The 115,343-nt window shown below is 30.6% G+C and carries 107 protein-coding genes (2 of these 107 cut by a window edge); 53 read left to right on the top strand and 54 right to left on the bottom strand.

What is annotated here, in order from left to right; translation table 11 throughout:
- Window positions 1-103, bottom strand: partial view of a formate--tetrahydrofolate ligase gene (locus FRY74_RS06040; protein WP_147099611.1) — the beginning only. The gene continues 1,583 nt to the left of window position 1, outside the view; the window shows 103 of its 1,686 coding nt (coding positions 1-103); it begins with the start codon at window positions 101-103; its stop codon lies off the left edge, out of view.
- 212 nt (window positions 104-315) lie between these two features.
- Here FRY74_RS06040 and FRY74_RS06035 point away from each other — a divergent pair, with 212 nt between their 5' ends.
- The 13 genes from FRY74_RS06035 (at window position 316) to FRY74_RS05975 (ending at window position 12,516) form a co-directional block, all read left to right on the top strand.
- Entirely contained in the window at window positions 316-1,803 is a 1,488-nt protein-coding gene (locus FRY74_RS06035; RefSeq protein WP_223265835.1) for a DEAD/DEAH box helicase, read from the top strand.
- Window positions 1,804-2,054: 251 nt separating this feature from the next.
- Window positions 2,055-2,912: an ATP phosphoribosyltransferase gene (gene hisG, locus FRY74_RS06030; protein ID WP_147099607.1), complete on the top strand. Its 858-nt coding sequence runs from the start codon at window positions 2,055-2,057 to the stop codon at window positions 2,910-2,912.
- Between the two features lie 42 nt (window positions 2,913-2,954).
- Window positions 2,955-4,241 carry a histidinol dehydrogenase gene (gene hisD / locus FRY74_RS06025; protein ID WP_394344895.1) on the top strand — a complete coding sequence of 429 codons (1,287 nt, stop codon included), beginning with the start codon at window positions 2,955-2,957 and terminating at the stop codon, window positions 4,239-4,241.
- 2 nt (window positions 4,242-4,243) lie between these two features.
- Window positions 4,244-5,272, top strand: coding sequence for a histidinol-phosphate transaminase (hisC, locus tag FRY74_RS06020; protein ID WP_147099604.1), 1,029 nt, complete (start codon window positions 4,244-4,246; stop codon window positions 5,270-5,272).
- 4 nt (window positions 5,273-5,276) lie between these two features.
- A complete protein-coding gene (hisB, locus tag FRY74_RS06015; protein WP_147099602.1) occupies window positions 5,277-6,389 on the top strand; it encodes a bifunctional histidinol-phosphatase/imidazoleglycerol-phosphate dehydratase HisB in 1,113 nt (370 codons plus the stop codon).
- 2 nt (window positions 6,390-6,391) lie between these two features.
- On the top strand, window positions 6,392-6,973 hold the full coding sequence (hisH, locus tag FRY74_RS06010) for an imidazole glycerol phosphate synthase subunit HisH (RefSeq protein ID WP_147099600.1): 582 nt from the start codon (window positions 6,392-6,394) through the stop codon (window positions 6,971-6,973).
- 4 nt (window positions 6,974-6,977) lie between these two features.
- Complete coding sequence (gene hisA, locus FRY74_RS06005) at window positions 6,978-7,706, top strand: 1-(5-phosphoribosyl)-5-[(5-phosphoribosylamino)methylideneamino]imidazole-4-carboxamide isomerase (RefSeq protein ID WP_147099598.1); 729 nt, start codon at window positions 6,978-6,980, stop codon at window positions 7,704-7,706.
- A 3-nt stretch (window positions 7,707-7,709) separates the two neighbouring features.
- The gene (gene hisF, locus FRY74_RS06000; protein ID WP_147099596.1) at window positions 7,710-8,465 is read left to right on the top strand and encodes an imidazole glycerol phosphate synthase subunit HisF; all 756 of its coding nucleotides are present in this window, start codon (window positions 7,710-7,712) and stop codon (window positions 8,463-8,465) included.
- 3 nt (window positions 8,466-8,468) lie between these two features.
- Entirely contained in the window at window positions 8,469-9,062 is a 594-nt protein-coding gene (gene hisIE / locus FRY74_RS05995) for a bifunctional phosphoribosyl-AMP cyclohydrolase/phosphoribosyl-ATP diphosphatase HisIE (RefSeq protein WP_147099595.1), read from the top strand.
- Between the two features lie 55 nt (window positions 9,063-9,117).
- On the top strand, window positions 9,118-9,645 hold the full coding sequence (locus FRY74_RS05990; RefSeq protein ID WP_170227964.1) for an outer membrane beta-barrel protein: 528 nt from the start codon (window positions 9,118-9,120) through the stop codon (window positions 9,643-9,645).
- A gap of 14 nt (window positions 9,646-9,659) precedes the next feature.
- Window positions 9,660-10,559 carry a hypothetical protein gene (locus tag FRY74_RS05985; protein WP_147099590.1) on the top strand — a complete coding sequence of 300 codons (900 nt, stop codon included), beginning with the start codon at window positions 9,660-9,662 and terminating at the stop codon, window positions 10,557-10,559.
- On the top strand, window positions 10,559-10,939 hold the full coding sequence (locus FRY74_RS05980; RefSeq protein WP_147099588.1) for a DUF2237 family protein: 381 nt from the start codon (window positions 10,559-10,561) through the stop codon (window positions 10,937-10,939). The genes FRY74_RS05985 and FRY74_RS05980 overlap by 1 nt, the downstream gene beginning before the upstream one ends.
- A complete protein-coding gene (locus FRY74_RS05975) occupies window positions 10,939-12,516 on the top strand; it encodes a protein adenylyltransferase SelO (RefSeq protein ID WP_147099586.1) in 1,578 nt (525 codons plus the stop codon). The genes FRY74_RS05980 and FRY74_RS05975 overlap by 1 nt, the downstream gene beginning before the upstream one ends.
- 17 nt (window positions 12,517-12,533) lie before the next feature.
- On the opposite strand, the gene FRY74_RS05970 is transcribed toward FRY74_RS05975, so the two are convergent.
- From FRY74_RS05970 to FRY74_RS05910, 13 genes are all read right to left on the bottom strand, one after another.
- Entirely contained in the window at window positions 12,534-12,803 is a 270-nt protein-coding gene (locus FRY74_RS05970) for a TIGR03643 family protein (RefSeq protein WP_147099584.1), read from the bottom strand.
- 30 nt (window positions 12,804-12,833) lie between these two features.
- A complete protein-coding gene (locus FRY74_RS05965; protein ID WP_147099582.1) occupies window positions 12,834-14,885 on the bottom strand; it encodes a M13 family metallopeptidase in 2,052 nt (683 codons plus the stop codon).
- Between the two features lie 151 nt (window positions 14,886-15,036).
- Entirely contained in the window at window positions 15,037-15,591 is a 555-nt protein-coding gene (locus FRY74_RS05960) for a hypothetical protein (RefSeq protein ID WP_147099580.1), read from the bottom strand.
- 21 nt (window positions 15,592-15,612) lie between these two features.
- Window positions 15,613-16,284, bottom strand: a complete 672-nt coding sequence (locus FRY74_RS05955; protein ID WP_147099579.1) for an ABC transporter ATP-binding protein — start codon at window positions 16,282-16,284, stop codon at window positions 15,613-15,615.
- Window positions 16,281-17,543, bottom strand: coding sequence for an ABC transporter permease (locus tag FRY74_RS05950; RefSeq protein ID WP_147099577.1), 1,263 nt, complete (start codon window positions 17,541-17,543; stop codon window positions 16,281-16,283). The genes FRY74_RS05955 and FRY74_RS05950 overlap by 4 nt, the downstream gene beginning before the upstream one ends.
- Window positions 17,543-18,628 carry an efflux RND transporter periplasmic adaptor subunit gene (locus FRY74_RS05945; protein ID WP_147099576.1) on the bottom strand — a complete coding sequence of 362 codons (1,086 nt, stop codon included), beginning with the start codon at window positions 18,626-18,628 and terminating at the stop codon, window positions 17,543-17,545. Before FRY74_RS05945 ends, FRY74_RS05950 begins: the two co-directional genes overlap by 1 nt.
- 64 nt (window positions 18,629-18,692) lie before the next feature.
- Window positions 18,693-19,886, bottom strand: coding sequence for a class I SAM-dependent rRNA methyltransferase (locus FRY74_RS05940; RefSeq protein WP_147099574.1), 1,194 nt, complete (start codon window positions 19,884-19,886; stop codon window positions 18,693-18,695).
- 33 nt (window positions 19,887-19,919) lie between these two features.
- On the bottom strand, window positions 19,920-22,046 hold the full coding sequence (locus FRY74_RS05935) for a prolyl oligopeptidase family serine peptidase (protein ID WP_147099572.1): 2,127 nt from the start codon (window positions 22,044-22,046) through the stop codon (window positions 19,920-19,922).
- A 99-nt stretch (window positions 22,047-22,145) separates the two neighbouring features.
- Window positions 22,146-22,814: a hypothetical protein gene (locus tag FRY74_RS05930; RefSeq protein WP_147099570.1), complete on the bottom strand. Its 669-nt coding sequence runs from the start codon at window positions 22,812-22,814 to the stop codon at window positions 22,146-22,148.
- Window positions 22,815-22,893: 79 nt separating this feature from the next.
- On the bottom strand, window positions 22,894-23,316 hold the full coding sequence (locus FRY74_RS05925) for a nucleoside-diphosphate kinase (protein ID WP_147099568.1): 423 nt from the start codon (window positions 23,314-23,316) through the stop codon (window positions 22,894-22,896).
- 116 nt (window positions 23,317-23,432) lie between these two features.
- Window positions 23,433-24,269 carry a hypothetical protein gene (locus FRY74_RS05920; protein ID WP_147099566.1) on the bottom strand — a complete coding sequence of 279 codons (837 nt, stop codon included), beginning with the start codon at window positions 24,267-24,269 and terminating at the stop codon, window positions 23,433-23,435.
- Window positions 24,270-24,331: 62 nt separating this feature from the next.
- Window positions 24,332-27,925, bottom strand: a complete 3,594-nt coding sequence (locus FRY74_RS05915; RefSeq protein ID WP_147099564.1) for an ABC transporter permease/M1 family aminopeptidase — start codon at window positions 27,923-27,925, stop codon at window positions 24,332-24,334.
- Window positions 27,926-27,968: 43 nt separating this feature from the next.
- Complete coding sequence (locus tag FRY74_RS05910; protein ID WP_147099562.1) at window positions 27,969-28,844, bottom strand: ABC transporter ATP-binding protein; 876 nt, start codon at window positions 28,842-28,844, stop codon at window positions 27,969-27,971.
- A 109-nt stretch (window positions 28,845-28,953) separates the two neighbouring features.
- Here FRY74_RS05910 and arfB point away from each other — a divergent pair, with 109 nt between their 5' ends.
- Genes arfB through FRY74_RS05880 form a run of 6 tightly spaced genes read left to right on the top strand, consistent with a single transcriptional unit; the run spans window position 28,954 to window position 33,026 of the window.
- Window positions 28,954-29,358 carry an alternative ribosome rescue aminoacyl-tRNA hydrolase ArfB gene (gene arfB, locus FRY74_RS05905; protein ID WP_147099560.1) on the top strand — a complete coding sequence of 135 codons (405 nt, stop codon included), beginning with the start codon at window positions 28,954-28,956 and terminating at the stop codon, window positions 29,356-29,358.
- Between the two features lie 38 nt (window positions 29,359-29,396).
- Window positions 29,397-30,173: a diaminopimelate epimerase gene (dapF, locus tag FRY74_RS05900; protein WP_147099558.1), complete on the top strand. Its 777-nt coding sequence runs from the start codon at window positions 29,397-29,399 to the stop codon at window positions 30,171-30,173.
- Window positions 30,173-30,727, top strand: coding sequence for a hypothetical protein (locus FRY74_RS05895; RefSeq protein ID WP_147099556.1), 555 nt, complete (start codon window positions 30,173-30,175; stop codon window positions 30,725-30,727). The genes dapF and FRY74_RS05895 overlap by 1 nt, the downstream gene beginning before the upstream one ends.
- On the top strand, window positions 30,721-31,221 hold the full coding sequence (locus FRY74_RS05890) for a GNAT family N-acetyltransferase (protein ID WP_147099554.1): 501 nt from the start codon (window positions 30,721-30,723) through the stop codon (window positions 31,219-31,221). Before FRY74_RS05895 ends, FRY74_RS05890 begins: the two co-directional genes overlap by 7 nt.
- Window positions 31,214-32,254, top strand: a complete 1,041-nt coding sequence (mltG, locus tag FRY74_RS05885; RefSeq protein WP_147099552.1) for an endolytic transglycosylase MltG — start codon at window positions 31,214-31,216, stop codon at window positions 32,252-32,254. The genes FRY74_RS05890 and mltG overlap by 8 nt, the downstream gene beginning before the upstream one ends.
- A 40-nt stretch (window positions 32,255-32,294) precedes the next feature.
- Entirely contained in the window at window positions 32,295-33,026 is a 732-nt protein-coding gene (locus FRY74_RS05880) for a DUF4197 domain-containing protein (RefSeq protein ID WP_147099551.1), read from the top strand.
- Here the strand turns inward: FRY74_RS05880 and FRY74_RS05875 are convergent.
- Window positions 33,023-33,538: a DinB family protein gene (locus FRY74_RS05875; protein WP_147099549.1), complete on the bottom strand. Its 516-nt coding sequence runs from the start codon at window positions 33,536-33,538 to the stop codon at window positions 33,023-33,025. The two genes, FRY74_RS05880 and FRY74_RS05875, sit on opposite strands and share 4 nt — an antisense overlap.
- A 120-nt stretch (window positions 33,539-33,658) precedes the next feature.
- Between FRY74_RS05875 and FRY74_RS05870 the strand changes: the two genes are divergently transcribed.
- A complete protein-coding gene (locus tag FRY74_RS05870) occupies window positions 33,659-35,071 on the top strand; it encodes a phosphohexomutase domain-containing protein (protein ID WP_147099547.1) in 1,413 nt (470 codons plus the stop codon).
- Window positions 35,072-35,148: 77 nt separating this feature from the next.
- On the opposite strand, the gene FRY74_RS05865 is transcribed toward FRY74_RS05870, so the two are convergent.
- A complete protein-coding gene (locus tag FRY74_RS05865) occupies window positions 35,149-35,655 on the bottom strand; it encodes a DUF1573 domain-containing protein (protein ID WP_223265834.1) in 507 nt (168 codons plus the stop codon).
- An 11-nt stretch (window positions 35,656-35,666) separates the two neighbouring features.
- Window positions 35,667-37,262 (bottom strand): S41 family peptidase, encoded by a 1,596-nt coding sequence (locus FRY74_RS05860; RefSeq protein ID WP_147099545.1) that lies wholly within the window; start codon window positions 37,260-37,262, stop codon window positions 35,667-35,669.
- A 172-nt stretch (window positions 37,263-37,434) separates the two neighbouring features.
- Here FRY74_RS05860 and FRY74_RS05855 point away from each other — a divergent pair, with 172 nt between their 5' ends.
- The 8 genes from FRY74_RS05855 (at window position 37,435) to FRY74_RS05820 (ending at window position 43,996) form a co-directional block, all read left to right on the top strand.
- Window positions 37,435-38,238 (top strand): DUF4476 domain-containing protein, encoded by an 804-nt coding sequence (locus tag FRY74_RS05855; protein ID WP_147099544.1) that lies wholly within the window; start codon window positions 37,435-37,437, stop codon window positions 38,236-38,238.
- A 140-nt stretch (window positions 38,239-38,378) separates the two neighbouring features.
- On the top strand, window positions 38,379-38,837 hold the full coding sequence (locus tag FRY74_RS05850; protein ID WP_147099542.1) for a hypothetical protein: 459 nt from the start codon (window positions 38,379-38,381) through the stop codon (window positions 38,835-38,837).
- A 43-nt stretch (window positions 38,838-38,880) separates the two neighbouring features.
- Window positions 38,881-40,257 carry a hypothetical protein gene (locus FRY74_RS05845; RefSeq protein ID WP_147099540.1) on the top strand — a complete coding sequence of 459 codons (1,377 nt, stop codon included), beginning with the start codon at window positions 38,881-38,883 and terminating at the stop codon, window positions 40,255-40,257.
- A gap of 35 nt (window positions 40,258-40,292) precedes the next feature.
- Complete coding sequence (locus tag FRY74_RS05840; protein ID WP_170227963.1) at window positions 40,293-40,814, top strand: hypothetical protein; 522 nt, start codon at window positions 40,293-40,295, stop codon at window positions 40,812-40,814.
- Between the two features lie 19 nt (window positions 40,815-40,833).
- Window positions 40,834-41,343: a hypothetical protein gene (locus FRY74_RS05835; protein ID WP_147099536.1), complete on the top strand. Its 510-nt coding sequence runs from the start codon at window positions 40,834-40,836 to the stop codon at window positions 41,341-41,343.
- Window positions 41,344-41,371: 28 nt separating this feature from the next.
- Complete coding sequence (locus FRY74_RS05830; RefSeq protein ID WP_147099534.1) at window positions 41,372-42,325, top strand: DUF6175 family protein; 954 nt, start codon at window positions 41,372-41,374, stop codon at window positions 42,323-42,325.
- A gap of 19 nt (window positions 42,326-42,344) precedes the next feature.
- Window positions 42,345-43,292, top strand: coding sequence for a hypothetical protein (locus FRY74_RS05825; RefSeq protein ID WP_147099532.1), 948 nt, complete (start codon window positions 42,345-42,347; stop codon window positions 43,290-43,292).
- A 23-nt stretch (window positions 43,293-43,315) separates the two neighbouring features.
- The gene (locus FRY74_RS05820) at window positions 43,316-43,996 is read left to right on the top strand and encodes a DUF3575 domain-containing protein (protein WP_147099531.1); all 681 of its coding nucleotides are present in this window, start codon (window positions 43,316-43,318) and stop codon (window positions 43,994-43,996) included.
- Window positions 43,997-44,078: 82 nt separating this feature from the next.
- On the opposite strand, the gene FRY74_RS05815 is transcribed toward FRY74_RS05820, so the two are convergent.
- The 7 genes from FRY74_RS05815 to panB form a co-directional block, all read right to left on the bottom strand.
- A complete protein-coding gene (locus FRY74_RS05815; RefSeq protein ID WP_147099529.1) occupies window positions 44,079-44,615 on the bottom strand; it encodes a hypothetical protein in 537 nt (178 codons plus the stop codon).
- Between the two features lie 65 nt (window positions 44,616-44,680).
- A complete protein-coding gene (locus FRY74_RS05810) occupies window positions 44,681-46,144 on the bottom strand; it encodes a glyceraldehyde-3-phosphate dehydrogenase (RefSeq protein WP_147099527.1) in 1,464 nt (487 codons plus the stop codon).
- A gap of 1 nt (window position 46,145) precedes the next feature.
- On the bottom strand, window positions 46,146-47,009 hold the full coding sequence (locus FRY74_RS05805) for a sigma-70 family RNA polymerase sigma factor (protein ID WP_147099525.1): 864 nt from the start codon (window positions 47,007-47,009) through the stop codon (window positions 46,146-46,148).
- 203 nt (window positions 47,010-47,212) lie between these two features.
- Window positions 47,213-48,670, bottom strand: a complete 1,458-nt coding sequence (locus FRY74_RS05800) for a Do family serine endopeptidase (RefSeq protein ID WP_147099524.1) — start codon at window positions 48,668-48,670, stop codon at window positions 47,213-47,215.
- 106 nt (window positions 48,671-48,776) lie between these two features.
- Window positions 48,777-49,478 carry an RluA family pseudouridine synthase gene (locus tag FRY74_RS05795; RefSeq protein ID WP_147099522.1) on the bottom strand — a complete coding sequence of 234 codons (702 nt, stop codon included), beginning with the start codon at window positions 49,476-49,478 and terminating at the stop codon, window positions 48,777-48,779.
- Between the two features lie 14 nt (window positions 49,479-49,492).
- Window positions 49,493-51,073, bottom strand: coding sequence for a CDC27 family protein (locus FRY74_RS05790; protein WP_147099520.1), 1,581 nt, complete (start codon window positions 51,071-51,073; stop codon window positions 49,493-49,495).
- A 76-nt stretch (window positions 51,074-51,149) separates the two neighbouring features.
- The gene (panB, locus tag FRY74_RS05785) at window positions 51,150-51,968 is read right to left on the bottom strand and encodes a 3-methyl-2-oxobutanoate hydroxymethyltransferase (RefSeq protein WP_147099517.1); all 819 of its coding nucleotides are present in this window, start codon (window positions 51,966-51,968) and stop codon (window positions 51,150-51,152) included.
- A 139-nt stretch (window positions 51,969-52,107) separates the two neighbouring features.
- On the opposite strand from panB, the gene FRY74_RS05780 reads away from it, so the two are divergent.
- Together FRY74_RS05780 and dnaK are read left to right on the top strand one after the other, a co-directional pair.
- Window positions 52,108-53,184, top strand: coding sequence for a DUF4249 family protein (locus FRY74_RS05780; protein ID WP_147099514.1), 1,077 nt, complete (start codon window positions 52,108-52,110; stop codon window positions 53,182-53,184).
- A 194-nt stretch (window positions 53,185-53,378) separates the two neighbouring features.
- Window positions 53,379-55,280, top strand: coding sequence for a molecular chaperone DnaK (dnaK, locus tag FRY74_RS05775; RefSeq protein WP_147099512.1), 1,902 nt, complete (start codon window positions 53,379-53,381; stop codon window positions 55,278-55,280).
- Between the two features lie 66 nt (window positions 55,281-55,346).
- Here dnaK and FRY74_RS05770 read toward each other — a convergent pair whose 3' ends face one another.
- From FRY74_RS05770 to FRY74_RS05745, 6 genes are all read right to left on the bottom strand, one after another.
- On the bottom strand, window positions 55,347-59,147 hold the full coding sequence (locus tag FRY74_RS05770) for a T9SS type B sorting domain-containing protein (RefSeq protein WP_147099510.1): 3,801 nt from the start codon (window positions 59,145-59,147) through the stop codon (window positions 55,347-55,349).
- 115 nt (window positions 59,148-59,262) lie between these two features.
- Window positions 59,263-60,369 (bottom strand): fatty acid desaturase family protein, encoded by a 1,107-nt coding sequence (locus tag FRY74_RS05765; protein WP_223265833.1) that lies wholly within the window; start codon window positions 60,367-60,369, stop codon window positions 59,263-59,265.
- A 65-nt stretch (window positions 60,370-60,434) separates the two neighbouring features.
- Complete coding sequence (locus FRY74_RS05760) at window positions 60,435-61,055, bottom strand: MOSC domain-containing protein (protein WP_147099508.1); 621 nt, start codon at window positions 61,053-61,055, stop codon at window positions 60,435-60,437.
- Between the two features lie 11 nt (window positions 61,056-61,066).
- Window positions 61,067-61,564, bottom strand: a complete 498-nt coding sequence (gene tpx, locus FRY74_RS05755; RefSeq protein WP_147099506.1) for a thiol peroxidase — start codon at window positions 61,562-61,564, stop codon at window positions 61,067-61,069.
- 58 nt (window positions 61,565-61,622) lie between these two features.
- Window positions 61,623-62,258: a class I SAM-dependent DNA methyltransferase gene (locus FRY74_RS05750; protein WP_147099504.1), complete on the bottom strand. Its 636-nt coding sequence runs from the start codon at window positions 62,256-62,258 to the stop codon at window positions 61,623-61,625.
- Window positions 62,251-64,545 (bottom strand): FdhF/YdeP family oxidoreductase, encoded by a 2,295-nt coding sequence (locus tag FRY74_RS05745; RefSeq protein ID WP_147099502.1) that lies wholly within the window; start codon window positions 64,543-64,545, stop codon window positions 62,251-62,253. The genes FRY74_RS05750 and FRY74_RS05745 overlap by 8 nt, the downstream gene beginning before the upstream one ends.
- An 89-nt stretch (window positions 64,546-64,634) precedes the next feature.
- Here FRY74_RS05745 and murQ point away from each other — a divergent pair, with 89 nt between their 5' ends.
- Entirely contained in the window at window positions 64,635-65,438 is an 804-nt protein-coding gene (murQ, locus tag FRY74_RS05740; protein ID WP_147099500.1) for an N-acetylmuramic acid 6-phosphate etherase, read from the top strand.
- 54 nt (window positions 65,439-65,492) lie between these two features.
- Here the strand turns inward: murQ and FRY74_RS05735 are convergent, their stop codons facing one another.
- The 5 genes from FRY74_RS05735 to FRY74_RS12870 all read right to left on the bottom strand — a co-directional run bounded on the left by FRY74_RS05735 (window position 65,493) and on the right by FRY74_RS12870 (window position 69,561).
- Window positions 65,493-65,966 (bottom strand): hypothetical protein, encoded by a 474-nt coding sequence (locus FRY74_RS05735; protein ID WP_147099498.1) that lies wholly within the window; start codon window positions 65,964-65,966, stop codon window positions 65,493-65,495.
- Between the two features lie 2 nt (window positions 65,967-65,968).
- Entirely contained in the window at window positions 65,969-66,802 is an 834-nt protein-coding gene (locus FRY74_RS05730; protein WP_147099496.1) for a hypothetical protein, read from the bottom strand.
- A 74-nt stretch (window positions 66,803-66,876) separates the two neighbouring features.
- Complete coding sequence (locus FRY74_RS05725) at window positions 66,877-68,517, bottom strand: acyl-CoA carboxylase subunit beta (RefSeq protein ID WP_147099494.1); 1,641 nt, start codon at window positions 68,515-68,517, stop codon at window positions 66,877-66,879.
- Window positions 68,518-68,587: 70 nt separating this feature from the next.
- Window positions 68,588-69,079 (bottom strand): SixA phosphatase family protein, encoded by a 492-nt coding sequence (locus FRY74_RS05720; protein ID WP_147099492.1) that lies wholly within the window; start codon window positions 69,077-69,079, stop codon window positions 68,588-68,590.
- 341 nt (window positions 69,080-69,420) lie between these two features.
- Entirely contained in the window at window positions 69,421-69,561 is a 141-nt protein-coding gene (locus FRY74_RS12870) for a hypothetical protein (RefSeq protein WP_170227962.1), read from the bottom strand.
- A gap of 141 nt (window positions 69,562-69,702) precedes the next feature.
- Here FRY74_RS12870 and FRY74_RS05715 point away from each other — a divergent pair, with 141 nt between their 5' ends.
- From FRY74_RS05715 to FRY74_RS05705, 3 genes are read left to right on the top strand one after another with little or no spacing between them, the layout of a single operon-like run.
- Window positions 69,703-70,350: a porin family protein gene (locus tag FRY74_RS05715; protein WP_147099490.1), complete on the top strand. Its 648-nt coding sequence runs from the start codon at window positions 69,703-69,705 to the stop codon at window positions 70,348-70,350.
- Window positions 70,351-70,391: 41 nt separating this feature from the next.
- Window positions 70,392-71,156, top strand: coding sequence for a peroxide stress protein YaaA (gene yaaA / locus FRY74_RS05710; protein WP_147099488.1), 765 nt, complete (start codon window positions 70,392-70,394; stop codon window positions 71,154-71,156).
- Window positions 71,131-71,997, top strand: a complete 867-nt coding sequence (locus FRY74_RS05705) for a CvfB family protein (RefSeq protein ID WP_170227961.1) — start codon at window positions 71,131-71,133, stop codon at window positions 71,995-71,997. Before yaaA ends, FRY74_RS05705 begins: the two co-directional genes overlap by 26 nt.
- Here FRY74_RS05705 and FRY74_RS05700 read toward each other — a convergent pair.
- Both FRY74_RS05700 and def read right to left on the bottom strand, forming a co-directional pair.
- A complete protein-coding gene (locus FRY74_RS05700) occupies window positions 71,994-72,569 on the bottom strand; it encodes a tetratricopeptide repeat protein (RefSeq protein ID WP_147099484.1) in 576 nt (191 codons plus the stop codon). The two genes, FRY74_RS05705 and FRY74_RS05700, sit on opposite strands and share 4 nt — an antisense overlap.
- Before the next feature lie 6 nt (window positions 72,570-72,575).
- Window positions 72,576-73,145 carry a peptide deformylase gene (def, locus tag FRY74_RS05695; protein ID WP_147099482.1) on the bottom strand — a complete coding sequence of 190 codons (570 nt, stop codon included), beginning with the start codon at window positions 73,143-73,145 and terminating at the stop codon, window positions 72,576-72,578.
- Window positions 73,146-73,197: 52 nt separating this feature from the next.
- On the opposite strand from def, the gene FRY74_RS05690 reads away from it, so the two are divergent.
- A complete protein-coding gene (locus FRY74_RS05690; protein ID WP_147099480.1) occupies window positions 73,198-74,208 on the top strand; it encodes an FAD:protein FMN transferase in 1,011 nt (336 codons plus the stop codon).
- 99 nt (window positions 74,209-74,307) lie between these two features.
- On the top strand, window positions 74,308-74,652 hold the full coding sequence (locus FRY74_RS05685) for a DUF3276 family protein (RefSeq protein WP_147099478.1): 345 nt from the start codon (window positions 74,308-74,310) through the stop codon (window positions 74,650-74,652).
- A 218-nt stretch (window positions 74,653-74,870) separates the two neighbouring features.
- Here the strand turns inward: FRY74_RS05685 and FRY74_RS05680 are convergent, their stop codons facing one another.
- The 3 genes from FRY74_RS05680 to FRY74_RS05670 all read right to left on the bottom strand — a co-directional run bounded on the left by FRY74_RS05680 (window position 74,871) and on the right by FRY74_RS05670 (window position 77,881).
- The gene (locus tag FRY74_RS05680; RefSeq protein WP_147099473.1) at window positions 74,871-76,139 is read right to left on the bottom strand and encodes an NHL repeat-containing protein; all 1,269 of its coding nucleotides are present in this window, start codon (window positions 76,137-76,139) and stop codon (window positions 74,871-74,873) included.
- Window positions 76,140-76,702: 563 nt separating this feature from the next.
- Window positions 76,703-77,191 carry a 6,7-dimethyl-8-ribityllumazine synthase gene (gene ribH, locus FRY74_RS05675; protein WP_147099472.1) on the bottom strand — a complete coding sequence of 163 codons (489 nt, stop codon included), beginning with the start codon at window positions 77,189-77,191 and terminating at the stop codon, window positions 76,703-76,705.
- Window positions 77,192-77,194: 3 nt separating this feature from the next.
- The gene (locus tag FRY74_RS05670; protein WP_147099470.1) at window positions 77,195-77,881 is read right to left on the bottom strand and encodes a tetratricopeptide repeat protein; all 687 of its coding nucleotides are present in this window, start codon (window positions 77,879-77,881) and stop codon (window positions 77,195-77,197) included.
- A gap of 100 nt (window positions 77,882-77,981) precedes the next feature.
- On the opposite strand from FRY74_RS05670, the gene recF reads away from it, so the two are divergent.
- The 3 genes from recF to FRY74_RS05655 are packed head-to-tail and all read left to right on the top strand — an operon-like array spanning window position 77,982 to window position 79,908.
- On the top strand, window positions 77,982-79,085 hold the full coding sequence (recF, locus tag FRY74_RS05665) for a DNA replication/repair protein RecF (protein WP_147099468.1): 1,104 nt from the start codon (window positions 77,982-77,984) through the stop codon (window positions 79,083-79,085).
- Window positions 79,078-79,362 (top strand): DUF721 domain-containing protein, encoded by a 285-nt coding sequence (locus FRY74_RS05660; RefSeq protein ID WP_147099467.1) that lies wholly within the window; start codon window positions 79,078-79,080, stop codon window positions 79,360-79,362. Before recF ends, FRY74_RS05660 begins: the two co-directional genes overlap by 8 nt.
- Complete coding sequence (locus FRY74_RS05655) at window positions 79,363-79,908, top strand: DUF6913 domain-containing protein (RefSeq protein ID WP_147099466.1); 546 nt, start codon at window positions 79,363-79,365, stop codon at window positions 79,906-79,908.
- 3 nt (window positions 79,909-79,911) lie between these two features.
- Here FRY74_RS05655 and FRY74_RS05650 read toward each other — a convergent pair whose 3' ends face one another.
- Together FRY74_RS05650 and FRY74_RS05645 are read right to left on the bottom strand one after the other, a co-directional pair.
- Window positions 79,912-81,951 (bottom strand): M3 family metallopeptidase, encoded by a 2,040-nt coding sequence (locus tag FRY74_RS05650; protein ID WP_147099464.1) that lies wholly within the window; start codon window positions 81,949-81,951, stop codon window positions 79,912-79,914.
- A gap of 45 nt (window positions 81,952-81,996) precedes the next feature.
- Window positions 81,997-82,497, bottom strand: a complete 501-nt coding sequence (locus FRY74_RS05645; RefSeq protein ID WP_147099463.1) for a metallophosphoesterase family protein — start codon at window positions 82,495-82,497, stop codon at window positions 81,997-81,999.
- A gap of 124 nt (window positions 82,498-82,621) precedes the next feature.
- On the opposite strand from FRY74_RS05645, the gene FRY74_RS05640 reads away from it, so the two are divergent.
- Window positions 82,622-83,374: an outer membrane beta-barrel protein gene (locus tag FRY74_RS05640; protein ID WP_147099461.1), complete on the top strand. Its 753-nt coding sequence runs from the start codon at window positions 82,622-82,624 to the stop codon at window positions 83,372-83,374.
- Between the two features lie 193 nt (window positions 83,375-83,567).
- On the opposite strand, the gene FRY74_RS05635 is transcribed toward FRY74_RS05640, so the two are convergent.
- The 3 genes from FRY74_RS05635 to FRY74_RS05625 all read right to left on the bottom strand — a co-directional run bounded on the left by FRY74_RS05635 (window position 83,568) and on the right by FRY74_RS05625 (window position 85,717).
- Window positions 83,568-83,825, bottom strand: a complete 258-nt coding sequence (locus FRY74_RS05635; protein ID WP_147099460.1) for a hypothetical protein — start codon at window positions 83,823-83,825, stop codon at window positions 83,568-83,570.
- 81 nt (window positions 83,826-83,906) lie between these two features.
- Window positions 83,907-84,671, bottom strand: coding sequence for an ABC transporter ATP-binding protein (locus tag FRY74_RS05630; protein ID WP_147099458.1), 765 nt, complete (start codon window positions 84,669-84,671; stop codon window positions 83,907-83,909).
- Window positions 84,671-85,717 carry a FecCD family ABC transporter permease gene (locus FRY74_RS05625; protein WP_147099456.1) on the bottom strand — a complete coding sequence of 349 codons (1,047 nt, stop codon included), beginning with the start codon at window positions 85,715-85,717 and terminating at the stop codon, window positions 84,671-84,673. Before FRY74_RS05625 ends, FRY74_RS05630 begins: the two co-directional genes overlap by 1 nt.
- Window positions 85,718-85,855: 138 nt before the next feature.
- Between FRY74_RS05625 and FRY74_RS05620 the strand changes: the two genes are divergently transcribed.
- Window positions 85,856-87,103 carry an aminotransferase class I/II-fold pyridoxal phosphate-dependent enzyme gene (locus FRY74_RS05620; RefSeq protein ID WP_147099454.1) on the top strand — a complete coding sequence of 416 codons (1,248 nt, stop codon included), beginning with the start codon at window positions 85,856-85,858 and terminating at the stop codon, window positions 87,101-87,103.
- A gap of 50 nt (window positions 87,104-87,153) precedes the next feature.
- Here FRY74_RS05620 and FRY74_RS05615 read toward each other — a convergent pair whose 3' ends face one another.
- Together FRY74_RS05615 and FRY74_RS05610 are read right to left on the bottom strand one after the other, a co-directional pair.
- Window positions 87,154-87,927 (bottom strand): C40 family peptidase, encoded by a 774-nt coding sequence (locus tag FRY74_RS05615; RefSeq protein WP_147099452.1) that lies wholly within the window; start codon window positions 87,925-87,927, stop codon window positions 87,154-87,156.
- Window positions 87,928-87,931: 4 nt separating this feature from the next.
- Window positions 87,932-89,110, bottom strand: a complete 1,179-nt coding sequence (locus FRY74_RS05610) for an acetyl-CoA C-acyltransferase (protein WP_147099450.1) — start codon at window positions 89,108-89,110, stop codon at window positions 87,932-87,934.
- Between the two features lie 149 nt (window positions 89,111-89,259).
- Between FRY74_RS05610 and FRY74_RS05605 the strand changes: the two genes are divergently transcribed.
- Window positions 89,260-91,320, top strand: a complete 2,061-nt coding sequence (locus FRY74_RS05605) for an HD family phosphohydrolase (protein ID WP_170227960.1) — start codon at window positions 89,260-89,262, stop codon at window positions 91,318-91,320.
- A 3-nt stretch (window positions 91,321-91,323) separates the two neighbouring features.
- Here the strand turns inward: FRY74_RS05605 and FRY74_RS05600 are convergent, their stop codons facing one another.
- From FRY74_RS05600 to FRY74_RS05590, 3 genes are read right to left on the bottom strand one after another with little or no spacing between them, the layout of a single operon-like run.
- Window positions 91,324-91,671 carry a hypothetical protein gene (locus FRY74_RS05600; protein WP_147099446.1) on the bottom strand — a complete coding sequence of 116 codons (348 nt, stop codon included), beginning with the start codon at window positions 91,669-91,671 and terminating at the stop codon, window positions 91,324-91,326.
- A 35-nt stretch (window positions 91,672-91,706) separates the two neighbouring features.
- Window positions 91,707-92,354, bottom strand: a complete 648-nt coding sequence (locus FRY74_RS05595; protein ID WP_147099445.1) for an SCO family protein — start codon at window positions 92,352-92,354, stop codon at window positions 91,707-91,709.
- Window positions 92,351-93,811 carry a redoxin domain-containing protein gene (locus tag FRY74_RS05590; RefSeq protein WP_170227959.1) on the bottom strand — a complete coding sequence of 487 codons (1,461 nt, stop codon included), beginning with the start codon at window positions 93,809-93,811 and terminating at the stop codon, window positions 92,351-92,353. The genes FRY74_RS05595 and FRY74_RS05590 overlap by 4 nt, the downstream gene beginning before the upstream one ends.
- An 83-nt stretch (window positions 93,812-93,894) precedes the next feature.
- Between FRY74_RS05590 and FRY74_RS05585 the strand changes: the two genes are divergently transcribed.
- Window positions 93,895-94,692, top strand: a complete 798-nt coding sequence (locus FRY74_RS05585; RefSeq protein WP_147099441.1) for an alpha/beta hydrolase — start codon at window positions 93,895-93,897, stop codon at window positions 94,690-94,692.
- Here FRY74_RS05585 and FRY74_RS05580 read toward each other — a convergent pair.
- Window positions 94,689-96,284, bottom strand: a complete 1,596-nt coding sequence (locus FRY74_RS05580; RefSeq protein WP_147099439.1) for a peptide chain release factor 3 — start codon at window positions 96,282-96,284, stop codon at window positions 94,689-94,691. The genes FRY74_RS05585 and FRY74_RS05580 overlap by 4 nt on opposite strands.
- Window positions 96,285-96,400: 116 nt before the next feature.
- On the opposite strand from FRY74_RS05580, the gene FRY74_RS13010 reads away from it, so the two are divergent.
- Window positions 96,401-96,991, top strand: coding sequence for a YqaE/Pmp3 family membrane protein (locus FRY74_RS13010; protein ID WP_223265832.1), 591 nt, complete (start codon window positions 96,401-96,403; stop codon window positions 96,989-96,991).
- Between the two features lie 68 nt (window positions 96,992-97,059).
- Here the strand turns inward: FRY74_RS13010 and FRY74_RS05570 are convergent, their stop codons facing one another.
- On the bottom strand, window positions 97,060-97,398 hold the full coding sequence (locus tag FRY74_RS05570) for a single-stranded DNA-binding protein (RefSeq protein ID WP_147099437.1): 339 nt from the start codon (window positions 97,396-97,398) through the stop codon (window positions 97,060-97,062).
- A 181-nt stretch (window positions 97,399-97,579) separates the two neighbouring features.
- Between FRY74_RS05570 and FRY74_RS05565 the strand changes: the two genes are divergently transcribed.
- The 6 genes from FRY74_RS05565 (at window position 97,580) to FRY74_RS05540 (ending at window position 104,001) form a co-directional block, all read left to right on the top strand.
- Window positions 97,580-97,930, top strand: a complete 351-nt coding sequence (locus FRY74_RS05565) for a hypothetical protein (RefSeq protein ID WP_147099435.1) — start codon at window positions 97,580-97,582, stop codon at window positions 97,928-97,930.
- A gap of 48 nt (window positions 97,931-97,978) precedes the next feature.
- Entirely contained in the window at window positions 97,979-98,884 is a 906-nt protein-coding gene (locus tag FRY74_RS05560) for a YihY/virulence factor BrkB family protein (protein WP_147099433.1), read from the top strand.
- A 72-nt stretch (window positions 98,885-98,956) separates the two neighbouring features.
- Entirely contained in the window at window positions 98,957-99,910 is a 954-nt protein-coding gene (locus FRY74_RS05555; protein ID WP_147099431.1) for a transglycosylase SLT domain-containing protein, read from the top strand.
- Window positions 99,911-99,964: 54 nt separating this feature from the next.
- On the top strand, window positions 99,965-101,398 hold the full coding sequence (locus FRY74_RS05550; protein ID WP_147099429.1) for a histidine kinase dimerization/phosphoacceptor domain -containing protein: 1,434 nt from the start codon (window positions 99,965-99,967) through the stop codon (window positions 101,396-101,398).
- A gap of 66 nt (window positions 101,399-101,464) precedes the next feature.
- Window positions 101,465-102,388 carry a tryptophan 2,3-dioxygenase family protein gene (locus FRY74_RS05545; RefSeq protein ID WP_147099427.1) on the top strand — a complete coding sequence of 308 codons (924 nt, stop codon included), beginning with the start codon at window positions 101,465-101,467 and terminating at the stop codon, window positions 102,386-102,388.
- Window positions 102,389-102,447: 59 nt separating this feature from the next.
- Complete coding sequence (locus tag FRY74_RS05540; RefSeq protein ID WP_147099425.1) at window positions 102,448-104,001, top strand: dihydrolipoyl dehydrogenase family protein; 1,554 nt, start codon at window positions 102,448-102,450, stop codon at window positions 103,999-104,001.
- On the opposite strand, the gene FRY74_RS05535 is transcribed toward FRY74_RS05540, so the two are convergent.
- Entirely contained in the window at window positions 103,998-104,660 is a 663-nt protein-coding gene (locus FRY74_RS05535) for an aspartate kinase (RefSeq protein ID WP_147099423.1), read from the bottom strand. The genes FRY74_RS05540 and FRY74_RS05535 overlap by 4 nt on opposite strands.
- A gap of 90 nt (window positions 104,661-104,750) precedes the next feature.
- The gene (locus FRY74_RS05530) at window positions 104,751-105,350 is read right to left on the bottom strand and encodes a carboxypeptidase-like regulatory domain-containing protein (RefSeq protein ID WP_147099421.1); all 600 of its coding nucleotides are present in this window, start codon (window positions 105,348-105,350) and stop codon (window positions 104,751-104,753) included.
- A gap of 123 nt (window positions 105,351-105,473) precedes the next feature.
- On the opposite strand from FRY74_RS05530, the gene prmA reads away from it, so the two are divergent.
- From prmA to FRY74_RS05515, 3 genes are all read left to right on the top strand, one after another.
- Window positions 105,474-106,307 carry a 50S ribosomal protein L11 methyltransferase gene (gene prmA, locus FRY74_RS05525; protein WP_147099419.1) on the top strand — a complete coding sequence of 278 codons (834 nt, stop codon included), beginning with the start codon at window positions 105,474-105,476 and terminating at the stop codon, window positions 106,305-106,307.
- Window positions 106,308-110,753, top strand: a complete 4,446-nt coding sequence (locus FRY74_RS05520; protein WP_147099418.1) for a hypothetical protein — start codon at window positions 106,308-106,310, stop codon at window positions 110,751-110,753.
- A gap of 64 nt (window positions 110,754-110,817) precedes the next feature.
- On the top strand, window positions 110,818-115,343 hold the 5' portion of the coding sequence (locus tag FRY74_RS05515; protein ID WP_147099416.1) for a PD40 domain-containing protein. The gene runs 2,398 nt beyond the window's last position; only the first 4,526 of its 6,924 coding nucleotides appear in the window; its start codon is at window positions 110,818-110,820; its stop codon lies beyond the right edge, outside the window.

Raw genomic sequence — 115,343 nt, 5'->3', positions numbered from 1 at the left:
TATCGTCCTCATCAATACTAAGTTTGCTTGCAATGTCTTTGATGTGAGTCATAACATTTTTTTGAGCTATTTCAATGTCTGATAAAAATTTTGCGTCTGCCATGTTGTGTATTTTAAATGGAGGTTAAATATAAAAATATTAGTTTAAATCATTGAGTAAACAGGGCTAAATTATATTTAACATGATTCTAATCTAAATAACGAAGATAATAAAACTAAAACAAAATATTAATTCAGTATATATTTAATAAACCCTTTTATTTCGCGTAACTTTGTGTGTTTTTTAAATCAAATATGGAGATCGAGGTAAGCTTAATGAAGAAACAAAAAAAAGAACTTTATGATTATCAGAAAAAAGGATTAGACAAAATATTTGATGCCCTAGATAGGGCTCCCGAAAACCATAATTTACTTTATCAATTGCCCACTGGTGGAGGTAAAACTGTTATTTTCTCAGAAATAGCAAGAAGATTTATTGAAAAAAAACAAAAGAAAGTTTTAATACTTACCCATCGAATTGAACTTTATCATCAAACATCTGAAATGCTTCATGGATTTGATGTGGAGAATAAAATAATAAATAGTAAAGTAAAGGAATTACCTGATCAAAACGATTATATGTGTTTTGTTGCGATGGTTGAAACATTAAATAATCGTTTACAAGATGAAAAAATTGATTTGGAAAATATTGGGATGGTAATTATAGATGAGGCCCATTTCAATTCGTTTAGAAAACTATTTCATTATTTTAAGGATTGTATTTTGCTTGGAGTTACAGCAACCCCTTTAAGTTCCAATGTTAAATTGCCAATGTATGAGAATTATGATGAACTTATTGTTGGTGAATCTATTCCTTATTTGGTTGAAAACGGTTTTTTGGCTAAAGCTGATACATTTTGTTATGATGTAGGGTTGTCATCGTTAAAAATTGGAGCAAATGGTGATTATACTGTTCGTTCTTCAGATTTACTTTATGGCGATTATCCAATGCTTCAAAAGTTGTTACATGCTTACGAAGAGAAATCTGTAGGCAAAAAAACATTAATATTTAATAATGGAATAAACACTTCATTAAATGTTCATGATACATTTACTAAAGCTGGGTATGAAATTAAGCACCTAGATAATAAAAATACACCTGCTGAACGAAAAGAGATATTAGAGTGGTTTAAAGAAACAGATGACGCAATATTAACCTCAGTAGGTATTTTAACAACTGGATTTGATGAGCCTACTGTTGAAACAATTATATTAAATAGAGCAACAAAATCGTTAACACTTTACTTTCAGATGATAGGAAGAGGATCTCGTATACTTCCAAATAAAGATAAATTTACAATTCTTGATTTAGGAAACAATGTTGCTCGATTTGGAGCTTGGAACGCAGAGATAGATTGGCATGAAATATTTCGTAATCCTGACTTTTATTTGCAAAACATTGTTATTGATGAAGAAATAGAACGCAGGTTTAAATATGTGATGACTGATGAGATTAGAGCGAAATTTTCCAAATCAGAAAATATTGATTTTGATATTGAAGAAACATATCGAGAAGTAATGAGGGCTGGTCTGAGACCTAAAGTTGTATTAGAAAGGTCAATTGAACAGCATTCACAAATGTGTTTAGAAAATAGTGAAGACTCTAATGAAGCAAGAGAATTAGCTAAGTTACTTAAGGATGATATCGCTTACCGTCTTCGATTATATTCTTATTGTATTTGTAAGAGTACAGATAACTATTTAAAATGGCTCCAAGAAGATTATGAGCGTAAGTTAAGTTTTAGTTTTAGTAAGAAGTTTTAATAGTTCTAAACTTAAATTTTGTATAAGTATAAAATTATTTTTTTTGAGAAATATAATTTTATATATTTGCATCAACAAAACAATAACAATGAAATTTATTCAATTACATCATCATCATTTTCATACTTGCTCTCAGGCGAGGAGTTAATGATATTATGTAATTTTAAATAAAAAATATCTAAAACCCGTCTGAGCATTCAGACGGGTTTTTTGTTTCCTTGAAGTTTGCTCAGATTTAAAAAAATAAAAAAATGAGTAAACTAAAAATTGCCATTCAAAAGTCAGGAAGATTAAATGAAGATACCATACAGCTTTTAAAAGACTGTGGTGTATCAATTGAAAATGGTATTGATCAATTAAAAGCTACAGCTTCTAACTTCCCATTAGAGGTCTTATTTTTAAGAAATTCAGATATTCCTCAGTATTTAGCTGATGGAGTTGTAGATGTTGCTATAATAGGCGAAAATACAATCTTAGAGAAAAATCCAAAATTAAATGTGGTTGAGTATTTAGGGTTTTCAAAATGCCGACTTTCTATAGCAACTCCTAAAGGTGTATTATATTCAAATATAAAAAATCTTGAGGGTAAAAAAATTGCAACATCATACCCTAATACATTGATGAGGTATTTAAAAGAAAACAATGTAAATGCTGAGTTACATGAAATATCAGGATCAGTAGAAATAGCTCCAAATATTGGTTTAGCTGATGCGATTTGTGATTTAGTTAGTTCTGGTTCAACTTTATTTAAAAATGGGTTAGAAGAAAAAGAAGTGATTTTAAAATCAGAAGCTTGTTTGGTAGTATCTCCAGTTATTTCAAAAGAAAATCAACTAATTCTTAATAAGCTTCAATTTAGAATACAGTCTGTGTTAAGGGCGAGAAAATCAAAATACATTTTGTTAAATGCGCCAAATGATAAGATTGAAGCCATTAGTAATATTTTGCCAGTTTTAAAAAGCCCTACAGTTTTACCTTTGGCAGAAGAAGGGTGGAGTTCTTTGCACTCAGTTATTGATAAGGATAAATTTTGGGAGGTGATTGATGAGTTGAAGCTAAATGGAGCAGAAGGAATATTGATTGTTCCAATTGAAAAAATGGTATTTTAATTTAAATAAAAAGTTTAAGTAATGACTATAAGTAGTTTAAAAATAAAAAAATACATTGAGCCAAAAAATATAATTTGGCAAGAATTATTAAATAGGCCTGAGGTTAAAAAAGAGGATTTGTCGCAATTGGTAAAAGAAATTTTTAATGATGTAAGGTTGAATGGAGATGAAGCGATAATTAAAAATACAGCTCTTTTTGATAAGGTTAAATTGGATGATTTTAAAGTTTCTGATGAAGAAGTTAGAGAGTCTTCTAAGAATGTGAGGCTTGATTTAAAGCAAGCAATTCTGGTTGCGAAGTCGAATATTGAAAAATTTCACAGATCTCAAATTGTAAATACTCAAATTGTCGAAACTGCCAATGGTGTAAAGTGTTGGCAAGAATCTCGAGCAATTGAGAAAGTGGGCTTGTATATTCCTGGGGGGTCAGCACCTTTGTTTTCCACTGTTTTGATGTTAGCTGTTCCGGCAGTTTTAGCTGGCTGTAAAGAAATTGTTTTGTGTACGCCCCCAAATAAAGAGGGAAAGATTGCTGATGAAATTCTTTATGCGGCTGATTTAGTTGGAGTAACTCAAATTTTTAAAGTAGGAGGCATACAAGCTATAGCAGGTTTGACATACGGAACAGAGACTATTCCAAAAGTTTATAAAATTTTTGGACCAGGAAACCAATATGTTACAGCTGCAAAAATGGAAGCTTTTGGATGTGGTGTTGCAATAGATATGCCGGCAGGGCCATCTGAGCTTTTAGTTGTTGCTGATGATTCAGCAGTGCCAAAATTTGTTGCAGCTGATTTGCTGTCTCAGGCAGAGCATGGGGCTGATAGTCAGGTAGTTTGTGTGGCTACAAACAAAATATTGTTAGATGATATAGAAAAAGAGCTGTTAGCCCAATTGGAAGAGTTGCCTAGAAAAGAAATTGCAAGTCAAGCATTATTAAACTCTAAGCTGATAGTAATTAGTGCTAAGGAAAAAATTATAGAATTTGTAAATGAATATGCACCTGAACATTTAATTTTAGCAGTAGAAGATGAAGTGTATTTTTGTGAAAACACTATAAATGCAGGGTCTATTTTTATTGGTAATTACACCCCAGAAAGTGCAGGGGATTATGCTTCGGGTACTAATCATACTTTGCCAACTAATGGATTTTCAAGGTCTTTTAGTGGGGTGAATATGGATGCTTTTGTAAAGAAAGTTACTTTTCAAAAAATTACTAAAGAGGGTATTCTGAATTTAGGAAGTTCGATAGAGTTAATGGCAGAAGCAGAATTGCTGCAAGCACACAAAAATGCAGTGACTGTTAGGTTAAATGAATTAAATAAATAGAAATGGATATTAATAAATTAGTTAGGAAGAATGTGTTGGCAATGAAGCCGTATTCTTCAGCTAGAGATGAGTTTGATGGGGTTGAAGGACTTTTTTTGGATGCAAATGAGAATCCATATTCAAATGGTGTTAATCGGTATCCAGATCCTTATCAAAGAAAATTAAAAGAAGTAATTGCAAGTCAAAAGCATCTTTTGCATGAGAACATCTTGCTAGGTAATGGTAGTGATGAAGTGTTGGATTTGTTGTTTAGAGCTTTTTGTGAGCCTAAAAAAGAGAATATTGTAATTACTGCTCCAAGTTATGGAATGTATAAGGTGTTAGCTAATTTAAATGATGTTCTAGCAAACGAGGTGCTTTATGAATCAGATTTTAGTTTAGATGCCGATAAAATTATTGCGGCAACAAATAAAAATACAAAACTGATTATTTTGTGTTCGCCTAATAATCCAACGGGTAATTCTATTGAGTTAGATGTAATAGAAAAGGTTTTGAATAATACAAATTGTTTAGTGGTTGTAGATGAAGCTTATATTGATTTTTCAACTAAAAATAGTTGTATTAAAAGTTTAAATAAATATAATCAATTAATTGTTATACAAACACTTTCAAAATATTTTGGTATGGCTGGAATTAGGTTGGGAATGTGCTTTGCGAATAAGGATGTGATAACTGTTTTAAATAGAATTAAACCACCTTATAATATAAATGTGCTTACACAACAAAAGGCAGTTGATTTATTAGAAAATGTTGATTTAGGTTATAGGAGAGAAGTTATTCAAGAGAGAGAAAATCTTTCTAAAGAGATATCGAAATTAAACTATGTTGAGAAAGTTTATCCAAGTGAAGCTAATTTTTTATTGGTGAAAACTACAAATGCTAATTGGGTTTATGATGAGTTAGTGAATCAGCAGATTATAATTAGAAATAGAACCAACGAGAAATTGTGTAAAGACTGTGTTCGTATTTCAATTGGTACAAAGCAAGAAAATGAAATATTGTTAAATGCATTAAATAAAATAAATAGTTGAGATTATGAAAAAGGTATTATTTATTGATAGAGATGGAACTATAGTTATTGAACCGCCTGTTGATTATCAGTTAGATAGTTTGGAAAAATTAGAGTTTTACCCAGGGGCTTTTAGGTGGTTGAGTAGAATTGCAGAAGAGTTGGATTTTGAATTGGTTATGGTTACTAATCAAGATGGATTAGGGACTAGTTCTTTTCCAGAAGAAACCTTTTGGCCAGCTCAAAACAAGGTTGTTGAAGCTTTTGAAAATGAGGGGGTTTGTTTTAAAGAAGTGTTGATTGATAAATCATTTCCTGCAGATAATGCATCAACAAGAAAGCCTAAGACAGGAATGCTTACTTCCTATATGAATGGGAGCTATGATTTAAAAAATTCTTTTGTGATTGGCGATCGATTAACAGATATTGAGTTGGCAGATAATTTAGGAGCAAAAGGAATATTATTAAGTAACGATGAGATTTTAAATTACAATAAGAAAGATGTTGAAGTATTGAAAACAGATAGTTGGAGAGTGGTTTATGAGTTTTTAAAATTAGCAGATAGAACAGCTGAAGTTTCAAGGAAAACCAATGAAACAGATATTTTAATTCGATTAAACCTTGACGGGAAGGGTGTTTCAGATATATCAACAGGAATTGTGTTTTTTGATCACATGTTAGAGCAAATTTCAAGGCATGGCAATCTAGATTTAACGGTTAAGGTAAAGGGAGATTTAGAGGTAGATGAACATCATACTATTGAAGATACTGCAATCGCTTTAGGAGAAGTGTTTAATAAAGCGTTGTTCAATAAACTAGGAATTGAACGCTATGGGTTTTGCTTACCTATGGATGATTGCTTGGCTCAGGTCGCAATTGATTTTGGGGGTAGAAATTGGTTGGAATGGGAGGCTGAATTTAAAAGAGAGATGGTAGGCAAAATGCCAACAGAAATGTTTTTTCACTTTTTTAAATCATTTACTGATGGAGCTAAATGTAACTTGAATGTAAAGGCTGAGGGTGTAAATGAGCATCATAAAATTGAAGCTATTTTTAAAGCTTTTGCAAAAGCAATTAAAATGGCAAAAAAGAGAGATGTAAATAATATGCAGTTACCGTCAACTAAAGGTGTTTTGTAGTTATGAGAATAGTAATAATAGATTATGGAGCAGGAAACGTTCAGTCAGTAATGTTTGCACTTAAGCGATTGGGGTTTAAAGCTAAGCTTAGTAGTAATGAAGAAGAGATTAGACGAGCTGATAAAGTTATATTTCCAGGTGTAGGGCATGCTAAATCTGCAATGTGTCAGTTAATGGAGCAAAGGTTGGATTTATTAATTCCCCAGCTAAAGCAACCTGTGTTAGGGGTTTGTTTGGGTATGCAGTTAATGTGTAATTTTTCAGAAGAAGGAGAGACAAAGTGTTTGGGTATTTTTGATTTGGATGTGTTGAAGTTTAAGGAAGGAAATAAGATTCCCAAAATAGGATGGAATAATATATCAGACTTAAAAACTCCTTTGTTTAATAAGGTGGAGGAAGGAGAGTTTATGTATTTTGTGCATAGTTATTACGTTCCGTTAGCAAAAGAAACTATAGCTCAAGCAGATTATGGAGGTTGTTATTCTTCAGCTATAAATAAAAATAATTTTTACGGCTGTCAGTTTCATCCTGAAAAAAGTGGTGATGCAGGAGAACAGATATTGAAAAACTTTTTAGAATTATAAAAAAATGAAAATAATACCAGCAATAGATATTATCGGTGGAAAATGTGTTAGATTAACAAAAGGAGATTATTCAACGCAAGTAACTTATAATGAAAATCCTCTTGAAGTTGCAAAACAGTTTGAAGCAAGTGGAATAGAGTATTTGCATTTAGTTGATTTAGATGGAGCTAAATCTAGTCAGATAGTGAATAGTGGGGTTTTAGAGGTGATAGCGTCTAAAACATCACTTAAAATTGATTTTGGAGGGGGTTTAAAATCCGACAAGGATGTTGAAATTGCATTTAATGCTGGGGCTAATCAAATTACCGGAGGAAGTATAGCTGTGCAAAACCCAAAATTGTTTCAGTCTTGGATAAAAAAATACGGTCCCGATAAAATTATTTTAGGAGCAGATGTTTCAAATAGGATGATTGCTGTAAGTGGATGGCAAGAGATAACAAAGCTAGATTTGTTTCCATTTATAGAAAGTTATAAAGATTTAGGGGTAAATACTGTAATATGCACTGATATAGCCAAAGATGGTATGTTAGAAGGAACTTCTCTTGAGTTATATCAAGAAATGATGAGCGAATTCCCTGATTTAAATTTAGTAGCAAGTGGAGGAGTTGCTTCTATAGCTGATTTAGATGCTTTGTGGGAGAAAAAAATATATGGGGCGATAATAGGTAAAGCTATTTATGAGGGTAGAATAACCTTGAAAGAATTAGAGAAATTTATTATTAATAATAATTAAACCATGTTGACAAAAAGAATAATACCTTGTTTGGATATTAAAAATGGAAGAACTGTAAAGGGGGTCAACTTTGTTGATTTAATTGATGCTGGAGATCCTGTGGAGTTAGCTAAGATTTATAGTAAAGAAGGTGCTGATGAGCTGGTTTTTTTAGATATTACTGCGACTGAAGAAAAAAGAAAAACGCTTCTAGAATTAGTATCAAGAGTTGGTGAATCAATAAATATTCCCTTTACTGTTGGTGGTGGAATTTCATCTGTTGAAGATGTTGACTTATTGCTAAAAGCAGGAGCAGATAAAGTTTCTATCAATTCTGCAGCTGTAAAAAATCCTGATTTAATAAACCGACTAGCTGATAAATTTGGCTCGCAATGTATTGCTGTAGCTATAGATGCTAAGCAAATTGATGGAGAATGGAAAGTGCATTTAGTTGGAGGAAAAGTGCCTACTGAGATTGATTTGTTTAAATGGGCAAAAGAAGTAGGGAGAAGAGGTGCTGGTGAAATACTTTTTACTTCGATGGATAACGATGGTACTAAATCTGGTTTTGCAAATGATGCTCTTGCAAAAATGAATAGTTTAGTTAATATTCCAATTATAGCTTCTGGTGGGGCGGGAAATATTCTGCATTTTGTAGATTGTTTTGAAAAAAGTAATGTTGATGCTGCTCTTGCGGCAAGTATCTTTCATTTTAAAGAGGTGGAGATAAAAGAATTAAAACAAGAATTAAGTAGAAAAAATATAGCAGTAAGATTTTAAAATATGGAACTAAAATTAAATAAACAAGGATTAATTCCTGCAATTATACAAGATGCTAATACACTTAAAGTGTTAATGCTAGGTTATTTTAATGAAGAGTCGTTAAAGCAAACAAAAGAAACGAATAAGGTTACTTTTTATAGTAGAAGCAAAGGTCGTTTATGGGTGAAAGGAGAAGAGAGTGGTAATTTTTTAAACTTAGTATCAATTGAAAATGATTGTGATAATGATACTTTGCTGATAAAAGTAAACCCAGAAGGGCCGACTTGCCATAAAGGAACAGATACCTGTTGGGGAGAAATAAATCAGGGAAGTATAAGTTTCTTAAATCAATTGGAAGGAATTATAAAAACTAGAAAGGAAAGTGATGATCAGAACTCTTATGTGAAATCATTATTTGAAAAAGGAATGAATAAAATAGCTCAAAAAGTTGGTGAAGAAGCTGTTGAGGTTGTTATTGAAGCAAAGGATAATAATGATGATTTGTTCTTGGATGAAAGTGCCGATTTGTTGTTTCATTATTTGATTTTACTTCAAGCTAAAGGCTTCAAATTGAAAGATGTAGTTGAAGTGTTAGAGTTAAGAAATAAATGTTAGTATCATTTAAAAATGGAATAGCTTTTGCTTAATGTGTTTCGTTATTTTTGAAAATATGAAAAAAGTTATTTTAGGTTTCTTAATTGTAGCTTCATCTTTAGTTTTGAATGCACAAAACTTTGGTTTGGGTGCTTCTGCAATGTATAACTTTCAAACTGAGAGTTTTGGCTTTGGTGCAAGAGCAAACTTTTTTCCTAACAGAACAATTAGTTTCGTTCCACAATTTACTTATTACCCTGGGTTTGGTAAGATAACTGAATATACTATAGGCATGGGGCTTGAGTATAAAATACGAAGAGGTAATAAATTAACTTATTATTTACTTGGTCATGCTGGCTACAATCGTTGGAGTAATTTTGATGAATCTTCAATGAAAGGAGCTGAGCCAACTAACTGGAATGCAGAAGCAGGTATTGGTGTTACAACCAATAAGTGTTTGAGACCGTTTTTAGAGTATAGATATAATGTGAAATTCATGGAAACTCACTTGCGTTTAGGCTTGCTATACATTTTTGGATGTAGTGGAGGCCCACAAACGGGAGGTAGAAGAGGTGGTGGTAAAGTTTGCCCTGCTTATAATTAAAAAATGATGATACAATGAAAAAAATAGCTTTAATTACAACTGCAATTGCTTTGATTTTTAGTTTCTCTGCTTGTAAAAAAGACAGAATAGAAAGTAAAAATGAATATCAACCTATAAACGATTATTTGGATAGTAAAAAACAAGAGGAGCAGTCCTTTGAAATTACTGGACCTTCAAGTGATACAATTACAGGTAACCAAGGTACAAGATTGTTAATGGGTAAAGATTGTTTACGTTTTGCAAATGGAGATAGTGTTTCTTATCCATTTACGGTTAAGCTAGTTGAACTTTACACTCCTAAAGATATGATTTACTGGCAAATGCCAACTATAGCAGCAGGTAGTTTATTAGCTACCGATGGAGAAATTAGAGTAAGAGCTGTTAAAAATGGTGAAGATTTGGTGTTGAGACCATATTGTTATTATCAAACAATGATGCCAAATGCTTCTCCTCAATCAGATATGCGTAAGTTTTATGGTGTGGATAATGGCACTTTTGTAGATTGGACTGATAATGTTGCAGGGTTGGGTGTGACAACGGCTGTTGCTTCAACTTTTTCTACTGATGCTTATGGTTATAAAGGAGATATTCCATTGTTAGGGTGGTTAAATTGTGGTAAAATTGCAGGTAGTGGAGGTAGTTCAATTGCTTTTACATCTGATACAGATGTGCTAACCAATGTTGGTATTTTTATTTATTTTCCAGATACAAAAACAGTGATGCAGGTTTACAGTTCTGTTTCGGGAGCTATCCCAAATGGATCTAATGTTAAAATAATATTAATGGGAATGAAATCTCCTGGAGATATGTATTTTTATTATACAGAAACAACTATTAATGGAGCAACAACTATGGATGTTGAGTTGAGTTCTATCTCTGATGCTGATTTAACAAACCTTTTAAACGGACTATAATGGAAGAACAATATAATGTATTTGGAGAAGCTTTAATTGCTTGTAGCAATACCCCGTTAACAGGTTATTTTAGAGATGGTTGTTGTAATACTGATGATACCGATTTAGGTATGCATACAGTTTGTGTGGTTACCACGGCAGAATTTTTAGAATTTTCACTTCAAGTAGGTAATGATTTAACTACGCCACATCCAAATTGGGGTTTTCCAGGCTTAAAAGCTGGGGATAAATGGTGTTTGTGTGCTGAACGTTTTTTAGAGGCACATAAAGCTGGATTTGCACCAAAAGTAGTTTTAGAAGCAACCAATGAAAAAACCTTAAAAGTAGTGAGCATGGATATTTTAATTGAAAATGCACACTACACCAAGCAAGATGTTTAATGAACATAACCATTAAAGACACATTTGTAAAAGAACTTCCGAGCGATTCAATTACTGAAAACTCAAGAAGACAAGTTGTTGAAGCTTGTTATTCTTATGTTTCTCCAACCAAAACTAAAGCACCAAAGTTTATTCATGTAGCTAAAAGCGTAGCAAATCTTTTAGGAATTACAGAAGAAGAAACCCAAAGCCAAGAATTTTTAAACGTTTTTACTGGTAACCAATTATTGCCCAACACAACACCTTATGCAATGTGTTATGGAGGTCATCAATTTGGTCATTGGGCTGGACAGTTAGGAGATGGTAGAGCAATTAATTTAGCTGAAGTATTGCATAACAATAAGCAATGGACAATTCAACTAAAAGGAGCAGGAGAAACACCTTATTCAAGAACTGCAGATGGATTGGCAGTGTTGAGGTCATCTATTCGTGAGTATTTGTGTAGCGAGGCAATGCATAATTTAGGTGTGCCAACTACAAGAGCTCTTTCTTTGTGTTTAAGTGGTGATGAGGTAATGAGAGATATTTTGTACGATGGCAATCCTGCTTACGAAAAAGGAGCAATCGTAACTCGTGTTGCACCGTCTTTTTTACGTTTTGGGAACTACGAAATATTTGCTTCACGGCAAGATCATAAAACTTTGAAAATATTAGTTGATTATACTTTACGGAACTTTTATCCGAATTGTGAACTAAACAAAACAGGTTATATTCAGTTTTTTAGAGAAGTAAGTATACGAACGCTCGATATGATAATAGAGTGGCAGCGGGTAGGTTTTGTGCATGGGGTAATGAATACCGATAACATGTCAATTTTAGGGTTGACGATAGATTATGGACCTTATGGTTGGTTAGAAGGTTATGATAAAGGCTGGACACCAAATACTACGGATAGCCAACACAAACGATACCGTTTTGGAAGCCAAGGCGATATTGGGTTGTGGAACTTATTAAAACTAGCCAATGCCTTGTACCCTTTAATAGAAGAAGCAGAACCCTTAGAAGAGATTTTAGCAAACTACAAAACAACTTTTGCGGCTAAGTATTTAGGTATGATGAAAGCCAAGCTAGGGTTAACTACCCAAAATACAGAAAATGCGAAGCTGATTACTGATTTAGAAACGGTTTTAGCAAAAACAGAAACAGACATGACCATATTTTTTAGAAACTTGGCAACTGTTTCTAAAACGTTGGAAGTACCTGTAAAAGATGAGTTGACTTTTTTAGCTGAGGTAATGGATGCCTTTTACAAACCTGAAGAATTGAAAGGAGAAGTGTTGTTTTTTTGGAAAGATTGGATGAAAAGATATGTAGCACGTTTGCAAGAAGAAACAGCTACAGATGATGAGCGTAAGCAATTAATGGATACAATAAACCCTAAATATGTGCTAAGAAATTACATGGCACAACTCGCAATTGATGCTGCAAATAAAGATGATTATAGTATTGTAGATGAGTTGTTTACTGTTTTAGAAAAACCTTACAACGAACAGCCAGAAGCACAAAAATGGTTTGCCAAACGACCAGAATGGGCAAGAACAAAAGTTGGTTGTTCTATGTTGTCGTGTAGTTCTTAAATTTGTTATATATCTAATTAACGTTTAGAAATTTTATTGTTTGATATACTCCTTTGCCTTGAACATTTAAAGCGGGTAATTTCTTCACTTCTTTTTTTTAAATGCTTTTGACTTGTTCCATTATGAACTCGTTTTCTCCAAAGTATAAAGGAGTTTAATTTAAGCTCTTTTCTCATTAGCTTAATTACTTCTGGTTCCGAAATACCGAATTGAATTTTAATTGCTTCAAAAGGTGTTCGGTCTTCCCATGCCATTTCAATAATTCTATCTATTTCAATTACTGTCATTGGTTTGTTCAAAATGTTAATTTTATATTTCTACCAAATTTTAACTCTAATATCTTCGTTACGGTACATATTATCGCCTTTTTTAACGTTAAATGCTTCGTAAAATTCTGTAAGGTTACTTACCACTCCATTTACTCTAAATTTTGCAGGAGAGTGTACATTGGTCATTACTCTGTGAGCTAACGCTTCGTCTCTTCGGTTTACCATCCACGCAAAACCATACCCCAAAAAGAAACGTTGCATAGGTGTTACTCCTCCAATAATTATATTGTTTTTGTATTGGTCGGTTTTCTTAAATGCTTCAATCCCCATAGTTACACCACCTAAATCGGCAATGTTTTCACCTTGTGTAGCATCACCTTTAATGTGCATGCTATCTAGCACGGTGTAAGCACTATATTGTTCCACTATTAATTGTGTTTTTGCTTCAAACTTTTCTCTGTCTTCAGCAGTCCACCAATCGTTTAAGTTTCCGTTTTCGTCATACAAACTTCCTTCATCATCAAAACCGTGGGTAATTTCGTGTCCAAAAGTAGAGCCACCAATTATACCATATAAAATAGCATCGTCAGGCATTTTACCTTCATAGCCCGGTACAATTATATTACAAGCAGGTACTACAATTTCGTTAAACGATGGGCTGTAATACGCATTATAAGTTTGAGGATACATTCCCCATTCATCTTTGTTAACTGGCTGTCCGTTTTTAGCAAGCATTCTGTGAAATTCCCATTCGTTTAAATGCAATATATTCATTAAGTATTCATCACTTTTAATTTCAATAGCACTCATGTCTTTCCATTTGTCAGGGTAACCAACCTTCATGTTTATTTTAGCCAGTTTAACCAATGCTTTTGCTTTAGTTTCTTCGCTCATCCAATCTAAATTTTTAATGTGCTCAGCATAAACCGTTCTAATATTTTCGCCAATCTCTTTTAGTTTTTCTTTAGTGTTTGCCGGTAAATATTCTTTTACATATACTTGTCCAATTAATTCGCCTAAAGCTTCATTGGTTTCATTTACAGCAGTTTCCCATCTAGGTTTTTTCTCACTTACGCCAGATAAAACAGTGCTAAAAAAGTGAAAATCTTCATCAGCAAAATCTTTAGATAAATAACTTGCATAATCGCTAATTAAAAACCATTTGCAGTAATTTTTCCATTCTGCAATTGAGTATTTGTTTAAAATAGGAGTAAGGGCTTTAAAAAAGCTAGGTTGACCAACTATTAAGGAGTCCATTGAATTTAAATTCCATGCTTGTAAAAGGTTTTGCCAAAAATCAGTGCTAAAATTTGTTTTTAAATTGCTTGTCGCTATTAAATTATAGTTACCATAAGGGTCTCTTAATGCTTCCATGCTTTTGCTAATTTTTGCTATATCGGTTTCTATATTTAAAATAGAGTTAGCAGTTAGTTTAGCTTCAGCTTCTTCAAATTTTAATAATTCAAACATATTTTGAATATGAGCTACATATTCATTCTTAATCTTGACCGTTCTTTCGTCAGTGTTTAAGTAGTAGTCTCGCTCGCCTAAGCCTAAACCTCCTTGCCATAATGCACCTCTATTTAAGCTACTGTTTTTGTCGTCAGGTCCAATCCAAAAATGGAATAAAGGAGAAACACCAATTGTATTTAAATGCGCAATTAATTGAGGTAATTCTTCTAAAGAATTGATGTTGTCAATTGTATTAAGTTCATTTTGAATTGGAGTAATACCTAGCTCTTCAAGTAGAATAGTGTCCATGCTACTTTTATATAAATCACCAATTTTTTGTTCGTTACTACCTTTTACAGCATTAGCTTGCGATGACTTTATACAAATTTGTTTGATAGCTGCATTTACAGAATCGTCAATGGTTTTAAAAATGCCATTACTAGTTTCACTAGCTTTTATAGGGTGTTGCTTAAACCAAGTGTTGTTAGCAAACATAAAAAAGTCATCACTTGCTTTAAAAGAGGAATCGATGTGTTGAATTAGTGGGTCAATATCAACGATTTTTTCTACTTTTTCGGGTGCATCACTACAAGCAAAAAATAGTGTAGAAGATAGGATTAACGAGCTTTTAATAATGTTTTTTATCATTTGGATTTTTCTAAAATTATGTTAATCCAAATGTAATTAAATAATTGTTCAATTACCTATTTCAATAATATTGTCTGTTTTATCCTTAAAATCTTTATTGTGTTAGCAAAAAAAATCTAAAACCATTGTTTTAAGCTTTAGTTGCTACTTTTTAATTTTTTTGATTGACATATCCCCCTTGAATTATAAACTCCATAGGGTTTTCAAAATAACCATTTAAACCTATGTCAAAATAAGAAGGATCAAAATAAAATCGCAAGTTGATATAAATTATTTTACGTCCTTGTTGAACTGATGGGCTGGTATAGATTTGATATTCTTTAGTAACGTGAAGTTTTTTGTTGTTAAAATAAACATCCCCTTCAAGGATATCTTTTTTATTAGAGTTTTCATTTTTAAATAAATCAAAAACACTACCGTCTACTTTTCCAATTATTCTAATTAGAGAAGTGTTGTTAAGAAGAAAAAGACTGTCTTTAAATGCGTTTCCACTTTTAAATGATTCGGGTGGAATGGTTATCTCAAACTGATTTTGGGAAGAATAATAATTGATTAAACATTCGTTAGTTTTTGTTATAAAAGCAGTATCGTTTGCTATGCCAAGTATTTCAGCTCTAACATCTTGATTAAAAGGCTGAGCTACAATAAAAGGAGTTATTAATGATAGCAGTGTAAGGAATAATATGTTTCTATATTTTACTTTCATAGTGGTCTTATTAATAATAATTTAAATAATCATACCATCACCCATTTCAATTATACGATCTGTCTTATCAGCAAAATCTTTATCATGAGTAACAACAAGTAAAGATAGTTTTTGTTCTTCTCTTAGTTCTTTAAAAATGTTAAAAACATTATCAGCATTGTGGCTATCTAAATTTCCAGTAGGTTCATCGCCCATAATTATGGTTGGATTGTTTATTAATGCTCTTGCAATGGCAACTCGTTGTTTTTGTCCTCCCGAAATACGGGAGGCAATTTTAAGTGCTTGTTCCTCAATATGTAAAAGCTTTAATTTTTCCATTGCATCATGCTCAATTTCTTCAAGTGATTTTATACCTAGTTTTTTAGCAGGGAGCATTACATTTTCTAATATTGTAAATTCGGGCAATAAGTAATGAAATTGAAACACAAAACCAATGTGTTCATTTCTAATAGTTGCTAGTTCATTTTTTGTTTTGCCACTAATTAGTTCTCCATTTAAAAATAACTCACCCTCGTAGTCGGTGTCCATTGTAGATAAAATATAGAGTAGGGTAGATTTACCACAACCTGACTTACCCATAATGGAAGCAAATTCACCTTTAGCCACGCTAAAGCTAATGTCTTTAAGAGCCTGAAATAAAACAGGTTTTCTAAAAAATTTGTTGATATTTTTTGCTTCAAGTACTGGATTCATTGTCCTCTTATTATTTCTACTGGGTCAATATTTTGAGCTTTTCTAGCCGGTAAATAGCCAGCAAAAAAAGTCGATATCATTGCAAAAAAAATTCCTACAACATAATACATATAGTCAAAATTAACAGGGAATGTTTTTATTGTTGGCAAAGCTTGAGTTTCAAACGGAAGAGAGTCTATCAGTTTAGACATCCCAAATCCAATAATTAATCCTAAAATACCTCCTACAAACCCAATAATTAAAGCTTGGCTTATAAATATCATTTTTACATCAAAACCAGAAAAACCAGTAGCTTTTAAAATAGCAATGTCATTCATCTTTTCATAAATCATCATGTTTAAGATGTTGTAAATCCCAAAGCCAGCAACAACTAAAAGGGTTATCGAAACGGCATAACTAATTAAGTTTCTAATATCTGTACCTGTTTCAAATTGAGCATTAGCAGTATTTATATCAATTGCAGTTAGATTAAATTGTCTTGATATCGCTTTCGACATAGCAACGGAGTTTTCAATATCAAATAACTTAACATTAATATCGGTAATGTAATTTGAATTTTCGCCTAGTATTCGTTGAGCGGTTTTAATATTTACATAGCTTTGAATATTATCTATTTCTCCTAAACCACTTTGAAAAAAACCAACAATTTTTAAAGGAATTAAATCGCCTTTTGGTGTTGCAAGTTGAACTCTATCTCCAATTTTTAGAGACATTTTTTTAGCAGCGCCTACACCTAATAATATTCCATTTAAGTTATTTTTTAAAGCTTGAGGTGTTCCATCAATAATATAGTTGTTAAAATTAAATAAACGAGATTCATCCATGGGGTTTATGCCTGTAACCACACCATTTATTTCTATAGCTCCAGCAGTATAAAATACTTGAGTTTTAACTTGAGGAATAGCTCCTTTTACTTTTTTATCGTTGTTTAAATAATTCATAATAGGTAACGCATTATGAATTTTTGCTTGTGTTTGTTTTGGTTTTATAGAATGGATAACATTCATGTTATCGGCTAATTTTTGATATAATGTTGCAGGTTGATTTAAGTTTGGTGTAATCTCATTGTAAATATGGACATGTGGGGTTCTGTTCAAAATTAATCCATCCAACAGGTCATTTAACCCTGTCATAAAACTCATTAAAATAATAAAAGCTCCAATACCAAAAGTTACTCCAAGTGCAGCTATAGCAGTTTGCTTAATTCTTGATAAAAGATGAGTTTTAGAAATGTTTAATATGATGAGGAACCATTTCATTATTCTTCTGGTAAATTAATGGTAGTATTTTTATCTATACCAGATATAACTTCAATTTTGTCTAAACTTTCTAATCCTGTTTTAATTTCGATTATTCCATCATCAGTTTTAACATTATTGTTATCGATTAAATAGGTTTTTGGAATAGTTAAGACATTAACTTTTTCTGCTATTATAATGTTTGCTTCACCTGAAAGCCCTGGGTATAATTTAGGAGGTTCATTAGTAAATTCAGCTTCAATTTTAAAAGTTTGAGAGCGTTCGTTTTTTTGAGGGTATATTTTTTTTACAGTTGCTTCAAAAACTTCCTTTCCATAAGCATCAAGTGTAATAATTACTTTTTGACTAAGTTCAATTCTTGCTATATCAACTTCATCAACTAATAATTCGGCAATAAATTTTGAAGCGCTACCAATCATGGCAACGGGTTGTTGAATAGATATAAGTTCACCTTGGTTTTTAAAAATAGAGTAGATACGACCATTAATTTTACTTTTTATCGTAAAATCTTTCGTTTGAGTTAATGATGCTTCGTAATTATTTGCAGCTTGTTCTAATTTTTGCTCAAGCTCTGTAGTTGTTCTTTTGTATTTGTTTTTTAAAGTATTTACAGTTTGTTTGGCTGTTTCAAACTGAAGTTTACGAGTATCATATTCAGCTTCAGAACCAATTTTTTCCCTCCAAAGGTTTTGTTGTCTCAAAAAGTTTACAGAATCGTTTTGTAGTTTTAGCTTGGCTAGTTCTAATTCATTTTTTAAATCATTTAAAATTGGATTTTTACCATTGTAATTGTTTTTAGCAATTTGCATGGCTAATCGAGCATTCTCAGAATTTAATTTAGGGTTCGCGTTTATTATTTGTAAAATAGGTTGTCCTATAGTTACTAAATCACCTTCTTCAACCAAAATATTGTCTAGTATACCAGTTACAGCAGCAAATGCCTGATACATACTGTCAGGTTGAATGGTAACTGACGAATAAACTGATTCAGTTAAATTTTGTACTTGAGGTTGAGTAGATTGATTTTCTTCTTCGCTACAACTAAATAATAGTAAAATAGGGAAGAGGTAAAGTAGCTTTTTCATTTTCAGGTTTTAATCTCACTCAAAAGTACTCCTCATTTTTGTTTAATAACTTGATAAACGTCAGTTATTCCACATAAAGCACTAAGCCTTTTAGGTATTCCCCTTCAGGGTGATAAATATTTACTGGATGATCAGCTGGTTGAGATAAGTGATGTAAAACTCTAATATTTCTTCCAACTTCAATAGCAGCAGCTGTAATGGTGTCGTAAAATAATTTTCTATTTACCGCTTGTGAGCAAGAAAAAGTAAATAATATACCACCTGGTTTTATTTGTTTTAATGCCATTGCATTTAATCGTTTATATCCTTGAACAGCATTATGTTTAGCCTTTTGGTTTTTAGCATAAGCTGGTGGGTCAAGAATAATAACATCATAATCAATGGTGTTGTCTTTTAAATAATCTAAAGTGTCAGAAGTAAAAGATTTATGTTTTTTTAGTTTATTTAATTTAACATTGGCATCTGTTAAGTCGATTGCTTTTTGAGAACTATCAACAGAATGAACTTCTTTTGCTCCTGCTTTTAAAGCAGAAATAGAGAATCCACCAGAGTAACAAAAAGTATTTAATACTTTCTTCTTATTTGAGAATTCACCAATTAATTTTCTATTTTCTCTTTGATCTAAAAAGAAGCCTGTTTTTTGACCGTTAATCCAATCTAAATTGAAGTCACAATCATATTCGGTACCAATTAAATTAACTTCTCCATTTTGGTAAACGTATTCATTTTCAACTTTTAAATCGGTTTGTTTTGCCAAACTTTCGGCACTTTTGTTATAAATGGCAATAAGTTTTTCACCATAAACCTTTTTTAAGGCTTCGACTATAAAACTGATGTTGTTATAAATGCTTAGGGTATGGGCTTGGATGACAGCAGTACCATTGTAAAAATCTATAATTAATCCAGGAACTCCATCACCTTCAGCATGCATTAAGCGATACATGTTGGTTGTTGGGTTTTCGGTTAACCCTAAACTTTCTCTAACATTAAAAGCTGATTGTACTTTTTTTGTCCAAAAATTTTGGTTGATAACTGTTTTCTCAAAAGAAATTACACGAACAGCAATTGTAGCATCACTAAAATAACCTAATGCTAAAAATTTATTTTTAGCATTAACAACTTCAACAAGTTCTCCCTCTTTTGGAGCTTCACCTGTATCGCTTATTATTTTGTTTATAGCTCCAGAAAAAACCCAAGGGTGTTTTCGTTCAAGCGATTTATCTTTATCTCTATTTAGTACAATCGATTTTAATTCCATTTTGCAAAGGAAAGAAAATACTTGACGATTTTATTACTTAAGAGGATGATTTAAATTATGAAAAGTAAATGCCCAAATATCTGCCCATTCACCTATCGATTTTTCTTTAGGTTTTCCAGCTCCATGACCTGCATTTACATCAATTCTAACCATTACAGGTTTATCTCCTTTTTGTTGGTGTTGCAATTCAGATATAAATTTAAATGAATGAGCAGGAACAACTCTATCATCATGATCTCCAGTTAGAACTAAAGTAGCAGGATAACTTGTTTCTTTAATATTGTGTAAAGGGGAGTATTTTATTAAATTATCAAATTGTTCTTTATTGTCGCTACTTCCATATTCTACAGCCCAAGCCCAGCCAATTGTAAATTTGTGGTAACGAAGCATATCTAAAACACCAACTCCAGGTAATACAACTGAAGCTAAATCAGGTCGTTGAGTCATAACTGCCCCCATTAACAAACCACCATTTGATCTTCCGTGTAAAGCAAGTTTTTCAGTGCTAGTGTATTTGATTTCTTTTAAATATTCCGCTGCAGCAATAAAATCATTAAACACATTTTGTTTGTTATTAAGCATTCCGGCTTTATGCCATTTCTCTCCATATTCACTTCCACCTCTAATGTTTGCAACAGCGTAAATGCCTCCATTTTTCATAAAAACAGCATTTATAACACTAAAACTTGGCTTAACGCTGATATTAAACCCTCCGTAAGCATATAGTAAGCATGGAGCGTTTCCGTCTAATTTAGTGTCTTTATGATAGTTAATAAACATAGGTATTTTTTCTCCATCAGCACTAGTATAAAATACTTGCTTAGAAATATAATCTTCTGATTTGAAATCTATTTCAGGTTTAAAATATTCTTTAGCTTTAAGAGTTTCAACATTTAATTCGTAGCTAGTACTAGGGTTTAAATAAGATGAGTATGAATAGAAAGCTGTGTTTTCTTCTTTTTTACCATATACACCATTACAAATTCCTTTTCCGGGTAGTTTTAAATCAGAATGGTATGTTCCATCGATATTTAATATTTCAATTTTTGAACTAACATCTTGTAAGTAGGTTGTAAAAATTCTATTACCAGCAACAGAAATACTTTCTAGTTTAGTTTCTTTTTCTGGAATAAAATCAGCCCAATTTTCTTTAGAAACATTATCTAATGTAATTTGAATAACTCTATTGTTTGGAGCATCGATATTAGTAAATAACAATAGTTTATCTCCAAAATTATCAACTAGCCAAGTATCATTTTCAAAATTGTTAGTTACTTGAATAAACTCACTATCTGGTTTAGTTAAGTCTCTTATGTAGAGCATGTTTCCACTTGTCCCTTCATTAGCAGCTATTGAAATGTATTTTTCATCTTCAGTAACAGAAGCATAAAATCCCCTTAAAGGGTGTTCTTTGTCTTCAAAAATGATTTTGTCTTCAGATTGGTCAGTGCCTAATTTGTGGTAAAAAACTTTAGCAAATTCATTTTTCTGAGTTAGTTTATTTTCATCTTTTTGAGGAGTGTAGCCACTGTAAAAGAAGCCATTTTCATACCAAGAAATACCAGAAAATTTAACCCAAGTAATAAAGTCAGGTTGCATTTCTTTAGTTTCTAAATTCATTACTTTAAAATCTTTCCAGTCAGAACCTGCAACAGATAGACCATAAGCCAAGTATTTGTTATCGTTTGAAATTGAAAAAGTAGAAACAGACACAGTGCCATCTTCTGATAAAGTATTTGGGTCTAACAAAATTTCTTCAGCTCCATCCATTCCTTTTTTGATATAAAAAACACTTTGGTTTTGAATGCCATCGTTTTTGGAGTAAACATAATAATCACCATGTTTTGAAGGAGTAGAAATACTTTCGAAATTCCACATGCCTTTTAAATCATCATATAATTTTTGACGAGATGGTATCTTATTGATGTAGTCAAAAGTTAATTTGTTTTGAGCTATAACCCAATTTTTAGTAGAATCAGAATTCTCATTTTCTAACCATCGGTAATAATCAGTTATTTTCTGTCCGTGATAATCATCTATAATTGAAGAATCTCTATAAGTTTCGGGATAGTTAAAAGTTGTTTTTTCAGTTTCATTTTTATCTACACAAGCGGTGAAAAAAATAGAGGTTATGGCACCGATAATTATTAGTTCTCTCATAGTGTTTCTTTTTGAAAATATACTGACTAAATTACTTTATAAATTAGTAGCAATTAATTTTGAGAGAATGAGGTTTTAATAAAATATCAACAAACGCATTTAAGGTTTTATGATGTATATACCTAAACCTCCAATTAGTTCAAATGCAGAGTGCCAAACTAAAGCATGACCATCAACTACAGGTACTTTAGCAAATGAAGTGTTATTTTTAATTTCGGCATTAAAATAAAATCTTGAAGAAATTTTAAATTGCTTGGCTAGAGCAATGTTTAAAACAGGGCCTCCAATATAGTATCCTTGGTTAAAAAAAGATTGTTTTTGGTCTAATTCTTTTCCTCTTATTTTATTTTCTGCATGAGCTAAAACAATTCCAGCTCCAACACGATAAATAAATTGATTTTCTTTAAATAAGTTAAACTTAACAGCCCGGTTAAAAGTTATGATATTATAACCGTGAGTAATACTGAAATACTCTATTTCGGGAGTAGTATTTTCTAAATATAATTTTTGATGAATCATTTCAATTTCCCATGCTTTATCGTTTTTCCATTTACTTAATCGGTACACCCAAAAAATAGGAGGAACAAAAGGTTCTGAGTTAAAATGAGCAGAAAAATTAATGTCAGGGTGTCCAGCTTGCTTTATATTAAGAGGTAAAGGAATGTTTATAGGAAACCCACCATGAGCTTCGATGCTCCAATTACTTTTGTCTTGAGCAACAAGAAAATTAGAAAAAAGAATAAAGAAAATGATGTAAGTTAACTTCATTAAATCATTTTTATTTACAAAAATAAATAAAAAAAAGCCCCAACATTAGTTGGGGCTTTTTTTTAGATAGAGTGTTAAATTATCCGATAATTTCTTCAGCAGTAAAATGGAAGTTACCTTCTATTTTAGCGTTTTCATCGCTATCAGAACCATGAACTGCATTTGCAGCAATAGATTCAGCATATATTTTTCTAATTGTACCTTCTGCAGCTTCAGCAGGATTTGTAGCACCAATTAATGTTCTAAAATCTTCAACAGCATTATCTTTTTCTAAAATAGCAGCAACGATAGGTCCTGAAGACATATATTCAACTAATTCACCATAAAAAGGTCTTTCTTTGTGTACTTCGTAAAATGCACCAGCTTTCTCTTTTGAAAGTTGAGTGTATTTCATTGCAACGATTTTAAATCCTGCATCGTTAATCATTTTTAAAATTCCACCGATGTAGTTTTTTTCAACTGCATCTGGTTTAATCATTGTAAAAGTTCTGTTCCCAGCCATTTGATATATTTTTTAATGTTTATTCAAAATAATTTAGGTTGCGAAATTATGCAATTTTGATCGCTTAAAACAAGTATTTTTTATGATTTATAATTACCATAAAAAAAGCTTGTAAGTTATTTAAGTTTTTGAAGATCCAATTGAGCATATTTTCTTTTAGCACCATGTTTTAGAGATTTAACAACTTGCAAGTCATCATAACACCAACCACAAATACAAAATATAATTGTAGCTATATATAAATTACTATAAGCTCCAGTTGTAATACCATGAATAAGCATCAATAATTGTAATCCAATGCAAATAATCAATAAAATTTTGTAATAGTTACTTAAAACTATATGTGCCTTTTTAATAAAAACGGGGTGTTTAAACCCAATAAATAACCTTGATGCTTGTAGTAGAGGAAGAGGAAAGCTTAATGCAACCATAATAATTCCATATAATATAGCAGCAGGGGTAAATACGCCTAACAATACAATAATAGCAGCAAAAGCAGTAAGCCAATGATGAATTACTGTTGACCATTGAATTTTATAATATTGCATAAGCGCAATAATTTCAAATAAATACCAAGAGAGAATTGTGGCAGAAGCTATTTGTACAAAAGGTAACTTTATTACTGACTCATCAAATTTAAAAAATAACCGAACGTATTCTGATGGGTTGCCATCAATAAAAGGATAGAGGCCTATCATAAATAACATAAAAAATGCAATAGCTTTAGCAAAGTATAATGATGGTTTTAAAATTATACGGAATTCGCCATTTTTATCTAGTGATTTTGAGCTTTTTCTATAGATTAGTTCGGTATTATTTTTATCATCCAGCTCATTAAAGGCATCATTTTTTGCTATTAGGGGTTGCATACCCATATAGCGTTCAAATAATAATATTAAACTCCACCACAAAAAAAATGTTAAGAAGAATGTAATTAGTGCTATGTTGCTCATAAATATATTTTCGGCAAAAATATATTATTATGCTTGCATAGCAAATTTTATATTAACTAATATTAATTTTTCTCAGCAAGTGATTTTAAATTGTCTTTATAAACTCGTTCTATCAACAATCTTCGTGGGTCAATTGCTGCCTTCACAGGTAAACTATCAAGTGTAAATGTTAAGTTCATTTTTTCTTTATCAAACTTCATTCTTTCTTGATACATCAAAGTAGCATTTTCCTCGTCATCGTAAGCACTATAAAAACCAACATCAACCCATTCATTAAGAGGAAGTTCAATTTCATTACCAATCGTATCAGCTTTTAATTTTTTAGCTTCAATATCAAGTGTAACTTCATATTTATTATTGCTAAGTTTAGTGTAATTAGCTTCCATCAATCTAAAGTCGTACAAGGTAATTTCTTTAAACCAATCGTTAATTAAATAATTTAAAGAGTCTGGAACTTGAGGTTCTAGATGCCTTAAAAAATCTAGTGAAGTAGGGTAGGGAGGGTTTCTGTAACGATATTCCTCTAAAAAGCTTCTCATAGCATTGTTAACCTTATCTTCTCCAATGTAATCTTGAAGCGCATAAAGAATAACACTACCTTTTCCGTAATGAATATGAGTTTGATTCTCTACTTTGTAAAGAGGTAATTCTTTATCAACCTCACTGCTTCTTCCTCTTAAATATCTGTTTAAATCATATTTTAAGAAGTTTTTCATTTTAATATCGTCTTTGGTTGACTTTTTCATCACCATTAACGAAGAATATTCAGCAAAACTTTCAGAAAACATAGTCGCTCCTTGCATTTTAGAACCAACCACTTGATGAGCCCACCATTGATGAGCCATTTCATGAGCAATTACAGCATCAACTACATTATTTTCATCTTCATCCGTTAAATCTATAATAAACCCAATAGATTCAGAATAAGGCATGGTTCCTGGGAATGCTTGAGCAAAACTAGCATATCTTGGGAACTCAATAATACGAGCTTGTTTATGATAATAAGGGCCAAAGTTTGTTATGTAATAATCCAATGAGTTTTGAACTGCATTTTGCATCATTTCAACATTGTAAGGATGTTTTTTATCATAATAAACTTCTATGTCAATGCCATTCCATTTTTTACGAGCTACTTCAAATCTACCCGACATAAAAGCATAGAAGTTTTGAGAAGGATGATCAACTTTATAATGATAATGATTTCTTGAACCTTCTTTCCATTCTTTAGCTAGTGTTCCTGGAGCAATAGCTATTTGATCATCACTTGTTGATATAAATGTTTCAACTTCAACCCAATCAGCCGAGCCATTAGTTAAGTAATTAGACATACAATTAGTAGTGCAATTTTCTTCTAATTCTGGCATTCTTTCTTTCTCAGGTAACCCGAATTTTTTTCTATCATTTTTATCAGAAATCTCATAAGCTTCGTTATAACCAAAACTTGGAAGCACATCAAAATTATTAATGAATGTTCCATTTTCAGCAACACTTAAATTGCTAACATTGTTTTCAAATCCATTTGTAATGTAACTCGATTCGATAATCAAACGCATACTTTTACCAGGTTGTAAAGCTTCATCTAATTTATATATTTGATAACCAAATTTTTCATCATTAAATACTTGCTTTCCATTACGAATGTGAATCTTAGTGTGCCATGATTCATCTATAGTATAATGTAAACTATCAATAGGTAAATTTGAGTTGTTTTTTATAGTAATAACCGATTTTACTAAAACATCTCTTTTCTTTGGGAAAATATCAATATGGTATTTTACTTTAGTGATTTGAGGTTGAATAATTCCTTGGTATTTTTTATATGTTTTTTCATACTCAACTTGTAATTCTTCTTGTTCGTCAGAAGTTTTGTATTTGTTTAGTATTTGTGTATTGTAATAAACATAACCAGCTGTTGAAACCCATAAAATGGTTACAATAGTAAGTCCTAATGCATATTTAGAAGTAATGTGTTTTTTGATAGATTTAATTCTATTTTTAAAATTACCCGCTGTTCCTCTTACCCATAAAAGGCCAGCAATTAATAAGAATAAAATACCAAATAAAATCCAGTACAAATTAAACCAATGAACAGAGGTTAGTGCTGCTCCAAATCCATTTATATCAGAATAGGTAAGAGATGGAGTTGATCCAATTTTTAGCATGTTAGAATCTATATCTAAAATCAAGAATAAAATATCTAACAAAAACAGCACAATAACAGAAACAAAATAACCAATGTATTTGTTGTTGATTAACACTTGGATGAAAATCAGAATCAGCCCCCAAGTAATGTATGTTGGAAGTGAGGAGTAGATGAAATTTTGTAGATATAATCCTATTTCTAGATTGGTATAACCAGTAACTAATTGATAGCAAATTGAAATAACAATTAAAAAGATGTTGATAGTTGAAGCAACAACAATTAATGATGCTGATTTTGCTAATAATGAAATAAATGAATTATGAGGGGTAGCATCAATTACTTCGTTAATATGACTTGCTCTATCTCTCCATATTAATTCACCACTAAAAAAGACTAAAATTATAATTACAAAAATAGCTGAGGCACCATCAATTAAATCCATCATTTTGTAAGTTAATGGGTAAGATTGAAGTCCAAAATATTCAAAACCATTTAATAAATTAGCAATAAGAATAATAGCACTAAAAACAAATAATATTTTAAAAGTGGTACTCTTAATAATACTAGTTAAGTTAACCTTAAAGAAACTGATAAACTGCTTAAATCCAGCTCCCGAATCATAATTTAAACTATATTCAGGTAAAGTTAAATTGGTGTTTTCGTCAGTTTTAACAGAAGCCTTAAGTTTTTTAGATTTTTTGTTTTTAGTTGTAAATGAGAATGAAAAATAAGATGCTAAAAGAATTAATGTTCCTAAGCCCAACCATATTATTCTATTCATTAAAAGTAAACCTGAGAAACTAACAGAAACAGTATTTTTTTCAATTGGAGTAAAGTATTTAGTATCAATACTAAAAGCTCTAATTCCGAATGTATCAGCTAAGGCTCCAATGGTTTCATTGTCAATGTCAGATAATAAAGTTCCTGAAATAATATATCCAATAATTATAACTAATGCTCCTACAAAAGAAATTACGGTGCTTTTAAACTTATTGGCTAAAGCAAAAATTATAGTACCCGCAAAAAACATGTTGGGTAAAATAAAAAGTAGGTAGTTGTTTATAAATGTTGAGAATTGAAAAGGTCCAATTCTGTCGGCACTAATCCAATCAAATTTCGGGCCTAATTCAGCACCTAAAAGGAAACCAAAAAATACCCCAAGTAAAGGGATTGTAGCTAATATTAAAGCCCCAAAAAAACGCCCAAAAAAGTAAGAAGCTTTATTTATTGGTGTGCTAAATAATATTTCACTAAAATTATTATCATAATCCTTTAATGCTGAAGTATTAAAGAAAGCAGCAGCAATTAATAATCCAAAAATAGAGAGGATAGCCACATAATTGGTGATAACATAAGGAGAATTTTTGTAAACGTTTCCTACTGTTCCTCCAATTACTACATTATCGCTAACTACAGCCATAAATACTAGTAATGCCATTACAAAAAAGAAAATGTAAATCATTGGTTTTCTAATGGCTGAATCTATTTCAAGTTTTAAAAACTCTAAAAACATATCGTTATATTATTTGTGTTGTATGAATATAAATGGGTTTAAATCAAGATTGTAAATTCACTTTCGTAAAAAATACATCTTCTAGGTTTGGCTCTACATTTTCAAAACCAGAACCAGGATTGGCATCAGCAAAAACATGAATAATTGGTTTTCCAGCAACCATTTTATCAGAAATCACATTAAAATTGGTTTTATAATCAGCAACTTCACTTCGTTCTATTGATTTTTGCCAAACTTTACCTCTTAACTCATCAATAACCGTAATAGGAGAACCCTGATAAACAATCTTCCCTAAATTCATAATAGCCATATTTGAGCATAATTCTCTTACATCATCAACAATGTGAGTAGATAAAATAATAATTACTTCTTGACCTACATCTGCTAATAAGTTATGAAAACGATTTCTTTCTCCCGGATCTAAACCAGCAGTTGGCTCATCAACTATAATTAATTGAGGCTTTCCGATAAGAGCTTGAGCAATTCCTATACGCTGTTTCATACCTCCAGAGAATCCTTTAACACTTTGGCTTCTTTTTTCATAAAGGTTTACTTTGTTCAATAGATAATTTACAATTTCTTTACGTTCTTTACCATTTGTAATACCTTTTAAAACTGCAACGTGATCTAGCAATTGTTCTGCAGTAATTTTTGGATAAACACCAAACTCTTGAGGTAAATAACCTAACGTTTTTCTTAATTCGGTAGGGTTTTTAAAAACATCAATATCATTTAACATTACAGAACCACCATCAGCTTCTTGTAATGTTGCTAATGTTCTCATTAAAGAAGATTTACCAGCACCATTTGGACCTAATAATCCAAACATTCCGTTTGTAATTTCTATGTTAACGTTATCTAATGCTTTTACACCGTTAGGGTATGTTTTTGTTAAGTTTTCTATTTTTAATATAGCCATAGTAGTATAATTTATTAACCAAATATAGATTAAGGACGAACAGCTATCGCTAAAAGTTACACTAGTGGTTTATTTGATAGTTAAACGGTTTGATTAACTTTGAGCTATAATGCAATTAGAAGATTTAAATAAAGAGGTAGTATTTACTACAAGTAGAAGCGGCGGTTCTGGAGGGCAGAATGTAAATAAGGTATCTACGAAAGTTGATTTATTTTTTGACGTTCTTAATACTTCTTTATTGACTGAAAGGAAAAAAGAAATTGTTTTAAAGAAATTAAGCAATAGAATTAATAATGAAGGGATTTTTCATTTGCAATGCGATGAAACTAGGAGTCAGTTGCAAAACAAAGAAGTTGCAATTAAACGATGTTTCGAATTAATTCAAAAAGCACTAGAACCAGTTAAAATTAGAAGGAATACAAAACCAACTAAAGGTTCCGTAAAAAGGCGTTTGGATGGAAAAAAGAAACATTCTGCTAAAAAGCAGAATAGAAATTTTAAAATTGGAGATTGATATGTACTTTGAACAATGCTTATTTGTAATTTTGTAACATGAAAATTCCATTTTTTAAATATCAAGGAACAGGTAACGATTTTGTGATGATAGATAATCGAATAAATTTGTTTGATAAAACTAACATTTCTGCAATTCAACACCTTTGTGACCGTAGATTTGGAATAGGTTCTGATGGATTAATTCTAATTGAGAATTTACCAGATTTTGATTTCAATATGGTGTTTTTTAACCCTGATGGAAGTCAAAGTTTTTGTGGTAACGGGAGCCGTTGTGCTGTTGCTTTCGCAAAGTTTTTGGGAATAATCGACAATCAAGCTTACTTCAATTCAACTGATGGAGAGCACGAAGCATGGGTGAGTGCAAATGGAGATATTAGCCTTAAAATGCATGATGTTAAATTGATAGAAAAAGGCGATGGATATTATTTTATTAATACCGGCTCACCTCATTATATTAAAGAAGAAACTAATTTAAAAGAATTAGATGTTGTATCTGAGGGAAGAGAAATTCGCTACAATGATAGATTCAAAGAAGAAGGAACGAATGTAAATTTTGTAAAATACAATCAAGAAAGTTTAGATATTAGAACTTACGAGAGAGGTGTAGAAGGAGAAACCTTATCATGTGGAACGGGTGTTACTGCAGCTGCATTAAGTTGGGCAGATAAATTTAAACTTTCTGCTGGAAAAGTTGATGTAAATGCACAAGGCGGAAAGTTGAGTGTTGGTTTTAAAAGAAATGAAAACGGGTTTAATGATATTTGGTTGATTGGTCCAGCTCAATATGTTTTTAAAGGAGAAATAGAAGTTTGATGAGTACATATAAAATTGAAATATCAAAATCAATAACTCTTAATGATTTAAATGAGAGTTTTGGCATATTTGTATATCGAGCTACTCGTATTCCTCCACATTTAGGATTGTTTATAGATGGAAAGGTTTATGACATAACTGCTGTTGGTCCAACTTTAGGATTAGATTTAAATTCTTTTTACAATACGGCTGTTAAGCGTAAAATGGAAGTTCTTTTTATTGGACTAAACGATGTTAAAATGAGTAATCTTTATAATCTGGAAAGCAGAATTGAAGCGTCAGTTATGAAGCATCAAATGGTAAGTGAACTTAAGAGTTGTTTAGTTCCAATATTAGAAGTACTGGAAGAAATTTGTTCAATTAAAGCAAGTCAAGTTCATTTTTTCTTTGATTTATATCCTCAACTAAAAAGTAAAAAATTGATAAAGTTTACTTCTCAGTTAGGGTTGAATGCTAAAATTGATAACAACATACTTGAACTAACTACATATACTCAAGAAGATATAAAAGACTGCATTGCAGCATTAGATCGTAAATCTAATTTGGTTTGCTAATTGGCTCACATATTTTTTTACGTTCAGTTCAATCTTCAGATGCTGATTTTATTTTAGCATTAGAAAACAATCCTGCAAATTGGGAAATAAGTGGAACTACAAAACCATTTACTAAAGAAGAGATAATAGCTTTTGTAAGTGAAGAACAAGATATTCACCAGAACAATCAATTTCGTTTTATTATTTGTTTAAATTCAACTCAACAGCCAATAGGGACAATAGATTTGTTTGAATATTATAAACAATTAAATAGGGTAGGAGTTGGAATAATAATTGCCGAAGAATGCGATAGAAAGAAAGGTTATGCTTCGGAAGCACTTCAATTAATAATTAATTACTGTTTTAGTGAACTAAAAATTGTTCATCTTTTTTGTAATATTTTTAAGGATAACAAAAACAGTATTCGTTTATTTGAAAAATATGGTTTTCAATTTAATGAAGAAAGAGAATTGTTTGGAAAACCTGTAAATTATTATGAGTTAAAAAATGATTAAAAAAGTAATCATATCCCTATTGATAATAGGCTTAGCAATAGGTGGGTACATGGGGTACGATATGTATAAGAATGTCTATCAGCCAAACGTAACTATCTCAAAAAACCAAAACAATTATTTTTATATTCATACTGGTTATACTTTTGAGAATGTGGTAAACGATTTGTATGAATATGGCTACATTCTTAATCGAAATTCGTTTGAATGGGTAGCTGAAAAAAAAGCGAATTTTAAGAATAATATAAAACCAGGAAAGTATCGTTTAAAAGACGGAATGAGTAACAATGATTTAATTGATTTGTTGAGATCTGGAACACAAGAGCCTGTAAAAGTTACTTTTAATAATGTAAGGACAACAAAAGAACTTGCCGGTAAAATAACTAGAAATTTAGAGTGTGATAGTGTTGACTTTTACAACCTAATTTCCGATAAAGAATTCACCAAAAAATATGGTTTTAATACGATTACGATTTTAACCTTGTTTTTACCAAACACCTATGAGTTCTATTGGAATACTTCTGCCGAACAGCTGATTAAACGAATGGCTGATGAATACAAAAACTATTGGACAGCCGAACGAAAAGCAAAAGCAAAAAAGTTAAATTTATCACAGTCGGAAGTTGCTATTTTAGCAAGTATAGTGCAGGCAGAACAGTCGGTACATGCTGATGAACGACCAAAAGTAGCTGGATTATATATTAATCGTTTACGATTGGGTATGTTATTACAATCAGATCCTACGGTAGTTTATGGTATTGGCGATTTTTCTATTAATAGAGTATTAACTAAACATTTACAAACGAATCATCCATACAATACATATATGTATAAAGGTTTGCCACCAGGACCAATTAATTTACCAAGTATAAAATCGTTAGATGCTGTTTTAAATTATGAAACCCATAATTATATTTACATGTGCGCTAAAGCCGATTTTAGTGGTTACCATGCTTTTGCAGCTAATTACAATCAGCATATAAATAATGCTCGCCAATACCAACGAGAATTGAATAGAAGAAAGATTTATAATTAATATGGCATAACTCTTGCATAAACCCAACAAAAAATACATTATGAAAAAGCATATAACTATTACTGGATTAGCAATTATTGTAAGCATATCAATCGCTTCGGCACAATCGTGGAAAAAGCTAACCAAAGATGTTGGTAGTAAAGTTGAATCAGTTAAAGGCGGTACCGGTTTGTCGGAAGATGAAGTTGGAGCTGGATTAAAAGAAGCGTTAATTCAAGGGGTAGAAAAAGGTGTTGCTCAGTTGTCGCAGGCAGATGGTTATTTTAAAGACCCTCAAATAAAAATACCAATGCCTGATGAGGCTAAAAAGGTAGAAACAAAACTTAGAAAATTAGGACAAGGAGAAAAGGTTGATGAAGCAATTTTATCGATGAATAGAGCTGCAGAAGATGCTGCTTCAGAAGCTAAAGATTTGTTTGTCGCAGCAATTAAAGCAATGACAATTACCGATGCTATGAATATTTTAAAAGGAAATGACGATGCTGCTACACGTTATTTAAGAAAATCTACTAACACTGAATTAACCGAAAAATTTAGACCAATAATAAAAACTTCTTTAGATAAGGTTGGAGCAACCAAACACTGGGAAACAGTTTTTTCTACTTATAATAAAGTTCCTTTTGTAGATAAAGTAAATCCCGATTTAGAACAGTATGTAACTGAAAAAGCAATTACAGGTTTGTTTATTCAAGTTGCAAAAGAAGAATTACAAATTAGAAAAAATCCTGCAGCTAGGGCTACAGACTTATTGAAAAAAGTATTTGGGAATTAAATCCCCAAATACTTTTCTTGCAACACATTTCTATGATGTGTTTCGTGCCCTGTTATAATAAAGCCAATACTTAATACAGTAAGCTTGTTTTTATTTGCTGTGCCACTTTTTTCAAGCATAGCAGGTGAGAAGTTTTTAAATAAGGCAATTGTCGATTTACGAATAGTTTTGTATTCTTTCATAATCGATTTTAATGTTCTATCATTTGCTTCAGAACCTAAAACAAAATCATCATGGTCAAAGCCAGGTAAATCTTGTTTGTCATTTCTTGCAAAACGTAAAGCACGTTCACAAAAAATACGTTCAGTATCCATAATATGAACTAGTAATTCTTTAATTGTCCATTTTCCTTCCGCATAAGCAGTGTTTGCTTGTTCTTCAGAAATAGTAGAAATGATTTCTTTTGTGGTTTTATAAGAGTTTTTTAATGCAGAAATAAAATCAGCATCTTCAACTAAGTTAATATAGTTGTTAAAATACTCAGCAAAGTTGTGTTTTTTTATGTCGTTCATATTTTGCGTTGTTAGTTAACCAAAATTACAGTTTATATTAGTAATCAGTTTTTCTATAATAGGGATTATTTATAAAAAAAACTTTAATCTTGTAGTTCTTAAAAATAAAAATAGTTGAGAATGGCACAAATTAAATTTGGAACTGACGGTTGGAGAGCAATAATTGCTAAAGATTATACAGTAGATAATGTAGCGAGAGTAGCTTTAGCAACAGCCACTTGGTTAAAACATAATTTTAAAAAACCATCAGTGGTTATTGGTCATGATTGTCGTTTTGCTGGCGAAATGTTTGCTGAAACAACAGCTAAAGTTTTGGCTAATGCAGGTATAAAAGTATACATCGCTAAAGATTTTGTGACTACTCCAATGGTAAGTTTAGGTACATTAAGACAAAAAGCTTCATTAGGAGTTGTGATAACTGCTTCTCACAATCCTCCTTCTTATAATGGATTTAAACTTAAAGGTAGCTTTGGCGGACCATTATTACCAAAAGAAATTCAAGAAGTTGAAGATTTAATTCCAGAAGAAAATAACATTAATTTAGAGATACTAAATTTTGAAAAGTTTATCGAGAATGGAATTATCGAATATATTGATTTAGAAACGATGTATGTGGAACATGTTGAAGCCAACTTCGACATGAATGCTATTCGTAATTCAGATATGAATTTTGCATACGATGCAATGTATGGAGCAGGTCAGAATGTAATGCGTAGATTATTGCCTGAAATCGATTTTTTACATTGTGATTACAATCCTGGTTTTGAAGGTGTAGCTCCTGAGCCAATCCATAGAAACTTAATGGAGTTTTCTGAAATGATTAAGTTGGCTGAAGGTCAAATCAATTGTGGATTAGCTACAGATGGTGATGCAGATAGAATTGGACTTTATGATAGTAATGGTGAATTTGTTGATTCTCACCATATTATTTTGTTACTTATAAAATATTTAGTTGAAGAAAAGAAAATGACTGGGAAGGTTGTTAATGCTTTTTCTGTTACACCTAAGGTTAAAAAGATGTGTGACCATTATGGCTTAGATTACCAAGTAACACAAATAGGATTTAAATATATTGCCGGAGTTATGGTAAATGAAGATGTCTTGTTGGGAGGGGAAGAGTCTGGAGGTATCGCTGTAAAAGGACATATTCCTGAGCGTGATGGAATATGGATGGGCTTAATTATATGGGAATATATGGTTAAATCTGGTAAAACATTAGAAGAATTAATTGAAGAAATGTATCAAATTGTAGGTGGTTTTAAGTTTGAAAGAATTGATTTAAAACTAAAAGAAGCTGATAAACTTCGCATTATGGAAAACTGTAAAAATGATGTTTATAAAGCGTTTGGAGATTTAAAAGTAAATGAAGTTCAGACTATTGATGGCTTTAAATATTTCTTTGATAACGATGAGTGGGTAATGATTCGTCCATCGGGAACAGAACCAGTATTAAGAACTTATGCAGAAGCTGCAACAACAGAAGCTGCTTTTAAAATATTAGAAAAGACACATGCAACTATAAATAAAGCATAGTCTACTTCTTGATAATTATAAATAAAAAGAGGCTTAAACACGTGTTTAAGCCTCTTTTTATTAAAGTTGATTTCTTTTTAAGGTGTTTTAACTGTTGCAGAAATATTTAATGTTGTAACATTAGGTTCTGTATTTGCAGTTATAGAAACTGTTTTGTTTTGTTCTCCTTGCTGTTTTCCAGGACTATAAACTACTTCAATCTCTCCTGTTTCACCTGGAGCAATAGGTTCTTTAGGGTATGTTGGTACTGTACATCCACATGATCCAGAAGCATTCTCAATTACTAAAGGTTCGTTTCCAGTATTTGTAAATTTAAAAACGAAAGTGTTTTTAGAGTCTTGCATAATTTCACCAAAGCTATGGCTAGATTCTGCAAAATTAATACTTGTTGTAGGTCTGTTTGGAGTAGGAGGAGTAATTACTTTTTCAGGCATTATACTGTTGGTAGGTGTTGGTGAAGCAACTATATTACTAGAAGTTTTACCTGTTGATTCGTTTGAGGAATCATGATCCATAATAAAAGTGTCAATAACAAGTGTTAAAGCAATAATTCCTAGCAGTGCAATTTTAATGTTCTCTTTCATTTTTTTAATATTTAATTGTAAACTAATTTTTCCTTTTTAAAAGAATCACTATTTATTTCTTCAATAGCTTTTAAATATGAGTTATTTAAACTATTTGCAATTTGATAATAGGCTGAAGTTCCCCATAAATTTCTTGCAACCAATCCTTTTAAACGTGTCAAAATTAATGTTTTTGAAGTATTAACTTGATCTTCTTTAGGCTCAACTTCATTTTTTTCTGCGTAAACAATAAAGTCATTAAATAATTCTTCTTCAGTATTAAAATTTGAAGAGAAATCTTCAACAGATTTGAATTTTTCTTCTAATCGAGTTCTATTGTTGTCCATATATAATAAGGTAAACTCATTAAATAAACCTTTACGATTTACTTTTCCAAAAAAATCGGAATACATACTTGTATCAATAGGAATAAAAATATCAGGCATAATACCACCGCCACCATAAACAGTTCGTTTACTATTTATAGTTTGATATTTTAATGAGTCAGGAAAACTGATGCTGTCTTCGTTCATTAACTCTCCATGTTCGTATCGTCTTGCTAGTTCATTGTAGTATTCATCTTTTCCATCTTCATACGATCGTTGAATACATCTTCCTGATGGAGTAAAATATCGAGCTACAGTTAATCGAACTGCTGATCCATCAGTTAAGCTGAAAGGTTTTTGCACTAATCCTTTTCCAAAAGATCTTCTTCCAATTACTAATCCTCTATCGTAATCTTGAACTGCACCAGTTACAATTTCTGAAGCCGAAGCAGAGCCTTCGTCAATTAAGATAACTAATTTACCTTTTTCAAAACCTCCAGTAGTTGATGTATAGTATTCTTGCTTTGGACTTTTAGAGCCTTCTGTAAAAACAATTAATTTTTTATCATCCAAAACTTCATCAGCAAGTTGAATTGCGGTTTTTAAGTAGCCACCACCATTTCCACTTAAATCAATAATTAAGTGTTTCATTTTTTGAGCCTGAAGTTTTTTTAAGCCTTCTTTAAATTCTTCGTCTGTATTTTTAGCAAAACGATTTATTTTTATATAGCCTATCTCTGGAGTTGCCATGTATGAGGCATCGACACTAAAAATCGGAATTTCATCCCTAGTAATAGTAAAGTCTAATAATTCTTTATTCATTCTTCTTTGAATACCTACGTTAACTTTTGTTCCTTTTTTACCTCTCAGTTTATCTTGAACATCACTATTTTTTAATCCAATTCCTGCTATACCAATTCCATCAACAGTAATAATTTTATCTCCAGCTATAATTCCAACTTTTTCTGATGGACCTCCAGCTATTGGGGACACAACAATTAAAGTATCTTTTAATATATTGAATTGAATACCAATACCTTCGAAATTACCAACTAAAGGCTCATTCATTTTTTTTAACTCTTCTGAGGGGATATAAACAGAATGAGGGTCTAATTCTTTTAAAACATTAACAATAGCATCTTCAACTAATTTGTTTTCATCAGTTGTATCAACATAAGCATAATTTATATATTGAAGTAATGCATCAAACTTTCGGCCGCCATCTGTTCCATACTGGGCATTAGCTGAATTGGAGTTTAAGATAGAAATTATAAATAAACTTAATATAGGTAGGTATTTCATAATAAATAAATTGATGTACTAACAAATATAGTGATTTTATATGCTGAATAAAGTTAAAAAGTGTTAACACAAATATATCTTAAAGCTTGATTATACTTACTATTTGTTTTTTGGCATGCTAATTGAAATTGAGAAAGTAATTATTAATTTAAAATTATAGGAGGACCAAGTTATGAAAAAGCTAAGTTTAATATTTATCGCAATTTTTGGCGTAATTACTATTATAAGTGCTCATGGTTATAATGGAAGTAATAATTACAATTCTGGTTTAAATTTAAAATTATGGAATCATCACGCTTTCACTGTAGTTTTTGATAACCATACTTTTGCTAAATCGAACCAATTTAACTTAGCAAATATCACACCAGGAGTTCATAATATTCAAGTAATAACTTTAACTCCAAATAAATTTGGAAATGGTGGGTTGAGAAGAGTTCTTTACAGTGGAACAATTAAAATTCCTAAGAATGCAGAAGTTAAAGCTGTTGTTACTAAAAACAGAAGACTTGATTTAAGGATTGTGAAAAATAACAATGTTCATTCAAATGGGAATCATTATAATCAAGGACATCAAGCTTCTTGTGGGTTTGATAATGGCTACAACTGTAGTTGTGATAATTTTGATGACTATGGTCATTCTAGTAATTATGATAATGATTTTAATCCATTTTTTCAAAATTCACCAATGGTAATGTCTGAGCCTAGTTTTAATAATCTTTTAAGACTTGTTAATAATACAAGTTTTGATGCGACAAAATTAATAGTTGTTAAACAAGCTCTAAGAGATAATTATTTTACTACAGAGCAAATTTCAATGCTAATGAATCAGTTTAGTTTTGATTCTCATAAATTAGCTCTAGCTAAAATTGCTTATGAAAAAACGGTAGATAAGCAGAATTATTTCTTAGTTAATGAACAATTTACTTTTAGTAGTTCAGTAGAGAATTTAAATAGTTTTTTATTACAATACGCATAAAAATAAGGGAGGCTCATTTGTCTCCCTTATTTTTTTATGAAAACGAATGTTAACAATTACTTAAATATCAACAAAGTATAATTATAATTTGATTTAAAACTTTTTCAGTTATATTTGTTAATCAATCAAAATAATAAAATATGAAAAAAATAGCATTATTAGCTAAAATTGCATTTGTTGCACTATTAATTTTAGGAATGTCAGCTAACACATTTGCTCAAAAGGGCGAGAAGAAAGCAAAAACAGAGAAGGTTATTGAGAGACCAGGTATTGTTGGTCATGCTGCTACAGATAAGTTTGTAGACTCATCGTTTGATGTTTATGAAAGAAACATAAAATTAACTGAAAAGTTATCGAATGCTGCTGGAAATGCTACTGAAATCAAATCAATAAAAAACGATTTAGAAAATCAAACAAATGAGGTTAAAGGATTATTAGGTCAATCAGCGGATGTTATGAAAGAAGCTAAGACTATTACTCCTAAAACAAATTCTATGAAGGCTGTAAAAGCAATAAATTCAGCTACAAAAGCATTGAATATGACTAAAGAGAATTTCCCTATTCAATTAGAACAAATAAAAAATCAAGAATCTAAATAAAGGATCTTTAAATAATTAAATAATAAATTAAAAAATAGAATTAATGAATTTAAAATTACAATTTACTGGTGTTAAACATTTTGTGAAAGTTGCTCCAGTATGTTTATTACTAATTAGTAATGTTTCTTTTGCTCAAGATGCAGAAGTTAAAGAAGAAAAGAAAGGGAAGGAAAAGAAAGAAAAGGTAGAAAAAGATTCTGGAAAAATTGGAATAGCTGATAAGAAAGCTGAAGCTGTAAAGTATAGAAGAAGTTCACTTCATACTATGATTATTGAAGATGAAAAACTTCCTAAAAAAGACCTCTTATTAAGCACGTTTAACGAAGCTCCATTTCCTGATAAATATAATGATCACACAATTGGAGAAAAATCTTTTAATATTAAGGATTACATTATTGAAAAACCAGTTGTAGAGGGTGAAAAAGCAGAAAAAGAAGATAAAGATTTAAGTCCTGCAATAAGTGAGTATTTTGCAAAAAATAAAGTCGCAAACAAAATTGTTGCAAAATGGTTTGATAGAAGTGAAGCAGGTGGTTTTAAGATGGATTTAATTGGAGAAAGAGGTCTTTATGATGCTTCTGCTCAATCTGCAGCTGTTGCTTCAGGAACTGAAAGAGGAACATCAATGTTAGCTGATGCTGGGGAAGAACTTATACCAAGTACTTTTGTTGTTGTTAATTATTCAAAATTTGTAAGTAACGAAGTTGCTGCTCTAGCTGCTAAGAATATAGCTGTAGCTGCTGCTGCAAAATTACCTGCAATGGCTCAAAATATTGCTATTAAAGGAGCAGAGGCAGTTTATGAAAAAACAAGACAAGGTTATTCAGTATGGACTACTGCTTATCTATATCAATTGGTTTGGAACGATTCTACATCAGCAGTTTTCTATCAATCTTTATGGATGGATGACTCAAATATTGACCCAGCTAAAAAAGAAGCTTTTGATAACACTGATTTATTTCAGTTGAAATTGTTAGGTTTTCAAAAGGCATCATCGTTTATTTCTGGAATGGGTAAAAATGCTCAAGATGAAGATATGATTATTAAAAATGCTACATTAAAATCTATTGATGCTGTTTATGCAAAACTTCAAAGAAAATTTGAACCATTTAGAACAAAAACACCTTTAGTGAGTAGTGACCCATTAGGAGCAAAAATAGGTATGAAAGAAGGCTTAGAAGGAGGAGATAAATATGAGGTTTTAGAACAAATTACTGATGCAGAAGGAAAAGTTTCTTACAAGAGAAAAGGTACAATTTCTGTTGATAAGAAGAAAATTTGGGATAATAGATATGCAGCTGGTGAAGAACCACTAGATGAAGATGGTAATCCTATTGCACCATTAAATAATTTAGAGTATACTCATTTCAAAGGAGGTAAAGGTTATTACCCTGGAATGTTAATTAGACAAATAAATTAAATAGTAATCAATTATAAATTAAATAACAAATCATTATGAAAACAATAATTAATAAGGTAAGTATTTTAACACTATGTTTTCTTGCTTTTTCTTTAGTTTCAAATGCACAAATTAACAAGAAAAAGAAAGCAAATAAAGATACAGAAAATTGGAGATACGAAATAGAATGTGTTGGTATTGGTAAACCAGGAACTAAAGTAGTAAGAGTATGGTCTTATTCTAAAAAAGCTACAATAGCACAAACTCAATCTAAGAAAAATGCTGTGCATGGATTGATTTTTCAGGGGTATGCCGCTGGAGGTCAGGGTTGTACTGCTCAAAAACCATTATCAAACAACCCAGCTGTAGAACAAGAAAAAGAAGATTTTTTTAAAGATTTCTTTGCCGAAGGTGGTAAGTATATGAAATTTGTGTCTATGTCAGGAGATAATGTTCCTACTGTTGTTAAAGTTGGAAAAGAGTATAAAGTTGGTGTAGTTGTAGTTGTTATGACTGATAATTTAAGAAAAGATTTAGAGGCAGCAGGTGTTGTTAGAGGTCTGTCGTCTGGATTTTAATATATAAAAACAAAAAATTATGAAAAAATTAAACTTAACAATCGGTAGTTTTTTGGCTGTAACTATAATAAGTGTTTTATCATTTTCATGCGGAAATCCTCAAAAAAGTATGTCTGGAGCATATACTTATGAAACAGAGTGTATGGGTACAGAAATGGATGGATCACAAACTTTAAAAGCATGGGGAAACGGAAGAAATAGGGAAGATGCAATAGAACAAGCTAAAAAACAAGGTGTAAGTGATGTGCTGTTTAAAGGAATAAGATCTGGTAGAACAGAGTGCAACTCTAAGCCAGTTTTATTTGAAGTAAATATTCGTGAGAAAAAAGAAGATTATTTCAATGCTTTTTTTGCTGATGGTGGACCATACAAAGAATTTATTACAGGAGAAGATGGTTCTGATATGCACTTTACAGTAGTTCAAGGGCGAAAAAAATCTGGAGACCAAGTAACTTATGGTGTAACTATTCGTGTTCAAAGAGCAAAATTAAAAGAAAGAATGATTCAGGATGGAATCATGAAGAAATAATAACTAAATAAAATATAAAATAAAAATTATGAAAAAAGTATTATTAATATGTAGCCTAATTGTTTTAGGAACAACTTTAAGTTTCGGTCAAGCAAAAAAACCAACGTTAATGGTAGTGCCAAGTGATGCTTGGTGTATTAAAAATGGTTATGTAATGGAGTTTGATAATGATGGAACAACTACTAAAATTCCTGATTATAAAAAAGCAATGCAGGAAAATACAGATATACTATTAGTTATCTCCTCAATCAATGATATGATGGCAGAAAGAGGGTTTCCTTTAAAGAATTTAGAGTCTGCGATGAAAACATTAGCTTCAAATGCTGCTGAAGATAACATGAGATCTTCTAAAGAGTCCGGAGCTTCAGTTAATGAAAGTCCAATTGATGCCTTGAAAAAAGTAGCAAAAGCTGATATTATTATTCAACTAACTTGGACTGTTAATACAACAGGGCCTAAAAAATCGATCACTTTTATTTTACAAGGTTTAGATGCTTATACAGATAAACAAATCGCTGGTGCAAATGGAACTGGAGCACCTTCTTTTTCTGCTGAAGTTCCTGTTTTGTTAAAAGAAGCTGTTACTGCTCATATTGATAATTTCAGTGCTAGTCTTCAATCTCACTTTGATGACATGTTTGCTAACGGACGTGAAGTTATTATCAGAATTCAAACTTGGGATTCTTGGGATGGAGATTTAGAAAGTGAAGATTATGGAGATGATGAATTAGGTATTTTGATCGAAGATTGGATGGCAGAAAATACTGTTAAAGGAAGGTTTAGTACTACAGATATGACTGAATCTATGGCTTTATTTGAGCAAGTAAGAATTCCTTTATTTGATGAGAGAGGTAGAGCTCAAGATGCAAGAAGATTTGCTAGCGGATTAAGAAAATGGTTAAAAGCTGATCCTAGACTAATTGAGAGTAAATTAGTAATGAAAGGATTAGGAAGAGCTACTCTTATTTTAGGAGAAAAATAAAAACTAAACAAATATTATTATGAAAAATTTAGGTAAATTATTCTTAGGTCTTTGCATTTTTGCAAGTTCTGTTGGGTTTTCACAAACAGATTCTAAGGATGAAAATAGAATTAGCTTAACAGCTTGGGTTCCTGCAGGAATCGAAAATATGCCAGTAAAAGCTAGAAAAAATTTAGAAAATAAATTAACACAAGTTGTAACCAAAAATGGTTTAGGAGGTAGTCCTTTTAATACTCGTTTTATAATCTCAGCAAATGTTTCCTTAGCTTCTAAGGATATTCTTCCTGGTCCACCACCAATGCATGCATATAATATGGATGTAACTTTATATATTGGTGACGGTTTTGAAGGAACTGTTTTCTCAAGTACTACAATTTCTGTTAAAGGAGTTGGTACTAATGAAACAAAAGCTTTTATGGCTGGGTTAAAACAAATAAAACCAGGAAATCCAGAAATCCAAGCTTTTGTTAAGACTGGTAAAGAAAAAATCATTCAATATTATAAAGATAATTGTGATATGATTATAAAAACAGCTCAATCTAAAGCTGATCAAAATGAATATGATGAAGCTATTTTTATGTTAACAGCCATACCAACAGCTTGTGAAGAATGTTACTCAAAAGCAATGGCTGCAATTCAACCAATTTTCAAAGCTAAAATTGATAATGATTGTAAAGTTAAGTTACAAGAAGCTACGGGTATTTGGAATGCAGCACAAGATATGGCAGCAGCTGAAAAAGCTGGAGCTATTTTAGCTTCGATTAATCCAGATGCATCATGTGCATCACAAGCTAGAACTTTATCAAACAAAATTGCTGCAAAAGTTAAGCAAATTGATGATAGAGAGTGGAAGTACATTGTTAAGGATCAACAACAAGAAAGTGAAAGAATTCAAGCAATTAGAGATATAGGTGTAGCTTATGGTAAAGGGCCGAAAGCTAATGTTACTTATAAATCTCTATGGTAATTTAAACACTTAAATTTATTATTATGAAAAAACTACTAATAGCTGCTTTATTATTTTCAGGTTTAAATATAAAAGCACAACATGATATCAGTACTGATGTGTTAGGATTTGCCTTTTCTAAGTATGGATTAGGTTATGAGTATGCCATTAACAGTAATAATTCTATTGGAATTAACTTTAATATGGCTGCAAAAAATATGTTGTCTGATACAAAAGATATGAATGGTGAAATTGACTATTCAGAAATGAATATCATACCAGAATATAAATACTTTATGACTCCTAATAAAGGAAACGATGGTATTTACATTGGTGTATATGGTAAATATAGAAGTTCATCTTCAAAAGGTGTTGAATATAGCTATTTAGATGTTTTACCGACAACTTCTACTATGACTACTGTTAGTACTGATATTACTTCAACAGGAATATCTTTAGGAGCTATGGCTGGATATAAATGGAAAACTTCAGGAGCTTTATTTATGGAAGCTACTGTTGGTATCGGTAAATTCATAATGAATGATGTAAAGTATAGCAATTCTGAGTTTGAAGATGGAATCAAAGATGGTTTTGGAACAACTTTCAAAACAGAATATAAAGAATTTGATGAAAATAACTATGTTCCATTTTTTGGTAATGAGTTAGGAGTTGATCTTAGATTAGCACTTAAAATTGGAATTAGAATTGGAGGCAAATCTGAATAGATTTTTGCCAATTAAATGTCAAATAAAAACAGCTCTCAATATTTTGAGAGCTGTTTTTGTTTATGATATGTATTCTATTTTATTAATACTCTATATTTAGTTCTTCTAAAACAGATTTAATAGTTATTAATAATTTTTGTTTTTCAACATCAGCTTCATCTATTGCTTCATCTAAATCGAACTTTAGATCTTCTATTTCTTCTTCATTGAACGAAGAGTCATAACTTTCAATAACAGTTAATACTTCAATACATGTCATATAATCTCCTTTTATTGCTTCTTTAACTAAGTCGCTAATAAAATTGCTAGAATCAATTGCTGCTTGCCATAAAATTGAAATAATAAATGGTTTAATTGTTTCAAATTTTGTTTTTGACATTAACCTAATTATTTCAGCTACAACAGATTCATCTTTTAAATCAAAAAGGAGAGAGGAAATATCTTCTTTTATTATTTCATTTTCACTACTAATATATTTATCAAACAAAGGTTCAATAGCTTTTGCATTTCCATGTTTACGGAGTTGTTTTATAGCTGTTGTAATTTTTGTTTTATCAGTACTGTTTAGGTCTTTAAATATATTGTCTAAACGATTGTTTTTTACGTTTCCTTCTTTCATATTTTTGATATAAGAAAAGCTCACTATTTCTAGTGAGCTTTATGGGGTTTAAAACTAATTTTTAATTAGTAATAAATTAATCTTCTAACTTTTGCAATGTATTTTGCTAATCTAATAACTTGTTTAGTATATCCAAATTCATTATCATACCAAACATAAAGAACAATGTTTTTCTTGTCTGTTGAAACAATAGTAGCATTACTATCATAAACAGAGCAACATATATTACCGATAATATCGTTAGAAACTAATTCAGGATCGTTTTCGTATTTTATTTGATTTACTAAGCCCCCTTCTAAAGCAGCTTTTCTAATAATTTCATTTAATTCTTCTACATTAGTTTCTTTAGCAACATTTAAACTTAAAATAGCTAGAGAACCATTTGGAGTAGGAACTCTAACAGCATTTGCAGTTAATTTATCTTTTAAAGAAGGAATTACTTTAGTAACAGCATTTCCAGCACCAGTAGAAGTAATAACCATATTGATAGCAGCAGAACGACCTCTTCTAGGTTTTTTGTGCATGTTATCTAATAAGTTTTGATCATTTGTATAAGCATGAACAGTTTCAATATGACCTTTTACAACTCCTAGTGTATTTTCTATAGTATATAAAATAGGAGAAATAGCGTTAGTTGTACATGAGGCAGCTGAGAAAATGTCATCATTTTCAAGGTCTAGATCACCTTCGTTTATACCGTAGACTACATTTGGTATTTCTTTACCTGGAGCTGTTAATAATACTTTACTAACACCTTTTGCTTTCAAATGTCTCCCTAATTGTTCTTTATTAGTGAAAACTCCTGTGTTATCAATAACTAAAGCATCGTTTATTCCATAGCTTGTATAATCAACATCTTCAGGATTTTTTGCTTCAATAATTTTAACTATTTGTCCATTTATAATTAAAGCTTTATTAACTAAATCTTCTTCAACAGTTCCTTGGAAAAAACCATGTACTGAGTCATTTCTAAGTAAAGCAGCTCTTTTGATAATTTCTTCATCAGAAACAGAACGAGTTACAATTGCTTTTAATCTAAGTTGTTGACCTTTTCCAGCTTGTTTAATTAATTCACGAGCAGCTAAACGACCAATACGACCAAAACCATATAATACAACATCTTTAGGGTTTAGTTGATGAGAATTATCCTCTTTAAAATTAGCTAATTTGTTATTTAAGAAATCAGAAAGAGAAGAGAAATTAGTTTTTTCATTTACCCATTCGCTAGCTAAGCGACCTAAATCAAGTTTTGAAGGTGCTAATTTTAAGTTAATAATTTCTTTAGCTATTTCACAAGTTGTTTGAATATCAACAGGGGCAAAACTTATCGTTTTTGCTTTTTTATGAAGTTTTAAAACTTCCGAGATGCTTACATCAACAAGAGGGTTTCTAAATAAAACTAATTCTATTGACTTTTCATACATTAAGTAACCAATAGAACTAATTAAGCTAACTGCTGATTTTTCATTAGTTACGTATTCTTTTAACTTTGCTTCGTAAGCATTTTGGTTTTGATCTAAAACTTCCATTTTATCCTAAATATGTTTTTAATAATTTACTTTTTGAAGTGTGTCTTAATCTTCGAATTCCTTTTTCTTTTATTTGTCTAACTCGCTCTCTGGTAAGGTTGAATTTTTCTCCTATTTCTTCTAGAGAAAGTGGGTGTTGAATTCCAATTCCAAAAAACAATTTAATTACATCTTGTTCTCTGTCAGTAAGTGTTGCTAATGAACGGTTTATTTCTTTTTGTAAAGATTCGTTCATTAATGCGATGTCTGAATTAGGTGTGTTGTCGTTTGCTAAAACATCTAATAAATTGCCATCTTCATCATCTCTAAAAGGAGCATCAACAGAAATATGGCGTCCTGATATTTTCATTGATTCAGAAACTTTATCCTTATCAATTTCTAATAAGTCTGCTATTTCATAAGGAGATGGTTCTCTTTCGTATTCTTGTTCTAATTGAGAGAACGCTTTATTTATTCGGTTTAAAGAGCCAACTTGATTTAAAGGTAATCTTACAATTCTTGCTTGTTCAGCAATAGCTTGAAGGATAGATTGACGTATCCACCATACTGCATAAGATATAAATTTAAATCCACGAGTTTCATCAAAACGTTGAGCAGCTTTAATTAAACCTAGGTTACCTTCATTTATTAAATCTGGTAATGTTAAACCTTGATTTTGGTATTGTTTAGAAACAGAAACAACAAATCTTAAATTTGCTTTTACTAATTTTTCTAGAGCAACTTGATCCCCTTGTTTTATCTTCTGGGCTAATTCTACTTCGTCTTCAGCTGTTATTAACTCTTCTCTTCCAATTTCTTGCAGGTATTTATCCAAAGATGCGCTATCACGATTTGTAATAGACTTGGTAATTTTTAGTTGTCTCATAGAGATAGTTTAAGTTAATACTGATAGGGTTCGCAAATTTACCGATATTTTTGATTGCTTTTCATTTTTAACTAAAAATAGCATGTTTTTATTTAATTAAAATAGGTTGTCTTTACTGGTAGTTTGAGTGTAGTTTTATATTGTCTCCATAAAAAAAGCAGCAAATATATTTGCTGCTTTTTTAACATAAAATTTAATTAATGTTATAATCCGAATCCATAATATTCTTTCTTTCCATTTTCATATTGACCTTCTAATAATACGCCTCCTTTTATATTTGATAGGGCAGAAGATATTTCTTTTATAGAATTTACTTTTTCGTGGTTAATTTTTGTAATTATAAAACCTTCATTAATACCTATTGATCTTAGTTTTCCATTGTATAGTTGATTTACTTTAACTCCATTAGTTATGTTTAAATTTTTCAACTCTTTTTGACTTAACTCTACAAGTTGAACACCTAATTTCTTAATAATCTCATTTTCTGAATTATTAATAATTTCTTCATCTCCATTAAAGTTTTTTAGTGTAAGATCAATTTCTAATTCTTCATTATCCCTTAATAATACAATCGAAATTTTATCTCCAGGTCTAAACTGACCAATTTGTTCTTGTAGTTCAGGAACATCACTTATTTGTTTATTGCCAATTCTTTTAATAATATCTCCATTTTTAATTCCAGCTTTTGCTGCGGATCCATTTTTTGTTACTCCATTTACATAAACACCAGATAAATCTGAAATATCTATTTTTTTTGCTAAATCTTCATCAATATTAGCAATACTAACACCAATGAATGCACGTTGAACAGTTCCAAATTCTTTTAAATCTCTAACAACTTTTTTGACAATATTAACAGGCACAGCAAATGAATATCCTGTATATGAACCTGTATTTGACTGAATGGCAGTGTTTATTCCAATTAATTCACCATTTGTATTTACAAGAGCCCCTCCGCTGTTACCAGGATTTACTGCTGCATCCGTCTGGATAAATGATTCTATTGCTGAAATCCCAGTATAAGGGTCATTTTTTAATATATTAATATCTCTTCCTTTTGCACTAATAATTCCTGCAGTAACTGTTGAATTAAGGTTAAATGGATTTCCTACTGCAAGCACCCATTCACCAATTTTTATGTCATTTGAATTTCCATACTCAATATAAGGTAAATCAGTACTTTCTATTTTTAGTAATGCAATGTCAGTATTTGGATCACTACCAATAATTTCAGCATTATAAGTTTTTTTATTATTAAGTATAACCTCAATATTATTAGCACCATCAATTACATGATTATTTGTAACAATATACCCATCATTTGAAATCAATACACCCGAACCTGATGATTGAACTGCTCGAGGTGCATAATGTTGAGATCGACCATAAAAGAACTCAAGTAAAGGGTCTGATTGATGTCTAACTTCGGTTTTAGTTTTTATGTGCACAACCGAATTAATGCTCATTTCTGCCGCATATTCAAAATTTGCAAATCCATTTATAGTATTGCTTGAAGTTAATAATGGTTTTATTGGCGGGGTTGATTCGATGTATTTTATTTTTTCTTCTTGGAATAAAGATTTGTAAATAACTACAGATAGAAAACCACTTAAGGTTAATAGGCTAATTAAAGCCAGGGTAGGTTTAATAATTTTTTTCATTTTTACAGATTTTAAATGTTAAACTTATTACAAAGTTTAGCCTCAAAACGTTATCTGTAAAGAGTTTCGTGTATATTTTTTGTTAAAAAATGTTAAGCTTAAAAAATTAGTTGTTAAACATTTTTACAGCTTCATTCCATAAATTATCTGCTGTATTTGGATTTGCAATAATTGAAATAGGTTCTTGTTTTACAGGATGCATAAACTCAATTTTTCGTGCATGTAAACTAATTGAAGCATCTTTATTTGAACGATTAAAACCATACTTTAAATCGCCTTTGATAGGACAATTAATTGCAGATAATTGCACTCTAATTTGATGATGACGTCCTGTATATGGAGTTATTTCCAGTAAAAAAAAGTTGTCAAACTTATGTATTACCTTGTATTTTAATTCAGATTTTTTTGCGTCGCCTTTTTCTTTTATAAAAGCACTAGATTTATTATTTTTTTCGTTTTTCTTTAAGAAATGAATGAGATGAGATTCATTTTTTTCTGGTCGGTTTTTTACTATTGCCCAATAGGTTTTTTGAATTGTCTTTTCTTTAAACATTTTGTTTAACCTTTCAAGAGCTTTACTTGTTTTTGCAAACAAAACAATTCCACTAACAGGTCTGTCAATACGATGAATAGTTCCCAAGTAAACATCGCCTGGCTTATTGTATTTTATTTTGATATATTTTTTTACAATTTCGTTTAGGGGGATATCTCCAGTTTTGTCTCCTTGAACAATATCAGATGACCTTTTATTAATTGCAATTATATGATTGTCTTCATATAGTATTTCAAGATTTTCAAGTGTTGTCATCAAATAAATAATCGTTAGTGGCTCTGTTCTTTATCATGAACAAAGTTAATTCGAATATTTCGGGATATTTCAGGTTTAAATAATTTTCTATCTTTAATACTTAATTTTTCTTGATAGGTTCCTAGATTTGGAATTTCAGCAACTAAGTTGTATTGCCCCGGAGGTAAAATCATTATGTAGCTACCTTTTTTATTGCTATCATAAATACCTTGTAAATCTCCTGTTTCAGTATTAAAAACTTCAATATGAATAGAATTCGTTAATATAGTTGAATCAGCATTTAAAACATAGCCTTTAATTGTTGATAATTGAGCAGGAGTTTCTTCAAAATTTATTTTATAAATGTCATAGTCTCCATAAGAATCGTTTCTAATTGCAGCTACATAAGCAAATTTTTTATCGTTTGTAAAACAAATGTTATAGTCATCAATAGGAGTGTTTATTGGGTAACCAATATTTGTTGGAGAAGACCATTCGTTTGTTTCTTCATTCAAAGTAGATTTAAAAATATCGTAACCTCCCATACTGTTAAATCCATCAGAAGCAAAATATAAAGTTTTACCATTATCAGTTAAATAAGGGTAGTTTTCATTATAGAGAGAGTTTATATTTGAGCTTAAATTTAAAGCTTCACCCCATTTTCCGTTAGGAAGCTTTTTACAGATGTATAAATCATAACCACCAGTACCACCAGTTCTATCGCTACTAAATATCAATGTGCTTTCATCGTTTGTTATCGTTGCAGCATTTTGATTGCTAGCTTTATTATTAATGCTTTTACTTTTAATTTCTTCTGATTTTTTAAAAGAAGATTTACTTTTTCTAGAAATATGAAGTATATTTTTATTGTCAGGGTTGTTTAAGTAATAAAATATTTTTTCACCATCTTCCGAAACTCCAGCAGTAAATTCATTCCCATAAGAATTAGGGAACCCCACAGAACGTGTTTTGCTCCATTTTTCATATTTATATTTTGCAGTATAAATATCTGATGTATAATAACCTTCCATATCATAAATCCTTCCAGTAGTGCCTTCTCTTCTTGTAGTAAAGTGGAGTAAGGACTCATTATCAGTAATGTATGGTAAATAATCTTTTCCTTTAGAATTAATTCGATCACCAATGTTTTCAAAGTTTACATTCACTGGATTGTTAACTAATTTTTTAGCATTTAAACACATTTCAATAAGTCGATTTGACTCATTGATTAATTTTTCATCTTTGCTAAGTGCTATAAATTTTTTGAAGTAAGAAATTGATTTATCAAATCGGAGAGTAAAGTGGTAACCTTTTGCTAAATGAAACCATACTTCATCAGGACAATTCTTATTCGAAGCTATTTTTTCTAAAGTTTTTATACCGTCATCATATTGATGAGTATTTATCAAGCAAACTCCAAAATAGAAAGTGTTTTTTAAATCTTTAAGATTTTTTTTATGTAGACTTCTATAAATTTCTAATGCTTTTACATAATTCCCAGAATTATATAGTTTTGAAGCATTTTCAGGTAGTTCATAATGAAGTTTTTGGGCATGTAAATTATACCCACATGCAATAAAAAAACCTATAAAAAAAAGAAGTAAACTTTTCTTCATAGGTTAAATTTAAAAAATTGTTTTGATTTACAACAAAAAGTTTTAAAAGTCTTTGACTTTAAACTTTTGTCAAAATTTAATATTGTTCTTTATCATTAGGAAAGTCTAGTGTTTTTACATCTTTAATATAGTTTTCTACCGACCCTTTTATTTCTTCATAAAGGTTGTTGTATCTTCTTAAAAATCTAGGGCTAAACTCGTGAGTAATACCAAGCATATCGTGCACAACTAAAACTTGACCATCCACACCATTTCCTGCTCCAATACCTATAACTGGTATTTTAACTTCTTGAGCTACTCTTGCTGCTAAGTTAGCTGGTATTTTTTCTAAAACAATTGCAAAACAACCTGCTTCTTCTAGAAGTTTAGCATCTTCAATTAGTTTATCTGCTTCCTCATCTTCTTTAGCTCTAACAACATAAGTTCCATATTTATATATAGATTGAGGCATTAAGCCTAAGTGGCCCATTACAGGAATACCAGCAGATAGTATTCTTTTTACAGATTCTAAAATTTCTTCACCACCTTCAAGTTTTACAGCATGAGCACCAGATTCTTTCATAATTCGAATAGAAGAGGTTAGCGCTTCTTTTGAGTTTCCTTGGTAAGCTCCAAAAGGTAAATCAACAACAACTAATGCTCTCTCTACAGCTCTAATAACAGAAGAAGCATGATAAATCATTTGGTCTAAGGTAATAGGAAGAGTGGTTTCATGTCCTGCCATAACATTAGATGCTGAGTCACCAACTAAAATTATGTCAATGCCTGCGTTATCAATTATTTTTGCCATTGAAAAATCATAGCCTGTAAGCATCGCTATTTTTTCACCTTTTAATTTCATCTCTTGTAAAACGTGAGTTGTAATCCTTTTTACATTGCTTTTGTGAACAGACATAAGTACCTTTTGTTTTAAATATTAAACCGTTTAATTAGCTTATTAACCACTAATAAAATATATATAAGACAAAGCTACAAAATATGTTTGGTTAAATTTAAAATGATAAATTTGTAAGCTAAGATTATTTATTAATAACATGAGAAAAATTACAACATTTACATTTCTAGCTTTATCCTTCTTTTTCTTTTCTTGCGAAACTGAGATTAAAACAAATGCTGAATATAAAGATATGACTGTTGTTTATGGACTGTTAAATCCAAGTGAAACAGATCATTATATTAAAATTAACAAAGGTTTTATTGGTGAAGGTAGTGCTAATGATTTAGCAGCAAATGCATCAAATTATAATTATTCTGAAGGTGAAATATCTGTAAAAGTTGAAGAATATACTTCTTCCAATGTCTTTGTGAAATCTTATTCACTTCAAAGAACATTAAATGAAGTGCCTAAAGAAAATGGTGTTTTTGATAATACTACAAACGTTCTATACAAGTTTACTGAACCTAGTTTAAATTCAAATAATATATTTAAGCTTTCTATATACAACCCTTCCCTAGATAAAGTTATTTCTTCCGAGACAGCAATACCAAAAGGCGCAAAAGTTTCAAGCGCAAGTACTACAGATTTTAACACTTTAAACTTTTTTAATGGTTCTAGCTATACTCCTGAAAACATAAAAGTTAAAGAGGGAGAGAATGTAGGTAGAATAAAAGCCTCTCTTGTTTTTAGTTATATGGAAGTTTATACTAATGGACAAGATTCGGTCGAAAAATCTTTTAGAATATCAATGGGTGAAGAACTTGCTAACTTAAATGATATTGATTTAGAATTTTATTTAACTGGAGATGTCTTTTTTGATGCAATAAGTAACAATGTTGCAGCAAATATTCCTTTCCTTGATTACAGAAGATTAAATAGTTGTAAAATTGAATTGATTTCAGCAGGAGTTGATATGAGTACATATATGAGTGTTAATGCTCCTTCAAATACTTCGTCAGTAGATTTTACAAATATTTCAAATGGGTTAGGTTTATTTTCATCAAGAAATGTTCAATTAGAAAAGTCAAATAGACCTGATTTTGGTGAGACAGGTTACGATGGAAGAATTAATTTAGGAGATGAAACAATTAAAAAGATTTTGACTATGGGGTTGAATTTTTGTAGTCCTCGATCTGCAGGAGCTAATCCTCCTGCACCTATTTGTTGGCAATAATAAATAATTTGATTAAGAACGAGCTTCAACTTAAATATGGGTTGAAGCTTTTTTTATGACTTAATGTCATTGATAATGTCATTAAATAAAGATCTTACTATTAAAACTGCCATATTTTCAATCAAAATCCAATGGCATAAGATTTGACTGTTGCTTAGCAATTAAAAATGTTTACAAATTAAAATTTAAATACAATGGGTAAAATTATTGGAATAGATTTAGGGACAACAAACTCATGTGTTTCTGTAATGGAAGGAAATGAGCCAGTGGTAATTCCTAATGCTGAAGGTAAAAGAACAACACCTTCGATAGTAGCTTTTATTGAAGGAGGAGAAAGAGCTGTAGGTGATCCAGCAAAACGTCAAGCGATTACAAATCCAACTAAAACGATTTCTTCAATAAAACGTTTTATGGGGAACTCTTTCGATCAAGTTGCTGAAGAAATTAAAAGATCATCTTATACGGTAGAAAAAGGTGATAATAATACTCCAAGAGTAAAAATTGATGATAGGTTATATACTCCTCAAGAAATTTCTGCAATGGTTCTTCAAAAAATGAAGAAAACTGCAGAAGATTATTTAGGGCAAACAGTAACTGAAGCTGTAATTACAGTTCCAGCATATTTTAACGATTCTCAAAGACAAGCTACAAAAGAAGCTGGAGAAATTGCAGGTTTAACAGTAAAAAGAATTATTAATGAGCCAACTGCAGCAGCATTAGCTTATGGTCTTGATAAAAAAGATCAAGATATGAAAATAGCAGTTTTTGATTGTGGTGGTGGTACTCATGATGTTTCTGTGTTGGAATTAGGTGATGGTGTTTTTGAAGTGAAATCTACAGATGGAGACACTCACTTAGGTGGAGATGACTTTGATCAAGTAATAATTGATTGGTTAGCTGATGAATTCAATAAAGATGAATCTGTTGATTTACGTAAAGATCCAATGGCTCTTCAACGTTTAAAAGAAGCCGCAGAAAAAGCTAAAATTGAACTTTCAAGTACCACTCAAACAGAAATCAACTTACCATATGTAACAGTAACTGCTGCAGGTCCAAAACACTTAGTAAGAACATTAAGTAGATCTCAATTTGAACAGTTAGCAGATAGTTTAATTAAAAGAACTATTGAGCCTTGTAAATCAGCATTAAAAAATGCAGGTTACTCAACAAGTGATATTGATGAAATAATATTGGTAGGAGGTTCAACAAGAATTCCAGCAGTTCAAGATGCTGTGAAAAAATTCTTTGGAAAAGAGCCAAGTAAAGGAGTAAATCCTGATGAAGTTGTTGCGATTGGTGCAGCTATTCAAGGAGGAGTTTTAACAGGAGAAGTTAAGGATGTTTTATTATTAGATGTTACACCATTATCATTGGGTATTGAAACAATGGGAGGAGTAATGACTAAATTAATTGAGGCAAACACAACTATACCGTCTAAAAAATCCGAAACATTCTCAACAGCTTCCGACAATCAACCTGCAGTGGATATACATGTGCTGCAAGGAGAGAGACCAATGGCTAATGACAATAAATCATTAGGTAGATTTCAATTAACAGATATTCCACCAGCACCAAGAGGAGTTCCTCAAATTGAAGTGACATTTGATATTGATGCTAATGGTTTGATGAATATTTCTGCAAAGGATAAAGCTACAGGGAAAGAGCAAAGTATAAGAATAGAAGCTTCATCTGGACTAAGCGATGATGAAATTGCTAAAATGAAACGTGAAGCAGAGGAAAATGCTGAGGCCGATAAATTAGCAAAAGAAAATGCAGATACAGTTAATCAAGCTGATAGTTTGATTTTCCAAACAGAAAAGCAATTGAAAGAATATGGAGATAAAATTCCTGCAGATAAAAAGCAACCAATTGAAGATGCTTTAGCTGAGTTGAAAAAATCACATGAAGCTAAAGATTTGGAAGCAATGAAAGCTGGAATAGAAAAGTTAAATACTGTTTTTCAAGCTGCATCTCAAGAAATGTATAGTGCACAACAAGAAGGAGCGCAAGCAGATGCAGGGGCAGAGAATGCTTCCGGTGGAGATGATGAAGTAACAGATGTTGACTTTGAAGAAGTAACTGAAGAAAAGAAGTAATAAACAGTTTCTTTTAATCAAGAAAAAAGCCGGAGTTTATACTCCGGCTTTTTTATTTGTTTTTTATTACCTAATTAAAGTTACGGAACCATGATGAGTCTCTTCTCCATTAGTTGTTGTAACAGTGGCAATAAAATAATAAGTTCCTTCAGGTACTTCTGTTCCTGAGTTTGTACGACCATTCCAACCTTCATTTAATTGATTGGATTCAAAAATTAATTGTCCCCATCTATTATAGATTTTAAATTGTAAAGATGTTATTCCTACACCTGTAATATTGAATTGGTCATTATAACCATCAATATTAGGCGTAAACACAGTTGGAATAATGACATTAGGCTCAATTGGAGTAACTGTTTGTGAACAAGATGTAACATCTATATCCATAGTAGTATTAGTAGCACATCCAGAACCAGAAGGTGTAAATGTGTAAGTAATTGTGCCAGCAGTAGCAGTTGAAATAACTGCATCCCAAGTTCCATTAACACCATTATTAGAAGTAGTAGGAAGAATGTCTGGAGTATCACCAATACAATATGGTCCAAGTTGAGTAAAAGTAGGAAGGATAGAAGATGTAACATCTATATCCATAGTTGTGTTAGTAGCACATCCCGAGCCAGAAGGAGTAAATGTATAAGTAATTGTTCCCGCAGTAGCAGTTGAAATAACTGCACCCCAAGTTCCATTAACACCATTATTAGAAGTAGTAGGAAGAACATCTGGAGTATCACCAATACAATATGGTCCAAGTTGAGTAAAAGTAGGAATGATAGAAGATGTAACATCTATATCCATAGTTGTGTTAGTAGCACATCCCGAGCCAGAAGGAGTAAATGTATAAGTAATTGTTCCCGCAGTAGCAGTTGAAATAACTGCACCCCAAGTTCCATTAACACCATTATTAGAAGTAGTAGGAAGAACATCAGGAGTATCACCAATACAATAAGGACCAAGTTGGGTAAAAGTAGGAGTGATAGAAGATGTAACATCTATATCCATAGTTGTGTTAGTAGCACATCCAGATCCCGAAGGAGTAAATGTGTAAGTAATACTGCCAGCAGCGGCAGTTGAAATTGCGGCATCCCAAGTTCCATTAACACCATTATTAGAAGTAGTAGGAAGAACATCAGAAGTATCACCAATACAATAAGGACCAAGTTGAGTAAAAGTAGGAGTGATAGAAGATGTAACATTTATATCCATAGTTGTGTTAGTAGCACATCCCGATCCAGAAGGAGTAAATGTATAAGTAATACTGCCAGCAGCGGCAGTTGAAATTGCGGCATCCCAAGTTCCATTAACACCATTATTAGAAGTAGTAGGAAGTACATCTGGAGTATCACCAATACAATAAGGACCAAGTTGGGTAAAAGTAGGAGTGATAGAAGATGTAACATCTATATCCATAGTTGTGTTAGTAGCACATCCAGATCCCGAAGGAGTAAATGTGTAAGTAATCGTTCCAGCAGCAGCAGTTGAAATAGCAGCATCCCAAGAACCAGAAACACCATTATTAGAAGTAGTAGGAAGAACATCAGGAGTATCACCAATACAATAAGGACCAAGTTGAGTAAAAGTAGGAGTTGTTAAAGATTGAACATGAATCGTAATCGTGTCAGTATTTTGACATAAATTATTATCTGTACCTATAACTGTATATAGTTGTGTGTTTGAAGGAGCAAAAATTATACTATCAGAAACAGAGTTGTCCCAATTGTAGTTGATTGCACCACTACCAAACAATATAATACTATCTCCACTACAAATAGTTGTGTCAGTTGCATTTGCGATAACTGAAGGCAGAGGATTAACTGTAATGAAATTAGGAATGTATAAAGAATCAGAGCCACTAGAATTAGTTGAAACAAGAGCAACATCAAAATTTCCAGCTGTATTGTAACAAATATTTAATGGGTTTTCTTGAGAACTTGTTAATGAATCGGAGCCAAAGAAATACCATTTCCAGCTAGTAGGCGAATTTGTACTTAAATCAGTAAAATCAATACAAGAACCTATACATAATGTAGAGTCAGAAGATTGAAAACTACTAACAGGTGGAGTTCCACAAGCGTTAATAGTAACATTTACAGGTATTGTAAAATTACCTGGACAAGATTTTACATAATAAGTTGTATTTGAAGAGAGTGAAGGAGTTGTGAAGTTTGCACCCGTCTCTAATAAGTTTCCATTAAATTCAGCATCATACCATTCTATAGTGATGCCAGCTGGAGATGTTCCTGTAATTGTAGCAGTTAAACTTGCGGATGTATTTGGACAAATTCCAACATCACTTGCAGTTATGTCAAAGGATGTTAATGTACCAATTTCTGTTATTCCATTACCACCATTTGTAGCTCCATTAGGAGGGAAGTTAGAAACATAAGGAGCATCAGAAATACCGTTAATACCTGCAATAATATTCATTGTTGGAGAACCTGCAGAAATTGAAATATATCCACCACCACCACTACCACCAGGTCCTTCGCCTTCATCTTTAGTAGCAAATAAACCAGCAGTAAGTATTTGATTACCGCCATTACCACCATTAGCAATGATTTGTCCTGTTAATGAAACAGTAGATGTAGTTTGTATAAGAATAGTTCCTCCAGCACCACCGCCACCAGCACCATCTTTTCCTGCTAATTGACCTATTGTTGCATTACCAAAAGAGTTTCCTCCATCTTCACCATTAGAGATTATATCACCATCTCCAGAAACAGTATTAAATGTCTTTAAAAAAATCATTCCTCCAGCATTTCCTCCATATCCAGCTTGGTTATCATTTCCTTCGCCAGCACCACCAGCGCCCCCCATAAATATTTTTCCTGTAGAATAATCTAATGGACGTCCACCTAAACCTCCAACAGCTTCTCTTTTTGAACTTCCCCAGCTAGGGTCTCCTGGAGGAACTGTTAAAACATTTTGATTATTTTGTAAGAATGAATAACCACCTCGTCCACCACCAGAAGAAACAGTTGATGAATTTAGTCCAGTAATTGTATTTTCCATGTCCCATGCTTGAATATAATTAGCAGACGAAATATCTGGATTTCCAACACCATTATTCCAAATATTAATATTACCCGCGTTTGCACCACCACCACCACCGGCATTATGAGCATTTGCACCACCACCACCATTTGCAGCAGCACCTCTGTTAAATTTTCGGTTGTTGAAATTAGCAGCATCACCAGCTATTCCTTCTCCTTTTTCAGCACCTTCAACTCTACTTGCATCAGCATATCTATCACTTCCTGAAATAACAAGAGTTGGATCATATGCGATACCACCTCTAAATCCTAATTCCGAAACATCAATTTTACCAGGAGCATTTATAATAGTGTTTCCAAGTACTTCAATTGCTAATATTCCACCAGAAATACCATCCCATGGAGTTGTTGTAAGTATTCCTCCAGGATTTATTGTCAAAGTATTGTATCTTGGAACTCTTATAACTAATACATTTCCAGCAGAGGTATAATTATTTGTTAAACCACAATCAAAATTTAATGTGGTTGAATTAGGGACGCTTTCCACCTGAACAAATTCATAATTACCACAATTATTATAATTAGTAATTCTTCCCCAATCAGGTGTTTGTCCCGGATGAGCCATATCGATAATTGATACACCTTGAACTTGTATAATCATTACTAAATCTCCAGAAGTAATGTTGCTAGAAAAGTTACTGTTAAGAGCACTGTTGTTAACAGTTATTGAAGTGTCTCCTGCATTTGCATCTGCAGTTAAAAAGGTATAAGCATTTACAAAGGCGGTAGAACTAAATACTGGATCACCGTCTTTTCCTCGTTGAGCATGTAATGTACTTAAAATAAAAAGTGAGCAAATTAAAAATATATTTTTCATTATAGATTGAAGTATAGTTAGCAATAAGACACTAAAAATAGGTCTAAGGTTGCATATTTATGCAGTGTGAAAATAATATTTTTAGTTGAGTAGAAAAAATGAAAAACTACATTGTTTAATTAACAGTAGTAAAATCATTTTTACCTAACTGATTAAGTAGTTTTCCATGACTGTATAATGCACTAAGAAAAGACTTGCCTGCATGGTAAGGTATGTTATATTCTTTGGCAGTTTTACTTACAATATTAGACAGTTTACGGTAATGTACATGACAAATATTAGGAAATAAGTGGTGTTCAATTTGAAAATTTAATCCTCCAACATACCAAGATAATAGCCTATTCTTTTTAGCAAAATTTGCTGTAGTTTTTAGCTGATGTACAATAAAATTATCTTTCATTTTACCTTCATTATCAGGCAAAGGAAAAGTTGTTTCTCCAACCACATGCGCTGCTTGAAAAACTGTAGATAAAATTAAACTTGAAACATAATGCATGGCTATAAAGAAAATAATTGTAAGCCACCATGCTTGAGATGAGAAGATTAATGGAAGAACTATCATATATAAAACATAGAATATTTTAGCTCCAACCAATCGCCAATAAGCTTGTTTATATGATATGCCTTGAGTTTTTATTAAATCTTTCTGTTTATATCGACTTAACTGTAAAAAGTCTTTTTTTAATAACCATGAGATTGTAAGTAATCCATAAAAGAACCAAGCGTAAATATGTTGTAATCGATGTATTTTGTATCTTTTTTGATGAAATGATAAACGCATCAATCCTCCAGAATCTATATCTTCATCATGGTCATGAACATTTGTGTAGGTATGATGCAATACATTATGTTGAATTTTCCAATTTACAGCACTTCCTCCAACTAAATTAATGAGGTAACCTAAATACTTATTTACATTTTGATTTTTAGAGTAAGCTCCATGATTAGCATCATGCATTACTGAAAAACCAATCCCAGTCATACCAAAAGCCATAATAATCCATAAGCCTAAAACTAGCCATGGGTTTGTAAAAACATTAAATAAAATTAAAAAATAAGGGACAAAATACATACTAACCATTGCAATAGTTTTCAAAACCATACTTGCATTTCCGTATTTGCTAATGTTGTTTTCTTTGAAATATAAATTGATACGTTTACGTAGTTCTTTTACAAATTCAGGTTGATCTGTATTGTTGTAGTTGATAGTCTTAAATTCCATAAAAATCACTTAAGTAGATATGTAAAATTACTACTAAAAGCTGATAAATATGTTCTTTATGTTTTTTAGATTGAATTTCTATATTTTTCAGAAAGCAGAGATTCTTCCTTAATAGCTTGTTTAAGTAGCTCATTATCTTTGTTGTAAGATAAAAGGCTAAAAACATCTTCAACAGAAATGTCGTTTGGATTTCTTTCAATTAATGTTAAATTATCACCATTTTTAACTTCACCTTCTTCTATAATTCTAACGTAAAATCCAGAATAAGAAGATTGAATAAAATCTTTTAATATTTTTTGATTTTTGAAGCGTAGGCCTAATTTAAAACAGGGTTGACGAGGTTCGGAAACCTGAATAATTGCAGAGCCAATTTTAAAAGTATCACCAATTCTAATATTAGTTTCTTCAAAATTATCTATTGTAATATTTTCTCCAAACATTCCAAATTTCCAATCTAAATTAGGGTAGAGTTCTTTAAAATGAGCATAATGTGAGGCAGAATAGAAGTAACAAGCTTTATGTTCACCTCCATGATCTTTTCTGTCAATTACGCTATCATTATTAACATCATTTTTACCTAAATAAATAGAACTAGAAACAGGTGTTTTATAAATACCTGTTTCTAGTTTTTCACCATTCCACTCTATAGTAGTTGGCTTGGCTATATTTGTTGAAACAACTTTCAAAAAATATAATGTTATAGGCTAGCTAAAGCTTTTTCGTAATTTGGTTCTTCAACTGTTTCAGTAACTTGTTCAGTATAGATAATATTACCTTCTTCGTTGATAATTAAAACACATCTTGAATTTAATCCTGCTAAGGGACCATCCAAAATTTCTAATCCATAATCTTTACCAAATTGTCCTGTTTTAAAATCTGAAAGCATGATTACATTTTCTATTCCTTCTGCTCCACAAAAACGCTTTTGAGCAAAAGGTAAATCTCTAGAAATGCATAATACTTTTGTGTTTGCTAGATTTGAAGCTTCTTTATTGAAATTACGAACTGATGATGCACAAGTTCCAGTATCTATACTCGGAAAAATATTTAATATCAATTTTTCTCCTTTAAAATCATTTAATGATTTTGTAGATAAATCTTCAGCTACTAAATTAAAATCTTTTGCAATAGAACCAATAGCAGGTAATTCTCCGCTAGTGTTTATTTCGTTTCCTTTTAAGGTGATTTTTGACATTTTATTTTGGTTTTAAGTTTTTTACAAACTTACTTTTTTACTGTATGCAAAGAAGCTATTAAGTAACTTTATTTTGAGCTATAATAATTAAATCAGTAATAGTTTGATTTTTATTTTGTGTTACTACACGATCTAATTCTAATATTTCAAAATTGTTTAGCTTTAAAGCTTTTTCTATGTATGATGCTTCATGAAAGTTCATATACATTTCATCACCATTGCTTCCTTTTCTATAGCCAGATTTTTTATTGTCATCTTCAATAGTACTGAGATAGAGAATACCATTAGGATTTAAAATTAATGAACTGTCTTTAATAAATTGGATTGCTTCTTTTTTTGAAAGGTAAGGAAACCCAAAACCACAAATAATAGCATCAAAATTTGTGTTTAATTGAGAGATATTTTTACAGTCTAAAAGTTGAAAATGAGCGCTTGGGTTGTTCTTTTTAGCTAAATCTAACATATTTGGAGCTAAATCGGTTGCTAGAATATTGATATTAGGTCTTTTTTGTAAAATGTAATTTGTTAGATTGCCTGGACCACAAGCTAATTCTAGAACTTTTGCATTTTCATTAATGATGTTGTTACATAGTATATCTAATGATTTATGGTATAAACTAACATCCATAAATTTCTCTTGGTAAATATTTGCATATTTATCAAAGAGCAGGACTGTTTTTTTTGTGTTACTCATTAATTATTATTTCTACTTCTATAAACTTACTTACAGGAGTATTACTTGTTTTGGCTACACTTTTGATTGGTACTAATACATTCGTTTCTGGAAAGTAAGTCGCTATACAACCTTTAGCTATATTGTATTCTATAATTTTAAAATTGTGAGCAATTCGTTCTTCATTTTTAAACACACTTTTTAAATCTACTTGTTGTAATTGTTTTAAACCCTTGGCTTTCATATCTTGCTTATTCATTAAAACTACACGCCTTTCATTAATAATGCCACGGTAACGGTCATTCATACCATAAATCGTTGTATTGTATTGATCGTGTGTTCTAATCGTCATCATAATAAAATTGCCATCAGCTACTTTACGTTTTGGTATTGGGTTAATGGTAAACTTGGCTTTTCCATTTTCTGTGGTAAACTTTCTATTTCTCGCACCATTTGGTAAATAAAAACCCGCAGGGTTCTTTACTTTTTCGTTAAAGTTATCAAATCCAGCAATGGTAGCAGCAATGTGGTCACGAACTTCACTGTAATCATCTACCATGTATTGCCAATTAATGCTGCTATTATTAAACGTAGCACTTGCAATTCCTCCAATAATAGCGTGTTCGCTTAATAGGTGAGGAGAAGCTGGATTAAAGCTTCCTTTGCTTCGGTGTACAACACCCATTGAATTTTCTACGGTTAAAAATTGTTTACCGCTTTTTTGGATGTCCGTTTCAGAACGAGAAATACATGGTAAAATTAAAGCCTCATTCCCGGTTACCAAATGTGAACGATTTAATTTAGTAGAAACTTGAACAGTTAAGTCACAATTCTGAACAGCTTTTCCTGTAAAATCACTATCTGGTGTTGCAGAAATAAAATTACCACCCAGTGCCATAAACAATTTAATTTTACCTTGGTTCATGGCTTCAATACTCTCGACGGCATCATATCCATGTTCTCTTGGAGTTTTAATATTAAAGTGTTGATCCATTGCTGCTAAAAAATCTTCCTTAGGCTTTTCCCAAATCCCCATTGTTCTGTCTCCTTGAACATTACTGTGTCCTCGAACAGGACATGTTCCAGCTCCTGGTTTTCCTATGCTACCTTTGGCTAATAAAATGTTTACTACTTCTCTGATATTATTAACTCCGTTTTCGTGTTGAGTTAAACCCATTGCCCAACAAATGATAATTTTTTTGTTTTCAATTAAAAGTTGAGCAAATTGTTTAATTTTTTCTTCGGGAATACCACTTTCAGCAACAGCTTCATTATAATCAATGTTTTTTAAATCCGCTAAAAATGAATCGTAATCCTCTGTAAATTCATTAATAAATTCTAGGTCAAAAACGCTTCCTGGATTTTTTTGCTCTTGTTGATACATTAAAAATAAGGTAGCTTTTAATAAAGCAACATCACCATTAATTTTTACTTGCAAGTAAATATCGGTTAATTGTTCTCCTCCTTTAATTATTGATAAAGGATTTTGCGGGTCAATGAAAACATTACTTCCAGCTTCGGGAATAGGATTAACACTAACTATTTTCCCTCCGTTTTGTTTACACTTTTCTAATGCACCTAGCATACGAGGGTGATTAGTTCCTGGGTTTTGTCCCATAACAACAATTACTTCAGCAATGTGTAAATCTTCTAAAGTAACACTTCCTTTTCCTATGCCAACGGTTTGACTTAATCCAGCGCCACTAGATTCGTGACACATATTAGAGCAGTCTGGTAAGTTGTTAGTTCCAAATTGACGGGCAAACAATTGATACATGTAAGCTGCTTCATTGCTCGTTCTTCCTGAAGTATAAAAACAAGCTTCGTTAGGAGAGTTTAAACTATTTAATTTGTTGCCTATTATTTTGAAAGCTTCATCCCATGAAATTGGTTCATAATGGGATGAACCTTCTTTTAAAAACATAGGTTCAGTAATTCGACCTGCTTTACCAATTTTGTAATCTGTCCAAGTGCTTAATTCTTCTACGCTATATTTTTTAAAGAAATTAGGATCAACTTTTTTAGTGGTAGCTTCCTCGGCAATTGCTTTAACACCATTCTCGCAATATTCTCCTAAGCTAGAACGTTTGCCATCAGGATCAGGCCAAGCGCATCCCGGGCAATCAAAACCATCTTTTTGGTTCATTTTGTTTAATACTTTTATACCTTGCCAAATTCCTAACTCTTGACTAATGTGTTTCATTGAAGAGATTATAGCAGGAATTCCAACAGCTTTTTCTTTTCGTTCGGTTAATTTAAGATTACTGAAATCTTCAGGAGGTACAATTTGTACTTTACGTTTATTCATAGTTTTGTGTTAAAAACAATTAGCATTAAAGGTAGTAAAATCGTTAAAATAAGCCGTATTTAGTATTATAATTTTGTAAACAAGCTATTATGCAAAAGACAACAGAAAAAGATTCTATTTACGATGGATTAGAAAATATGTCCATCAAAGAATTGTTGACTAATATTAACTATGAAGATAAAACAGTTCCTCATGCCATAGAAAAAGTAATCCCTACAATAGAAAAATTAGTTGAAGTAATTGTTGCTAAAATGGAAGTAGGAGGCAGGTTGTTTTACATGGGAGCTGGTACAAGTGGAAGATTGGGAGTAGTTGACGCATCTGAATGCCCACCAACTTTTGGTGTAGAACATGGATTGGTTATTGGGTTAATTGCTGGAGGAGATTCAGCTATGTGGAAAGCTGTTGAATTTGCAGAAGATAGTAAAACTCAAGGATGGGAAGATTTACTGAAGCATAACATATCGGATAAAGATATAGTAATTGGAATTGCGGCATCAGGAACTACTCCTTATGTTATTGGAGCATTAGAAAAATGTAATGAAAAAGGAATAGCAACAGGCTGTATTGTTTGTAATGCAGCTAGTCCAGTTGCTAAAACTGCAAAGTATCCTATAGAAGTAGTTGTGGGACCTGAGTTTGTTACTGGCAGTACAAGAATGAAATCAGGAACTGCACAAAAGTTAGTGCTAAATATGATTTCAACTTCTACAATGATAAAACTCGGAAAAGTGAAAGGAAATAAAATGGTGGATATGCAATTGAGTAATGATAAGCTTGTTGATAGAGGTACTAAAATGATTATGGCTGAATTAAATATCGACTATCAGAAAGCAAATGATTTGTTGTTGAAATACGGAAGTGTAAGAAAAGCAGTAGATTCTTTTAAATAAGTATAATAAAAAAGGCAATCTTTAGATTGCCTTTTTTATTATTATCTGTTAATCTTAAAATTTATATCCAAGCATAAATGCTGCACATGACTCTTTAACTCCTTCTAAAGATGGAGGTATAACATAAGTAATGTATAATTTACTTTGTCCTTCTGGTTCATATACATAAACACTTTTTCCTTCTTCTCTAACATTTTTTAAAGCAAATAAAGCTTTTCTGTTTTTAGTCCCAGCTTTTTCACTGTAAACATATACTTGGAAGTTTTTATCTGCATCAGTTATATTAAAAACTAATCTATATTTTTCTCCTTCAAATAAAGGAACTTCAATTTCTTTTCCTTGAAAATCACCAGATGTAGTATATCTAGTAATTTTTGAAGAATCATATTTGTAGTCTGGTTTTAATTCAGCCTTCAATTCGTTTTTAATAGTTGTTGCATCACAACTAGCAATTTCTTGTGCAAATAATGAAGAAAAGCTAAATAAAGATAATAATGCAATAGCAATAATGTTTTTCATCGTTTTCATAATTATCCATTAATAATATTAGTTCTTAATTCAATAATAGAAGCTTTTAAGCTCTCTAGCTTTTCAGGAGATAAGACTTTTGAATCACCATTACTTATTTCATTAAAGTGAGAATGAACTCCCTCTAAAGATGTAATTAATTCATCATATTCTTTATCTTCATTTGCTTGTTTAATTGCAAGAATAATGTTTTCAACAATGTATGATTGTTCAGATAATCTGTTTGTTAATTTTTCATTATTATTCTTGTTTCCATTCAAAGCTAAATACATAGTTTCAACCCAAGCACCAGCAAAAATTACAGAGCCTGCGTAGCTAGCTCCATTTTCATCTAAATAATCATCTAATTGCATTTGTAAATCAGCCATAATACTAACTAATGAATCTTCATTACCAACATTTTTTTCTAAACGCTCAGCAACTCCAATTGAATTTATTACATCTGTCATCCAAATTTTCTCAGATAATTCACGAATAGCATTTAAGTAGTTAATTGATTCTTGAGATTGGTTATTTGTGATCGCATAAGCCATGTCAGCAGCATAAACTCCAAAGTTTAATTTTTGGTTGTATTTTGAGTTGTAGTTATTTACATTTTCTTTAGGATTTGTAATTCCTCCAACATATTCCAAACCAGCATTTTTAAATAAACTTACAACTTGTAATGGAGAAGGTAACATATAGGTAACATCATCATCAACTGTTTCGATTACAACTTCCTCAACAGGAGTTTCTTCGGTAGTTTCTGGAGTTTCTTCGTGAGAACCACCACACGATTGTAAAAAAGTACTGGTTATAAAAGCAAGTGCTATTATTTTAAAACTTAATTTTTTCATAATTAATAGGTTATATAATTTTAAATTGAATTGTAAATAAATAAAAATTAGTTGTTATCGCAAAATATTTGTTTTTAAACTTGTATTACTCCAGGGTTAAATTGTTTTTCAATAGGGGCATGGTCAGCAGCTTCAATACCCATAGATATCCATTTTCTAGTATCTAAAGGATTGATAATTGCATCTGTCCATAATCGAGCAGCACTGTAGTATGGAGAAATTTGTCTGTCATATTTGTTTTTTATATGATTGTAAAGTTCATTTTCTTTTTCCTTTGTAATCTCTTCACCTTTAGCTTTTAATGAGGCAACTTCAATTTGTAATAAAGTTTTTGCTGCAGAAGCACCACTCATAACAGCTAATTGAGCTGAAGGCCAAGCAAATATCAATCTTGGGTCGTAAGCTTTTCCACACATAGCATAGTTTCCAGCACCATATGAGTTTCCAATAATTACGGTAAATTTTGGAACAACAGAATTTGCTTGTGCACTAACCATTTTAGCTCCATCTTTAATAATTCCCCCATGTTCTGAGCGTGAGCCAACCATAAAACCACTTACATCTTGTAAAAATACAAGAGGAATTTTCTTTTGATTACAATTCATAATGAATCGGGCAGCTTTATCAGCTGAATCAGAATAGATAACACCTCCAAACTGCATTTCACCCTTTTTAGATTTGACTACAATTCTTTGATTTGCAACAATTCCAACAGCCCATCCATCAATCCTAGCATAACCGCAAACAATTGTTTTGCCATATTCTTCTTTGTATTCTTCAAATTCAGAGTTATCTACCAAACGAGCAATAATGTCTTTGGTATTGTATGGTTTTTCTCTTACATCTGGTAAAATTCCAAATATTTCATTTGGATCTAATTTTGGTTTTTGTGGTTTTGCACGATTAAAACCGGCTTTGTTGTAATCGCCAATTTTATCCATTATTGTTCTGATTTTATCTAAACATTCATTGTCATCAACACATTTATAATCAGTGACTCCTGAAATTTCACAATGTGTTGTTGCGCCTCCTAAAGTTTCGTTATCAACTGTTTCTCCAACAGCAGCTTTTACTAGATAAGAGCCAGCTAAAAATATTGATCCAGTTTTGTCAACGATTAAAGCTTCATCACTCATAATAGGTAGGTAAGCACCACCTGCAACACAACTACCCATAATAGCAGCTATCTGTGTTATTCCCATTGAAGACATTATTGCGTTGTTTCTAAATATTCTACCAAAATGTTCTTTATCTGGAAATATTTCATCTTGCATTGGTAAATAAACTCCAGCACTATCTACAAGATAGATGATAGGTAATTTATTTTCAATTGATATTTCTTGTAAACGTAAGTTCTTTTTACCCGTAATTGGAAACCAAGCTCCAGCTTTAACAGTTGCATCATTGGCAACAACTATACATTGTTTGCCGCTTACATAGCCTATAACACCTACAACACCACCAGAAGGACATCCTCCGTGTTCTTCATACATATCATCGCCTGCAAATGCACCTATTTCTATGTGCTCTGTATTTTTATCTAATAAATATTCAATTCTTTCTCTAGCAGTTAACTTACCTTTAGCTTTATGCTTTTCAATACGTTTTTTACCTCCACCTAAATAAACTTTTTCTAAATTCCTGTTTAGATCAGAAACTAGCAATTTATTTACATCCTCATTTTTATTGAATTCTAAATTTTCCTTTTTACTCATCGTTTATTTTTTTAGAAAGCTCAAATATAATTATAACAAAGGCTTTATTTAAAATAATCTACTAAAGGATTTAAAACATTTTAGGATAAATAAAGAAATTTTGTAAACCAACACCTTGAATTATTTCATTCCATTGTTCTATATCAAGATCAATTTTTACTACACCACAAGTAGGTATATTGTCAATATAATAATCGGTTAAATAATTTGATAGTTGAGTGATAGCTGGATTGTGAGCTATTAATGCAACTGAATTTACTGTAGAGGGTAAGTTATTAATAAGCACTATTAAATTTTGAGTAGATGATTCGTATATAGAATCGATAAATTTAATTTCTTCATCGTTTAATTTTAAATGATTTTTGAGTTTTTTTAAAGTTTCTCGAGTTCTTTTTGATGGACTACATAGAATTAACTCAGGATTGAAATCTAACTTAATTAATTTCTTAGCAATAGTTGGAATATCGTTTTTTCCTCTATCATTTAAAGGGCGATCAAAATCAGATAAAGTTGGTTTTAACCAACTTGATTTAGCATGTCTTATTAGATAAATTGACTTCATTTTTCGATGAATGATAAAAAAAGTTCGATAAATTTTTTATTTTCGATAAAAGTTGTATATTTGTAGACGAAATTAATGATTTAATAGATAATGATAGTTTTAATTTTGATAGTTGCTTTTTTATTGTTCTTAGTTTTTGCACTAAGTGGAGAGGGTAGTAGCTATGGAAAAAGTAATGATTACAACTCAAAAAGTAAATTTAATTTAAATGATAAAAATTATTTTTTGTAGTCAAATAAATTTGTATCCCCCCTTTTAGATAAGTTTTATGTTAACAAAAAAGCCCTACGGAAAACGTTCCGAGGGCTTTTTTAATTAACCTAATTAACTAACTATAAAACTTACTTATTCTTTACTCTAACTAATATTAAATTAAGTTGTTCAACTTCAATTAAAAGTTTTAGATATTGATTTAGTTGACCATTTTCCATTGCATTTTTGGCTTTTTGTTTTAGCTCAATATATCTCTGTCTTAAATTCATGATTTCATTTTTTAAAATTCAATTAATCTTCTTCAATATGTATGCCAAAGTTTTTTACATTGGACTTTTTTTTGTTAAAAAAAGTTAATTATAGATAGGGTGTTTAAGGCATTAAATTTATAAGTAACTTTATAATTCATTATGAGGTATATAAAGCTATATATATTAATACTAAGTGTTTCGTTAACATCGTTTTCATTTTCTCAATCCCTTACTGATGGGGATGATGATTATGTTTTGCCTAAAGATTCAATTAGGTTTAAAGATAGAATGGATGTAAATACAAAAGTTGCTTTTGGAGCTGGTGTTTCTAATAATGGTTCTTTTTTATATACTACTCTTCGACCAACTGTTACCTATAATTTAACCCCTAAATTTTCTATTTATTCAGGTGTTGGATATACCAATTACCAGATGGAAAACTTTAATATGTTATCAGATTTTGGTTATCAGCCTTTTACAGGAAATATTTCTCAAATGTCAGCTTTTGTTGGAGGTAAATACCAGATAAACGACAGATTGGCAGTTTACGGAGAAGTGTTCTATAATTTTGCTCAAATTTCAGCAGGTAATTATACTGCTAATGCCTTATCTGATTTTGATAGGGTTGGTTATGCTGCCTCCTTTGAGTATAAAATTGGTGATAATATGTTTATTGAGGGGCAAATTAGAATTAATGATTTTAATTCAGGCAGTAATATGTATAATCCTATACAAAATCACGGATTTGGTTCTGGGAGTTTTATGAGGGAATCTTCGCTAATAAATACAATGCCATTTTCTCGATAATCCTTTTTTATAATACTAACTTTGCCTTAAAACTTTAAGATATGTTAGTTGTAGTTTCTCCAGCCAAAAAATTAGATGTTACTGGCGATAAACCTAAAGATTATTCTTTACCAGTATATACTTCTGAATCAAAAAAGCTAATTACCAATCTAAAAAAAATGAATCCCAAAAGTCTTGAAAAACTAATGGGAATTAGCACTTCTTTAGCTGAATTAAATTTTCAACGTTATCAAGAATGGAATGAACAACATTTACTTGAAGACAGTAAACAAGCAATTTTATCTTTTACTGGAGAAGTTTATAGTGGTTTAGGGGCAGAAAGTTTTTCAGATAAGGAACTAAAAGAAGCTCAAAATAGATTAAGAATTTTATCAGGATTATACGGTGTGTTAAAACCATTAGATTTAATGCATGCTTACCGTTTGGAGATGGGAACCTCATTGAAAATTGGAGAGAAAAAGAATTTGTATGAGTTTTGGGGAGATAAAATTGTAAATGAATTAAATATTGCATTAAAAGAATTGAATTCTTCTACTTTAGTAAACTTAGCGTCTACTGAATATTTTAAATCGGTTAATAAAAAGAAGCTAAATGCTGAAATTATTACGCCTGTATTTAAAGATTTTAGTAATGGAAAATATAAAATGGTGATGGTTTATGCTAAAAAGGCAAGAGGCATGATGGCTAATTATATTATAAAAAATAAAATAGAAAATACAACCGACTTAATAGGTTTTAATACAGATGGTTATTGCTTTAATCAAGAGGCTTCAACAACTAATGAATTTGTATTTTATAGAGGATAACATGGAAGATTTAATTGGAAAAACAGTAGCGTTAGAAGCTTTAAAAACTACCCCTCAAGGTGTGTATTTAATTACCGATAAAAATGATGAGATTTTATTGCCAAATAAATATGTTCCTCGTGATTTAAGAATGGGGGATAAAATAGAAGTTTTTGTTTACAATGATTTTGATAATCGTCCTGTAGCAACAACATTAGTTCCTAAAGTAAAGTTAAATCAGGTTGGTTATTTAAAATGTTTCGATGTTTCAGATTATGGTGCTTTTTTTGAATGGGGTTTAGAGAAGCATTTGCTTGTTCCTTTTTCTGAACAACATTATAACATTGAAGCTGGAGATGAATGCTTAATTTATCTTTATAAAGATGAAAAGACTAATCGTTTAGTTGGATCTACCAAAATTGATAAGTTTTTAAAACATAATATACCTGAATACAATTTAGGAGATAAGGTAAGCTTGATTGTTGGACCTGAAACTGATTTAGGGTATAAAGTAATTGTTGAAAATAAATTTATTGGCTTAATTTATAAAAACGAATTGTTTAGACGAGTAAGTCAAGGAGATTTATTGACTGGCTACATAACAACCATAAGAGAAGACAATAAATTAGATATTTCTTTAAACAGTTCTCGATTAAGCGAAGTTGAAGTTTTGGCTAATAAAATATATGAAACCTTGTTAAGAGAAAATGGAGCAATAAACATCTCTGATAAAAGCGAACCTGAAGTAATTTACAAACGCTTTCAAGTAAGTAAAAAAGCTTTTAAAAGAGCAGTAGGCTTATTGTATAGCGAACGAAAAATAGTGGTTAACCCACAAAGTATTGTTATAGCTGAAAACTAGGCATCAGCTTCGTTTTTCTTTTTAAAGTTTTTGATAACATCTTTTAAATCCTGTCCTTCAATTAAAATTGAACCCTTAGCACTTTCAACTAAAGGATGATTAGGATAAGTATCAATAAATTCTTGGTATAATCGTTTTGCTTCATCGTGTTCCTTTAGCATATCGCCTACAGTAGCAGCTTTATAAAACAATGCTTCGGGCGCTAATTTGTATTCGGGGTCTTTTTCTAGTAGCATATTAAAATAACGAATAGCATCGTGAGGTCTATTTAAGCCTCTACATAATTCACCAGCTTTAAATATGTACTCTTTATGTATGTTGTAAAAGTCATCTTTAGTAATAAATCTATCGTAAGCCAGTAGTAAATTTTCAGCAACTTCTTTGTTAAAGTTTAAACTGTCATCATACATTAAGACTGTATATTTAGCAATATCTTCAACTCTTTCGTCGTAAGTGTCTATAGGGTCTTCAACAATCTCTTGTTTTTCTAACACAACTTCTTTAGGCTGTGTGTCATTTTTACAACTGTATATTAAAATACTTAACGATAGAATAAAAAATATGTTTTTCATGATAAATTAATGTTTGCCTTTTACTAAAGGGAATTTCATTCGGTAGCTTACCTTAATGTTTCCTTTTGCAATATCGTTTAACTTTTTCTTAATCAATTGTTTTTTTAATGGATTAATTTTATCTGTAAATAAAACACCCTCAATATGATCGTATTCATGTTGAACAACTCTTGCTGCCAAGCCAGATAATTTTTCTTCAACTAATTCAAATTTTTCGTTGTAATATTCTACAATAATATCTGGTTTACGACTTACATCTTCTCTAATGCCAGGAATACTTAAACAACCTTCCTCAAACTTCCATTCTTTACCTGTTTCTTCGATTATAATTGGATTGATAAATACACGTTTAAAACCTTCTAATTCTGGTTCATCTTCAGCAAAAGGCGAAGCATCAACAATAAATAAGCGAATAGCTAATCCTATTTGAGGAGCTGCTAATCCAACACCTTGAGAATTATACATCGTTTCGAACATATCCTCAAGTAGTAATTTTAAATCAGGATAATTTTCATCAATTTCTTCTCCCTCTTTTCTCAAAACGGGGTCTCCGTAAGCTATAATTGGTCGTATCATACTACAAAAGTAATATTAATTTTTGTTCCTTTGCACTTCAAAAATCGAACGAATGAAAAAAATAATTGCCTTATATTTTATCTTATTTACAGTTAGTTGTGCAGAACCAGAGCCAAAAAATAAAGAAATAAAAGTTGAAGGTCTTGCTCAAGGAACTTCATATCACATTACTTACATCAGTAATGATGGAGTAAATTATCAACGCTCAATAGATTCGTTATTGATAGAGATTGATAATTCATTATCAACTTATCAGCCAAGGTCTATAATATCAAAGTTTAACCAAGCAGATTCAACTCAAAAAGTTGACCAACTGTTTATTGAAGTATTTAACGATGCTAAGTTAGTTTTTGAAGCTACAAATGGAGCTCTTGACCCAACTGTAGCTCCTGTTGTTAATGCTTGGGGGTTTGGATTTAAAAATTTAGAAAATACAGATAGTACCTTTATTGACAGTTTGTTGCAATATGTAAATTTTAATGCCGTAACAATTAAAGATAGTATTGTATTTAAATCGAACCCGAATATAATGATAGATTTTAATGCAATTGCTCAAGGCTATTCGGTAGATGTATTAGCAGAATTTTTAGAAGCAAAAGGAATAGAAAATTACATGGTTGAAGTAGGTGGAGAGTTAAGGGTAAAAGGAAAAAACACAAACAACAAATTATGGCGAATAGGTATTGATAAGCCAATTGAAAACAACATCAATAGAGATTTGGAAGCTATTATTAATTTAGATAACATAGCTTTAGCAACATCTGGCAATTATCGTAAGTTTTACGAGAAAAATGGAGTGAAATACTCACATACCTTAAACCCTAAAACGGGGTACCCAGTTCAGCATACTTTATTAAGTGCAACTGTGTTGGCTAAAACGTGCTCATTGGCAGATGCTTATGCTACCGCTTTTATGGTGTTGGGACTTGAAAAAAGTAAAGAAATTGTAGCCTCAAATTCTGATTTAGAAGTACTGTTTATTTATGTGGATGAAAAAAATGAATTCCAAACCTTTGCAAGCCAAGAAATTAGTAAATTTATTGAGTTGAATGATGTAAAATAATAGATGTATTTCTTAATTTTAACGTTGAACTTGTTTTTTAAACAATTATTTATCAGATTTGTATTAATAAGTTAATTATAATAAAACAGAAAGAAGAAAATGGAAGGAACAGAAAACAACGACCAAGACAACAGAAGAGAAGAAGTATTTTCTAAAGCAGTTAGAGCAGGGAAGAGAACTTATTTTTTTGATGTGAAAGCTACTAAAGCTGAAGATTATTATTTAACCATTACAGAAAGTAAAAGAAGGTTTAATAATGATAGTGGTAAATTCTTTTTTGAGAAGCATAAGCTTTTCTTATACAAAGAAGATTTTGGAAAGTTTACAGAAGGTTTAACTGAAGCAATTGATAAAATTAAAGCGTTAAAATTAGAGCAGGGTGAAGAGATTGTAGAAAAAGTAGCTTCTGATTATACAGATGTTGATTTTGACGATTTAGGATAAAAAATAAAACAACATAAGTTAAAAAACCCAAACTGAAAAGTTTGGGTTTTTTGTTTTTATTCTAATATTAGATTTATTCTTTCGTTTAATGGTCAAGTCTAAACTGGGTTCGGCAGTTTAGACTTGAATTGTGTTTTTGAAACTAAATATAGTGATTCAACTAAGAATAAATTCTCGAAGTAAAAATGAAGCATGCTGCATAGATAGTGTTATAAGCTTCACTCAACTCTGAACACTTTTTCTGTTGTCCCGTCACTATAGACGTAGATCAGCAAAGTATTTGGTTGATCCTTTATATATCTGCCCATTATATCAATAATCTTTATTAACTCTTTCTTGGTGGTTTCTGTTGATATGGTTTTCAGTCCTACCATAGCAGAAGGTATAGCTATTTGTATATAGCTATCATTTAAGCCTAAAGAAGTTAAACTATCAATGCCAGCACTTGGGTCCAGTTCAGCTGATCCGGAAAATATACCTGTGTGATAAATCTTTTGTGTGTTTGAAATGCATAGACCTTTTCCGCTTACAGATCCAGGCCCACCCAACTGTCCTGAAGATATTAAATTCCCAGAACCATCTAATCGAGCAATGTATGAATCGGAAGGAGAGACAGAAGCAATTAATTGAGTTCCTGGACCGCCATCCACATCAATGCTATCAATAAATTTTCCTAGAATATAAATATCATCATTGACAGCTATTGCTGCATCCAATGAATATTCCGTTTGGGCATTTCCGTAAGTGTTAGCCCACATGAAATTACCCGATGCGTCTAGTTTTAGCAGAAGGTTGTCAACCAATCCGTTGCTAGTAACATTATAAGTGCTTGGTCCTGGATCAACATCAATAGTATTCCAAAATCCTCCGGTGATAACAGGTTCGTCAGAATCACTAACAGATACAGTATGACCATTGTCAGCAGAAGAGCTGCCAAAGCTTTTAGCCCATTGAAATGTTAGTGAAGTGTCCAGTTTGCAGACATAAATGTCCACATTCGAGCTAATGGAGGTCAGATTAAAAGTTCCTACCCCAGGATCGAAATCGATGGTGGAATTAAAAGCCCCTACAACATAAAGGGAACCATTTGGTGCAATTGCGATTGAATTTGAACCCGAAGGGCCATCGCCTTCGAAATCTACAGCGTTAACAAAACTTCCGTCAGGTTTATATTTTGCTATATAACCAGCTTTTTCAGGAGGGTTAAGAGCAAACCAACCAGCTCCTGGGTCGAAGTCAGCATAATCAAAATACCCAGTTATATAAACGTTATTGTCAATATCGACTGCAATATCTGTAACAGCATCAGTTGATGTAGAACCTGCATTAAATGCCCACTCGAAGTCACCATTTACATTCAATTTACTTAAAAATAAGTCTGATCCTCCAAAGACCGTTAAGTCGTATACACCTAGTCCAGGATCAAAGTCAACAGTATTGAAGTAGCTTCCTCCTATGTAGACACCCCCAAAATCATCTGCAGCCACGCTCGTTGGACTAATACTGCTTCCGCCACCGAAACTTTTAGCCCAGATAAAGTTACCTAATGAGTCTAGTTTACAGACGAATGCCGCATTACTAAATTCTGGACTTAAATAATAAGTTCCTGCGTCAGGATTCAAATCAGCAGAATCAATTTCGATGGTTCCAACGACGTAAATGTTCCCATCATTATCTGTACTAATAGCAGTTGATTTAACATGGTTGGTTGATCGAAAATGACCAAGCCAATCCAATTGTTGAGCTAAGGCACTATTAGTAACGATTAGTGTTGCGAAAAGAAATATTTGTTTTAGATATGATTTCATATTAATGAGGTATTAAATTGCATTATAATGATTTTGTTGGAAACGTTTTACCCCTTCAACAAGCTCAGGATAAATTCACCTTAAACTGTGTTAAACGAAGTTCGATTATTTTTTAGAGAAAGTCAAGGGTTGTTTATATTGTTTTAAAAGTTAGCTAGACTTAAAAACAAGATTCCTCACTTCATTTTTCATTGAAATAAATTTCAAGAAAAATATTGTTCTGAATGACGATGTAGAAGAATTTACAACCCTTGCTGAAAAGCGACCATTTTTATTGCTGTAATTGCAGCTTCGTCACCTTTGTTGCCATGTTTACCACCAGAGCGGTCTAAACCTTGTTGCATGGTATTATCGGTAAGCACACCAAAAATAACCGGTTTGTTGTATTTTAAACCAACATCTTTAATTCCTAAAGCAGTTGCTTCACACACAAAATCAAAATGTTTGGTTTCTCCTTGTATTACGCTGCCTAAACAAATAACAGCATCAACATTAGTTTTTTCTAGTAAACTTTGAGCGGCTAAGGGTAATTCAAAGCTTCCAGGTATGTTTTTTACAATAATATTAGCTTCTGTAGCTCCATGCTTAACTAAAGTGTTGTAAGCACCATTTAAAAGCCCAGATGTAATATTCTCGTTCCATTCAGAAACAACAATTCCGAAAACCATTTTACTAGCATCCGGAATTGAATTAATATCGTAATCAGAAAGATTTTTGTTTACTGTTGCCATAAACTATTTTAATGCTTCAGCTCTAGCTAAATACTTTTCAATAGTTCTACCTTCGCTAGATTCAGCGTAATCATTCTTAATTGTAGTATAGTTGTCAAAAGCAGCTTGGTAATCACCTTTTTCTTCGTAAGCAATACCTGCTTTAAACAAATACATTGGTGAAGTTAAATTGTTAGCTTGGTTTTTAGCTGCTTTTTTATAGTAGCTAATTGCATCATCAATTTCTCCTAATTCTAAATAAGCATCACCAATTGCACCTAAAGCAATTGAACTAATCATAATATCGTCAGAGCTAAAGCTTTTTAATTCATCAATAGCAGCTTCAAAATCACCAGTTCTTAAGTAAGATATTCCTAAGTAATAGTGTGCTATGTTAGCCGATTTTGTTCCGCTATACTCATCAATAATATCAATAAAACCATAGTTTAAACCATCGCCATTAATTGCTTTTTGTAGGGAATCTTGCTCAAAATATTTCTCAGCCATAAACATAGATGATTGAGCTTCTATTTCCATTGGAGCGATATACATTTTAGTATAACCTAAGTATAATGCAATAACTACAACAATACCTCCAACAATAATTGAAAGGTTTTTTTTGTTGTTTTCTACAAAATGTTCCGTTTTACTGTAAACTTCTTGTACGTCAACTATTACTTCTTGATTTTCTTCGTTATGTTTCTTACTCATTGTTCACTAAAATTATTATAAGATTGCAAAAATAGCTTTTTTTTAAAATGAATAGCAATTTTAACGATAATTCTCTATAAGTTATTAATAAATTTGTGTCATGTTACTTAAGGAGCTAAATATTTTAAATTTTAAAAACTGCAGTGAAGCCAATTTAAGCTTTACGGAGAATGTAAATTGCTTTTTAGGAAACAATGGTGAAGGAAAAACAAATTTATTGGATGCGATATACTACTTATCGTTTTGTAAAAGTTATTTTAATCCTATTGATAGCCAGAATATAAAGCACGAAGAACCATTTTTTGTTGTTGAAGGAATATATGATAAAGGTGATAAAACAGATGTGATTTATTGTGGATTAAAACGAAATCAGAAAAAACAATTTAAACGAAACAAGAAAAATTACGAGCGATTAGCAGATCATATTGGTACAATTCCGTTGGTAATGATTTCGCCAATAGATATTTTATTAATTATTGAAGGGAGTGATGGCCGAAGAAAGTTTATTGATGGAATAATTTCGCAATACGATAAAAGCTATTTAAATAATTTATTAAACTACAATAAAGCCTTACATCATCGGAATTTATTATTAAAATCGTTTTGGTTAAACCGAAATTTCGACAAAGATTCGTTGGAAATTTGGGACGAGCAATTGATTAAGTATGGAACACTTATTCATCAATCAAGAAAAACTTTTGTTGATGATTTTACGCCAATTTTCCAGAAATATTTTACTCAATTAAGTAATAATAAAGAGACAGTTGCTTTAATCTATCAATCGCAATTAAATGACGATAGTTTTGAAAATCTGCTAGTCAATAATTTAGCTAAGGATAAGGCTAATCATTACACCAACTTTGGAATACATAAAGACGATTTGGTTTTTGCTATTGATGAGTTTCCGATGAAAAAGTTTGGTTCGCAAGGACAACAAAAAACCTATTTAATGGCATTGAAGTTGGCTCAAGCGGAGTTGATTAAAAATATTAGTGAAAAGAAAGTGATTTTTTTATTGGATGATATTTTTGATAAACTGGATGATAATAGAATGAAGCAATTATTGGCTATAGTGAGTAATGGCGATTTTGGACAGATATTTATAACTGATACAAGTTTATCGAGAATACCTGATATTTTAACTGAAGAAAACATTAACTTTAAGGCTTTTAAAATAGAGAACGGAGGAGCAGTAGATGTCTAAAAATGGTCCATTAAAAGAAGTAATTGATAAATTATTGAGAGCTTATGGCTACCAAGATCAATTGGATGAGATTGAGTTGCTAAAAGCTTATGATGAAGTGGTGGGAACTGTTTTTGTAAAACACACCAAAGAAGTTTATTTTAAAAATAAAACGCTTTTTATTAAGCTCGATTCAGCTGCTTTAAAACAAGAGTTAAGTTATGCTAAAGAAGCAATAAAGGAAAAACTCAACCAGATGATGGGAAAAAGAATAGTTGAAGAAATTAATATTAAATAATTGAGTCCGATAAAAAACATACAACTTAAGCTAGGAAAGTTCAAACTCAAAAATGAGAAGAAAAAACTGAAGCGTGATGTAAAAGCATTTAACCTAAGCAATGCTTCTACTGTTGGTGTTATTTATAATGCAACTAATCGTAACGATTACGAACTAGCTAAAAAGTTTGTTCAGTATTTAAAAGAAGAACGTAAAGATGTTTTATCTTTAGGTTATATCAACTCTAAAAATTCGGATGATGTGGTTAAACCGCATTTAAATTATCAGTTTTTTGACAACAATAGTATTTCAAAAATTAAAGTACCAAACAGTATTGATGCTAAAAGTTTTATTTCAAAATCCTTCAGTATTTTAATTGATTTAAACACCGAAGATTGTTTCCCAATTGAATATATTACAACGCTGTCGAGAGCAAAATTTAAAGTTGGAGCCGCTGGCAATTACCGCAACGAAGAATGTGATTTAATCATCGATATTAGCCAAAACAACAATTTAGATTACTTAATTATTCAAATTAAGCACTATTTGAAGATGATTAATCCTTAAGAATTAAGCTGTTTCTAATAAACCAGCTCTTTTAAGTAACGCATTGCTATCAGGTTCTTGTCCTCTAAATTTCTTATACAATTCCATCGGATGTTCTGAACCACCTTTCGATAAAATAAACTCTTTGAATTTAGCACCAATTTCTTCATTGAATAGTCCATTCTCTTGAAAATATTCAAAAGCATCAGCATCTAAAACTTCTGCCCATTTGTATGAGTAATATCCAGAAGAATAACCACCTTGGAAAATATGAGAGAAAGCTGTACTCATACAAACTCCATTAACCAATGGTGTAATTTGAGTATTTGCAGTAGCTTCTATTTCAAACTGTATCACATTTTTAATTAGTTCTGGGTTTGTAGTATGCCAAGCCATGTCTAACAAGCCAAAGTTTAATTGACGAACGATGTTACTTGCTTCCATAAATGTAGCTGATGCTTTAATTTTTTCAATTAAATCCATCGGAATTACTTCGTTAGTTTCGTAATGTTTTGCAAATAATTTTAAAGCTTCTTCTTCGTAACACCAGTTTTCTAAAACTTGAGATGGTAATTCAACAAAATCTCTGTATACACTTGTTCCAGATAAACTTGGATAAACGGTATTGGCTAACATTCCGTGTAAGGCATGTCCAAATTCATGGAATAGGGTAGTAACTTCGTTAAAAGTTAATAACGATGGTTTTGTTTCAGTTGGTTTTGTAAAGTTACATACGTTAATAATGTGAGGACGATGATTGACGCCATCTTGTATGTATTGATTATTAAACGAAGTCATCCAAGCACCATTTCGTTTTCCTTCCCTTGGGAAGAAATCAGCATAAAACAAAGCAACTAATTCTTTAGTGTTTTTGTCGGTTACTTTAAATGTTTTAACGTCTTTGTGGTACTTGTCTATATTAAAGATTTCTTCAAACTGTAAGTTGTATAATTTAGAAGCAACAATAAAAGCACCATCAATTACATTTTCTAGCTTAAAATAGGGTTTAAGCATTTCATCATCTAGGCTAAATAATTTTTGTTTTAGCTTTTCTTTATAGTAAGCTAAATCCCATGCTTGCAATTCACCTTCAAAACCTAATGAATGAGCAAAATCAGTTAATTCTTGGTGTTCTTTTAAAGCTATAGGTTTCGATTTTGCTAATAAATCGTTTAAGAAGCTCAATACAGTTTCTTGCTTACTAGCCATTTGCTCTTCTAAAACAAAATGAGAGTGATTTTTATAACCCAATAAATTTGCACGTTTAAATCGTAACTCAACAATTTTTAAAACAATATCTTGGTTATCTAAATCATCTCCTTTACACGATTTTGTAGCGTTAGCTCTATATAGTTGTTCTCTTAACTCACGATTATCAGCGTAAGTCATAAAAGGAATTAAACTTGGGTAGGCCAATGTAAATAACCAGCCTTCTTTGTTTTTAGCTTTTGCTGCAGTTCTCGAAGCTTCTAAAACACCTTCGGGTAATCCTGCTAACTCTTTTTCGTCAGTAACTAAAAGTTCAAACTTATTTGTTTCTGCTAAAACATTCTCACCAAAGTTTAAAGAGCATTGCGAAAGTTCTTTATCAATTTTTCTTAACTCATCTTTTTGAGTGGTGTTTAAATTTGCTCCATTACGAACAAAGCTTTTGTATTTTCTATCTAATAGGGTTTGTTGTTCGGTTGTTAAATCTAAATTGTTTTTGTTTTCGTAAACAGTTTTAACTTTTTTAAATAAATCTTCATTTAAACCTATATCGTTTCCGAAATCAGTTAGTAAAGGCGAAATTTCTTGTGCTATTTTTTGTATTTCAGGCGAAGTTTCGGCTGAATTTTGATTGAAAAAAATATGGGTTACACTATCCAATAATTTACCACTATAATCAAGTGCTTCAATTGTATTTTCAAAAGTAGGAGCATCAGTATTTGAAACTATTTCGTCAATTTCTTTTCTAGCTAAATCAATAGCTTTTTCAATAGCAGGTTTAAAATGACTATTTTCAATTTTTGAAAAAGGTGCTGTTTCAAAAGGGGTATTAAATGCTTCTAATAATGGATTCATGCTTCTCTTTTTATTTTTTGTCAAAGTTACGAATAGTACACTAAATTATACCCTTTCGCCCAATTCAATTACTTCTAAATCTTTAATATTTTCTTTATCAATGGTAAAACGAACTATGGTTTTTACTTTATGAAAACCATGTTTGCCAGCTGCTCCAGGATTAATATGAAGTAAGTTTAATTTTTTGTCAAACATCACTTTTAAAATATGAGAATGACCACTAATAAAAAGTTTAGGAGGATTCCTTTTTATTTTATCTCTTACGTCTAACGAATAACGATTGGGATAACCTCCAATGTGAGTCATCCACACATCAACATCTTCACATTTAAATCGTAAATTTTTAGGAAAATACCCTCTAATATCTTGACCGTCAATATTACCATAAACACCTCTAACCGTAGGAACAATTTTTAATAAGCCATCAATAACATTGATAGTACCTACGTCGCCAACATGCCATATTTCATCACAATCTTTAAAATATTTTTCAATTTTTGGGTCTAGATAATTATGTGTGTCCGATATTAATCCAATTTTTTTCATCTACTACAAATCTATATTATTGTTATTAATAATTTTGTTGAACATAGAGATTTAACTTAATTTCGACCTAATTAAAATAAAAATGAAATAATTAGGTTATTGTACCGAACTTAAAAATAAAATAATGAAAAATTTAATATTATTATTAGCGCTAACAATTTTCAGTACAGTTTTATTAGCTCAAGAAATTGAAACTTTAAAAGGTCAAGAAGGTGATTGGGGGTTGAGTATCAATATTTCAGGTATTATTAATGACATAAGATTAGAAAATGATAAAGATGCAAATGGAAACTATATGGTTTTTGCTCGTAAATATTTAAAAGATGATGTTGCCCTTAGAATAGGTTTAAATGTAACTAGTGATAGAAATAAATGGACAACAGAAGATAGTTTATCGCTAGCTTCAGGAAGTAGAGCTTTACAAACGGTAGATTCTTCTAAAACTCGTTTTGATTTTTCAGTTTTAGTTGGTTATGAAAAACACATGGCTGGAACAAAAAGATTAGACCCTTATTTTGCTGCGGAATTAATGATAGGAAGAATTGGTAACACAAAAACAGATGCAACAACAACGCTCAAGGATGTTACAGGAACTGATAAAACTGATTTTACTCGTCAACAAGATGGAGGTTTTACAATGGGCTTAGGTTTGGTTGCTGGTTTTAACTATTTTATCGCTCCTAAATTTAGCCTTGGTGCTGAATTTGGTTTTGCTTATACCTACATGAAATCGGGAGGGAATTATAGTGAAAGCACTGTTAATACACCTGTAAGTGGTAGCCAAACTTCTACATTTATATTAGGTAAACAAGAGCAAAGTAATAATACGATTGGAATTTCTTCTACTTCAGGAATTGTATTATCCTACTTCTTTTAGAAAAGTTTAACATGTTTTTAACTAAACATTTCATCTTAATAGATAATATGATTTAAATTGTTTAATACAACTTGGTTATATAAATGTATCTATAAAAAAAAAGGAGATGGTATTCATTATGAAAATAACCACACATTACAATTTACAATTGTATATGAGTTGTTTAAAAAATAATAACATAAAAAAAGAAGGACTATAGTCCTTCTTTTTTATTATCTGTATTTTGATTGTTGTTGTTTAATTGTCGAGGAGGAGTTTCATCTCCACCTTTATAGAGTACTGAAAATATAAATAACATTACTGCAGCCGAAATAAAAATGATTAATAATGTTGTTAATGTTTTGCTGATAATGTGTTTTATTTCAATAATATCCCAAACCGCTAATATTGAAATTACAGTAAAAAATAAAGCTAATAAAGCCAATAATATTGAGATTCCTTTTCTAAACATAGTCGTTTTTTTTAGTTATATTCAAATATAACGATTAATGAGATAATAAGTTGCAGCTAAGATGTTAACGATTGTTAAAACTTATTTTACAGTAAATGAATTAGTTGCTGGATTAAAGATGACGTCTGTATTTGCAAACAACTTATCGATTTCACCATTTTTAATTAACTCATTAGGTGTTGCGCTAATTACTTTTTGTTGATTAATTAACCAAACAGTATTACTCAATTGAAGCGCTAATTCTATTTGATGTGTAGAAATAATAATTGTTTTTTGATGTTTTTCAACTAGTAGTTTTAGAAGTTTGAAAACCTCAATTTTATTAACCAAATCTAAATGAGCAGTTGGTTCGTCTAGTACAATTATAGGTGTGTCTTGAGCAATAGCTCTTGCAATGTTAACTTTTTGTCTTTCACCATCACTTAATTCGGTATATAATTTAGTAGTAAGATGATTTATGTTGCACAACGAAATTGCTTCAGAAATTATAGTTTTGTCATTATTTGTTTTTATTCCTAACCAATTTGTATAAGGATATCTACCATAAGCTACAAAATCAAAAACATTGATATTATGGATACTTATTTTATTGGTTAAAACAACACTTATTAATTTCGATTTCTCAGCTTCCGAAAGCTTAAATAACAACTTACCAGCAACAGATATATCACCTTTTATAGGTTCAATTAATGAAGTTAAAGTTTTTATTAAAGTAGATTTTCCTTCTCCATTTCTTCCTATAATAGAAATAAATTGACAAAGATTAGAATCTACATTAATAGCTTCAATTAATGTTTTTTTTTGGTAGCCAATTGAAAGGTTTGATATGTTAATTCCTTTATTCATTAAAGAGGATTTGTCATTTTTTTATTTTTAAAAATAATCCAAATAATAAATGGTATACCTATAAAAGAAGTAATAGAATTGATTGGTAAAATTGTGTCATTTCCAGGAACGCTTGAAATAATATCTGCTAGGAGTAAAACATTAATACCTATTAATATGCTTAACGGAATTAGTTTTTTATGATCGGATGATTTACTAATTAACCTTGCAAAATGAGGAACTACAATACCAATAAACCCAATAGGTCCGCAATAAGCAGTAACACTTCCTGCAAGAACGGCAGTAATGATGATGGTTAAAAATTGAGTTTGTTTTACGTTTAGTCCTAAACTCTTAGCGTATTCTTCACCTAGCAAATAAAGATTTAATTTTTTAGAAATAAAGAAAGAAGCAAGTAGGCCTAAAAGAACTGTTGGTGCGAAAAATTTTAGTTGGTCTAATGAAACAGAACTTAAGTCTCCCATCGTCCATAAAATAAAAGATTTTAGTTGTGTGTCTGGGCTAAAATATTGAATGATACTAACAATTGCAGTAACAATACTACCTATCATAATTCCAAGAATTAATACAGTCATAATGTCTTTAATTTTAATTATTGCAGCTAATAAAATAAGCAATACAAAAGAAGATCCGAGAATTGAAGAAAGTAGTAGCCCGTAGTTTGAAAACAGAGGGAAGTTAGAGAGTGAAATTCCAAAAATTCCTGCACCCATAATAAATATAGCGACACCTAGGCTTGCCCCTGAACTAATACCAAGAATATATGGGCCAGCAAGAGGGTTTTTAAATAAGCTTTGCATTTTTAAACCACTAACAGAAAGAGCTGCTCCACATAATATTGCTGCAATAGCTTTTGGTAGCCTACTGTGTAAGATAATCAACTCCCAACTTTCTTTTTCTGTATTATTAAAAAACAAAATGTTTAATATACTTTTTATTGGAATATTAACAGATCCAAGAAATATGTCTAATACAAACAAAATAACTCCAACAATTAGTAATACTAATAAGAATATAATAAAGTTGGTTTGTTTATCTTTTTTCATTCGAGGCATAAAACTTTAGCCAAATTATAAATTAATTATTGTACTAAAAAGTGATAAAGTAAATTGATTAATTATTATGAAATCTTTTAAGAATGCTTAACTTTGTCGCTTATTTTATTTAACGAATATTACTATAAAATGGCAGACATTTTTGAGAAAATAAAAAACAATAGAGGTCCTTTAGGTAAATATGCTAAAGAAGCTCATGGATATTTTGCATTTCCTAAATTAGAAGGAGAGCTAAATAATAAAATGACCTTTAGAGGTAAGGAAGTTTTACAATGGAGTTTAAATAACTATTTAGGGTTAGGTAATCATCCTGAAATTAGAAAAGTTGATGAACAAGCATCAAAAGACTGGGGTTTAGCTTATCCAATGGGAGCTAGAATGATGTCTGGTAATTCTAATTATCATGAACAATTAGAAGCTGAGTTAGCTGAATTTGAAAAAAAGCAAGATGCAATTTTGTTGAATTTTGGTTACCAAGGAATGGTTTCTGCAATTGATGCATTATTAGATAGAAATGATGTAGTTGTTTATGATGCTGAAAGTCATGCATGTATTTTAGATGGATTAAGATTACACCAAGGTAAAAGATTTGTGTATCAACATAACGACATGGAAAGCCTTGATAAGATGCTTGAAAAAGCTACAAAAATTACTGAGAAAACTAATGGTGCAATTTTAGTGATCACAGAAGGTGTTTTTGGTATGTCGGGTAATCAAGGAAGTTTAAAAGATATTGTTGATTTAAAACAAAAATATTCATTCCGTTTATTTGTTGATGATGCTCATGGTTTTGGAACAATGGGAGCAACAGGAATGGGTACTGGAGAAGCTCAAGGTTGTCAAGATGGAATTGATGTTTATTTTGGAACATTTGCTAAAGCTATGGCTAGTATTGGCGGGTTTATTGCTTCTGATGAAGATGTGATTGATTACTTGAGATACAATATGCGTTCTCAAATATATGCTAAGTCTTTACCAATGCCATTAGTGATTGGTAACTTAAAAAGATTAGAAATGTTGAAAAATAGTCCAGAAATTAGAGAAAAATTATGGACTGTTGCTAATGCTTTACAAAAAGGATTAAAGGACAATGGATTTAATTTAGGAACAACAACAACACAAGTTACTCCTGTTATTTTAAGTGGAGATATTCCTGAAGCTACAAACTTGATTTTGGATTTAAGAGAGAATTATAACTTGTTTTGCTCTATAGTTGTTTATCCTGTTGTTCCAAAAGGAGTTATTATGTTGAGATTAATTCCAACTGCTATGCACAATCTAGAAGATGTTGAATATACAATTAACTGTTTTAAAGCAGTTCAAGAAAAATTGAGTGCTGGAGCATACAAATCTGAGACAATTGCAGATATTTCTTAATTGAAATATTTATATAATAAAAAAAGGCTAAACAATGGTTAGCCTTTTTTTTATAATATTTTTTTGATTAATCGAAGGCGATGAGAATAACGATTTGTATCTACATTGTAAATTCCTTGATGATCTAATTTGTCTATTCTAACACATCCAGATGCATGTATAATTTTATTGTTTTCTAAAACAATTCCTACATGAATAATGTTTCCTTCTTCATTGTCAAAAAAAGCTAAATCTCCAGGTTCAGATTCTTCTACAAAACTTAGTGTTTGACCTATTTTTGCTTGTTGAGAGGCATCTCTGGGTAAACTAAAACCAACCAGCTTATAAACTATTTGACTAAATCCCGAGCAATCAATCCCAAATGGAGAACGACCTCCCCATAAATAAGGAGAATTTAAATACATGAATGCATTTTCAATTAACTTATTTTTATCTGGAGAAGAAGATGCTTGAGTTGAATTGCCATCATAATTATATTTAACCTCATTAATGCTAATATAATCGTTACCAAAATTAGGTAATGAACTTCCAATTACAATCGGAATAACTAAGTCATCATTTTTTACAACATGAACTAGATCGGTTGAAACAAAAGAAGAAGAGTTTAAGGATGAAAACTCTTCTTCAGTTATTTCTATAATTTGTTTTTTATCAACCCAGCATTCATAATTGTCATGAGCTGTTTTAATTTTTCGCCAATCAGCTCTTTTTTCTTCGTAAATCTTTACAGTTTCACCAAATAATAGCTGCGTAACCATTTCGCTAGAATCAGAAGGTTCTAGTCGGCAAGGAACAACACTTAAATGGCAAATACCGTATTTCATTCAATTAATCTATATTTTCAATAATCATAGCAGAAGCACCACCACCTCCATTACAGATTCCAGCACCACCAAGTTTACCACCATTTTGCTTTAAAACATTAATAAGGGTAACAATAATTCTAGAACCAGAGTTTCCAAGTGGATGACCTAATGAAACAGCACCACCGTTTACATCAACTTTTGCAGGATTTAATCCTAATTCTTTAGTGTTTGCAATACCAACAACAGCAAAAGCTTGATTTAATTCCCAGAAATCAATATCGCTAGTAGATAAATTTGCTTTTTTTAATGCTTTTGGTATAGCTAATGAAGGAGCTGTAGTAAACCATTCTGGTGCTTGAGCAGCATCAGCATAGCTAACAATTTTTGCAATAGGTTTTACACCTAACTCTTCCATCTTTTCTTTACTCATTAAAATTAATGCAGAAGCACCATCATTTAATGTAGATGCGTTAGCAGCTGTAACACTACCTTCTTTATCAAATACAGGACGTAAAGCTGGAATTTTATCCATTTTTACGTTTGAGTATTCTTCATCTTTACTAAAAACAATAGGATCTCCTTTGCGTTGAGGAATTTCTACTGGTACAATTTCATTGTCAAATTTTCCAGCATTCCATGCTGCTGCACTTCTGTTATAGGATTCAACTGCAAATGCATCTTGTTCTTCTCTAGAAATATTTTTTTCAGTTGCACACTTTTCAGCACAAACTCCCATATGAACTCTATTATAAACGTCAGTTAAACCATCTTTAACCATTCCGTCTATCATTTTAATATCTCCTAATTTTACAGCTGTTCTAGCATTGTAATAATGAGGAACTAAACTCATATTCTCCATTCCTCCAACAACTACACAATTGTTGTCACCAGTCATAATTGATTGAGCGCCTAATGAGATTGCTTTCATACCAGAAGCACAAACTTTGTTTATTGTTGTACAAGGTACATTTTCATTAATACCTGCAAATATTGCAGCCTGACGAGCAGGAGCTTGACCAACATTAGCTTGTAAAACGTTACCCATAAAAACTTCTTCAATTTGGTCAGCAGAAACATTTGCTTTTGCTAATGCTCCTTTAATGGCAGCAGCCCCTAGTTTTGGTGCCTCTACAGTCGATAAGCTACCCATAAAACTTCCTATTGGCGTTCTAACAGCCGATACTATATATACTTCTTTCATAATAAATTAACTTGATTTTATACTGGTTTTCATTCACGCGAAGTTAATTATTTAAGATTAAAAAAGAGTAATAAACGACTGTTTTATTGGTATTTGATATTTTGATAAAAATATTACAATTACTTTTATATTTTATTAAACTAAATTTAGTGAGTAGAATTATAAATAATATAAGACACCAACAAGAATTTATTTTTAAAATATTACTGTTCTTAATAGCTGCAGTTTTTATCATTTTTTTATTACCTAAAGAAGGGAAGTTTAAATATGAGTTTCAGAAAAATAAGCCATGGGTACATGAAGATTTATTTGCTCCTTATGATTTTGCTATAAATAAAACGAATGAAGAAATTGAAGCTGAAAAAAACCAATTAAAAAATACCTATGCATTATATTTTAACAGAGATGAAAATGCTGAGCAAATATCTTTAGACCAATATAAAAATTGGGTTGACCAAAATTGGAGTGATACTATTGCTGCAAATGGAAATAAAGAGGATTACATAGAAAAAGGCAATAAGTATTTAAAAGAAATATTTGAAATAGGAATTATACAATTAACCGATGTTTTAGAGACTAAGAAAGATGATTTTTCTGTAATTGTTTTATCAGAAAATAACATAGCAGAAGATGTTGAACTAAAAGATTTACTTACGATTAAACAAGCTTATCATTTTATTGAAAAGGAAGTCGAAAATCTAAGTTCTGTTAATGATAGTTTTTTATTGTTAGGACTTGAAAATGTTCTTGTACACAATATTATTTTTAATGAAGATTTAACAAAAAAAGATTTAGAAAATCAGTTATCATCACTTTCTTTAACTAGGGGAGGAGTTTTAAAAAATGAAAAAATTATTTCTACTGGTGAGGTAATAAGTGCTGATAAGTATCAAATACTTCAGTCACTAAAACAAGATTATGAGTTTAAACTTGGTTCAACTAATCAGTTTGCGTGGGTTTTGTTAGGTCAAATTTTATTGGTGTGCATACTTTTTTATTCAATCTATATTTTCATAAAAAATGTTGCGCCAGATGTCTTTAATGATAATATGAATATTGTTTTTTTCTTATTGTTAATTATTGCTTTTGTTAGTGTTACACAATTAGTTTTAAAAATAGAAAATGTAAGTATTTACTCTATTCCTTTTTGTGTTATACCGTTACTAATTCGAACTTTTTTTGGGAATAGGTTAGCTTTATTTATTTATATCATAAGCATACTCTTAATTAGTTTTATTGTGCCTAATTCTTTTGAGTTTGTATTTCTTGAATCAATAACCGGTATTATAACTCTATTTACGGTATTAAATGTAAATAAACGATCTGAGCTTTTTTATACTTCACTAATTGTATTTTTTACTTTTTCAATACTATACTTTGGTTTGTCTCTTTTACAAGAAGGAAGTATTTCAAAAATTTCATTCAACAAATTATCTTGGTTTGCTATAGGAGCAGGTTTTACATTATTAACTTATCCATTAATTTATTTATTTGAAAAGGTATTTGGATATATTTCTGATGTAACCTTGCTAGAGTTATCTGATACAAATAATGATTTACTTAGAGAATTAAATTTAAAAGCACCTGGCACATTTCAACATTCACTCCAAGTTTCTAATTTAGCAGAAGAAGCAATTAGAGAAATAGGAGGGAACCCACTTTTAGTTAGAGCAGGAGCACTTTATCATGACATAGGTAAAATGGTTGCTCCAGCGTATTTTATTGAAAATCAATCAGGAGTAAATCCTCATGATGAGTTAGGCTATGAAGAATCAGCATCTATAATTATAAACCATGTAATTAATGGAATAGAGCTTGCAAAAAAACATAAACTACCAGAGCAAATTATTGATTTTATTCGAACTCATCATGGTACAACCAAGACACAATATTTTTTAAGAATGTATTTGTCAGAAAACCTAGATGAAGACATTGATGAAGTGATGTTTCAATATCCAGGACCAATTCCTTACTCTAAGGAAACTGCTGCATTAATGATGGCTGACTCTGTAGAAGCTGCATCAAGGAGCTTAAAGGTCTACAATAACGAAACTATTTCTAATCTTGTTAATGGAATAATAGATTATCAAGTAAAAGAAAATCAATTTGAAAATACAAATATTACTTTCAGAGATATTTCATTAATCAAGAAAATGTTTGTCAAAAAGCTAATGAATATTTATCATGTAAGGATAGAATATCCAAAATAAGGATTATGATCCACCACCACTAGGTCTGCCTTTTGTGGTTTTAACTTTTACTCTTCTTTTTCTATTGTGCTTTTCTCTGGCTTTTTGTGAAGCTCGTTTCTTTTTTTCTATTTCTTTCTCAGCTAATTTTGCTGCCTTTTTAGGATTATCGTCATGCTTACTTAGCTTATCAATATCTTTTGCAGTTTGAATGCTAATAGGTACTCTTCTGTTTAATCCAGCATCATAGATCCCTTTTTTCTTTGTTTTATGGGCTCTACCATTAAACATTGAACTTTGGTCTATTTTAGGGTTACATGAAAATAGAATAAAGAAAAGTGCTGGTATAAAGAGTATTTTGATTAAACGCATAAACATTATTTTAAGACAAACGAAAGTAAAATTATTTATTCATATTCTCTTAATAACGTATAAATATCAGCAATTAGTCTGTCGATGTCTTTTTCAGATGTTCCATCATAAAAACCTCTTAATCGTTTTTCTTTATCTACAAGAATAAAATTCTCAGTATGAATAAAGTCATCGATACCACCGTCTCCTTCTGTAATTGCTGCAAAATATGTTTTTCTGGCAAGATTGTAAATGTCTTTTTTATCTCCGGTAACAAATTTCCATTTAGTGTTATCAACTTTTAATTTTTGAGCATATTCTAATAAAACGGGAACAGAATCTTTTTCAGGCATTACTGTATGCGATAGAAAAAGAATATCTGGATTTTTAACAAATTCATCATAAACTCTGTTCATTTGTGTTGCCATTTTAGGGCAAATGGTAGGGCAGGTAACAAAAAAGAAATCAGTAACATATATTTTATTTTGAAACTGTTTTTCGGTAAGAGATTTTCCTTCTTGGTCAATTAAGTTAAAATTACCAACACGATGTAATTGAGTAACACCTTGAACAGATTCATCAACTAATTTCGGGTTAATATCAGAAGGATTGTAAATTGGTAAAGACTTGTTATCTGTTATCATAAAATAAGCAACTCCAATTCCGATAACTGTTATAATTAGAGCTGGTATTAATCTTTTCATTCTTTACCTTTAATGTTGTATTGATTTTCAAATACTTGTTTAAGTAAATCTGTATCTAATTTTTTACCAATTATTTTTTTATCCTTATCTAATAAGTATACTTGAGGTGTGCTATAAATGTCATATGTTGCGCTATAGTTTAAACTAGCCACATCTGTTTTTCCTGTAAGTACATATTCATTCACTTTTTGTTGATCTTTATAAACTTCTTGAGGAACAGCAACATTTATAAAATCCATTTTATTATCTCTAATAAATTTTTTCCATGCATCATTATGGTCAGAGCTAACAGCATAAACTAATATGTTTTGATCTCTAATGGTTTCATAATATTCAGCCATTTTAGGAAGTTCTTTTTTACAATGTCCACACTCAGGATCCCAAAAAACTAATATTGTATAATCAGCTTCAAGTTTGTGAAGGTTTACCCAATTAACAGATGCTGTATCCAATAATTTTAGATTTGGAGTTACTTTTCCAACTAATAGAGGAGCCAAAGCTTTAGCTCTATCTTGTATTTTTTCAACTTGAGCAGAATCAACCCAAAAAGCAAGTTCATGGGTGTAGTAATTTTGAGCCATATGAACAAAAACAGCATCCATTCCCATTATTTTTGACTTCTCAAAAGTATTTGTAACATAATGTACAGTGTACTTAAAAAGTTCAGTTTCTGGCTTTGTTTGTTTTAAAATCCAATCAGCTTCTTTGTTGATAGAATCCGGACGTTGAAAAACAATTTTATTTAAATACCTATCTAATTTGTTATGATAAATAGGTGTTCTAATTAATCTTTCATCACTAAAATCAAAACCATCCCAGTAATTATCTTTTATGTATTTGTATTGAAGATAACGAACAATAGAGTCATTTTTTTCTGTTTCAAAATTTGGAACTTCAGGCTCTTTCATAGCATTGAAGATTGAGGCAACAAGTGTGTTTGGATTTTTTTCTATTATTCCTAATCTAAAATCTTTGATTTCATTACTTATTGCAGTTATATCTTCCCTTAATTTCTTTTTACCATCTTCATCAGCTTTTTCCATTTTACCTTGTAACAACTGAATTGATCGTTGCTTTTCAGTTATAAAAAACAAATGCTCATAAAATAACTTGTTTTCAGCTGATTTTTTTACAACCAATTTTTTTACATAATTCGTTGTATCAGTTTCTAATTCTATTACAGGCTCATTAACTATGATTTCAAACAGCATTGTATTGTTATAAATCAAAGTGTAAATACCTCCTGGAAGAGATTCTTCACCTTCAAAAACACAAACTCCATTTCCATCAACTCTTGCTGTATCTTTGTAATACTGTTTGTTTCCATAATAATTACCTAAGTAGCAAGTGGTATCTTTAAGCCCATTAATTTTTATTTTAATTTTGTATCCTTCATTTCCTGCAAAAGTTGCAGAACAAAAACTGAAAATGAATAGTATAGCTAAGAGTTTCTTCATAATTTTAGAAAAAAATTGATATTCAAATTTAATATTATATTCTATGTTTACTGACATCGAGTTGATTTTAACATTCTTTTAACGTGCCTAATTTTTTAATATATATAGCAATTATTTTGCCAGCAGTGTTAATTGGTTTGGGAATTGCTTTATATATTTTTCAAGAAAGGTTAATTTTTTACCCAGAAAAATTATCAGACAAGTGTCAATTTAAATTTGATGTTCCTTTCTCTGAATTAACCTATACAACCGAAGATGGAGAAAAACTAAATGCACTATTATTTGAAGTTGAAAATTCAAAGGGTGTTATTTATTATCATCACGGTAATGCTGGTAATTTGGAGCTATGGGGAACTAAAGCTATTGATTTTACAAGTAGGGGGTATGATGTTCTGATGTATGATTATAGAGGGTTTGGTAAAAGTACAGGGAAAATTAAAAATGAGAAAATGTTGTATAACGATGCTGTAATGATTTACAAAAAGTTATTACACGATTATGCTGAAAAAAACATTATCATTTTTGGAATCTCATTGGGAACTGGCATCGCAACAAAATTAGCTCATGAAAATAATCCTCAACTGTTAATTTTAGAAACACCATATTATAATTTTTACGATGTTTCTAAGTTTCACTACCCTTATTTACCTAATTCTATTTTATTACATTATCAATTTAAGAATGATAAATTGCTGCCTGAATTAAGCCAACCAATATATTTATTTCATGGAACTGAAGACAAAACTGTACCTTATAATTCTAGTTTAAGGTTAGAAAAACTATCAGAAAATATAAAGTTATTTACAATAGAAAATGGTTCGCATAACGATTTAAATACCTTCCATTATTATCACGAAAAAATGGATGAGATTTTAGATTAAACAGTTTCTCTTTTAAACTCTGATGTAGTATGGAACGTAATTTCAGGGTAATCTGCTTGAGCACTTTGTAATAAAAATTGTGTTTGAGCTAAGAAAACCAAATTCCCATCTTTATCTTCAGCAATGTACTGTGCTTTTCGTTTTACAAAATCCTCAATTTTTGAATCATCATCAGATGTCATCCAGCAAGCTTTGTAAAAGTTTTTGGCCATAAAATCGGCAGAAGCACCATATTCATGCTTAAGGCGGTATTGAATTACTTCAAACTGAAGTTCGCCAACTGTTCCTATAATTTTACGATTACCAGGCTGTTGAGTAAATAATTGAGCAACACCTTCATCTGTTAATTGGTTAATCCCTTTCTCTAATTGCTTAGATTTCATAGGGTCTTTATTAATCAATTCTTTGAAAATTTCAGGAGAAAAACTAGGTATTCCTTGAAAATTCATTATTTCACCTTCAGTTAGCGTATCACCGATTTTAAAGTTACCAGAATCATAAAGTCCAATAACATCTCCAGGAAAAGCTTCGTCAATTACACTTTTGTCTTGAGCCATAAAGCTGGTTGGGTTACTGAACTTTAGTTTTTTATTATTTCTAATGTGCTGATAAAATTTATTTCGCTCAAATTTTCCAGAGCAAATACGTAAGAATGCAATTCTATCTCTGTGATTAGGGTCTAAGTTAGCATGTATTTTAAATACAAAACCTGAAAAGTTATCTTCTGTTGGAGCTATTTCTCTAACATCTGTAGTTCTACTTCTTGGAAAAGGAGCAATTTTTATAAATGCATCCAACAATTCTTGTACACCAAAATTATTTAAAGCACTACCAAAGAATACAGGAGCTAATGTTCCGTCTAGGTATTGTTGTTCATTAAACTCTTCATAAACACCTTCAATTAATTCAATATCTTCTCTAAGTTTATTAGCTGGAGTTTCTCCGATTTGTGTGTCTAGAGCGCTATCATTTAAATCTGATATTGATACAATATCACGAGCTAGTTTAGTTTTGCTTGCATCAAAAAGGTTTAGGTGTTTTTCAAACATATTGTAAACCCCTTTAAAAGTTGCTCCAATTCCTATTGGCCAACTTAGTGGACGTACTTTTATTTTTAGAATATCTTCAATTTCGTCAAGCAAATCAAATGGGTCTTGTCCTTCACGGTCCATTTTGTTAATGAATACAATAACAGGAGTGTTACGCATTCTACAAACTTCCATTAATTTTTTTGTTTGAGCTTCAACACCATTAGCACAATCAATTACTAATATTACACTATCTACAGCAGTTAGAGTCCTATAGGTATCTTCAGCAAAATCTTTATGTCCAGGAGTATCTAATATATTTATTTTAGTGCCTTTGTAATTAAAAGCCATAACAGAGGTTGCAACAGAAATACCTCTTTGCTTTTCAATTTCCATAAAATCAGAAGTAGCTGTTTTTTTAATCTTATTAGATTTTACAGCACCTGCTGACTGAATTGCACCACCAAAAAGTAGCAGTTTTTCAGTTAAAGTTGTTTTACCTGCATCAGGGTGAGAAATGATGCCAAAGGTTCTTCTCTTGTTTATTTCTTCTGTTAAACTCATAATGCCGCAAAAGTAAATTTTTTTAAGTTGTTTTTGTTGATAAGATAAAAGAAGTGTCTATATTTTTTGATAGAAAGAGGATTAAGTTTGGATAAACTTATAAAACCATATTAAATATGAAAAAAATGATTTTAGCAACTGTAGCAATTTTTGTTGCCAGTTTATTTTTAGTTTCGTGTAGCTCAGAGAGTGATGTTTTGGGTTCTTTTTCTAAAAGAAAATACCTGAAGAACTTTAAAGAAAAGAAAGTGAAGTATGAAGATAAAGTAGAGGAATTAGAATTGGCTTCAACAAAACAACTTAAGACTGAAGACTTAATAGTAAATACAATAGTTCAACCTCAAGCTTTAACTGCTAATGCACCAATAGCTTTAACTAAATCAGTTCAGAAGTCGGCTCTTAAATCAGCGATTAAAGAAATGCGCAATTGGAATAAATATAATAGGAATATTGAAGAAAACTTCTTGGTTTATAATAATGAAGCAGGAGACATGCATGATGCTTTTAATAAAATAAGTTTAAATTCTAAGCAGGTAGATGATGTGGTTCTTATTATTTTAGGAATTTTTATTCCACCATTAGCAGTTTATTTATATGAAGATGCTATTACAGCTAACTTTTGGGTAGATTTATTGCTAACTCTATTGTTTTGGATTCCAGGAATTATATTTGCAATGTTAGTTATGTTTGCAGATGTTTCAGTTTAAATAAACTTTTACTTTAAAAAAAATAGCTCTGATAATTATCAGAGCTATTTTTTTTAAAACCTTATTTTTTAATTTTTTCCACCTAACATCAACAATTCATTAATTACAATTTCAGTGATGTATTTCTTTTCTCCATTTTTATCTTCATAGCTTCTATTTACTAATTTCCCTTCAATAGCAATTTCATTTCCTTTTTGTAAGTGTTTCTCAATAATATCAGCAGTTTTTCCCCATGCTAAAAGGTTGTGCCATTGTGTTTCTTTAATTAATTCACCTTTATTGTTTTTATAACTTTCGTTGGTAGCTAGTGAGATTTTAGCTAATTTTTTTCCACTTTCTAAATTAATAATTTCAGGTGTGTTTCCTAAGTTACCAATCAATTGTACTTTGTTTCTTAATGTACTCATTGTATATAAGTTTTAGTTTTGTAAACCTGATTTGTTCAGATTTAATGAAGCAAAGTAAAGAGAGATGCAAAAAAATATTCGGTTATTAATTATTTGCTTTCGTTTGTTGTTGTTTGTAATTATTTGTAGTCGTTTGTAAACGAATAATTATTTATATTTGTTGAGATGTAAATTTAAAAATATGAGTAAACCAACTTGTTTAGAATGCGGTGAATCTTTTGTAGGAAGAGCTGATAAAAAGTTTTGTTCTGACTATTGTCGTAATGCATACAACAATAAAATAAATAAAGACAGTAAAAACTTAATTAGAAATACTAATAATAAATTAAGAAAAAACTGGCGAATATTAGAGGAGTTAAACCCAAATAAAAAAGGAACAGTTTCTAAAAACCAGCTTGATTCCAAAGGGTTCGATTTTGGGTTGATAACTAGTGTTTACAAAACAAAAACCAATGATGTTTATTATTTCTGTTATAATCAAGGGTATCGAATTTTAGAAAATGATAAATACATGTTGGTTAAAAAGGATTAAATGATAATTGTCCTTTTTTTAAATAAACCCTTTCGTTAATCTTGGAATATGAGAACTAAGTTAAAACAATTTTACAGTTTTGTCGAAGAGTTGATTGTTAAGTTTGTGGTAGATAATTCATTAAATTATAGTGGGTCAATTGCTTTTTTTACTATATTTTCATTACCTGGTATTTTAATTGGAGTAATCTTAATTGCAGGTTCTGTTTTTGGAGAAAATACGGTGAAGGGGGAGTTATATGAGCAAATCAAAACTTTGGTTGGTGAATCATCTGCTAATCAAATTCAAGATATAATACAAAACCTTGAAAATGCTGATTTTAATTATGTAGCATTTGCAATTGCTGTTTCAACTTTATTATATGGTTCGACTTCTGTTTTTGCATCCATACAAGATGGAATAAATGTAATTTGGGGATTACGCCCCAAACCAAAAAGAATAGCTTTAAAATTTATTTTAAATAGATTGTTGTCAATAGCAATGATTGTTACTATCGGTTTTTTAATGTTAGTATCTCTTTCTGTTGATACTTTGGTTGTTGTTTTTAACGATTTTTTAGTTGAGATTTTAGATGAAAAAAGTGCAACAGTTGTTCTTGCGTTAGAATCTGTTAGTTTTTCTATTATTGTTTTTGTCGTTTTTACTACAGTTTATAAATTTTTGCCAGATGCTAAAGTTGGCATAAAAGATGTATTAAGAGGAGCATTATTAGCGACCATTCTTTTTATGATTGGTAAATATTTAATTAGTTTTTATTTAGGTAATAGTAGTTTTGGAACAGCTTATGGTGCAGCTGGTTCATTGGTGTTGTTGTTGATTTGGGTTTATTATTCAGCAATGATTTTGTTGTTTGGTGCTGAATTTATAGAAGTTTATACAAGAAAAAACAACAGAATTATTGCACCAAGTTCTCAATCTGTTAAAATTATAACTAAAGAGGTTCATTTAAAGTAATTAATAATATAGTGTTGATAAAGACAGATAACTAGTGAAACAATAACCATTTAAAGTCGTTTACTTAGTAGTATGAAAAAAATACCATTTATATTTATCTTAATTGTTTCAGCTACTTTTTGTATTTCGTTTTCTGAACCTTTTGTTGAAAAAACGGATGTTGTTGAAGTTGTTGGATTAAATGATTCAATTAATTATAATTTTGTTTCTTCAGAACAATTATATGCTGAGAGATGGAATGTTTTGCCACAACCAAATTTTTGGAGGACATTAATGCAAATGGGTGACGATTCTGCTGTTATTAATATTGCAAGCACACGCCAAATTATAAAGAGAATTGCAGTAAAAGATTGGAATGACCAAACTGATGCTCAAAAAGATTTATTTCGAGATAGCGTTAGAACTCATTATAATTTAGCTTCAGAAGCTAAAGTGTTTATGACATCAGGTAAAAGAGATTTCTATGATTTTGAAAAAGTAATACCAAGCATAGGAAGAGGTATAGCTGTTTTTAAAGAAAATGGAGTAGATCCTTTTTATGCTCAAGCAATATTATTAATTGAAAGTCCAAATAAATTACAAAAATCTCAAGTAGGTGCTTATGGTTCATTTCAAATCATGAAAAATGTTGCAATTAACTTAGGTCTAATAGTGAATAAAACGATTGATGAACGTGAAGATTTTGATAAAAGTGCTTGGGGTGCAGCAAAATTGATTAAAACAATCTGTATTCCTGAGTTAAATAAAATTTTAGATGCCCGATGTATTGAATACCAGCCAACAGATATTTGGTATCGTTTATTAGTTTTACATGTCTACCATGCAGGAGCAGGAAATGTAAAGCATGCTATAAACGCTATAGATCCTAAAAAAGGAGACATAAATTTAATAACAACTTTATGGCAGACAGAGGCTGCTGGTTTTAGAAATGCTTCTCAAAATTATTCTCAATTAGCATTAGCAAGTATGCTTGAATTAGATGAGATAATTTATCATAATTGTAACAATATTATTCCCTGTAATTAATTTTTTTATTTCTCACTTTAAAAGACTAAATTTATTTAATCTAAAGAAATTAAAGTGTCAAAGGAAATAGAGCAGCTAAAATTAAAAGTTAAAGAACTTCAAAAAGAAAATGAACTTTTACGAAGTGGAATAACAAGTTTTTTAGCAACAGGACCTACTGTAAATACACCTTCACAATTCAAACCGATTTTTGATAAAGCAGAGACGACTGTAAGGGATTATTTTACAAAATTAAAAGCATCTCCATCTAAAGGAAGGATAGAAATAAATGATGAGCGTTATGTCTTACTTCGAGCTTCATCTCTCTCATTTGGATTTTTAAATAAAATAAAGGATTTATATTCAGATAAAGGAGAAAAAGAAGCCTATTTAATTGGTAGAAATTTTTTGTTTGATATAGCTCATGTTTTAGGCTTAGAAGATGCTAAAAGTTTTCATTTTAAAATGGATTTAAATGATCCTATTTCAAAATTATCTGCAGGGCCAATTCATTTCGCTTATACAGGCTGGGCATATGTAGATATTCTAGAAGAAAGTAATCCAAGTCCAGATGAAAATTTCTTCTTGAAGTATCACCACCCTTATTCTTTTGAAGCAGACTCATGGTTAAGAGCTGGAGTCAAATCTGAATATCCAGTATGTGTTATGAATGCTGGTTATTCTTCAGGTTGGTGTGAAGAAAGTTTTGGAATACCATTAACAGCAGTAGAAATTACTTGTAGAGCAAAAGGAGATGATAATTGTACTTTTATAATGGCTCCACCTGATAGAATACACAGTTACTTACCTAAAGGACAAGATATAAATACTGTAAATGATAATTATGATGTGCCATTATTTTTTGAACGAAAAAAGGCTGAAGAAAAAATAAAAACCTCTTTAAAAGAAAAAGAAACTTTACTAAAGGAAGTACATCATCGTGTTAAAAACAACCTTCAAATTATATCAAGTCTTTTAAATCTTCAAACTAATTATTTAAATGATTCCGAATCTATAGAACTTTTTCAAGAAACGAAAAATAGAATTAAAACGTTGGCTTTAGTACATGAAAAGCTATATAAATCTGAGGATGTAGAGTATGTAAATATTAAGAATTATATTCAATCAATTGTAGACTTATTAAGTTATTCATACAACAAAGAATATATTGATGTTTCAATTAATATTGATGATGAGTTGTTTGATAAATTTGATATTGAAAAAGCTATTCCTTGCGGATTAATAGTTAATGAAGTTGTTTCTAATGCTTATAAACATGCTTTTGATAAAATATTAAAAGGTAAAATTGATATTTCATTAGAAATTGATGGCTCTATATGTAGAATGATTGTGTCTGATAATGGGGTAGGTCTTCCTGATGATTTTGATCCAAATAATTTAAATTCTCTTGGTTTAGAGTTGATTGATGCGTTAGTACTTCAGTTAGATGGAGATTACAGCATGGAAAGTAAAAGTGGTACCAAAATAAATATTGAATTTTTGTACTAAAAATTAGCATGAGAAACGTCATCTTTTTTTTAAGAATATTATATTAGCATTGATAAAAAATAAATTATGAGTGATTATTCTGAATTAATTTCTAAAATAGAAAACAAATACAAAAAATTAGGACAAGATCCTGAAGCTTATTTTAAAGGCTTATTGCATGCAAAACCAATTAATTACTGGGATTACATTCAAGTTGATACATTGTTGTCTTTACAAAAAACTAGAACTGATTTCCCAGATGAAACAGTTTTTGTAATGTATCATCAAGTAACAGAGTTGTTATTAAATATGATGACTCATGAGATGAAGCAAGTTTGTAATCATGAAAATCTTACGGCAAGTTATTTTATTAATAAATTAGGGAGAATGAATCGATACATTCAAATGTTAGCAAATTCATTTGATGTAATGAGATTAGGAATGGACCCAGAGCAGTATAACGAGTTTAGGTTTACTTTAACTCCAGCTAGTGGATTCCAATGTGCTTCATTTAGAGAAGCCGAAATTTTCAGCACAGACGTTAAAAATTTAGTTGACCCTAGATTTAAGAAAGGGATTAAAAATGAGTCTGATTTTAAAGAATTGTTTGGTAAGATATATTGGCAAGCAGCTGGAACTGATTTTAAATCGGGAGAAAAGTCATTACTTTTAAAAGCTTTTGAAGATAAGTATCTAGGTCATTTTATTGAGATGGCTGAAGAGTATAAAGGGAAAAACTTGTGGCAAAAATATGTTGCACTTCCTGAATCGGAGAAAAATAATCCAGAGTTAATACAAGCAATGAAGGATTTAGATATTGAATTTAATATTAAGTGGCCTATAGTTCATTTAAATGCCGCTAGAAAATATTTAGGAGGAGGAGATGATGCAACAGAAGCAACAGGAGGTAGTGATTGGCAAAAATATTTACACCCTATGTATCAACGTAGAATTTTCTTTCCAGGAATTTGGTCGGAAGATGAATTAGAAAATTGGGCAAAAGATTACTAAAAATCTATTTGTAAGTTTAGAATTAACTAATTTTAGAGTGGAAACATTATCCAATATTTATGGAAAAATATGATTTATGTGTTATAGGTGGAGGCCCAGCAGGATATGCAGCGGCGATGAGGGCTATAGACTTTGATAAAAAAGTTATTTTAATAGAGAAAGATAAGCTTGGAGGTGGAGGTATTTATAATGGGGCATTGGCTTCTAAAACTATGTGGGAATTATCATCTAGATATAGAAAAGTCTATGATGAACTAGGTAAAGATAGAGCTGATAGGAATTTAGATATTACTTATGATGAAGTTAAGAGGACGATTGATGAAGCAATTTTTGATCGTAAATTTCAATTGACTTGTCATTTAAGGATTATTCATGCAGAAACTGGTTTGATTACTTATGAAAAAGGAACGGCTAGTTTTATTAATAACCATGAGATAAAAATTTCAAAGCAAGATGGTTCAGAGCAAGTAGTATATGCTGAAAACACTATAATTGCAGCAGGTAGTCGTCCTCGTCATCTTCCTAATATTGAAGTAGATGAAAAAATAATACTTACTAGCGATGGACTTTTGGAATTAGATGATTTCCCTAAAAGTATGGTAATTATTGGCGCTGGAGTTATTGGTTGTGAGTATGCGACAATGTATTCTAATTTTGGTCAAACTAAAGTTTATATTATTGATAGAGCTGATCGAATATTACCATTTGAAGATGATGATGTTTCTGAGCTTATTTCAAAAAATTTAGAAGAAAAAGGTGTAACTATTCATAGAAAAGCTAATCTTAAAAGAATTGAGGTTATAGATGGAATGGTTGAGTATGAAATAGATGGAGTAAATGGTTCTGAAGTTATTAGAGTTGAAAAAGCGCTATTATCTATAGGTCGTGTTCCAAATGTTGAAAGTCTGCATATTGAGAATGCAGGTGTTAAAATGAGTAAAAGAGGAGTGCATATTGGGGATGTAGATACCCAAACTAATATACCTAATATTTATGCTGTAGGAGATATTTCTGGTCGTATACCTTTAGTTAATGTTGGAGAAAGAGAAGCAAGGCATGCTGTAGTTAAAATGTTTGCCGACTTTCCAGTTAAACCAATTAATTACGAAAATGTATCTACAATAATGTTTTTAAACCCTGTTGTAGCTTCAGTTGGTGCAAATGAAAAGATATTAAGGGAAAAAAATATACCTTATAGAGTTGCAAAGGTTGATTACTCAACAATCGCAAGAGCAATAACAATGAGGCAAACAGAAGGGTTCTTTAAACTTATCGTTTCAGATGATGATGAAATGAAAATATTAGGAATGAGAGCTGCAGGTTATCATGCTTCATCTGCAATACAAAGTATAGCATTGTTGATGTATATGGATAAAGGTATTGACGAGCTAGCTCATATGATTCATCCTCATCCATCTATTGTTGAAGGTGTGCAGGAAGCAGCAAGGATGTTATTAGGTAAATCGATATATAAATCAGCTGTATTTAGAGATAAACTAAAATGCTATAGTTGTAGAGAGGGAGTTTGTAAGCCTTTAAACATCATAGATGAATCTAAACACATCAAGTTTGAAGAAGTAGCTAGGCACTTTCATGAAGGAAAAGAAGATTAGTTGTTTTTATTTAAGTTTTTAAGGATTGTAAAAGCTCTATCTATACTTTCATCATCAACTATAATTGTAAATTCATGCATCGTTGAAATAATGTCTAAAATGTTTATTCCTTCCCAAGCAATTTTCTTTAAAATGAAATAATATATTCCTGATACATCAGCATTTTCACTTGGTAGTTTTATTGTAAGGGAGGATAGACCATTTGTTTTTTGAACTAAAGTTTCATGTTTAAAAATATCGTCAAATCCATCAAAATCTGAGTCACTTAATATAATAGAGGTTTCATAAACTCCTTGAGAAAAAGCGAAGAATATATCTTTTTTACTTTTAATTGTATTTAAAAGGACTGCTTGTCTCTCGATTAGAGTTTCAGAATTATTAAAAGTATAATAAGTTATTTTTGAACGAACAGTTATATCACCTAGCTTACCGATAACTTTTTTCACTTTAATTTTTAAGTTAGGATCAAATTTAGGTGACAATCTTTTTAGAGCCATTACAATTGCTCCAATTTGAACATCTTTGTTTGTTAATTCATCTATTTCTGGTTTTATTTGACGAGAAAGTGAAGATAAATTAATAATTCCTTCAGCCAGTGCTTCTTCTAAAAATGGCGATTTTTTAATTATTTCCTCAACAATAACATGCGTAGCTTTCATAACTTATTTATTAAATATTAGTTTGAATGTGCTAAAAATAGTAAATAAAGTTAAATATTTAACAATTAGTTTAAATATTAATTTAAATAATTAGTATTCTATAGTTTGTTTTTGAGCAGCTTTCTCAATTATTTCTCTTCTTCTATCAATTCTGCGTCTTAACTTTGCTTCCTTATCTAGTAGCTTGTCATACATAAAAGATAGTGGATTAGTTAATATGTGTAAAGTATTAAATTCAAAAGGTTCTATATTACGATCTTGGTACATTTTTACACCTTTCATTTTAATTTCTTGATCTTTAAAATTTAGTTCTTCAAAAGCTTTTTTGAAATCAGCATAAGATGGCCAAGGAAATATTTCAACCTCCTGCAAGCTAATAGAGTCTCTATACAGATTGAATTTGGTCAAATATTTACCAAAAGTATTTTTTGGAATGATATATGCTAACGTTTTATATCCTATATAAGATATTATCAAAGTATCATTTTCTGTAACAATTAATTCAAAAGAGCCTTGTTGATCTGTTTTAGTTCCAAGATTAGAAGAGCTAGTTATATGAGCGCCAATTAAGGGTGTATTTTTGTTTCCGTTGACAATTGTTCCGCTAAGAATATATGTTGTATCAATTTGTGCTGAAGCAATGAAATGACAAAGAGTAAATAGAGTTATAAATAGGATGTTTTGCTTCAATGTTTTTTATTATAAAATTAGATTATAATTATACATCTAAAACCTAAAAAATGTTAAATCAATTAGCAATAAATTAGTACATCATGATTATTTTTAGTTTTTTTATAAGTATTATATTAGAATATGAATTATATAGAGTTAAGTGTTGAGATATCTCCACTAGAAATTGGTCGTGAAATTACTGTAGCTGAATTAGCTGAATTAGGTTTTGAAAGTTTTGATGACTTTGATAAAGGGGTTAAAGCTTATATTCAAGAAGATGAGTTTAGCAAGGAGGCAGTAAAAGAAATTTCAATTTTTAAAAACGAAGAATTTAAAGTAAATTATACAATTAATTTAATAGAAGATAAAAATTGGAATGAAGTTTGGGAGCTAAGTTTTGAACCAATTAATGTAAATAATCAATGTTTTATTAGAGCTCCTTTTCATGAGGTTAGAAATGATATTCAATTCAATATTGAAATAGAACCAAAAATGTCTTTTGGTACCGGTCATCATGAAACTACCCATTTAATGATAGAAGAATTATTAGAAATGGAAATGGACGGTAAAAATGTGTTAGATATGGGGTGTGGAACTGGTGTCTTAGCAATTTTAGCGGAGTTTAAAAATGCAAAAAATATCTGTGCTATTGATATTGATGAATGGGCTTATGAAAATACTATTGAAAATATTAGCAGAAACAACTGTAAGAAAATTGAAGCTTTAAAAGGTGGAGCTGAATTACTTAATAATAAAAAATTTGATATTATTATAGCGAATATAAATCGTAATATTTTATTAAATGATATGGAAACTTATTTATCTTGTTTGAAAGAAAATGGTGATTTATTATTGAGTGGTTTTTTTAGCTCAGATAAAGAAATTTTACTTGATGAAGCAAAGAAATATGACGCATATTTAAGTAATGAAAATAATAAAAATGATTGGACTCTTTTGCACTTAAAAAGGAATTAAATGAAAAAAATAGTACTCTATACTTTATTCTTATTATTAACCTTCTCTGGTTATTCTCAAGTAAAAATTAAGAACTTCACTTCTGATTCTACAATATTCTTTCAAGAGATGGAAGAGTTTTTAACTGCATCTAGAAAGGAAGATGGTAAGTTAGTAATGGATGAATTTTCATGGGATTGGTATGGAGGTAAATTTACAGAAGACCAGAAAAAAGGTGTTTATAAAGTAGCTAATTTAATGTTAGCTAAAAGAAAAAGAGCCTTCCCTGATTTTAGAAATTATTTAATATCAGTATCAAAATTTGTAAATAGTAAATATCAAACACCTCAAACTTTTGATAGTTGGCAAGCAATTTTGATTAGATTAATTAATAGTAACAGTAAAAATAATTTTAGTGATTATTTAGATGCTTGTAATACATTATTTGAAGATAATGCATTGTATAAATCTGCTGCTAATGAATGGAAGGCAAATAATAATAATTATAAGTTTGGTTATGATAGTTTACCCACAATAGAGTTTGACGCTTTAACATTAACTTGTTATTCAAAAGGAGATAGTTCTGTAATTTATAATACTAAAGGTGTTTATTATCCTACAGAAGAAAAGTGGGTAGGTCAAGGGGGTAAAATTGACTGGGAAAGAGCTGGTTATTCAGCTGATTCTGTTTATGCTGAAATTGGAGAATATATTATCGCAGTTAAATCACCTACTTATAAAATTGAGAATGTTATTTTTTACGATTTACTCCATTTTGATAAACCATTAAAAGGAAGTTTTGAAGAAAAAGTATTAGCAGGAGTTACTATTGAAAAAGCTTCTTACCCTAGATTTGATTCTTATAATAAAAGATTACAAATTAAAGATATAGCAAAGGGGGTTGATTATATTGGCGGGTATGCGTTACATGGAAGAAAAGTTATTGGAAAAGGTGATGAAGAACAGGATGCGGTTCTAATTTTTTATAAAAATGATTTACCTTTTGTTAAAATGGCATCAAAAGGCTTTAGTATTCGACCTGAAAAAATTAGTTCAGATATTGCTTCAGTAACTATTTATATGAAGTCCGATTCAATTTATCATCCAGGTTTATCTTTTAAGTTTTTTATAGCAGATAGAAAAGTTGCTTTAATTCGTGATAAACAAGGGATAAAAAATGCCCCTTATTATAATTCTTATCATCAAATTGATATGGATTTTGAGTCTCTATACTGGAATATTGATGATCCAATGATTGAGTTTACTAATTTAATTGGAGGAACAAAAATTGATGCAATATTTACATCTACGAACTATTTTAGCCAAGATGCATATATAGATATGGCTGGTTTATCTGATGTTAATCCACTTTATCAATTAAAAACAATCACATTAAAATTAGATACCAATTTTTTAACCTTGGAGCAAGTAGCAAATTTTATGAGGTTGTCAAAAGAGCAAGCAATATCATTAATGCTTAATTTATCATACCGAGGATTTGTTTTATATGATTATGATAATGAAGAATTAATTGTCCAAGATAAGTTAATTAATTGGGTTAAAAATAGTGCAGGAAAGCTAGATTATGATGTGATAGGATTTTACTCAAAGATTAAAGGTGCAAGTAATGGAACATTAAGTTTACTAAATTTTGATTTAACTTTAAGAGGAGTAAATAGTGTACACGTTAGTGATTCTCAGCAGGTAACAATTTTCCCAAAAAATAGAGAACTTATTTTAAAGAAAAATAGAGATTTTGATTTTGGAGGAGTTGTACAAGCAGGTCGTTTTGATATTATGGGAAGTGATTTTTCGTTCAAATACGATGAGTTTAAAATAGAAATGCCAAATGTAGATTCATTGAGAATTTATGCAGAAACGGGTCAAGTTGATGATTTAGGAAACCCAGTAATAAGGCCAGTAAAAACATTAATTAATAAGATACAAGGTGATTTAATTATTGATAGACCAAATAATAAATCTGGAGTAAAGCCTTCACCAAACTATCCAATTTTAAATAGCTTTAAAGATTCGTATGTCTTTTATGATAGGCCTGAAATTCAAGGTGGACAATATCAAAAAGATGATTTCTATTTCCATGTAAACCCTTTTACTATTGACAGTTTAGATAACTTTAATAATAACTCTTTAAAATTTGAAGGGACCTTTATGTCAGCAGGAATTTTTCCAGATTTTGACGAGGTTTTAAAATTGCAACCAGATCACTCATTGGGTTTTGTTCGTAAAACACCTCCAGATGGTTTCCCTATGTATGGTGATAAAGGAAAATTTACAAATGATATAAAAATGAGTCATGAAGGCTTAAAAGGAGATGGTAAATTAGAGTACGTAACATCAACAACTTATTCTAATGAGTTTATATTTCTTCCAGATTCGATGCATGCGATAGCTCAAAGCTTTAGTGTTGAAGAGAGTCCTGTAGCTGTAGAGTTTCCTCCTGTAGAAGGTGAAAATATTAAGACAGTTTGGCATCCTAAAGAGGATTATATGATACATAAACAAATATCGGCACCAATTAGAATGTATGATATGAAGTCTGTTATGCATGGTCAAACACGAATTCAACCTGATGGTTTGTTTGGTAAAGGAATTTTTGAGTTTGAAAGAGCTGAAATGGAATCAAATAAAATCAATTTTAAGTTTAAAGATTTTCAATCCGATACCGCTGATTTTAGATTGAAAGATTTTGAAGGTGGTGAAGATGGGGCTTTGTCGTTTGCAACAAATAACGTTAATGCTTACGTAACTTTTGCTGAAAGGTATGGTCAATTTAAATCTAATGGAGGTGGATCGTATATTGATTTTCCTCAAAATCAGTACATATGCTATATGGAAGAGTTTAAATGGTATATGGATAATGATGAAATAGAATTAACTGCTGGAGAACAAAAATCTACAGATGCAACTGGTGTTAAGTTAGATGGTGCTCAATTTATTTCTATACATCCAGACCAAGATTCGTTAAGTTTTTTCTCATCTAAAGCTCGATATGATTTAAAAAATAAAATAATTAATGCAGATGGGGTTAAGTTTATGAATATTGCAGATGCAATGCTTTATCCTGATAGTGGAAGGGTTGTGGTAGAAAAGAAAGCTAAGATGAGAACTTTAAATAATGCAAAAGTTGTAGCAAGTTATATTACACAAAACCATAGTATTTATAATTCAACGTTGAATGTATATGGGAAAAGAAATTATTCAGGTACGGGTTATATAGATTATATAGACGAGTTAAGTACTACCCAAACTATTTATTTAGAAAACTTAGGAGTAGATACAACTGGACAAACTTATGCTACAGGTCAAATTGCAGAAGATGCAAACTTTAAGTTAAGTCCATTCTATGAATATAAAGGGAAAGTAAATTTATTTGCAAATAATGAATTTTTAACCTTTAAAGGATTAGGGAGAATTTTACATGATTGTGATTTGTTAACTAGAAACTGGTTCACATTTGAAACAAAAATTAATCCTAATGATATTTATATTCCGATAGATAGTACAACTAAGAGTGCTGATGGGAATCCTTTATTGGCTGGAGTTATGTTAAGTTCAGATTCATTAGGTGTTTATACAATATATTTAAATAGTAAAAAGAAATATAGTCATGAAGAAGTAATTAGAGCCCAAGGTTATCTATATTATGATAAAGAAACAACAGAATATAGAATATCTAATAAAGATAAGTTACAAGAAATGTCTTTTAATGGAAATTACTTGAGTTTAAATACTAAAAATTGTAAAGCTTATGGTGAGGGTAAAATAAATTTAGGAGCAAATACTGGGCAGGTAACAATTAACTCCGCAGGGGCTGTTCAACATAATCAATTAGATAATGAAGCTATCTTTGATTTAGTTTCTATAGTAGATTTTTTCTTTAGTGAAGAAGCATTAAAGAAAATGTCGAAACGATTACAAGAAGCAAGCTCTTTAGATCCAGTTAAATTAGATAGACCAACTTTTGAAAAAGGGTTAAGAGAAGTAATTGGAAAAACAGAAGCAGATAAATTAATTGCTCAAGCAAATTTATATGGCGAGTTTAAGAAAATACCTGATGAACTGAGAAAGACATTAGTTTTTAATGATCTTAAATTTAAATGGGATGATAATGGAAGGAGATATAAGTCTTTTGGTAAACTTGGTATAAGTAATATTGATAAAGAACAAATTAATAAATATGTTGATGGTAAAGTTGAAATAATTAAAAAGAGAAGTGGTGATATTTTAAATATTTATATTGAGATTGATAAAAATAACTGGTATTTCTTTACTTATACTAGAGGAATGATGCAGGCCATATCTTCAGATGTTGATTTTAATACTGCAATACAAGAAACAAAACCAGATAAAAGAAAATCTAAAGCTGAAAAAGGTCAAGAGCCATATCAGTTTATGTATTCAACAGAAAGAAAGAAAGTTGATTTTTTAAGGAAATTTGACGATTAATTTTGGATAATATTTAGATTTTTGCATCCATATAATATATTATTACTTTTGTAGAAAACCTTAAATGGTATATAATAGAGCATATAAAATAATACTTTTAACTTTTGCCTTATTGTTTGTTTGTATAAATACAAATGCACAATATGCATCAGAGGATGAACTTAAAAAAGCTGCCGACAATTATTTTGTTGAGCAAGATTATATTAAGGCATTGCCTTTATTTTCTCAATTATTAAGTTTATACCCTAAAGACGTTAACTATAACTATAAGTATGGTACCTCATTCTTTTTTGCAAAAAGAGAAAAAGATGATGCCCTTAAATTTTTAAAGTTTGCAACATCTAAAGCAACTGTTGATCCTAAGGCTTATTTTTATTTAGGATTGGTTTACCATCATAATTACCAATTTTCTGCTGCAGAAATAAATTATAAAAAATTTAAAGAAAAGGGTAATTCTAAAGATGTTGCTGAATTAGGTGTAGATCGAAATATTGAAATGTGTAAAAATGGGTTACGTTTATTAAAAAGTATGACTGATATAGGTGTACTTTATAAAAAAGAAATAAAAGCAACAGAGTTTTTTAGAAGTTATGATTTAAAAGGTATTGGTGGTAAAATTATTGTAAAACCAGATGAGTTTAAAACTAAACTTGATATTAAGAAAAATGAAACCTCTTTAATTCACTTAGGAGACCAACCTAAAATGGTTATTTTTTCTTCTTATGGAAGTGATGGGAAAACAGGTAAAGATATTTATAGAGTAATAAAGCTGCCTAATGGAGAGTGGAGTAAGCCAGCAAGTATAGGAGAGGGCATAAATACCATTTTTGATGAAGATTATCCTTTTTTACATCCTGACGGTAAAACATTATATTTTAGTTCAAAAGGTTATAATAGTATGGGGGGGTATGATATTTTTAAATCCGAATTAAATCAAGAAACTGGTCAATGGTCATTTCCTGAAAATTTAGATTTTCCTATAAATACTCCCGATGATGATATATTGTTTATATCGGATATTGATAACGAGTTAGCCTTTTTTGCTTCTTCAAGAGCAAGTATGCAAGGTGAACTTACAGTTTATAAAGTTCAAGTAGATGCTCAACCATCTGAAAATTCTATTGTAAAAGGAATTTTTATTGCAGAATCTAATCCAAATTTAAAAGCAGCAACTATTTCTATTGTTGATGTGGAAAAAGAACGTACTTATGGAGTTTATAAAACTGACGATAAAAGTGGTGATTATTTATTAGTATTCCCTAGTAACGGAGGTAAATATAAAATCTTGGTTGAAACTACTGATAATGCACCTATTCATTCTGCAGTCATTGAATTACCTGTTTTAGAAGGTTTTCGAGCATTAAAACAAGAGCTTAGATTGGTAGGAGAAGGTGATGATGAAAAGTTAGTAGTTAAAAATTTATTTGATGAATCTGATGAATTTGATATTACAGACCCATTAATTGTTGAAAATTTACTGAAGATTAAAGCAAAAATGGATGTAAATATTACCGAAGAAGAATTATTAGCTAAAGCAAACAATAAAAATATTGCTTCAGCTAGTGATTATGCCGATTTATCTAACGAAGAATTGAAGTCAACATCAGTAAAACAGGCAGACAAAATTATCGAAAAAGCTAAAACTTCTAGAAATCAAGCTAATTACAGTTATCAATTAGCAAATCAAAAAAGTATTAAAGCAAAAGAGTTATTTGCTCAATCAAGAAATTTAGAAAAAGAGGCTGAAAATGAATCAGATGAAGGAATAAAACAACAAAAATTAAATGAAGCTAAAAAAGCCAAAAACAAAGCAGCAGGTTTTGTTAACGAGACATTAGCAGCGCTTAATTTAGCAAAAGCTCTTGAAAGTGAGGCAGTAGAAAGAGAGAGTGATGTAGAAAATGTTAAAGCATTAAAAGCTGAAATTAGTTCTTCAATAGATGCTGGAAATAGAATTGGAGCAGAAGAAAAATATGCAAAACTGGAAGAAATTACTGAAGCAGCATATCAAAACCAATCAGTTATAAATACTGAAAAAGAACTTGTAGAAAATAAATTTACCGAAAAAGAAATCGCATATAATAAAGCAAGAAATGAGGTAATAGAACTTACAAACAGAGAAATTGAATTAAACGGAAGTATAGAAAGTATAGAAAGTAAAATTGTATCAACAACAAAGAAAAATGATAAAGCTGATTTGGAAAGTCAGTTAAGTGCATTAAAAATTGATTTGGAAGATGTTAAATATGATTTAGGTGTTGCTAAAACAAATGAATCAAAACTTAAAACTGAATATACTACTATAAAAAACAATACAGCTGCAGCTGAAAAGGTTTTAGAAACAGTTTCTGCTTCCAATCCAAAAAATAACGTTGGTACAGTTGATAAATTAGCTTTATCAAATGATGTGGCCTTTTTTGAAAAAGAAGGATTAGTTGGTTTGTATCCAGAAGAAGAGATTGATACAACAGTAAATACAAATGAGGAAGAAATAGTAAATAACGAAACTGATTACAATTTAGTTGAGCATAAAGATGAGTATTCAATAGTAAATGAAGAAGGTGTTATAAAAGATTATAACACTGAATTTAGTTCTGCGTTAGTTGATGCTGAAAATGAAACTAATGAACGTCAAAAAAGTTTGCTGTTAGCAAAAGTAAATCAAGATTGGGTTAATGCTATTGATGAAGAGATTACTATAAGTAAAAAACAAGCTGAAATATCACCCGATTTAAACGAAAAAGTAAAGCTTAAGAGTAAAATTGAAAAACTAAATAATTTAAAAGAGGAGAAGCAAAAACAAGCGGAGGTTCAACTTTTAATTGCTGAAACGCTTAACAATTCTTCGGATGAAAATGAAGTAGCTGAAGTAAATTCTGATTCTGAAGTTAATGTAATTGATGATGAAGGTAATGTAACTGATTATGAGAAAGATTTTACAGAAGAGTTAGCTTCTATAGATAATGAAGATTTTAGTGCTGAAAACAAAGCAAAAAAGGTAGCCGTTTACAAAAATTGGTCGAATGCTATAGAGCAACAAGTTTTACTTGAAAAAGTTGCATTAGAAAATGCTAATGAAGATGAAAAATTAGAGATAGAACAGAAAATAGCTGAATTGGAAGCTAAACTTCAAGCTAATGAAGATTCTATAGCTCAATTAGAAATCGAAAGTTCTATAGCAACAGTAGATGAAGAAAATTTAACTAATACTTCAACAATAGCAAACCCAGCTAAATATTCAAAAGAAGTTGTAGCTGAAAATGGAGAAGTATTAGATTATTCATCAACTTATGAAAATGAATTAAATTCTACAGATAATAAAGAATTAGTAACTCAAAATTGGATTAAAGCAATTGATGAAGAAATTAACTATAGAAAAGATCAAATAGCTGCTACAACTGATGATGATGAAAAAGCCGTTTTTGCTTTAAGAATTAATGAGTTAAATGCTTTGAAAAATGAAAAGCAAGAAGCTTTAGTTGATTATCAGTTAGCTGCAAATAATACTTCCAATACACAAGATGAAACAAATACGCTTTTAACTAATCCAACGAAACCAGTTATTACTCCAGTAACAAATCTAACTGTTTATAGTTCTTCTCCAAAAGATGAAAAACTAAATGTAAATTATAATGCTGAGTACAATTATAATTCAACTCAGTCGAATAGAGAGTTAGCGACTGTTGATAAATTAAAAGATGAAGCTATTAACTTATATGCTCAAGCAGATGAAAAAACAATTTCATTAGTTTCAATTAAAGATATTGCTGAAAGGGAAGCTGTTATTACTGAAATAAATCAAATCAAAGAGGAAGCTCAAGCTAAAGAAGTTAAGGTAGCTAATGTTTATGCTAGAACCAATAAAGCTGAATTTTATAATAACCAAGAGGTATTATCTAAAGTTAGAGCAAATAGCATTAAAAATTCAGATAATGCTACTATTGCAGAAATGTTAGTGGACGAATCGAATACTTATTTTGAACAAGCAATTAATGAAAGAGCTAAAGCAGAAAATGCTTCTAGTTTTACTTCAAAAGAATCATCTTTACAAAAAGCATATAATCTAGAATTACAAGCTTTGGCAAAACAAACTAATGCAATAATTGCTTATTCTGAAAATAAAAATATTGATAATGTTTACGCAGAAGTAAATGAAAATCCTTCGTCTAAACCTATTGAGAATAATACTATTGGTTCAACTAATAATTCTAACAATAATAATTCGAATATAAATATTGTAGATAATTCAGAAAATGTTTCTTCTACTTCAAGTTCTGCAAGTAAGATTAGTACAACACCAATTTATCAGCCTTTAGCGATTAGTTTGCCTTCTCATCAAGAAAGAATAAAAGGAGATGTTTTAAATAAGGAAGCAGATGAATTAGAAGCGAATGCCAAGGTATTAAATGATAGTGCAACAATAGTAACGAATAAAAAAGAGCAAGAAGATTTAGTAAGTCAAGCAAATGATTTAACTGATGAAGCAAATAAAAAACGTACTGAAGCAGATGTTTTTTATGCAAAAGCTACTGAAATGGAAACAACAGAAGTTGAGTTGGTTGATGAATTAAATGAAAATAGAAATAGTTT

Origin of the sequence: Vicingus serpentipes (assembly GCF_007993035.1) — a bacterium.
Taxonomy (GTDB): Bacteria; Bacteroidota; Bacteroidia; order Flavobacteriales_E; family Vicingaceae; genus Vicingus; species Vicingus serpentipes.
The sequence above is the reverse complement of the archived record's forward strand: the minus strand, read 5'-3'. Positions and strand labels throughout refer to the sequence as shown.

Coding starts and splice junctions, on each gene's coding strand:
- FRY74_RS05535 (WP_147099423.1), bottom strand. CDS start 104,660: ATGAAAGCTACGCATGTTATTGTTGAGGAAATAATTAAAAAATCGCCA.
- FRY74_RS05630 (WP_147099458.1), bottom strand. CDS start 84,671: ATGAATAAAGGAATTAACATATCAAACCTTTCAATTGGCTACCAAAAA.
- FRY74_RS05590 (WP_170227959.1), bottom strand. CDS start 93,811: ATGAAGAAACTCTTAGCTATACTATTCATTTTCAGTTTTTGTTCTGCA.
- FRY74_RS05895 (WP_147099556.1), top strand. CDS start 30,173: ATGAGTACATATAAAATTGAAATATCAAAATCAATAACTCTTAATGAT.
- FRY74_RS05870 (WP_147099547.1), top strand. CDS start 33,659: ATGGCACAAATTAAATTTGGAACTGACGGTTGGAGAGCAATAATTGCT.
- FRY74_RS05985 (WP_147099590.1), top strand. CDS start 9,660: ATGAAAAAAATAGCTTTAATTACAACTGCAATTGCTTTGATTTTTAGT.
- FRY74_RS05855 (WP_147099544.1), top strand. CDS start 37,435: ATGAAAAAGCTAAGTTTAATATTTATCGCAATTTTTGGCGTAATTACT.
- FRY74_RS05555 (WP_147099431.1), top strand. CDS start 98,957: ATGAAAAAAATACCATTTATATTTATCTTAATTGTTTCAGCTACTTTT.
- FRY74_RS05570 (WP_147099437.1), bottom strand. CDS start 97,398: ATGAGTACATTAAGAAACAAAGTACAATTGATTGGTAACTTAGGAAAC.
- FRY74_RS05520 (WP_147099418.1), top strand. CDS start 106,308: ATGAAAAAAATAGTACTCTATACTTTATTCTTATTATTAACCTTCTCT.
- FRY74_RS05725 (WP_147099494.1), bottom strand. CDS start 68,517: ATGAGTAAAAAGGAAAATTTAGAATTCAATAAAAATGAGGATGTAAAT.
- hisA (WP_147099598.1), top strand. CDS start 6,978: ATGAAAATAATACCAGCAATAGATATTATCGGTGGAAAATGTGTTAGA.
- FRY74_RS05830 (WP_147099534.1), top strand. CDS start 41,372: ATGAAAAAAGTATTATTAATATGTAGCCTAATTGTTTTAGGAACAACT.
- FRY74_RS05955 (WP_147099579.1), bottom strand. CDS start 16,284: ATGAATCCAGTACTTGAAGCAAAAAATATCAACAAATTTTTTAGAAAA.
- FRY74_RS05880 (WP_147099551.1), top strand. CDS start 32,295: ATGAAAAAGCATATAACTATTACTGGATTAGCAATTATTGTAAGCATA.
- FRY74_RS05660 (WP_147099467.1), top strand. CDS start 79,078: ATGTCTAAAAATGGTCCATTAAAAGAAGTAATTGATAAATTATTGAGA.
- FRY74_RS05805 (WP_147099525.1), bottom strand. CDS start 47,009: ATGAGACAACTAAAAATTACCAAGTCTATTACAAATCGTGATAGCGCA.
- FRY74_RS05970 (WP_147099584.1), bottom strand. CDS start 12,803: ATGACAGTAATTGAAATAGATAGAATTATTGAAATGGCATGGGAAGAC.
- arfB (WP_147099560.1), top strand. CDS start 28,954: ATGCAATTAGAAGATTTAAATAAAGAGGTAGTATTTACTACAAGTAGA.
- FRY74_RS05960 (WP_147099580.1), bottom strand. CDS start 15,591: ATGAAAGTAAAATATAGAAACATATTATTCCTTACACTGCTATCATTA.
- hisC (WP_147099604.1), top strand. CDS start 4,244: ATGGATATTAATAAATTAGTTAGGAAGAATGTGTTGGCAATGAAGCCG.
- FRY74_RS05875 (WP_147099549.1), bottom strand. CDS start 33,538: ATGAACGACATAAAAAAACACAACTTTGCTGAGTATTTTAACAACTAT.
- hisB (WP_147099602.1), top strand. CDS start 5,277: ATGAAAAAGGTATTATTTATTGATAGAGATGGAACTATAGTTATTGAA.
- FRY74_RS05920 (WP_147099566.1), bottom strand. CDS start 24,269: ATGAGCAACATAGCACTAATTACATTCTTCTTAACATTTTTTTTGTGG.
- hisH (WP_147099600.1), top strand. CDS start 6,392: ATGAGAATAGTAATAATAGATTATGGAGCAGGAAACGTTCAGTCAGTA.
- FRY74_RS05915 (WP_147099564.1), bottom strand. CDS start 27,925: ATGTTTTTAGAGTTTTTAAAACTTGAAATAGATTCAGCCATTAGAAAA.
- FRY74_RS05860 (WP_147099545.1), bottom strand. CDS start 37,262: ATGAAATACCTACCTATATTAAGTTTATTTATAATTTCTATCTTAAAC.
- FRY74_RS05625 (WP_147099456.1), bottom strand. CDS start 85,717: ATGAAAAAAGATAAACAAACCAACTTTATTATATTCTTATTAGTATTA.
- FRY74_RS12870 (WP_170227962.1), bottom strand. CDS start 69,561: ATGAATTTAAGACAGAGATATATTGAGCTAAAACAAAAAGCCAAAAAT.
- FRY74_RS05945 (WP_147099576.1), bottom strand. CDS start 18,628: ATGAAAAAGCTACTTTACCTCTTCCCTATTTTACTATTATTTAGTTGT.
- FRY74_RS05600 (WP_147099446.1), bottom strand. CDS start 91,671: ATGCGTTTAATCAAAATACTCTTTATACCAGCACTTTTCTTTATTCTA.
- FRY74_RS05910 (WP_147099562.1), bottom strand. CDS start 28,844: ATGGCTATATTAAAAATAGAAAACTTAACAAAAACATACCCTAACGGT.
- FRY74_RS05635 (WP_147099460.1), bottom strand. CDS start 83,825: ATGTTTAGAAAAGGAATCTCAATATTATTGGCTTTATTAGCTTTATTT.
- yaaA (WP_147099488.1), top strand. CDS start 70,392: ATGTTAGTTGTAGTTTCTCCAGCCAAAAAATTAGATGTTACTGGCGAT.
- FRY74_RS05640 (WP_147099461.1), top strand. CDS start 82,622: ATGAAAAATTTAATATTATTATTAGCGCTAACAATTTTCAGTACAGTT.
- FRY74_RS05980 (WP_147099588.1), top strand. CDS start 10,559: ATGGAAGAACAATATAATGTATTTGGAGAAGCTTTAATTGCTTGTAGC.
- FRY74_RS05940 (WP_147099574.1), bottom strand. CDS start 19,886: ATGGAATTAAAATCGATTGTACTAAATAGAGATAAAGATAAATCGCTT.
- FRY74_RS05850 (WP_147099542.1), top strand. CDS start 38,379: ATGAAAAAAATAGCATTATTAGCTAAAATTGCATTTGTTGCACTATTA.
- FRY74_RS05720 (WP_147099492.1), bottom strand. CDS start 69,079: ATGAAGTCAATTTATCTAATAAGACATGCTAAATCAAGTTGGTTAAAA.
- FRY74_RS05790 (WP_147099520.1), bottom strand. CDS start 51,073: ATGAAGAAAAGTTTACTTCTTTTTTTTATAGGTTTTTTTATTGCATGT.
- FRY74_RS05540 (WP_147099425.1), top strand. CDS start 102,448: ATGGAAAAATATGATTTATGTGTTATAGGTGGAGGCCCAGCAGGATAT.
- FRY74_RS05615 (WP_147099452.1), bottom strand. CDS start 87,927: ATGAAATACGGTATTTGCCATTTAAGTGTTGTTCCTTGCCGACTAGAA.
- mltG (WP_147099552.1), top strand. CDS start 31,214: ATGATTAAAAAAGTAATCATATCCCTATTGATAATAGGCTTAGCAATA.
- recF (WP_147099468.1), top strand. CDS start 77,982: ATGTTACTTAAGGAGCTAAATATTTTAAATTTTAAAAACTGCAGTGAA.
- FRY74_RS05765 (WP_223265833.1), bottom strand. CDS start 60,369: ATGGAATTTAAGACTATCAACTACAACAATACAGATCAACCTGAATTT.
- prmA (WP_147099419.1), top strand. CDS start 105,474: ATGAATTATATAGAGTTAAGTGTTGAGATATCTCCACTAGAAATTGGT.
- FRY74_RS05840 (WP_170227963.1), top strand. CDS start 40,293: ATGAAAACAATAATTAATAAGGTAAGTATTTTAACACTATGTTTTCTT.
- FRY74_RS05565 (WP_147099435.1), top strand. CDS start 97,580: ATGAGTAAACCAACTTGTTTAGAATGCGGTGAATCTTTTGTAGGAAGA.
- FRY74_RS05560 (WP_147099433.1), top strand. CDS start 97,979: ATGAGAACTAAGTTAAAACAATTTTACAGTTTTGTCGAAGAGTTGATT.
- hisF (WP_147099596.1), top strand. CDS start 7,710: ATGTTGACAAAAAGAATAATACCTTGTTTGGATATTAAAAATGGAAGA.
- FRY74_RS05865 (WP_223265834.1), bottom strand. CDS start 35,655: ATGAAAGAGAACATTAAAATTGCACTGCTAGGAATTATTGCTTTAACA.
- FRY74_RS05620 (WP_147099454.1), top strand. CDS start 85,856: ATGGCAGACATTTTTGAGAAAATAAAAAACAATAGAGGTCCTTTAGGT.
- FRY74_RS05990 (WP_170227964.1), top strand. CDS start 9,118: ATGAAAAAAGTTATTTTAGGTTTCTTAATTGTAGCTTCATCTTTAGTT.
- FRY74_RS05610 (WP_147099450.1), bottom strand. CDS start 89,110: ATGAAAGAAGTATATATAGTATCGGCTGTTAGAACGCCAATAGGAAGT.
- ribH (WP_147099472.1), bottom strand. CDS start 77,191: ATGGCAACAGTAAACAAAAATCTTTCTGATTACGATATTAATTCAATT.
- FRY74_RS13010 (WP_223265832.1), top strand. CDS start 96,401: ATGAAAAAAATGATTTTAGCAACTGTAGCAATTTTTGTTGCCAGTTTA.
- FRY74_RS05705 (WP_170227961.1), top strand. CDS start 71,131: ATGAATTTGTATTTTATAGAGGATAACATGGAAGATTTAATTGGAAAA.
- FRY74_RS05545 (WP_147099427.1), top strand. CDS start 101,465: ATGAGTGATTATTCTGAATTAATTTCTAAAATAGAAAACAAATACAAA.
- def (WP_147099482.1), bottom strand. CDS start 73,145: ATGATACGACCAATTATAGCTTACGGAGACCCCGTTTTGAGAAAAGAG.
- FRY74_RS05650 (WP_147099464.1), bottom strand. CDS start 81,951: ATGAATCCATTATTAGAAGCATTTAATACCCCTTTTGAAACAGCACCT.
- FRY74_RS06035 (WP_223265835.1), top strand. CDS start 316: ATGAAGAAACAAAAAAAAGAACTTTATGATTATCAGAAAAAAGGATTA.
- FRY74_RS05750 (WP_147099504.1), bottom strand. CDS start 62,258: ATGAGTAACACAAAAAAAACAGTCCTGCTCTTTGATAAATATGCAAAT.
- FRY74_RS05950 (WP_147099577.1), bottom strand. CDS start 17,543: ATGAAATGGTTCCTCATCATATTAAACATTTCTAAAACTCATCTTTTA.
- FRY74_RS05690 (WP_147099480.1), top strand. CDS start 73,198: ATGAAAAAAATAATTGCCTTATATTTTATCTTATTTACAGTTAGTTGT.
- FRY74_RS05745 (WP_147099502.1), bottom strand. CDS start 64,545: ATGAATAAACGTAAAGTACAAATTGTACCTCCTGAAGATTTCAGTAAT.
- FRY74_RS05810 (WP_147099527.1), bottom strand. CDS start 46,144: ATGGAAGTTTTAGATCAAAACCAAAATGCTTACGAAGCAAAGTTAAAA.
- murQ (WP_147099500.1), top strand. CDS start 64,635: ATGCAAAAGACAACAGAAAAAGATTCTATTTACGATGGATTAGAAAAT.
- FRY74_RS05670 (WP_147099470.1), bottom strand. CDS start 77,881: ATGAGTAAGAAACATAACGAAGAAAATCAAGAAGTAATAGTTGACGTA.
- FRY74_RS05975 (WP_147099586.1), top strand. CDS start 10,939: ATGAACATAACCATTAAAGACACATTTGTAAAAGAACTTCCGAGCGAT.
- FRY74_RS05645 (WP_147099463.1), bottom strand. CDS start 82,497: ATGAAAAAAATTGGATTAATATCGGACACACATAATTATCTAGACCCA.
- panB (WP_147099517.1), bottom strand. CDS start 51,968: ATGTCTGTTCACAAAAGCAATGTAAAAAGGATTACAACTCACGTTTTA.
- FRY74_RS05770 (WP_147099510.1), bottom strand. CDS start 59,147: ATGAAAAATATATTTTTAATTTGCTCACTTTTTATTTTAAGTACATTA.
- FRY74_RS05845 (WP_147099540.1), top strand. CDS start 38,881: ATGAATTTAAAATTACAATTTACTGGTGTTAAACATTTTGTGAAAGTT.
- hisIE (WP_147099595.1), top strand. CDS start 8,469: ATGGAACTAAAATTAAATAAACAAGGATTAATTCCTGCAATTATACAA.
- FRY74_RS05730 (WP_147099496.1), bottom strand. CDS start 66,802: ATGAAAAAATTAAGTTTTAAAATAATAGCACTTGCTTTTATAACCAGT.
- FRY74_RS05795 (WP_147099522.1), bottom strand. CDS start 49,478: ATGACAACACTTGAAAATCTTGAAATACTATATGAAGACAATCATATA.
- FRY74_RS05930 (WP_147099570.1), bottom strand. CDS start 22,814: ATGAAGTTAACTTACATCATTTTCTTTATTCTTTTTTCTAATTTTCTT.
- FRY74_RS05780 (WP_147099514.1), top strand. CDS start 52,108: ATGAGAAAAATTACAACATTTACATTTCTAGCTTTATCCTTCTTTTTC.
- FRY74_RS05700 (WP_147099484.1), bottom strand. CDS start 72,569: ATGAAAAACATATTTTTTATTCTATCGTTAAGTATTTTAATATACAGT.
- FRY74_RS05800 (WP_147099524.1), bottom strand. CDS start 48,670: ATGAAAAAAATTATTAAACCTACCCTGGCTTTAATTAGCCTATTAACC.
- FRY74_RS05825 (WP_147099532.1), top strand. CDS start 42,345: ATGAAAAATTTAGGTAAATTATTCTTAGGTCTTTGCATTTTTGCAAGT.
- FRY74_RS05735 (WP_147099498.1), bottom strand. CDS start 65,966: ATGAAAACGATGAAAAACATTATTGCTATTGCATTATTATCTTTATTT.
- FRY74_RS05815 (WP_147099529.1), bottom strand. CDS start 44,615: ATGAAAGAAGGAAACGTAAAAAACAATCGTTTAGACAATATATTTAAA.
- FRY74_RS05820 (WP_147099531.1), top strand. CDS start 43,316: ATGAAAAAACTACTAATAGCTGCTTTATTATTTTCAGGTTTAAATATA.
- FRY74_RS05580 (WP_147099439.1), bottom strand. CDS start 96,284: ATGAGTTTAACAGAAGAAATAAACAAGAGAAGAACCTTTGGCATCATT.
- dnaK (WP_147099512.1), top strand. CDS start 53,379: ATGGGTAAAATTATTGGAATAGATTTAGGGACAACAAACTCATGTGTT.
- FRY74_RS05935 (WP_147099572.1), bottom strand. CDS start 22,046: ATGAGAGAACTAATAATTATCGGTGCCATAACCTCTATTTTTTTCACC.
- FRY74_RS05685 (WP_147099478.1), top strand. CDS start 74,308: ATGGAAGGAACAGAAAACAACGACCAAGACAACAGAAGAGAAGAAGTA.
- FRY74_RS05925 (WP_147099568.1), bottom strand. CDS start 23,316: ATGGCTGGGAACAGAACTTTTACAATGATTAAACCAGATGCAGTTGAA.
- hisG (WP_147099607.1), top strand. CDS start 2,055: ATGAGTAAACTAAAAATTGCCATTCAAAAGTCAGGAAGATTAAATGAA.
- dapF (WP_147099558.1), top strand. CDS start 29,397: ATGAAAATTCCATTTTTTAAATATCAAGGAACAGGTAACGATTTTGTG.
- FRY74_RS05965 (WP_147099582.1), bottom strand. CDS start 14,885: ATGATAAAAAACATTATTAAAAGCTCGTTAATCCTATCTTCTACACTA.
- FRY74_RS05595 (WP_147099445.1), bottom strand. CDS start 92,354: ATGAAAAGATTAATACCAGCTCTAATTATAACAGTTATCGGAATTGGA.
- FRY74_RS05715 (WP_147099490.1), top strand. CDS start 69,703: ATGAGGTATATAAAGCTATATATATTAATACTAAGTGTTTCGTTAACA.
- FRY74_RS05835 (WP_147099536.1), top strand. CDS start 40,834: ATGAAAAAATTAAACTTAACAATCGGTAGTTTTTTGGCTGTAACTATA.
- tpx (WP_147099506.1), bottom strand. CDS start 61,564: ATGTCAAAAATCACCTTAAAAGGAAACGAAATAAACACTAGCGGAGAA.